This window comes from Celeribacter sp. (genome assembly GCF_048270365.1).
In the GTDB taxonomy this organism is placed as follows: domain Bacteria; phylum Pseudomonadota; class Alphaproteobacteria; order Rhodobacterales; family Rhodobacteraceae; genus Celeribacter.
Map to the genome: position 1 here is coordinate 55,362 of NZ_JBLWTA010000012.1, position 82,649 is coordinate 138,010.

Below are 82,649 nucleotides of genomic sequence, written 5' to 3' on the forward strand. Positions count from 1 at the left end.
GCCCCTGCCAATAGGTGCTGTAATGCCGCTGCAATTCGGTGCGTTTCTCGGCAGCATCCCAATCCAGAAGCCGGCTGCGCAGCTCTTTCTTGGCCTCACCTTCGCGGGCGTCGCGGTTGATCTCTTCGAGCCCGTGTTCAAGCGCATAGGCGGTCTGCGAATGCAGGTTGCGGATCAGCGTGGCTTTCCAATTGTTCCAGACATCCGGGCCGACGCCGCGAATGTCGCAGACGGTCAGAACCGTCAAGAGATCGAGCCGCTCACGGGTTTTCACCGCCTTGGCGAAATCGCGCACCGTGCGCGGGTCGGCGATGTCGCGTTTCTGGGCGATGTCCGACATCAAGAGGTGATAGCGCACCAGCCATTCGACGGTCTCGCATTCGGCGGGTTTGAGGCCCAGCCGGGGCGCCACTTTGCGGGCGATCTGGGCGCCGATGACGGAATGGTCCTCGACGCGGCCCTTGCCAATGTCATGCAAAAGCATGGCGACATACAAAACCTTGCGGTTCACCCCGGTTTTCAGGATGCGAGTCGAGACGGGCAGGGCGTCCTCCAACTCACCGCGTTCGATTTCAGCGAGGTTCGAGATCACCTGGATCGTGTGCTCATCCACCGTGTAGCTGTGATACATGTTGAATTGCATCATCGCCACAATGTGTTGAAACTCCGGGATAAACGCCCCCAAAACGCCCAGCTCATTCATCCGCCGAAGCGCACGTTCCGGGTTACCATGTTTCAACAGAAGGTCGAGAAAAATGCGCCGCGCCTCGGGGTCATTGCGCATCTCATTGTCGATCATGCCGAGGTTGGCGGAGATCAGGCGCATCACGTCCGGGTGCAAGAGATAGCCGGTGCGGAGCCCCTCTTCGAAGACACGCAACAGGTTGAGTTTGTCCGCCAAAAACGCCTTACGGTCGCGTAGATTCAGCCGGTTGTGCACCATCTCATATTGATCGCCGACCTTGCGGCGACGTTTCAAAAGACGTTGCAGCGCAGGTTCCTGTTTGACGTGTTGGGCCTCCAGAGAGGTCAGGAAAATCCGGGTCAACTCGCCCACGCGGGTGGCGTGCAGAAAGTAGTTCTGCATGAAATGTTCGACCGCGCGGCGGCCCGAATGGTCGATATAGCCCAGACGTTCGGCCACCTCGACCTGCATGTCGAAGGTGAGCTGATCCATCGGACGCCCGGCAATCAGGTGCAGCGCATTGCGGGTGGCATGCAGGAAGGTTTCGGCCTCTTCGAACTGACGATATTCGTCTTGGGTAAAGACACCCGCCTTGACCAGATCGGCGGTGTTGCGCACGCCGTGCACATATTTCGCGATCCAGAACAGCGTGTGGAGATCGCGCAGGCCGCCCTTGCCCTCTTTGATATTCGGCTCCACCACATAGCGCTGGCCGCCCTGTTTGCGGTGGCGTTCGGCGCGTTCTTCGAGCTTGGCTTCGATGAATTCGCGCGCGGTGTTGCGGAACAGCTCATCGCGCAGTTTGACGTGCAATTCTGTCGCCAGATCGCGATTGCCAGACAGGAAACGCAGCTCCAACATCGCCGTGCGGATGGTGAAATCCTCTTTGCCCAGTCGGATACAATCGCGCACCGTGCGGGTTGAATGCCCGACTTTGAGGTGCAGGTCCCAGAACATGTAGAGCATGCTCTCGACTAGGCTTTCGATCCAGCCGGTGATTTTATGCGGGGCGAGGAACAGAAGATCGACGTCGGAATCCGGCGACATTTCCCCGCGTCCGTATCCGCCCACGGCCAGAACGGCAATGCGTTCCCCTTCGGTCGGATTGGGGTTCGGGTGCAGCTTCATCATCGCAGTGAAGAGCACCGTGGTGACCAAACAATCGGTCAACCAGGCATAGGCCCGAAGCGCGGGACGCGCGTTGCGGGGCGCATCGAGCATGGCTGCGGCGATGGCGGCGCGGCCCCGTTTCTGGGCCGCGTTCAGGACCGCGACAGTGGCCTTGCGGATCTCCGCATCGCTTTTGGCGTCTGCCCATCCCGCTTCGAGCGCTTTTTCCACGGCGGAGCTGTCGAAAATGGCGTCTTGCGCGCAGATGAAGGTGCCCGAAGGCGTTGGCAGAAAGGCGGTGAGGGCCGGGTGATCAGTATCCGGCGCCACGGAAGGCTCTTGGGGCAGGGTCAATCTCGATTACCTGATTGTTCTGAATGGTCGCGATGGAGAGGCCGCGTTGGTTGGTACCGTCAGACATAAGTCTGAAAATCCCGTTCACACCGACAAAACCGGAGCCGCGGGTCAGACCCTGGGCGGTGAGCGCATTTTGGTTACCGTCTTTGACCAATGCCCCGATGGCGGCGATGCCGTCATAGGCGAGACCGGCGAGGGCATGGGGCGCCTGACCGTATTTGGCGGAATAATGCGCGGAGAAGTTGCTGGTCAGCTGTTGGTCGGGAATGGCGAACCAGCTGTCTTGCAGGCCCGGCAGGCTCATCGCAGACGCGGGCACGTTCCAGCGTTGCAGCCCGATGTATTGAGGGTTCGGCGACTTGATGCCGTTTTCCGGCAGCATCTGCGCCAAAAGCGGCATGGCACCGTCGTTGCCGGAGGTGAAGAAGATCGCATCGGCATTCGAGCTGCGCGCGGCGTTGGCGATCGGGCGGATGGCCTGAACAACGCCTTGCTGGCTCAACTCAAAGCTCTGGGTGCCGGCGAGGGTGGCGCCCTGACGGCTGATCGCGGATCTGATGGCGCTGGCACCGGCGTTTTCCGCCGGGCTGTTGCCGTTCACGACCATGATCCGGCCCTTGCCGTTGGAACGCGCGTAGGACACCAGCCGGTTGGCGGTGTTCTCAAAGGTCGGCCCAAGGATAAAGACGTTGCCGCCCGCGACATCGGGGTTGTTGGAGAACGAGAGCACGTTGATGCCCGCGTTGGCCGCCGGGATACCCGCGAGTTTGGCGGAACCGCCGTAAACCGGACCGAGGATGATCTTGGCACCGTCCTTCACCGCCTGAGTTGCGGCGGCAGAGGCGCGTTCGGCCTGACCGCCGGTCGGGTACACGCGCAGATCAATGCTAACGCCGTCGAGATCGGCCATCGCGAGGCGCGCGGCGTTTTCGATAGAACGCGCCATGCCGACGTCGCCGCCCTGTTGTGATTCGTAGGGCACGAGAAGCGCGACCGGCACTGGATTGGACGTGTTGATCTTCGGCCCACCCGTGACAGGCAAAGCGCCCGGATCACAAGCGGCAAGAGCAATAACAGACAGGCCAAGCGCAACTTTGGTGAGCGACTTGCGGGCGGCGCGAAGAACGGCGAACATAGGGAAACCTCACTCTGGACGGCAAAGGCGCAACACGGGGGTCCGGTCACGCAAATTTGCGGGCAGACTATGCGACAGTCCTCAAAGAGTAAACGCTGCAAAGGGCAGAGATCACATTGATATATCAAACCAAGCCGCTTTCTGCCGGTCTCCATTTCCTCGCCACGCCAATTGGCAACGCCCGGGACATCACGCTGCGCGCCCTCGACATCTTGGCCTCTGCCGATGTGCTGGCCGCCGAGGACACGCGGTCCCTGCGCAAATTGATGGAAATTCATGGCGTTCCCTTGGAGGGGCGGCACATCTATCCCTATCACGATCACAACGGCGCCCAGATGCGCCCGCGTCTGATCGCGCTGATGGAAGAGGGCAAATCCGTGGCCTATGCGTCCGAGGCTGGTACGCCTTTGGTGGCCGATCCGGGGTTTGTTCTGTGCCGCGAGGCGCTTGAGCGCCATATCCCCGTCACCTCCGCGCCGGGGCCGTCCGCGATGATCGCGGCTTTGACCATTTCGGGATTGCCGTCTGATCGCTTTCTCTTCGCGGGCTTTCCGCCGTCCTCTTTGGGAGCGCGTTTGAAATTCTTCACGTCTTTTGCAGCCGTGCCCGCCACGCTCGGGTTCTATGAAAGCCCGAAACGCGTTCACCGAACCTTAGGCGAATTGTGCGACACCTTGGGGGAAACCCGCCCGGCGGCGCTGTGTCGGGAGTTGACGAAACGGTTTGAGGAGGTGCGCAAAGGCACGCTCAGGGAGTTGGAAGAAAGCCTGCGAGATGCGCCAGTGAAGGGCGAGATCGTGTTGCTCGTCGGGCGCGCGGATCACGTCGAGGTCTCCGAGGCGGATTTGGAGGCCGATCTTGAGACGGCGCTTGGACAGATGTCGGTCAAGGATGCCGCCGCAGAGGTGGCGGCAAAACATGGGCTGAAGAAACGCGACGTTTACCAAATGGCGCTGGCGATGACTGGGAAATAACGACGGGAATTAAAAACGGGAAGTGAGGCCGAATGTCGGCGGAAAATCCAAGGCGCATCCGCGGCGAACAAGCCTATCATTTCGGTCTTTCCGCCGAAGACATCGTTGCGCGCCACTATGTCGAACGCGGCTATGAGGTCTTGGAGCGGCGCTGGCGCGGGGCCGGGGGCGAGATTGATCTGATTTTTCGCACCGGAGATGAGATTGTGTTTGTGGAGGTGAAGGCCTCGAAAACCCACGCCCGCGCCAGTGCCGCGCTCGGCGCGCGCCAACAGGCCCGGCTCTGCGCCAGTGCCGAAGATTACATCGGGCGACTGCCATCCGGGCTTTTGACGCCGATGCGGATCGATGTGGCGCTGGTGAATGGGGGCGGCGAGGTCGAGTGTCTGGAGAATGCGTTGATGTGAGAGGGGTATGAGAGGCGTGTGACCTTACGCACAAGACATTGCCATTGAATGCGAGGTCCGGCTGGTCCATCTAAGAAGCAACCAGAGGAGATACGCCCTTGTCCAAGACACCTGCGCTGAAAGTCGCGATTCAGATGGACCCGATCGGTCCGATCAACATCAATGCCGACAGCACGTTTCGCATCATGGAAGAGGCGCAAAAGCGCGGCCATGAGCTGTTCTATTACACGCCGGATCATCTGGCCTTCCAAGAGGGGCGTGTCACCGCCCGTGGCTGGCCGGTCGAGGTGCGCCGCGTTGAGGGAGATCACTACACCTTGGGCGAGATGACCGAGGTCGATTTGTCGGATTACGACGTCGTCTGGCTGCGTCAGGACCCGCCGTTTGACATGGGCTACATCACCACGACGCATTTGCTCGAACTGATCACGCCGGGCACTTTGGTGGTCAACGATCCGTTCTGGGTGCGCAATTACCCCGAGAAATTGCTGGTTCTGACCTTCCCGGACCTGACGCCGCCCACCGCCATCGCGCGTGACCTTGAGACCATCAAGGCGTTCAAGGAAAAGCATGGCGACATCATCCTGAAGCCGCTCTACGGCAACGGCGGCGCGGGCGTTTTCCGTCTCGACCCGAATGATCGCAACCTGTCGTCCTTGCATGAGCTTTTCACCGGCATCTCGCGCGAGCCGATGATCGTGCAGAAATTCCTGCCCGATGTGTCGAATGGCGACAAGCGTGTGATCCTCGTCGATGGCGAGCCTGTGGGCGCGATCAACCGTGTGCCGCAGGCCGGGGAAACGCGCTCGAACATGCATGTCGGTGGGCGCGCCGAAAAAGTCGGCCTGACCGCGCGCGATCTCGAAATCTGCGCCCGGATCGGGCCGCTTTTGAAGGAAAAAGGCCAGGTCTTTGTCGGCATCGACGTGATCGGCGACTACCTGACCGAGATCAACGTGACCTCTCCGACGGGCATTCAGGAGCTCGAGCGTTTCGACGGCACCAACACGGCCGAGCTGATCTGGAAAGCGATCGAGGCCAAACGCGCATGAGCCTTCGGATGCGGCTTGTCTCCGGGGCCTTGAGCCCCGTCGTGCGGGCCGCTTTTACCCATGCGCAAAACCCCGTGCCTTTGCGGGACGGGGTCGATTTGGCCGCCAAGCTCAGCCTGCCGGTGCAATTGTCCGCCGAAGTGACCCATGACGCTTTGGGCCTTCCGGGCATGTGGATCCGGCCGCCGGAGTGCGATGACGAGCGCGTCATCCTGTTTTTCCACGGCGGCGGTTACATCGCAGGCAGTCCCGAGACCCACAAACGCCTCGCCTCGCGGCTGGCGCAACTGGCCAATCGGCCTGTGTTCTTGCCCGCCTATCGGCTGGCCCCCGAACATCCGCTGCCCGCGGCGTTTGAGGATGCCTTGGTCGTCTGGGATGCGCTGGTGGCTTCGGGCTACAGTCCGCAAGAGATCACCATCGGCGGCGACAGTGCCGGCGGCGGGTTGGCCCTGACGCTTTTGGCGGAGCTGTGCCAGCGCGGCGCGCCGCCTGCCGGGGCTTTCGGCTGGTCGCCCTTCACCGATCTGACGCTATCCAGCCCCTCATTCGAGACCAACGCAGAGCGCGATCACTTTTTTCCGTCGGAGCGGGCTCGCGACCTGATCGCGATGATCCTTGGGGTCTCTGCGCCCGAGGACCCGCAAGTCTCGCCGATCTTTGCCCGCTTTCCCAATTGCCCGCCGGTGCTGTTACAGGCTTCGGAGTGTGAGATTTTGCGCGACGATTCCGTGCGTATGGCGGCGCATTTGCGTGAAGAGGGGGCGGAGGTGGTGCTCAGCCTCACCGAAGGCGCACCGCATGTCTGGCAGATGTTCGACGGGTTTTTCCCCGAGGCGCGTCAGGCGATTGAGGAGACGGCGGAATTCCTGAAAGCTCTTAATTGAGCACGCCCGACACCACCCGGTAACTCAAAGCTTCGGCCAGATGCGGGCGGCGCACATCGTCTTCGCCCGCCAGATCGGCAATCGTGCGCGCGACCCGTAAGACGCGGTGATAGCCTCTCGCCGAAAGCCCGAGTTTTTCGGCGGCTTTGGTCAAAATCTCGCGGCCCTCGGCATCGGGAGACGCGACATCGTCCAGCATCTGCCCTTCGATCTGCGCATTGGTGCGAAATCCGGTGCCCTCGTAGCGTTCGGTCTGGAGCGCGCGGGCTTGGGCCACACGCGCCGCAACCGTGGCGGAACTGTCGCCAGAGGGCGGCAGGTCCAAATCCTGAAACTGCACGGGCGGCATTTCGAGACGCAAATCGAAACGGTCCATCAAGGGCCCGGAAATGCGGCCCAGATACTCCTCACCGCAAAGCGGGACTTTGGCGCAGGCCCGCGCCGGATCGGGCAGATAGCCGCATTTGCAGGGGTTCGCGGCCGCGACCAACATGAACCGCGCGGGGTAGCGCATATGGGCGTTGGCGCGGGCGACCATGACCTCGCCGGTCTCGATGGGCTGACGCAGGGTTTCCAAAACGGCGCGCGGGAACTCCGGGAATTCATCGAGGAACAACACGCCATTATGCGCCAGCGAAATCTCCCCCGGCTGCGCACCGCGCCCTCCGCCAACGATGGCGGCCATGGAGGCGGTGTGATGCGGCTCGCGAAAGGGCCGCGCGCGGGAAATGCCGCCCTCGTCCAACAGGCCTGCAAGGGAATGAATGATCGAGGTTTCTAAAGCCTCCTGCGCCGAAAGCGGCGGCAGGATCGTCGGCAGGCGCGCCGCCAACATGGATTTGCCGGAGCCGGGCGTGCCGACCATGAACATGTGATGGCCCCCGGCGGCGGCGATCTCCATGGCGCGTTTGGCCTTTTCCTGCCCCTTCACATCGCGCAGATCGCGGTGGTGAGACGGCAGGGTGATCTCGCCCGGCTGTGCCTCATGGATCGGTCGGTCGCCGGTGAAATGCCGGAGCAATTGCGCGAGGTTTTTCGCCCCATAGACGGGCGTCGCGCCCACCCAAGCGGCCTCTGATCCGCAGGCCTCGGGGCAGGCGAGGACACAGTCCAACTCGGCGGCTTTCAATGCGGCGGGCAGCGCGCCATTGACTGCGACGAGCGATCCGTCGAGCGCCAATTCGCCCAAGGACAGCGTCTCTTCGGCTTTCTCTGCGGGGATCAATCCGGTCGCGGCGAGGATCGCCAAGGCGATGGGGAGGTCGAAATGCGAGCCGATTTTCGGCAGATCGGCGGGCGAGAGGTTGATGACGAGTTTTTTGGACGGCAGCGCAATTTGCATCGCCGCGAGGGCCGCGCGGACCCTCTCGCGGGCCTCAGTGACGGCTTTGTCCGGCAGGCCGACGATGGTGAAACTGGGCAGTCCGGGGGCAATGGCGCATTGCACCTCGACGGGGCGGGCCTCGATGCCTTCGAAAGCGACGGAGAATGTCCGTGCGACCATAGTGTGCTCCCGGTGCGTGTTAACCAATCTTAACCCGTCTAGCGCAGACGTGGTTAGCAAATGGTTAACGCGCTCCAGAGCCTATCGAATTTAGACCGGTTCGGGCCACTCCGTCACAGGCAGGTCCACCGCGTAGGGCACGGGATCATAGCTGATCTCAAGCCCCTCTTTGCGCCACTTTCGGAATGCCGGATCAGTCAGATGCGCGTGAACATAGGCTTTGAGGCGGTCAGAAACAGGCAGCTTATAGCCTGCAATCCGCGCCGCGACCGGGGCGTAAAACGCATCCGCCGCAGAATAGGTGCCAAACAACCAGGGGCCGTCACCCGCGAAATTTTCGAAGGCATGGGACAGGATCGTGTCCAAACGTGCAAGATCGGCTTTGACCGCATCGGTAACGTCAAAGCCTTGATATTGATGTAAAAGCTGCATCGGGCAGGCGCCGCGCAGGGCGGTGAACCCGGCATGCATTTCGGCCACGAGCCAGCGCGCGTAGATGCGCGCCTCGGCGTCTTTGGGCCAAAGACCAGCCTGCGGATGACGTTCGGCCAGCGTTTCGGCCAAGGCGATGCTTTCGCCTATGACCCAGCCTTCGGGCGTGCGGGCGGTGGGCACAAAGCGGGCCGGCGCCAAAGCGGCGAGGTCCTCTTTCATGGTGCCGGAATAGAGACCGACCATGATTTCGTTAACCGGAATGCCGAATTTCTCGAACAAAAGCCATCCGCGTAGCGACCAGCTTGAAAAGCTTTTATCGCCGATGAAAAGGTCGTAAGACATAAGAAACCTCCAACTGTTTGCGACAGTTTATGAGGAAACTACATATCATGAAAATTCATATTTGATCGCATTGTGATCAATATTTATGATTGATGAGGCCGCAGGACCAAGGTCCGGACAGCCCCTCTGGGCAGTCAATCACGGTGCACGATAGTGGGTCGATCCGATGCCCAAGGGCCTCAAAGGCGGTGCAAGACAGCGCCTTTTGCAAAAGCGCCATGATCACGCCCATATGCGCCACGATGACGGTTTCGCCAGAAAGTGCGGCGACGCCTTCATGGATGCGAGCGGAAAATCGGTTCCAGCTTTCGCCGCCCGGCGGGGAACTTTCCCCTGGTGTTTCAAAGACTTCGCGGGCAAGGGCGCCATCTTTGGTTTCAATCTCCGACCATCTCAGCATCTCCCAATCGCCAAAATAGGTTTCCCGGAAACGTGCGTCATGCGGCAGGCGGGGGCGGGCCCCCTGCACGGCGCTGGCGGTGTCTATGGCGCGGGAGAGGTCCGACGAAATCACCGGCACATCGGGCAGCGCCGCTTCCAATCGGGCAATCGCCGCGTGATCAGACAGATCGGCGGGCAGGTCGGTCCAGCCGACAAAGGTTTTCGCATGAGTCGGGCCATGCCGGATCAACCAAAGGCGGCTCATGTGAAACCCTCCGGCAGTTGACCTTTGAGCGCAAAGGGCAATCCGGCCATGACGCCGATCACGGTGCCGGCCTCGGCGGCCAAGCGTTGATTAAGCTCGCCTTGGGCAATGCGAAACCGGCGCGCAAGGGCGTTTTCGGGCACGATGCCAAGGCCGGTTTCGTTTGAGACGATGACGATCTTTGCGGGGCAGGCACGGATCGCGGCCAGAAGGGTTTCGGTCTCCGCGGCCAGATCGCTTTCTGCAAACAGATGATTGCTCAACCACATCGTGGCGCAATCGAATAAGAGAATCTGACCTTCTTTCAGCTCGGAAATCACCCGATCTGCGGCCAACGGCTCCTCTATTGTGCACCAATCTTCGCCTCGGCTTGTGCGATGCTGCGCAGCTTTTGTGCGCATTTCTTCGTCAAAGCATTCTGCGCTGGCGAGATATAACCTATCTAATTTACTGATAGTGCATATTTTTTCCGAAATTTTGGACTTCCCGGAAGAGGCGCCGCCGAGCACGACTGTCATATTTGTGCACATGATCGTGAAACCCATTCTTGGTCCAATGCGTTAGGCTTTTCGTAACAGGAGTAGCCACAGCTCGCAAATGACCGTCACGAAAACCCGCTAAGGTTTCTCAGAAGGTAGAACGTGAGATCAAGCCAGAGCGCAAACTCTCAGGAGGTTCAAATATGGCACTCGATATGACTGCATCCGACAACGCCTTGCCGCGCCGGGCGATGAAAGCGGAGATGCTCGACGTTGAGACGGAACAAGCCTTGGCCCGCGCGTGGCGCGATCATCGCGACGAGGCGGCGTTACACCGGCTCGTGACGGCCTATATGCGTTTGGCGATTTCTATGGCTGCGAAATTCAAACGCTACGGCGCGCCGATGAGCGATCTTATTCAGGAGGCCGGGCTTGGTTTGATGAAAGCGGCGGAGAAATTTGACCCGGATCGCGGTGTGCGGTTTTCGACCTATGCCGTGTGGTGGATCAAGGCCTCGATTCAGGACTACGTGATGCGCAACTGGTCGCTGGTGCGGACCGGGTCGACCTCGGCTCAGAAGTCGCTGTTCTTTAATATGCGCCGGGTTCAGGCGCGTCTCGAACGCGAGGCCTCGGCGCAGGGCGAAGCGCTTGATCACGACCAGCTGTTGCAGATGATCGCAATGGATTTGAACGTGCCGCTGCGGGACGTCGAGATCATGGATGGGCGGTTGTCCGGCTCTGATTTCTCACTCAACGCGCAGCAATCGGGCGAGGAAGAGGGCCGCGAATGGATCGACACCCTCGCGGATGAGGGCGAGACCACGGCGGAAATGGTTGGCGAAGCGCATGATCAGGCGCAACTCAAAAGCTGGCTTGGCGAAGCGATGGACCATCTTAGCGAACGGGAACGGTTTATCCTAAAGGCGCGCAAACTGACGGACGAGCCGCGCACACTCGAAAGCCTTGGCCAGGAGCTGTCGCTGTCGAAAGAGCGCGTGCGTCAACTCGAAGCGGGCGCGCTGCAAAAAATGCGTGTCAGCCTTGAGACCAACCATCAGGACGTGCAACATTTCTTCTCATGAGATTTCCTTTTGCCGTCGCGCTCACTTTGAGCGCGGGCCCCGTTTTTTCTGACCAGATCACGCCTGAGGCTCTGTCGAATTTGCCTCGGGCGGATGTCGTTTTGCTGGGCGAAGTGCATGACAATCCGCTGCACCACAGACATCAGGCGGCGGCGGTTGCGGCGCTTTTGCCGAAGGCGATTGTGTTTGAAATGTTGACGCCCGAGCAGGCGACGCGTGTGACGTTCGACCTTCGTAACGATGAAGCAAGATTGGCCGAAGCCTTGGAGTGGGACAACTCGGGTTGGCCCGATTTCTCCATGTATTATCCGATTTTTGCGTCAAGCGATGCGCCCGTCTTTGGCGCGGCTCTGCCCCGTGAAGATGTGCGGCGGGCTTTCTCTGACGGAGCCGCCGTTGTGTTTGGTGCCGAGGCCGAGCGCTATGGTCTTACCGATGATTTGCCCGAAGAGATACAAACCGAACGCCAGCAGATGCAGTTCGACGCCCATTGTGAAGCCATGCCGCTTGAGATGATGGCGGGCATGGTCGAGGCGCAAAGGCTGCGCGACGCTGTATTCTCGCGAGCTGTGATTGAGGCCTATGAGGCGACAGGCGGACCGATCGCGGTGATCACTGGCAATGGCCATGCGCGCATGGATTGGGGGATGCCTTCGGTGCTGGCCAAGGCGGCCCCTGACTTTGAGACGCTCTCCATCGGTCAATTGGAAGGAACTCCTGAGGATGTGCCGCCCTATGATCTCTGGTTGGTGACAGAGCCGGCCCAGCGGGATGATCCCTGCGCCGGGCTTTTGCAATAGCAGGCCTCAAATCTCAGAGCATTGTCTCACGCGTGGCCTTGGCTTAAACCGTTCCCTGAGACTGCGTACAGGGCTTTGCCGGGAGAGCGAAAATGCTGAACGAAAAGACCATTTTGCTGATCATCGGCGGCGGGATTGCGGCGTTCAAATCGCTCGACCTGATCCGACGCCTGCGTGATGAGGGCGCCCGCGTCGTGCCGGTGCTGACCAAGGCCGCCGAGGAATTCGTGACGCCTCTCTCTGTGTCAGGGCTGGCCGCCGAAAAAGTTTACCGCGATCTCTTCGATCTCACGGATGAGGCGGAGATGGGGCATATCGAACTGTCCCGTGCCGCTGATCTCGTGGTTGTCTCGCCCGCCACCGCCGATCTTCTGGGGAAGATGGCCGGGGGGCTGGCGAATGATCTGGCCTCGACGCTTTTGATGGCGACCGACAAACCCGTTTTGGTCGCGCCTGCGATGAATGTGCGGATGTGGGAGCACCCCGCCTGTCAACGCAATGTGGCGCAGTTGAAACAAGATGGCGTGCTCTTTGTTGGCCCCGAAGAAGGCACCATGGCCTGCGGTGAATTCGGTCCCGGGCGCCTGTCTGAGACGCCTGACATCATCGCCGCCGTTCGGGCCGCGCTCACCGAAGGCCCGCTGAAAGGCAAGCATATCCTCGTGACCTCCGGCCCGACACATGAACCGATTGACCCGGTGCGCTACATCGCCAACCGTTCATCGGGCGCGCAGGGCACCGCGATTGCCAAGGCGCTGCGCGATCTGGGCGCCGATGTGAGCTTTGTCACCGGCCCCGCCGATGTGGCCCCGCCGCGTGGGGTGCGGGTGATCCGGGTGGAAACGGCGCGCGAGATGAAAGAGGCGGTCGATGCCGCTTTGCCAGCCGAGGCCGCTGTGTTCGCCGCCGCCGTGGCGGATTGGCGCGTGACCTCCGAGAGCGGATCGAAAATCAAAAAAACACAGGGAAAGCTGCCCGTTTTGGAGTTTTCCGAAAATCCGGACATTTTGGCGAGTGTGAGCCAGATGGCCGAAGGGCGTCCGCGTCTGGTCGTGGGCTTTGCCGCAGAGACCGACGATGTGATCGCGCATGCTACCGCGAAACGCAAACGCAAGGGTTGTGACTGGATCGTCGCCAATGACGTCTCGCCCGCCACCGGGATCATGGGAGGCGCCGAGAATGCCGTGACTCTGATCACCGAGCGTGGCGCAGATGAGTGGCCACGGATGAGCAAAGATGAAGTGGCGCGTCAGCTGGCCTATCGCATTGCCGATCATCTGGCGATGAATTGAGTAGGCGAATTGAGTATTTAAACCACGGAAAAGACATGAGCGTAGAGATCAAAATTCAATGGCTCGAGGGAGCCGATACCGACATCAAATTGCCGTCCTATGAGACCGCACATGCGGCAGGCGGCGACGTGCGCGCGAATTTTCCGCCGGAGATGCGCGACGTTGGCGTCATGTTGGAACCGGGCGCGCGGGCGTTGATTCCGACAGGTTTCGCGATGGAAATTGAACCGGGCTATGAGGTGCAGGTGCGGCCGCGCTCTGGGCTCGCCCTCAAGCATGGGATTTCGCTGGTCAACACGCCAGGCACGATTGACGCGGATTACCGTGGTCCGGTTGGCATCATTCTTATCAACCTCGGGCAGGAACCGTTTCACGTCACCCATGGCGAACGCATCGGCCAGATGATCGTCGCCCCCGTGGTGCAGGCGGCCTATAAAGTGGTCGACAGCCTCACTGACACCGCGCGCGGCGCGGGCGGGTTTGGGTCGACCGGGCGCACATGACATTTTTCCTGATCATCGCCGCTGTGCTTTGGGGCATCGGCTGGTTGACCGGCGCGCCGACGCGGGCGCGCTGGGCGATGATTGGGGTGTTGTATCTCGCTGTTTTGATAGCGCTTTTTGTGCTGCCTGAAGGTCATGCGCTGCGCGCGAGCCTTGGTGGCTCATTGGGCGAATGGCTCTTGATCGGTGTCGGTGCGGTGATCATTGTCGCCTACCGCGCGGGCCTTGCCGCGCTGCGCAACAAGGCCCAACCGGAGCCTCAGACAGCGGAGCAGCAAAGCGAAGGCACCTTCCGCCCCGCCGAACTGGACCGCTACATGCGCCATATCCTGCTGCGCGAAATCGGCGGGCCGGGGCAGAAAAAGCTGAAAGAGGCGAAGGTTTTGGTGATCGGCGCCGGTGGTCTTGGCGCGCCGGTTTTGGAATATCTCGCGGCCTCGGGCGTCGGTGTGATCGGCGTGATCGACCCGGATGTGGTCGAGGCCTCGAACCTGCAACGGCAGGTGATTCACACGGATGCGCAAGTGGGCGTGCCAAAGGTGTTCTCCGCCGCCGAGGCGATGCGGGCGCAGAACCCGTTCATCGAAGTGCGGCCCTATCACCGGGCGTTTGACGAAAGTTCGATGGATCTGGTCGCTGACTACGATCTGGTGCTCGACGGGACGGATAATTTCGACACGCGCTACCTGGTCAACCGCGCTTGCGTGACCCATCGTAAGCCGCTGATCGCAGCGGCGATCACGCAGTGGGAAGGTCAAATTAGCACCTATAAACCCCATGAAAATGGTCCTTGTTATCAATGTGTGTTCCCTGAGCGTCCTGCCGACGGCATGGTGCCGAGCTGTGCCGAGGCTGGAGTTGCGGCACCTTTGCCTGGCGTTTTGGGCACGATGATGGCGATGGAGGCGGTGAAAGAACTCACCGGCGCGGGACAGGGGCTGATGGGGTGTCTGGTCATTCACGATGCGCTTTATGCCGAGACGCGGAACATTACCGTGAAAAAGCGGGCTGACTGCCCGATTTGCGGTGGCTGACCCTTTTCCTTGCCGCTTTCGAGGCATAGCTTGAGGGCCAAAGGAGACACGCATGACCAACGCTTACCTGTCCGAGTGGAACACGCCTTTCAACCTCCCGCCTTTCGCTGATTTGACGGATGCGGATGTCAAACCTGCGGTCGATGCCGCGCTTGCAGAGGGGCGCGCGGCGATCGTGGCAATCGCGGAAAACCCTGAGGTGCCGACCTTTGCCAATACCATTGAGGCGCTGGAAAAGGCGGATGCCACGTTGTCGAAAGTGTTGGGGGCCTTTTACGGTATGGCCGGTGCGGACACGAACGATGTGCGCGATGGGTTGATGCGGGATCTGTCTCCTCTGCTCTCCGCTTACAGCAGTGAGATCACCGCCAATGAGGCTCTGTTCAATCGGATCGAGGCGCTGTGGCAGGGGCGAGAAGCCCTTGATCTCACTGAGGAACAACAACGTGTGCTGATGCTGACTCGTCGCTCTTTCGTACGCTCCGGCGCGAAACTTGAAGGGGCTGAGAAAGATCGCATGGCGGCGATCAAATCGCGGCTTGCGACGCTTGGCACACAGTTCACCCAGAACCTTTTGGCCGACGAGCGGGAGTGGTTTATGGAGTTGGCGGAACAGGATTTGGAAGGCCTGCCACAATTCGTCGTCGACGCCGCGCGGTCTGCGGGTGAAGAGAAGGGCGCCAAAGGCCCTGTTGTGACCCTGTCGCGCTCGCTCATCGTGCCGTTCCTGCAATTTTCGCCGCGACGTGACCTGCGCGAAAAGGCGTTCCGTGCCTGGGCCGCGCGCGGTGAGAATGGCAATGCCAATGACAACCGTGAGATTGCGACAGAGATTTTGGAGCTGCGCGAGGAGCGCGCCAAGCTGTTGGGGTACGAGAGCTTTGCGGACTATAAGCTTGAGACCGAAATGGCGAAAACGCCGGAGCATGTGCGCGATCTGTTGATGCGGGTCTGGGGGCCGGCGAAAGAGGCCGCCGAACGCGATGCTGCGATCCTGTCCGATATGATGGCCGAGGACGGGGTGAATGGCGATCTGGAGCCTTGGGATTGGCGCTATTATTCGTCGATCCGGCGTAAGGCGGAGCATGATCTCGATGAGGCGGAGTTGAAGCCATATCTTCAGCTTGAGCGCATGATCGAAGCGTCTTTCACCTGTGCCAATCGTCTCTTTGGTCTGGAATTTGAACCGCTCGATATGCAGGTCTATCACCCGGATGCACGGGCATGGAATGTGACGCGGAATGGTGAACATATCGCGGTTTTCATCGGCGATTATTTCGCGCGTGGCTCGAAACGTTCGGGCGCCTGGTGCACAGCGATGCGGAGCCAACAAAAGCTCGACGGTGACATTCGGCCCATCGTGCTCAATGTGTGCAATTTTGCCAAGCCGCCGAAAGGCGAGGCGGCTTTGCTGTCCTATGATGATGCGCGCACGTTGTTCCACGAATTCGGTCATGCGCTGCATCAGATGCTCTCGGACGTGACCTATGAGTCGATTTCCGGCACCTCCGTGGCGCGCGATTTCGTTGAGCTGCCGAGCCAGCTTTACGAGCATTGGCTCGAAGTGCCCGAGGTGCTCGAAGAGTTCGCGACCCATGCGAAAACCGGTGAGCCGATGCCGCGTGATATGCTGGAACGCCTTTTGGCCGCACAGACCTATGATCAGGGCTTTGCGACCGTCGAATATGTCGCCTCCGCGCTGGTGGATCTCGATTTCCACGACGGCCCGGCTCCGAAAGACCCGATGGCGGCGCAGGCCGAGACATTGGCGAAAATCGGCATGCCGAAAGCCATCACCATGCGCCACGCGACACCGCATTTCGCGCATGTGTTCTCCGGCGACGGCTATAGCTCCGGCTATTACAGCTACATGTGGTCCGAGGTGATGGATGCCGATGCTTTCGAGGCTTTCGAGGAAACCTCGCCCTTCGATCCGGCGATGGCGAAACGGCTTGAGGACAACATCCTCTCCAAAGGCGGCTCTGAAGATGCCGAGGCGCTTTACACCGCGTTCCGGGGCCGGATGCCGGGCGTCGAGGCGCTGCTCAAAGGCCGGGGGCTTTTAGCCGCCGAATGAGGCTTTTCTGAAGGCTTAAATACTCAGATGCGAGGCGTTCAATCCGCCTCGCCCGCCACATCCTTATGCACGATCACATCGGCATTCGGATAGGCGTCCAAGATCTGCCGTTTAAGACCCGCAGAGATCGCATGAGCCTCGCGCAGGGTCTGATCGCCATTCACCTCGATATGAATGTTCACGAAAGGCTTTGAGCCCGCCATGCGGGTTTTTAGGTCGTGATAGGCGTAGATGCCGGGCATGTCTTTGGCCATGGTTTCAATGGCTTCGATCATCTCCGGCGGGGCTGCGCGGTCCATGAGTGCGTCCCAGGCGGATTTGCCGATGTTGAGCGCTCCGACCACCAGAATACCCGCCGCCCCCAAGGCGACCACACTGTCGAGTTGGTGAAATCCGAACATAGAGGAGGCCAAAAGCGCGAGGATGGCGCCGATGTTGGGGATTAGATCGCCCACGTAATGCAGGCTGTCGGCGGAGACGACCTTGGACCCGGTTTTGCGGGCGACGTGACGTTGCCACAGCACGAGCGCGATGGTCAGCACGATAGAGAGGATCATCACGGCGATGCCAGCTCCCTCGGCCATCATCTCCTTCGGCGCGGGCGACAAGAGGCGGCGCACGGAGGTCACGCCGATGACACCAGCGGAAACCAGAATGAAGACGGATTGTGCAAGAGCTGCGAGGTCTTCGGCTGAGGTGTGGCCAAAGGTGTGATCGTCATCGGGGGGGCGCGAGGCGTAATAGATCGCCAAGAGCCCACCGGCCGCAATCAGGAAATCCATGGCGCTGTCCGCCAAAGAGGCGGCGATTGACAGAGAGCCGGTGAGGCTCAGCGCCCAAAGCTTGGCCAGCACAAGGATGGTCGCGACGGCGACGGAGGCGATTCCGGCTGACAGGTTCAGGCGGGTGTCAGGCATGTCGATTTCCCGATTGTGGTGCTTGGGGGGGCTTATAAAGGATTCCCTCCCACGGGTAAGGCCAAAGACGCAGGCCGTGCGCCTAAAGCATCAACTTGTCCTTGATCCGCGCCCAGGCGCGCGCCACGAAATTGTCCTTCGCGGGCTCCAAGCATTGCCGCTCAAGGAACCAGTGAAAATAGCCCTCGTAATCGAAATCCGCCATGGTCTCCGGGCCGAACTCGATCGCGGCCTTGAGATCGGGAACCGTGCGCGGGGTCAAAGTGGCGTGCCAGTAATCGGTTTTGCCGCAGGTGATCACCGGCTTTTTCTGCATCAAGGCCTCAAAGCCCGCCGAGGAGTTTTGCGTGATCACCACGCGGGCCGCTTCGATCAGGTCGTGGATCGAGGCATCGCTCAGTTTCACATTGGGGTGGTTCTCGCAAATCTCGAGGATCTGCCGACGCCCCTGTTTGCTTTGATGCGGATGCGGTTTGACATAGACCAGCGCGTCGCGGTCGTAATTGGCCGCCGTGGCGATCATCTGTTCGGTGCTCAGATACCGCGCGCTTGGCGTCTCGGTCTCGGAGGGCTGACACAGGATCGTCGCGGTGGAGGGGCGCAGAGGCGCATCCATGCGCGGTTCCTGCGCGTGTTTCGAGATGTTCTCGCGAAGCATATATCCCGTGACGCCGTTGAAGAAATATTCAGCAGCCTCGCGGGTTTCCGATTCGGTAAAATAGCGAGAAAAGCGCAGCGAACTGTTGTGACCGAACCCCAGCTCATCGAAATACCAAAAGCCCCAGAGATAAGACGGATAGGCGTGCAGGATCGTCGGGCCATACATTGCCGGACCGCCGACGATGATGTGAAAATGATCCTCGGCCAGCAAAGCCCGCCCGCTGCGCGAACCGCCTTCGACAAGATAGGTCGCAAAGCCTTTCTCTTTCAGCTTGGGCACAAGACGGGTGAAAAAATCGTGACGGCCCTGTGCGATGGCCTCATGCCAGCTGCCGTAGCCATGGATCACACAGGACTTCAATCCGGTCGGAATATTGCGGGCCGCCAAAGGAGATTTGATTTGATCCATAAGCACTTACTCTAGAATTTCGTCCGGACGCACTCCCCATAGCCCGGATTTCAATACCCATCCTTTTTGCCCGCCAGCGGTGACTTTGCACCAAGACACGTTGCATTCCTGAAGACGCAGGATGACGTTTTTCTCCGCCTGCGCATTGAGGCGCGAAGATGGGTCCGGGCGGGAATAGAGGTCCACATTCTCATCGGTGACAAGCGCCGTGCGCACCCCGGAAATCAGGGAGTAATGCAGCCAACCTGTGGCGCCCTCAAGGTCGCGCACGCGACGCCAATGGCCGTATTCCGCGATGACCTCAAGCGGATAGCCTCGACGCACGAAAACCCAGTCGATGCGATGCGACAAAGACGGTCCACGTCGGACATTGGCTTTGTCGCTTTTGAGCGACACGAAGCGTGGCAGCGGCAGGTTGGTGACAGAGCCGCGCGTGGGGCCATCGGCGGCCCAACCGAGTGTCGGTGTGATCGCCAAAAGACTGAGCGCGAGAAGGCAACATAGGATCATGCGCGAAAGCACGCCCTTGCCGAAAAATCGATCCCCAATCATCGTTACTCTGCCTGATCTGCTCATCATTCGCCCGAAACTGTCGGCCATCTGCCAGCACGTCATCGGGGGCATGACGTCCCCCGGTCTTTATACAGTTCTTTTAAACAGTTTTCTCCCCCGGTTCTTATCCTTACGGCTTGCCGGGATGCAATCGAGTTTGCCAGTATGGGGGTGAAAAAGAAAGAGGGAGGTTGCGGTCATGGCCAAGGAACGTCTGAAGGTCGTCGTGACACGGGCATTGCCGGAACAGGTCGAAACCCGGATGAAAGAGCTCTTCGATGTCGAGCTCAATCACACGGACGAAAAGATGGACAAAGCGGCGCTGGTCAAGGCGATGCAGCGCGCCGATGTTCTGGTGCCTTGTGTCACGGATCGGATCGATGCGGGCATGTTGGGACAGGCGGGCGAGCGTCTGAAACTGATCGCCAACTATGGCGCTGGCGTCGATCATCTCGATGTCATCACGGCGCAAAACCGCGGCATCCTCGTGTCGAACACGCCTGATGTGGTGACCGAGGACACGGCGGATATGGCGATGGCTTTGATGTTGGCTGTGACGCGCCGCATCCCCGAAGGTCAGGCGGCGATGCAATCCGGCATCTGGGAGGGCTGGGCGCCGACCGCTTTTCTGGGCCAGAGGCTGACGGGCAAGCGGCTTGGCATTCTTGGCATGGGGCGCGTTGGACGAGCTTTGGCGCGGCGAGCGCGGGCCTTTGGTCTGTCGGTGCATTACCACAACCGCACCCGGCTGCGGCCAGAGACCGAAGCGGCCTTTGAGGCGACCTGGTGGGACAGTCTCGATCAGATGCTCTCGCGTGTCGACATCCTGTCGATCAACTGCCCGCACACGCCTGCGACCTATCACCAGATCAATGCGCGGCGGCTTAAGCTCATGAAGCCGACGGCGGTGATCGTAAATACGTCACGGGGCGAGGTGATCGACGAGAACGCTCTGACCCGTGGATTGCGCGCAGGCGAGATCGGTGGTGCAGGCCTCGATGTTTTCGAACATGGCCACCAGATCAACCCGCGTTTGCGCGAGTTGCCCAATGTCGTGCTCTTGCCTCATATGGGGTCCGCGACGCTCGAAGGGCGGATCGAGATGGGCGAAAAGGTCATGCTCAACATTCGCACCTTCGCCGACGGTCACCGCCCGCCGGATATGGTCGTGCCCGCCATGCTGTGAGCGGCCTCATGCCCCTTATGCGTCACAGTCTTTGACGCCGAGCCGGATTAAATCAGCCCCGCTGACCTTATAATAGCCATAGATGGTGGTGCGCCCGATCTCGAGATACCAGTCTCGCACAGTGGGCGGGTAAAATTGTGCGATGAAAAGGCTCCATTCCTCAAAGCGATCTTCGGAAAGCGGCCCGAGAAACGAACGCGGGCCGTGAAAGCCGAAACGGGCCTTTGAGGTCACGCAGGCATTTTTCAGGCCGATGTACATCGTGCAGGACGAGAAACAGAAACCGTCACGGATTTCTACCTTCGTGTCATTTGCGATCAGCGTGCTGATCTCCTCGTAGCGCTGGCGCACACTGCCGCCCAAGTCGGTGCGGATGATTAGTATGTTCTCTTCCGATGGGGCCGTGCTCAGGTCGGCCAGAACGGGAGCTGTGCTAAAACTCATAAACAATGCGGTCATCGGCACGCAGAGATGAGCCAACCGTCGTGAAACGCGTATCGTCATTTTGCACCTCGAAAGGATTCAGTGAATTGCGATTTCAGTGAATTATGCGGCGGCCGGGGAGGTCATCCGCGCAGGTCTTTCAAAGGAATTTCAGGCTGTTGAGATATTTGGGCCTTGGTGACAGCATAGGCTGTTCTGCAAAAATTCGATAACATGACCGTAAGACGTGTTCCCTTTTCCGCGGTGCGGAGGGGGTTTGTGCCGCATTGCAGCCAAATTCTTTCGGTGTGCAAAAAAAATGAACAATCTGGCCATGGTCTCCAGATTGTTGTCAGCCCGAAAGCAGGTATTTGACGAATCTGTGGCGCGAAAGAGTCGGTCAGCCTGCGCACGCCTTGGAACTTCGACGAAGGACAGACGTTTTGTTTCCAGATAGAGAGAAAGGAGGCCTCAAATGAATTGGGACCAAATCGAAGGCAAATGGAAAGAAATGCAAGGCCGCGTGCGTGAGGAATGGGGCGAATTGACCGACGACGACCTCGCGGAGGCCAAAGGCAACCGCGAACAGCTCGAAGGCAAGCTTCAGCAGCGCTACGGCAAGACCAAGGAAGAAGCGCGCAAGGCCATCGACGATTTTCTGGCGAAAGTGTGAGCCATGTCTCGTCTGGATGAGTTTCGCGAAGATCCCGCTCACATGCTCTGGCAAGAGCTTGGCGATCTGCGCGCCGGGATGCTCGGTATCTCAAGCGCGCAGGACGCCATGCAGCCGATGAGCCATTTCTCGGATGCCGCCGCTGGCAAGTTGTGGTTCATCACCTCGGATGAAACCGATCTGGTGCGCCACGTCGGCACCGGCGATCAGGCGCAGTTCTGCGTCACCTCGCAGGACCAATCGTTTTTCGCCTGCCTGACCGGGGCGATCCGCCAAAGTACGGACAGCGCCAAGCTTGATGAGCTTTGGTCACCTGCGGCGGCGGCCTGGTTCGAGGGCGGTCGCGACAACCCGCACGTCTGCCTGTTGGAAATGACGCTGTCGGAGGCTGCTCTTTGGGCGTCGACCGGCAATCCTCTGGCGGTGGGTTATGAGATGCTCAAGGCCAACATGGCCTCAGACACGACACCGGATGTCGGCGAACATGTCGTGATCGCCTTCCCGCACGCGGCCTAAAGCGATAAGATTGAAAGCAAGCGCGCCATCCTCTGGCGCGCTTGTTTTATCTCAGTGATCGCGCTGATCGCGAATGAAGGTGCCGTTGTTCAACTCATTGAACGCCTGCATCAATTCCTCACGCGTGTTCATCACGATCGGCCCATGCCACGCCACCGGTTCCTTGATCGGCTGACCGGAAATCAACAGGAACCGCACGCCCTCGGGCCCGCTGTTTACCACGATCTCATTGCCGGTGTCGAAATTCACCAGCGTCCGGTTCCCGGACATATCGCGGATATTGATCTCTTCACCATTCACCTCTTTCTCAACCCGCACGCCGTAAGGTTGAGAGGCATCGCGGAAGGACGCACTGCCCGCAAAGATATAGGCGAAGGTGTTGGCATAGGTGTCGACCGGCAAGACCTTGCGCGTGTTAGGCGGCACAGACACATCGAGGTAAAGCGGATCGGCGGCAATGCCATCGACCGGCCCGCGCTTGCCCCAGAACGACCCGGTGACGATCTTCACCTTGGTGCCATCGTCGTCGATGATCTCGGGGATGTCGCTGCCTTGAATGTCCTGATAGCGCGGCGCGGTCATCTTGAGCGAGGAAGGCAGGTTGGCCCAAAGCTGAAACCCGTGCATCTGCCCGGACGCATTCCCGCGTGGCATTTCCTGATGCATGATGCCGGACCCGGCCGTCATCCATTGCACGGAGCCTTTGCCCAAGACGCCTTTGTTGCCAAGGCTGTCGCCATGTTCGACTTCGCCATCCAAGACATAGGTGATCGTCTCGATGCCGCGATGCGGATGCCAGGGGAAGCCCTTTTCGAACTTCTTCGGATCGTCATTGCGAAAGTCGTCGAACAGCAAGAACGGATCGAACTCGCGCGGTTTGTGAAACCCGAAGGCGCGGTAGAGATTGACGCCTGCGCCTTCGATGGTGAACTGACCTTCAGAGGTCGCTTTGACGGGACGGAATGTCATGGTGAGACTCCTTTGTGTTTGTCTCATCATGTGGGCATTTGGGGATGTGCGTAAACGGCTTTGTGCGAACGGTTTCTGTGCGGTGGCGCGCAGAGGGGCGGTGAGTGAGTATTTTTGGCACAAAGGAAACGAATGTTAGGCGCGCGTTAAGGTTAATGCGCCAGTCTGCTCTCACGGTACAGGCTGGAGAGCCGATGATCGTGCACGAAGGAGACGCCCTGACCCGTGGGCCGAAACCCCTTCCGGCGACGCCACAGCGCTATGCACCGGCGGTCAGGGCGCATTTCGTTTCCTTTGTGCTGGAAATACTCAAAGAAAAGCGCCCCGAAGGGCGCTCTCTTTCATTTCTTCGAGCCGTAGACATTGTCCTGCGTCGGGAAGGCGCGGGATTTGACGTCTTCGGCGTAGGCGGCGATGGCGTCCTCGATGGCTTCACCGACCGTGCCGAATTTCTTGACGAATTTCGGCACCCAGTCGTTCAGGCCCAGCATGTCTTCCATCACCAAAATCTGCCCGTCACAGGTCTTTGACGCACCAATGCCGATGGTCGGCACGTCGATGGCTTGGGTGATTTTCTCCGCGAGCGGTTCAACCACGCCTTCGACCACGACGGCAAAAGCCCCGGCGTCGGCGACGGCAATCGCGTCGTCGATGTGGAATTGCCACTCGTCCTCGTCACGGCCCTGGGTTTTGAAACCGCCCATGATGTTGGTTGATTGCGGCGTCAGGCCGATATGGGCCATCACCGGGATGCCACGTTCCGAGAGGAATTTGATCGTCTCTGCCATGCGTGCGCCGCCTTCGAGTTTGACGGCCTGGCACTGGGTTTCCTTCATGATCTTGGCGGCGTTGCGGAAGGCTTGCGATGGGCTTTCTTCATAGGAGCCAAAGGGCATATCCACCACCACGAGCGCGCGTTTGGTGCCGCGCACCACCGCCTTGCCGTGCATGATCATGAGTTCGAGAGACACGCCCACGGTGCTTTCCATGCCATGCATCACCATGCCGAGGCTGTCGCCCACCAGTAGGAAATCACAGTATTTTTCGGCAATCGCGGCGGTGTGCGCGTGGTAGGCGGTGAGCGATACGATAGGATCGGCACCCTTGCGCGCGCGGAGTTGCGGCACGGTCACGCGGCGGATGGTTTCGGTTTGGGATGACATGGCGTTTCCTCCTCACGCAGGGTTCGCGACCCTTTGGTCGATCAGTAGCACATCGCCGAAGCGGGCGGCCAGAAGGATCACCACGGGGCGGGTGATCGCGCCCGGCACCTCGGCCAGCGTTTCGGCATCGCGCACATCGACGCTTTCCAATTTGGCACGCGGCTCGCGGGCGATGAAGTCGCGGATCTCCTGTTCCAGATCGGGTCCGGAGCGCCCGTCGGAGACTTCGTAATCGGCATAGGCCAGCGCCTTGTTGAGGATCAGCGCGGCTTGGCGATCCTCTGGCGTCAGGCGCACGTTGCGCGACGACATCGCCAGCCCGTCCACCTCGCGCACGGTCGGCACGCCGGTGATCTCGATCGGCATATCCAGATCGCGGACCATGGTCTTGATGACCTGAAGCTGCTGGTAATCTTTCTCGCCGAAAAACGCTTTGTCGGCGCCGGTGATGTTGAACAGTTTCGTCACCACGGTGCAGACGCCTTTGAAATGGCCGGGCCTGAGCGCGCCCATCAGCACCTTGTCCAAATCCTCGGTGAGCACGGTGGTCTGTTTCAACGGATGATACATGTCCTCGACAGCGGGGCAGAAGACGGCATCGACCCCCTCGGCCTCGAGCATGGCAAAATCGCGGGGCTCGTCACGCGGGTAGGCGTCGAGATCGGCGGCCTCGCCGAATTGCGTCGGATTGACAAAGATCGAGGCGATGACCCGGTCGGCATTGGCCTTGGCCGCGCGCACCAAGGTCATGTGACCCTCGTGCAGATAGCCCATGGTGGGCACCAGAGCGACGGTTTCGCCCGCGGCCTGAAAGCCTTTGACAGCCTCGCGGATGTCCTGTTTCGTGCGACAGATTTTCAACGTCAGCCCTCCCGAAGCCTATAGTCGGGCGGAGACTACAAACTGCGGAGCGGGGCGGCAAGCGCTCGACATGTGACGTTCCGTATATCTGATCTGTGGCTTTAACCTTTTTCCACGGAATGTTCGTTTCATTTCCCCATTCTTGACACGATTTGTTGAGAATCTGGCGACGGTAAGCTTTAAATCGGGGGATTTATTCCTATGGGCACCTTTGGAAAGACGCTCAGCATTGTCGGGGCCGTGGTGGGGATGGTGATCTCCATTCTGGTCTATGCAGAAATTTCAAGAACGCAGTCGGGCGTTCAGGCCGCTTTGGTCGATAGTTTTCAGGGTTCTTCCTATTACATGCGTTCCGAGGGCGAGGACGACCTGCCCAAGCTGACGACCGAACGTGTCGCCGCGCCGAAGAACGGCTCGGAAGCGCGGAGTTTCGAGATCGAGCATGTCGATGGGACCGAGGAGCTGCAGGAGGGCGCCGAGGCCGTTGCCGTGGAAGCCGAGGATCAGGGGCTTCCTGCTGAGGCCACGATGAGCGAAAAGGTCAAGTTTTATGTCAATCGGCTGATCGCCTGGTTCGTCGGCGAGAAGGAAGAGACGCTGCATATGGACTGCAAGACCAAGAAAGACGGCGGCAAGGTCTGTTCTGTCGTGCGCAAATGAGTGCACCACCCAATTTGAGGTAAGGATGTAGATCGCTTACTTCGGAAAAGGACGGTCCCAAACGGGGCCGTCCTTTTCGTGAATTCAGGTTTTTCGTCCTTAGACAGCTTCTTTCAAAGCGGCCAATTCGTCCCAGCATTCCAAGGCTTTGGCGGCATACATCAACACCGGGCCACCACCCATCTGGATGTTCATCGCCAGCATTTCGAGCAATTCCTCACGCGTGCCGCCGTATTTCATCAGCGCCTCGACGTGAAAACCGACGCAGGGATCGCAGCGCACGGAAATGGCCATGGCCAGCGCCAGCAATTCCTTGGTCTTATGGTCCAACTCATCGCCTGCAAGCGCGGCTTTCGACAGGGCGCCGAAGCCTTCGGGGATGTTCGGGTTGGCTTTGTTCAGGGCACGCAGCGCCGTGCGCATGCTGTCGTTCTTTTCGGCCCAAGACATGTGAGACTCCTTGTTCGCGGTTCTTCGTGGGCAGTGTTTCGCACAGGCAGCATGGCGCAGCTTTGATCCGGGTCAAAACATATTCTGATGTGAAAATATCTTTGTTCGCAAACGCATATGAAAAAGGCCCGCGTGGCGGGCCTTTCCAAAGTCAAATGTCGCGCAGGGATTACTGCGGGATCTCGCCGGTCAGACCTTCGACGTAGAAGTTCATGCCTGCAAGCGTACCATCGTCTGCGGTCTCGCCCTCGGCCAACCACACGGAGCCGTCCTGTTTGTTGATCGGGCCGGTAAAGGGCGCATAGGAACCGTCAGCGATGGAGTTCATGACCTCGACCGCGGCGGCTTTCACGTCTTCCGGCACAGCGTCGGTGATCTCGCCAATGCCCACCATGCCTGCGCCGATGCCGTCCCAGGTGTTGTCGCTTTCCCAGGTGCCATCCATGACGGCCTGAACGCGTTCGATGTAATAGGGCGCCCAGTTGTCGATGATCGAGGAGACGCGCGGCAGCGGCGCGTATTCACCCATGTCAGAGGCCTGACCAAAGGTGATCACATTGCCGGCCTTTTGGGCTGCGGCCTGCGGTGCGGTGGAGTCGGTGTGCTGAAGGATCACATCGGCGCCTTGGTCGATCAGGGCCTGTGCTGCGTCGGCTTCTTTCGCCGGGTCGAACCATGTGTAGGCCCAGACCACGGAGAATTCGACATCCGGGTTCACTTTCTTGGCGTGCAGGTAAGCGGAGTTGATGCCGCGGATCACTTCGGGGATCGGGAAGGACCCGATGTAGCCGACCTTGTTCGACTTGGTCATCATGCCCGCCATGGTGCCCTGAACAGCGCGGCCTTCGTAGAAACGCGCAGAATAGACGCCCACGTTGTCGGCGGTTTTATAGCCGGTGGCGTGTTCGAATTTCACATCCGGGAATTTGGCGGCGACGTTGATGGTCGGGTCCATATAGCCAAACGAGGTGGTGAAAATCAGGTCTGCGCCCGACAGTGCCATCTGGGTGATCGCACGTTCGGCGTCGGCGCCTTCCGGCACGTTTTCCTGATAGATGGTCTCGACCGCATCGCCGAAATGTTCTTCGACCGCCAGACGGCCCTGGTTGTGCTCATAGGTCCAACCACCGTCACCGACGGGACCGACATAGATAAAGCCGACCTTGGTCTTGTCTTGCGCAAAGCTCGGCGTAGCCAAGCTCAGCGTAAGGGCGGAAGCTGCGGCGGCAGCGGTCAGCAACGTTCTACGTTTCATGGAAATCATCTCCCCTATTGTGTGATGAAGTAGGCTCGCGACATCACGAGCTGTGAAAAATGCGCCCGAGCATCGCCGGGGCGTTGGAGGCACCATGACGTCGGGCGGAAATGACGACAAGCACCAGAATGGTTGCGAGGAACGGCGACATGGACAAAAGCTCTACGGGGACTTTTGCGCCCGCCGCCTGAAGGTTGAGCTGCAACACGGTGATGCCGCCAAAGAGGTATGCGCCGATCAGCACACGGCCCGCACGCCAGCTTGCAAAGACCACGATGGCCAGAGCGATCCAGCCGATGCCTGCGGTGATGCCATCGGTCCATTGTGGCACGCGCACGAGGCTGATGTAAGCGCCGCCAAGCCCGGCCATGGCGCCGCCAAACCCGATAGCAGCAAAGCGCACCAGTTTCACTTTATAGCCCAAGGCATGCGCGGCAGCGTGATTTTCACCGACGGCGCGCAGGACAAGCCCCGCACGGGTAAACTTGAGAAAGGCCCAGATCGCCACAACGGAGAGAAGGCTGAGATACACAACCGCGTCATGCTGAAACAGAATTGGGCCGAGGATCGGAATGTCCTGCAATAAAGGCACATGCAAATCCGGCAGAGAGGGTGGTTTGATGCCGACGTAATTCTGCCCCAAAAGAGAGGCCAGCCCCAGTCCCATGAGCGTGAGCGCGAGACCGGCAGGCACCTGTGTGGTGAGGAAAATCTGCGTCAGAATCGCGAAGAGCATCGACAAAGCCATGCCGCCCAAAGCGGCCGCGACAAAACCCAATGTCGGAGAGCCGGTTTCGACCGCGGCAATAAAGCCGCAGACCGCGCCAAAGATCATCATGCCCTCGACGCCGAGGTTCAACACGCCGGATTTCTCCGTCACCATTTCCCCCAGAGCGGCCAAAAGGATCGGGGTCGAGGCGACCATGAGAGAGGCCAAAAGGATGACGGGATTGATGCCACCAAAGTCCATTACGCGCTCTCCTTTTCACGCAGGCCAAGATAAAGCGGCAGGGCCAATGACAGCCCCACTGTGAAGCTCGCAGGCACGACCAACCACCAGCGCGTCACCCCTTCGCGTTTCGCATCAAAGAAGGACCAGAGCCAGAACACCGCGATGGAGATCAGCACATCGACGGAGAACCCTGCGGCGGCACCATTGACGAACAGATCGGCGATAAAGGACAGGGGCGAGAGGCCTTTTTGCGCGAACCAGCCGCCGAAAAACGCCCATGGGATCACGGTGCCGAACACGGCCAGAGTAAACCAGACGCGAGAGGAGGGCATCAGGAGGCCTCCTTTTTGACGAGCATCACGCGGTAGTTCACGAGGATGTCCATGGCCAGAAGGATCATCAACAACATGCCTTGGAACACCTGAATTGCCGCCGAAGGCAGGCCCAGCATGAACTGCGCCAACTCGCCGCCGATGAAGGTAAGCGCGAGGAGCAATCCGGCCAGCAGGATGCCGATCGGGTTCAGACGCCCGAGAAAGGCGACGATGATGGCGGTAAAGCCGTAGCCTGCACCAAAGTCGATGGAGATTTGACCGGCGGGACCTGTGACTTCGAAAAGGCCAGCCAATCCTGCGAGTGCACCCGCCGCGCCGAGACAGAACACAACCAAAAGCTTGTCTTTGACACCCGCAAACCGCGCCGCGCGGGGGCTTTCGCCTGTCAGCCGGATTTGAAAGCCCAGCATATGTTTGTTGATCAACACATAGGCCGCCACGACAGAGGCAAAGGCCGCGACCACGCCCCAATGCGCGCCTGTGCCCGTGATCAGCTCCGGGTTCGACATGGCCGGGATCTGGCTCAGATTGCGCGAGCCGGGAAAGCCGTTGCCCTCCGGGTTGCGCAAAAATCCAAGCGCAGCGGAGGCCAGAATTTGCTCCGCCACATAGACCAGCATCAGGGAGACGAGGATTTCATTGGTGTTGAATTTGGTCTTCAACAGCGCCGGGATCATCGCCCAGAGAAAGCCGCCCAAGGCGCCCGCAATCACCATCAGCGGGAAAATCCACCAGGCGTCCAGCGGGTAAAGCGCCAGCCCCACGGAGGCACCAGTGAGGGCGCCGATGATGTATTGGCCTTCTGCGCCGATGTTCCAAATCCCGGCTTTGAACCCCAGCGAGAGCCCGATGGCGATCAGGATCAGCGGCGCGGCTTTGACCAGCAATTGGGGGCGCGAGTAACCTGCAAATTGTTCGTTAAAAAGCGGATCCCAAAAGATCGTGCGAATGGCCGCGACCGGGTCCTTGCCCATGGCGGCAAACAACAATCCACCAAGGAGCATGGTCAATACGACCGCCAAGATCGGCGTGGCGATGGTCCAGATTCTAGAGGGTTCGGGGCGTTTGACGAAAGTGATCACAGCTCCGCCACCTCCATATCATGTGCGCCGCCCATCATCAGGCCGATCTCGTCGACCGTGAGTCCTTTGGCAGGGCGCGGGGCGGTCAATGTGCCCTCGTTCAGAGCCGCGAAATGGTCGGAGATTTCCATCAACTCGTCCAAGTCCTGCGAGATCACCACGAGGCCCGCGCCGCGGGCAGCGAGATCGAGCAAAGCCTGCCGGATGTCGGCCGCCGCAGAGGCATCGACGCCCCAGGTTGGCTGGTTCACCACCAAAATCTTCGGGTCTTGAAGCACTTCGCGCCCGATGACGAATTTCTGCAAATTGCCGCCGGACAAAGACCGCGCTGCCGAGCCGGGGCCGGGGGTGCGTACGTCAAAGGCTTTGATAATTTCTCGGGCAAAATCTTCGGTCTTTTTCCAGTTCAGGAAATTGTTTTTGCTGAGCTTTTTGCGGATCGTTGCGGTCAGGGCCGCGTTTTCCGTTAGGCTCATGTTGGGGGCCGCTGCGTGGCCAAGGCGTTCTTCTGGGGCGGCCAAAATGCCGATCTTGCGCCGCGCGTTGGGGCCCAGATGGCTCACATCCTGACCGTCAAACATGACGGCGCCCTTGCCGGTGCGGGCCTCGCCCGACAGCACCGACAGCAATTCGTCCTGGCCGTTGCCCGCCACCCCGCCAATGCCTAGAACCTCGCCCGCCCGCAGCGTCAGAGAGACGTTCTTGAGCTTTGTGCCAAAGGGATTTGCAGGCGCGAAGTCGAGACCTTTGACCTCCAGCAACACCTCGCCCGTCTCACCGCCTTCGCGCGTCGGGACATGCAGCGTCTGCCCGACCATCATCTCCGCCATGGCACGCGCCGTGGTAACTTTGGGGTCGCAATCGCCCACCACTTTGCCGAGCCGCAGGATCGTGGCCCCGTCACAAAGTGCACGAATTTCTTCGAGTTTATGCGAGATGTAGAGGATCGAGGTGCCCTCGGATTGCAATTTGCGCAGGGTTTTGAAAAGGATCTCGACCTCTTGCGGCGTCAAAACCGAGGTCGGTTCATCCATGATCAAAAGCTTCGGATCTTGGAGCAAACAGCGGATGATCTCGACGCGTTGCCGCTCGCCAGCAGAGAGATCGCCAACAATCCGGTCGGGGTCCAAGGGCAGTCCGTAGTTTTCCGAGACCTCACGGATCGAGGCCGCGAGTTCGCGCATTTTCGGCGGGTTTTCCATACCGAGTGCGACGTTTTCAGCCACGTTCAGCGCCTCAAAGAGAGAGAAATGCTGAAACACCATGGCGACACCCGCGGCGCGCGCGGCCTGCGGGTTTTGCGGCACATAGGAGCTGCCGCGCAGTTTCATGAACCCCGCGTCGGGCTTTTCCAGCCCGTAAATCATCTTCACGAGGGTCGATTTTCCGGCCCCGTTTTCGCCCAAAAGCGCATGGACCTCGCCGGTGCCGATGGAAAAACTGACATCGTCATTGGCGCGCACGCCGGGATATTCGCGGGTCAGCCCCACGACTTTCAAAAGCTCCGTCACCCTGTCCGTTCCCCGTAAGATTCTGTGATCTCTCGCCCAGAGATTACTTGGGCCGCGACCCCAACCGCAATGGCTTGGGGGTGTTTCCCTAGGTCAGGTTGCCCAATTGGACAGCAAATGCGTGCGATTTGGGCGTCCGTGTGGCCGAGGTCACGCAGGCGGCTGCGAAAACGCGCCCATTTTGTGTGCGATCCGATCAGACCGGCGAAGGCAAACCCGTGAGTGAGGGCCCGGTGGCACAGCTCCAGATCGAGCGCATGGGAATAGGTCAGGATCAGGTGCTCGGCCTCGGGCGGCGCATAGGACATGAGCGCTTCGGGTTGTGCTGCAACCAGTTGCGTGACGCCCTCGGGGATCACATCGGGGAAGCGTTTGGCATCGGTGTCGATCCATGTGATTGCCAGATCGGGCAGCGGCGCGAGTGTTGCGACGATGGCCCGCCCGACATGCCCCGCGCCCCAGATCCAAAGCGGCCGCGTGGCACGAGTGATGGGTTCGATCATCCAGTCGCCGTGAAGCTGTGGTTTGAGAACGCCCTGTGCACGCGCTTTTGCGAGGGCCTTTTTCAGGGAAAATGGCATGTCGCCGGGGCCGCGTGCGAAAACATCCTCCGGGACGGCCAGCAGATTTTCGAACACTTCCGTCAAAAGCGTCACCGCCCCGCCGCAGCATTGCCCCATCGCGGGGCCAAGTGGCAGGCGTTGCAGACGTGGGGCGCAAAACGCGTGTTTTGCCGCCTCATATTCCAAAGTGCCGCCGCCAATGGTCCCAGACTGACCGAAACCCTGCGGCGTTTGCCACACCAACATGGAGGCGCCGACGTCGCGTGGGGTCGATCCCTGCGCCTCTGCCACGACCACGCGGGCGACGCGGTGGTGTTTGGCAAGTGCCGTGCTCAGAGCGTCACGATCAAAGCTCACGCTTTTGCCCTCGCGATGGCTTTGAGGCATTCCTCGGGCGTCGCGGGGGCATTGAGGGCCGGGTAATTCGGGCCGCAAGCGGCGCAGGCGTCCGAGAGCGCGAGGAAGGCGGAAATCCCCAACATGAACGGCGGCTCGCCCACCGCCTTGGAACGATAGATCGTCTCTTCGCGGTTGCGACCGTCCCACAGATCGACGTTGAACACATCGGGCGCGTCGGAGCAGGCGGGGATTTTATAGGTCGAGGGCGCGTGGGTCTTGAGCACGCCTTTGTTGTCCCAAACCAACTCCTCGGTGGTCAGCCAACCGGCGCCCTGCACATAGCCGCCTTCGATCTGGCCCTTGTCGATTGCGGGGTTCAGCGAGGCGCCTGCGTCATGCAGAATATCCGCGCGCAGGATGCGGTTTTCCCCGGTCAGCGTGTCGAGCGCGACTTCGGTGATCGCGATGCCGTGGGCGAAGTAGAAGAACGGGCGACCTTGGCCTTTGATCCGGTCCCATTCGATCTTTGGCGTCTTGTAAAACCCGGTCGCGGACAGCGACACGCGGTTCATATAGGCAAGGCTGATGAGTTCGTCGAACTCCATCTCATGGACGCCGAAATGTACCTTGCCCTTGGCCCATGTGACATCGCTTTCCCCGAACCGGTCGAGGATAAAGACTTCAAGCCGGGTGCGGATGCGGTCGCAGGCGTTTTTCACAGCCATGCCGTTCAGATCGGTGCCCGAAGAGGCGGCGGTGGCGGAGGTGTTGGGGACTTTGGCGGTGTCGGTCGCGGTGATCTTGACCTTGTCCAAAGAGACGCCGAATTCCGTGGCGGCGACTTGCGCGACCTTTTGGAACAGGCCTTGTCCCATTTCCGTGCCGCCGTGGTTCAGATGGATCGAGCCGTCGTTGTAGATATGGACCAGCGCGCCCGCCTGATTGAGGTGGGTGAGCGTGAAGGAGATGCCGAATTTGACCGGAGAAACACCCAATCCCTTTTTGATGATCGGGTTCTCAGCGTTCCATTTTTGAATGGCCGATTTGCGTGCGGCATAGTCGGAGGTCTTCAAAAGTTCCTCTGTCATGCCGTGAAGGATGAAGTCCTCCACCTCTTGCCCATAGGGCGTCAGCTTGCCACGCGGCGTGACTTGCCCGCCCGCATGTTGGGGATGGTCATCGAGATGTTCGACACTGCCTTCGGAGGTCGGTTCGCCCTCAAGCGACAGCACATGATCCTCCGGTACACCATCGCCCGCCGTGGGCGTGACCATCTCGTCGTAATAGTTGAGCCTGCGCACCTCGATAGGATCTTTGCCCAGCGTATGCGCGATGTGATCGACCACGCGTTCGATGCCCAAGACACCCTGCGGCCCGCCAAAGCCGCGATAGGCGGTGTTGGACTGGGTGTTCATCTTAAGGCGATGACTCTCGATCCGCGCGTTCGGCAGGAAATAGGCGTTGTCGGCGTGGAGCATCGCCCGGTCGGCCACCGGCAGCGTCAGGTCCATCGACCAGCCGCCACGGGTGATTTGCAGGAAATCAATGCCGAGGATGCGGCCCTCGTCGTCAAAGCCGCAGGTATAGGAGATGCGGAAATCGTGGCGCTTGCCGGTGATCACCATATCGTCGTCGCGGTCGTAACGCATTTTGCAGGGCTTGCCGGTGTCACGCGCCGCGATGGCACAGGCGATGGCCAACCAGTTGCCTTGGGACTCCTTGCCGCCAAAGCCGCCGCCCATGCGCCGGGTTTCGACACGCACGGCGTGCATCGGCACATGAAGCGCATGCGCCACCTTGTGCTGAATTTCAGAGGGGTGTTGGGTTGAAGAATGCACCAACATATCGCCGCCCTCTTGCGGCACGGCGGCGGCGGCCTGACCTTCGAGGTAGAAATGTTCCTGTCCGCCGATCTCGATGGTGCCTTCGATCTTACGTGGCGCCTCGGCGATGGCTGCCGCGGCGTCGCCACATCCATAGATGCGGGGACCGTCTTCGAACCGGCTACCCGCCTCCATAGCACTGTCGTAATCCAAGAGCGCGGGGAGGTCCTTATAGTCTATTTGGCCCAGTTTGGCGGCCTTGCGCGCGGCCTGATGCGAGGTGGCGACGACGAGGAAAATCGGCTGGCCGATGAATTGCACTTCACCGGAGGTCAAAAGCGGCTCATCTCCCAGAGAGGGCGAACAATCCGGCACGTGATCGCCGAAATCCTCGGCGGTGTAGACACGCACCACGCCGGGGGCGGCGCGCACGGCGGAGAGGTCCATCGCGGTGATCTCACCATGCGCCACGGTCGAGAGGCCAAAGGCCAGATGCAGCGCACCGGCGGGCAGGGGGATGTCGTCGATATAGCGGGCCTGACCCGTCACATGGAGTTTGGCCGCGTCATGCGGAAGAGGAGAGCCAACAGACATTATGCGCCCTCCTTCACATCAAGAACCGAGGTGGTGAGGCCTTGGCTTTCGGCAAAATAGCGTTTGAGCATGTTTTGCGCGGCGGTGAGGCGGTAGGCGGCGGAGGCGCGCATGTCGCTCATCGGCGTGTAATCCGTGGCAAATGCGGGTAGGGCGGCCTCAATGGTTTCCATACTCCACGGCTGGCCGATCAGCGCGGCCTCAACCGTTTTCGCCCGTGCAGGCGTTCCGGCCATGCCGCCAAAGGCGATGCGCGCCACATTGATTTTGCAGTCCCTGACCGTGATGTTGAAGGCCCCGCAGACGGCGGAAATATCCTGATCGAAACGTTTCGAGAGCTTGTAGACCTTGAGGTCCGTAAGACCGCTTTTGGGCACCGTGATGCTCTCGACGAACTCGGATTGCGCACGGTCCTGTTTGCCGTAGGCGATGAAGAAATCCTCAAGCGCGATGGTCCGCCGGTCCTCACCCTTGCGCAGCGTCAGAGTGGCGTCTGCTGCAATCAGCGGTGGCGGGCTGTCGCCAATCGGAGAGCCGTTGGCGATGTTGCCGCCAAGCGTCGCGGCGGCGCGCACCTGGGTGGAGGCAAAGCGGCGGTACATCTCGGAAAGCGAAGGCGAATAGGGTTTGAACAGCGCGATCAGATCGGCAATCGGGGTCATCGCGCGGATTTCAAACGCCTCATCTGTTTCGGTGATGCCCCTGAGATCCTCGACCCCGTTCAGGAAAATCACCTCACCCAGATCGCGCATCTGTTTGGTGACCCAAAGCCCCACATCCGTGGCCCCCGCGATCAGCGTCGCGTCAGGGCGCAGCGCGTAGATCGCCGCCAATTCGTCTGCGCTCTCAGGACGTTCGACAATGGCGGGCGCGGGGAAGGGGATGTGCTCCAACTCTTCGGGAATGGGCGCGGTCTCGGCCTTTTTCGCGGCGCGCAGGATGGGCGCATAGCCAGTGCAGCGACAGAGATTGCCGGCCAGAATATCCTCGTGATCGGTCTCGCCGCGCGCATGTGCCGTGGCCAGCGACATGACGATGCCGGGCGTGCAAAAACCGCATTGGCTGCCGTGCTCTTCGATCATCGCGCTTTGCACCGGGTGCAGCGTGTCGCCTTTCGACAGACCCTCGACCGTGGTGACCGATTTGCCGTGAAGCTGCGGCAAAAACAGGATGCAGGCATTCAAGGGTTTCTTGCCGCTTTCGTCCTCCACCATCACGGTGCAGGCGCCGCAATCGCCCTCGTTACACCCTTCTTTCGTGCCGGTGAGGCCGCGGGTGTCGCGCAGATAATCGAGAAGGGTCCGGGTCGGTGCGTCGCTTGCCGTGACAAGGTCGCCGTTTAGCCGAAAAGTGATCTCCATACGTCAGACCAGCCGCTTTCTTGTTCAAAACACGCGCCCGATGCGGCGGAAAGCGCGGGTGATTTCCGGTTAAGAAAACCGCTCTGAGGCGCATTTTGCAAGGGATTCTCGCGCCACTTCGCACAAGCTTTGTACTTTTGATCAAAATTCATGCGGGCAAGCGAAGGGCTGCCCATGTCGAAACGAGCTGTGGAAAAGACACGTTTTGCTCTTGGCGAGCCTCAATGCCATGCGTTAGCTTGGGCCGGAAATGAGCACTCCGACCTTCATCCACCTCCGTGTCCACACCGAATATTCGCTGCTTGAGGGCGCGATGCGTCTCAAGAAATTGAGTGGCATGGTGACGGATATGAACATGCCCGCCGTCGCCGTCACGGACACCAATAACCTGTTCTGTGCGCTGGAATTTTCCGAATATGCCAAGGGCGCCGGCGTGCAGCCGATCATCGGCTGTCAGGTCGATGTCGCCTATCACGAGGCCGCCCCCGGCGAGCGCCAGAAATCGCCCGCACCCGTGGTGCTCTTGGCGCAAAACGAGACGGGCTATGAGCATCTGATGAAGCTCAACTCTTGTCTCTATGTGGACAAACACGAGGGCATTCCGCAGGTCACCATCGAGGAATTGGAACGCTATTCCGGTGGGCTGATCTGTCTGACGGGCGGTTCGGACGGGCCGGTGGGGCGGATGATCCGCGAGAACCACGAGCCACAGGCGCGCGCCCTGTTGGAACGTCTGAAAGCGATCTATCCGAACCGGCTTTACGTCGAATTACAACGCCACCCGGGCGAAGACGGCGGCCCCACGGAGGCCGAGCGCCTGACCGAGCGGCCCTTTGTCGAATGGGCCTACGATTTGGGTCTGCCATTGGTCGCGACGAATGACGTCTATTTCCCGAAAAGCGATATGTATGAGGCGCATGATGCGCTGATCTGTATCGCCGAGGGCGCCTACGTCGATCAGGCCGAGCCGCGTAGGCGTTTGACCACGCAGCATTATTTCAAATCTCCCGCCGAGATGGCGGCTCTGTTCGCGGACCTGCCTGAAGCTCTTGAGAACACCGTCGAAATCGCGAAACGCTGTGCGTTCAAAGCCTATAAACGCGACCCGATCCTGCCGAAATTTGCCGATGACGAGGTCGAGGAACTGCGCAAACAGGCTTGGGAAGGTCTGGACAAGCGCCTCGCCGTGATCGAGGCGGCGGTGCCGCGCGAAGAGTACGAAGAGCGGCTCAAATTCGAGCTGGGCATCATCGAACAGATGGGGTTCCCGGGCTATTTCCTGATCGTGGCCGACTTTATCAAGTGGTCCAAGGACAACAACATCCCCGTCGGGCCGGGTCGGGGGTCGGGGGCTGGTTCCCTCGTGGCTTACGTGCTGACGATCACCGACTTGGACCCGCTGCGTTATTCTTTGCTGTTCGAACGGTTTTTGAACCCGGAACGTGTGTCGATGCCCGACTTCGATATCGACTTTTGCATGGACCGGCGCGAGGAAACCATCCGTTACGTGCAGGAGAAATACGGCCGCGACAAGGTGGGGCAGATCATCACCTTCGGTGCGCTTCTCTCCAAGGCCGCTGTACGTGACATCGGGCGGGTGCTCCAGATGCCTTACGGGCAGGTGGATCGTCTGTCGAAATTGATCCCGGTCGAGGGCGTCAAGCCCGTGTCGATCAAACAGGCGCTCGAAGATGAGCCGAAACTGCGCGAAGAGGCCCGTAACGAAGAGGTCGTGGACCGGCTGTTGACCTATGGCCAACAGGTCGAGGGGCTTTTGCGCAACGCCTCCACCCACGCCGCCGGTGTGGTGATCGCGGACCGTCCGACCGACGAGCTGGTGCCTTTGTATCAAGACCCGCGCTCCGACATGCCCGCCACCCAGTTCAACATGAAATGGGTCGAGCAGGCCGGTCTGGTGAAATTCGACTTTTTGGGTCTGAAAACGCTGACGGTCATTCAATCCGCGATGGATTTGATCTTCAAATCCGGACGGCCTCTGCATGTCGCCGCCGATGGGACGGAACTCTATGAGCCGCCAGAGGGCGGGGAGAACCAGATCAACCTTATCCCGCTCGATGATGCGGCGACCTACAGGCTCTATTCGGACGCGAAAACCGTCGCGGTGTTCCAGGTCGAGAGCTCGGGCATGATGCAGGCGCTCAGGCAGATGAAGCCGACCTGTATCGAGGACATCGTGGCGCTTGTGGCGCTTTATCGTCCGGGGCCGATGGAAAATATCCCGACCTATTGCGACGTGAAACACGGGCGCAAGGAATTGGAATCCGTCCATCCGACCATCGACCACATCCTCGCCGAAACGCAGGGCATCATCGTGTATCAGGAACAGGTGATGCAGATCGCGCAGGTCATGGCGGGCTATTCGCTTGGCGGTGCTGACCTTTTGCGCCGCGCGATGGGGAAAAAGATCAAAGAGGCGATGGACGCCGAACGCCCGAAATTCGAAGAGGGCGCGGCGAAGAACGGTGTCCCGAAAAAGAAGGCCTCCGAGGTTTTCGACCTTCTGGAGAAATTCGCCAACTACGGCTTTAACAAATCCCACGCGGCGGCCTATGCTGTGGTGTCCTATCAAACCGGCTGGCTCAAGGCGAACCACCCGGTAGAGTTCATGGCGGGTGTCATGAACTGCGATATTCACCTCACGGATAAGCTGGCGATCTATGCCGAAGAGGTGAAACGCGGGCTTGAGATCGAGATCGTGCCGCCCTGTGTGAACCGCTCGCTGGCGTCGTTCGATGTGGTGGATCAGAAACTGGTCTATGCGCTGGGCGCGCTGAAAAACGTCGGCTCCGAGGCGATGCAATTGATCGTGCGCGCCCGCGAAGAAGGCGGCAAGCCTTTTGTGACGCTCTATGATTTCGCCCGGCGTGTGGATTTGAAAAAGGTCGGCAAACGTCCGCTGGAAATGTTGGCCCGTGCGGGGGCCTTCGACCTGCTCGACAGCAACCGCCGTCGGGTCTTCGACAGTCTTGAGCAGCTGGTGCAATATTCCGCCGCGATCCATGAGCAAAAGGCCTCGAACCAAGTGTCGCTTTTTGGCGATGCGGGTGAGGACCTGCCCGAACCGCGGCTGTCGCCCGTGGGCGATTGGGTGGCGTCCGAGCGGTTGATGGAAGAGCACAAAGCCATCGGGTTTTACCTCTCCGGCCACCCGCTCGACGACTATGCAAGTGCCTTGAAACGCAAGAAAATCGGCACAATTGCCGAGGTTCAGGCCAAGGCCGAAGCCGAAGGCGGCGCGATCATGAAAGTGGGCGTCTTGGTGTCCGGGTTCCGACCGATGAAATCCGGCAAGGGCACGCGCTATTTCCGCATGAACATTTCGGACAGCACCGGGCAACTGGCGGGCATCGCGATGTTCCCGAAAAAGGGCGAATACGAGCCGTCCTACGAGATTTTCGAGAAACACGACAAGCTGGTGATGACGCTCGAAGGCCGGTTCAACGACGGCCAGTTCGACCCGATGATCCGCTCGGTCGCGCCGATGGACACGATTGTCGCCGATGCGGGGGGCGCGGGGCTCAAGATTTACTGCGAGGACACCAGCGCGGTCATTCAGGTCGGCGAATTGCTGACCCGCGTGACGCAAGAGGCAAAGCAACCGCCGAAAGGCGCGATCTCGTTCTGCATCATGGCGCCGGATTACCCCAATGAGGTCGACATCGACGTGCCGCAACCCTTTGTCATCACCCCAGAGGTGAAGGGCGCGATCAAATCCTTCAACGGCGTGATCATGGTCGAGGACATGTGATGCGCGCGCTTTTGTTGGTGACTTGTGCAATTGGGCTGTCCGCCTGTCAGATGAAAACGCCCGCGTTTCTCGCGCCGCCGGTCGAGGCCGAGGTGCCTGTCGATGCGATGATCGAAGGCGAGACGCTTGAGCCGTCTGACATGCTCGCCTCAGAGGAAGAGGTCGAGGCCTTGGAGGGCGCGTTGGAAGGCGGCGAGCGCGCGGATGTGGACCTCGTCGAGGCCCCATTGGACCCACAAACGGGTGAAGTGGTTGCGGAGTCTGACCAAATCCTCGCTGAAACCACCGAGGTGCGCCGTGCGGGGCTTGGCGGCATGTTTGCTTTCCTGAAACCCAAACACGATGCCGCGCCTCTCGAAGAGGTGGCTTTGCCGGTCGAGGACGGCTTTGATGCGCGTCCCGAGACCCATGGCGTGGCGCCCGAGAGCGTGGCTCCAACCCCGCCCAAACCCCACAAGCCTTTGTTCGGTTTCCTGAAATCCGCGACCGCAGAGAACCCGGTCTCGACCGTTGAGCCCGGCGAGGTTTTGGCCTTTGGCGAAGTCGGTCTCAATTGCGACATCAGACCCCGCGCCATGGGCGAAAAGGTCGATCAATTCCCGCGTGAGGGCCGCCCCATCTGGCAGCTCTACGACAGCGATCCCTCAAGCACCGAGCCGCGCAGCCAGTACATCACGGGCTTTGCCGACGGCTGCGCCCGTCAGGTGACGGCGGCTTTGACGATGTTCGGCGCGGCGGGGCTGCATGAGGTTTTGCGCTATTCGGATCATTCCGAACGTGACTGGTCGCAGGCCGACAAGACCTATGAACGGATCAAACGCCAAAGCTGTGGTGTCGGGCGTGGCGAATATTGCCCGGCAGACAGTCTCGACGCGCTGGAACGTCAGGTCGCTTTCGTCTCCGTCTACCCTTATTTCGGGGCAGAGGAGGACTGGCTGGAGCTGTTGCTCCATGACGGTCAGGTGATGAGCGAGGAAATGCGCTAAATCAGTAGTGTGGCGGGCGTTGATCGGCCAGAGGCACAGTGCCATCGCTCTCCGACTGGCGCAGGGCTTCGGCCTCCATCAACATCCCAAGACGCCGCTCGGCTTTCTCCAGAATGCCTTCCTGCTGCGCCACAATGTCGGACAGTTCCTCGACGGTCTTGGTGAGATAGGCGATCTGTTCTTCCAAAGCGGTGATGCGGGTCTCGTCTGACATGGCGGGTCCTCTCTCGCGATGTGGGCATGTTTCTAAGCCTATGTCATACGGATTTCACGCCGTCCACCGGCGTCGCGCCTTGCCCCTGAGCCGCCCGTGCGATATGCCGCCCGCGACAGTGAGCAAAAGGACCGGCCATGGCCAAGCCCAAGAAAACCCCGCGCCCCAAGGCAGTGACGCCGAAGGGCTTTCGTGATTACTTCGGCACCGAGGTGAGCGAGCGCAAACAGATGCTCGATCAGATCGCTGAAGTCTATCACCATTATGGGTTCGAGGCGCTTGAGACCTCTGCGGTGGAAACCGTCGAGGCGCTGGGCAAATTCCTGCCCGACGTAGATCGCCCGAACGAGGGTGTCTTTGCTTGGCAAGAGGACGATTCCGATTGGGTCGCTCTGCGCTATGACATGACCGCGCCTCTGGCCCGTGTGGCCGCGCAATATCGTCAGGACCTGCCGTCGCCCTACCGCCGCTTTGCGATGGGGCCGGTCTGGCGCAACGAAAAGCCGGGCCCCGGCCGGTTCCGCCAGTTCTACCAATGTGACGCCGACACCGTGGGTGCGCCCTCGGTGGCTGCCGATGCGGAAATCTGTGCGATGCTGTCGGATTGCCTTGAGAAAGTTGGCATTCCGCGTGGCGATTACATCGTGCGGGTGAACAACCGCAAGGTCTTGGATGGCGTGCTGGAAAGCGCGGGTCTGCCGGACACCGAAGAGTTCGCCGCCACGCGTGGGATTGTCCTTCGGACCATCGACAAGCATGACAAATTTGGTGATGCGGGCGTCATGGCTTTGCTCACCGAGGGGCGCAAGGACGAAAGCGGTGATTTCACCAAAGGCGCAGGTCTTGCGAAAGAGCAAGTCGACCTGATCCTCGGCTTTGTCAACGGTCGCCAAGACAGCAATGCCACCACTCTGGATCGTCTGGCCGAACTCGTCGGCGAGGCCAAAACCGGCCAAGACGGCGTTGCTGAACTGCGCGAGATCGCAACCCTGCTCGAAAGCCAAGGCTACGGTCCCGACCGGATCGTCATCGACCCTGCTGTGGTGCGCGGCCTCGGCTATTACACCGGGCCGGTCTATGAGGCCGAGCTGACCTTTGAGGTCACCGACGAGAAAGGCCGCGTGCGCGAGTTCGGGTCCGTCGCGGGCGGCGGGCGCTATGACGATTTGGTCAAACGCTTCACCGGGCAGGCCGTGCCTGCGACGGGCGCCTCTATCGGGGTCGACCGTCTCTTGGCCGCGCTCCGTGCGACAGGCCGCATCGGCTCCAAAGCCCAAGGCCCTGTCGTTGTGACCGTGATGGATCGCGACCGCATGAATGAGTATATGACGATGGTTTCCGAGTTGCGTCAGGCCGGCATCCGCGCAGAAGTTTATCTCGGCAATCCGAAGAACTTCGGCAACCAGCTCAAATATGCCGACAAACGGATGAGCCCCGTGGCGATCATCCAAGGCGGCGACGAGGCCGAGCGCGGCGTGGTGCAGATCAAGGACCTGATCCTTGGCACCAAACTGGCCGAGAGCGCCTCCGTCGAAGAGTGGAAAGACCGCCCGAACCAATACGAAGTACCGCGCACGGACATGGTCGCGAAAGTGCGCGAGATCATCGAGAGCTATTCCTGATGCCCCGCCCCGAGATCACCAAAGCCGCCATCAAGGCCGAGGCCGCGCGCCTCAAAGCCTTCTTCGAGGCGGAGGGCGCGCTGCCCGTCGAGATGGACATTCTCCTGCCTGCCGAGGTGCTTTTGGACCTCTACGGCGAGGACATCCGCGCCCGCGCCTATATGACCCAAGACCCCGAGCGCGGCGAAATGATGCTGCGCCCGGACTTCACCGTGCCCGTGGTGCAAGAGCATATGTCGAACGGCGCCGAACCCGCGCGCTACACCTACGCGGGCGAAGTGTTTCGTAAGCAAGAAGACATGCCCACGCGCGCCAATGAATATGTTCAGGTCGGCTATGAGGTCTTCGACGGCTCCGATCCGGCGGCGGCCGATGCAGAGGTTTTCGCGCATTTTGCCAATGTGTTGTCCGACAGTGGCCTGCACGCCGCGACCGGCGATATCGGCATTCTGAAAGCCGCTGTTGCAGGGCTGAAAACCACCGAACGCCGTCGGGCCGCTTTGCTGCGCCACATCTGGCGTCCGCGCCGGTTCCGCGCGCTGATGACGCGGTTTTCCGAATCCGGCACCACGCTCCGCCTGCAAAACCTTGAGCGCGTGCGTGCCAATCTGGCTCAACCGGAGGCGCCCTTTATCGGTCTGCGCACCCAGACGGAGATCGACATGCGGATCGAGGCGCTCGAAGAAGACGCGAGCGAGCCGCCGATCTCCGCAGGCGAGATCGAGCTTTTGGACGACATCCTGTCGCTCAAGGAAACCCTGCCGCATGTGCTGTCACAGCTGCGCGATATCACCGTGGACCTGCCTGCGATTTCCGAGGCCGTGAGCCTTTTGAGCCGCAGGACCGAGGCTTTGGCGAAGCGTGGCGTCGATGTGGATAATCTCGATTTCGAAGCCTCTTACGGCCGCACCTCGATGGAATATTACGACGGCTTTGTCTTCGGCTTTTACGCCGAGGGCCGTCCGGACCTGCCCCCCGTGGCGACCGGCGGGCGCTATGATGCGCTCACGGCGGTCTTGGGGCAGGGGCGGTCGATCCCGGCCGTGGGCGGGGTGATCCGTCCGAATGTGCTTCTGAGCCTGAAAGGAGGCGCATGATGGTGGTCAAACTGGGCGTGCCCTCCAAGGGCCGGTTGATGGAAAAGACATTTGAGTGGTTTTCCGAGCGCGGCGTGACCCTGTCGCGGGCCGGGAGCGAGCGGGAGTATTCCGGTGCGGTCGAGGGCATTGAGGGCGTTGAGCTTGTCTTGCTGTCGGCCTCTGAAATCCCGCGCGAATTGGCCGCCGGACGCATCCATATGGGCGTCACCGGCTCCGATCTGGTGCGCGACAAACTCGCGAGCTGGGACAGCAAGGTGATCGAAATGGCGCCGATGGGCTTTGGTCATGCGGACCTGATCATCGCCGTGCCGAAGGCCTGGGTCGATGTCGACACGTTGGACGATCTCGACGCCGCCGCCGCCGCGTTCCGCGCGCGCCACGGCTTCCGCCTGCGCATCGCGACGAAATATCACCACTTGATCCGCGAGTTCCTGAAACAGAACGGCGTGGCGGATTATCAGCTCGTCGACAGCCAGGGCGCGACCGAAGGCACGGTGAAAAACCTCACCGCCGAGGCCATCGCCGACATCACTTCAACGGGCGAGACCCTGCGTGCCAACCACCTTAAAATCCTGAGCGGCGACCCGGTGCATTGTTCGCAAGCCACCCTGTTCAAATCCCGCATGGCGCATTGGACGGATGACACCCGCGCGACGCTGGTGACGCTTAAGGATATGTTGGGTCTGGGGGATTGACCATCTGGCGGCCCGCGCAAAGCATTCGTGTCAAAGCGCTTGGTCTTGCCTGGCGTGAAGGGCGACTGTTGGCGGCTGAGGTGTATGACGATTCCGGTCGCCTCAAAGGGGTGCGGCCTTTGGGTGGCTCTGTGGAATTTGGCGAAACCGCTGAGGCGGCGATTGTGCGCGAGTTTCAGGAAGAACTGGGCGTCGAGATCACGGTGAACGCGGCCCCTCAGGTGATGGAAAACTTTTACACCCACGAAGGCATGATCGGCCACGAAGTGCTGTTCCTCTATGACGTCAGCCTTCCGAATGGCGCCTATGACGGTCAGAATGAGATTCACTTTGCCGAGGACAATGGCGCCGAATGTGTGGCGCGGTGGTATGCGCTCGAGCAGCTTGATACGGAAACCGGCCCCGCGCTTTTCCCGACAGGTTTAAAGGCGCGCTTGATCGGGGCGTGAGGGACTGTTTCCTTTGTTGCCGGAAATACTCAAACAATCCCGATCTCGGCCAAGGTCTGTGCCAATTCCGCAGGCAGCTCAGGTTCGCTTTTACGGCCCTGCGGCAGATCGGCGGGGGCGTCTTCGGGTTTGAGGTAGCGCCAGCCCTGAAACGGGCGGCGTTGGGCGTTTTGGGTGCGGATCAGCGGTTTCGCCAGTTCGATCCGACAGCGGCGCACGCCGTCGTGGCCGATCACCTCATGCAGCCCGAAAATGGTCTGACGCGCCTGAATCACGCCTTTGATCACCCAATAGAGCGAGCCGCCGTTCAGCAGTTTCTCTTCCTGCTTCGGCCACATGCGAGTCACATGCCCGCGGCTCGCGCCCGGGGTGGCTTCGATATAGGCGTTGAGCTCTTCGAACGTGTCGATGCCCACGCAGAGTTTGACGAGATTTATATGGTCAGCCATCAGCGAGATTATGTGGTCAGCGATCAGATCGCCCTAAGTGTGGTATAGATCATAGGTCGGAAGATTGATTCGACAAGCCATGCTCTCAGCGCGGTTGCGCCTTTGCCCTCATGGGATTAAACCCTGCGCCTCTCTATGACTCATCAAGACCGGAAAAGACTGCCATGACCCGCTTTGCCGCCCCCATCGCCGAACAGATTTGGGATATGAAATACCGCCTGAAAGAGGCCGATGGCACGGCAATGGATCTGTCTGTCGAGGACAGTTGGCGGCGCGTGGCGCGGTCTTTGGCCTCGGTGGAAAAAGACAGTGCGGCGTGGGAAGAGAAATTCTACCACGCGTTGGAGGATTTCAAATTCCTGCCGGCGGGGCGGATTTTGGCGGGGGCTGGCACGGGCCGCGCGGTGACGCTGTTCAACTGTTTCGTGATGGGTACGATCCCGGACAGCATGGCGGGCATTTTCGACATGCTCAAAGAGGCCGCGCTCACCATGCAGCAAGGCGGCGGCATCGGGTATGATTTCTCCACCATTCGCCCGAAAGGTGCGGACGTGATGGGCGTGGCTGCGGATGCCTCCGGGCCTTTGTCCTTCATGGATGTTTGGGACGCGATGTGCCGGACGATCATGTCGGCGGGCTCGCGGCGCGGTGCGATGATGGCGACCATGCGTTGCGATCACCCGGACATCGAGCGTTTCATCGAGGCGAAACAGGACGCAGCACGTCTGCGGATGTTCAACCTCTCGGTGCTGGTGACTGACGACTTCATGGAAGCGGTGAAGGCCGACGGTCCTTGGGAATTGAAGTTCGGCGGCAAGGTCTATCACACCGTCGAGGCGCGTGATCTTTGGAACAAGATCATGAAGGGCACCTATGACTATGCTGAGCCCGGGGTGATTTTCATCGACCGGATCAACAAGATGAACAACCTGTCCTATGTCGAAACCATCGCGGCGACCAACCCCTGTGGTGAGCAGCCTCTGCCGCCCTATGGCGCTTGCCTCTTGGGCTCGATCAACCTTGCGCGTCTGGTCAAATCGCCCTTTGAGACGGGCGCTGAGATGGACGAGGCGGCGCTCTCCGATCTGGTCGCGACCGCCGTGCGGATGATGGACAATGTGGTCGATGCCTCGCGGTTTCCGTTGGAGCAGCAGGCGCAGGAAGCCCAGGCGAAACGCCGCATCGGGCTTGGCGTCACCGGTTTGGCCGACGCGCTCCTTATGATCGGTCAGCGCTACGGGTCTGAGGAGGCCGCCGCGACCTGTGAGAAATGGCTCAAGATGATCGCACGCGCCTCTTATTTGGCCTCTGCCGAGTTGGCGAAGGAAAAGGGCGCTTTCCCGCTGTTCGAGGCCGAGAAATATCTGGCCTCTGGGTCACTTGAGCATATGGATCAGGACGTCAAAGACGCCATTCGTCAAAATGGCATTCGAAATGCGCTTTTGACCTCCATCGCGCCGACCGGCACGATTTCCCTCTACGCGGGCAATGTGTCCTCGGGGATCGAGCCGGTGTTCGCCTATGCCTACACCCGCAAGGTGCTGCAAAAAGACGGCTCGCGCACCGAAGAAGAGGTGGTCGATTACGCGGTCAAACTCTTCCGCGACAAATTCGGCGACGCCGAGCTGCCCGAGTATTTCGTCAACGCGCAGACGCTTGCGCCGCTGGATCACGTTCGCATGCAGGCGGCGGCGCAGAAATGGGTCGACAGCTCGATCTCCAAGACGATCAACTGCCCGGAAGACATCGCCTTTGAGGACTTCAAAGAGGTCTATATGGAGGCCTGGGACAGCGGCTGCAAAGGTTGCACGACCTATCGCCCGAACGATGTGACAGGGTCTGTTCTGTCCGTTTCCGAGACCTCCGAGAAAGCGCCGGAGCAGGAGATCGGCGCCGAAGTCGTCTATCTGTCGGAGCCGCTGGATCGTCCGCAACAGCTTGAGGGCAACACCTATAAGGTCAAATGGCCCGACAGCGAGCACGCACTCTACATCACCATCAACGACATCGTTGTCGGCGGGCATCGTCGTCCCTTTGAGATTTTCATCAACTCGAAAAACATGGAGCATTTCGCCTGGACCGTGGCGCTGACCCGGATGATTTCGGCGGTGTTCCGGCGCGGTGGCGATGTGTCTTTCGTGGTCGAGGAACTCAAAGCCGTGTTCGATCCGCGTGGCGGCGCGTGGATGAAGGGCAAATACATCCCCTCCATTCTGGCGGCCATCGGCGGCGTGATCGAAACCCATCTGATCGAAACCGGCTTTATCGCAGGCGAAGGCATGGGCCTTAAAACCGATCCAAAAGCCGAAGTCGTAGCGGTGGGCGAACGCCCGCGCGGCAAGGCCTGTCCGTCCTGCGGCCAATACGACATGCGCATGGTCGAAGGCTGCATGACCTGCGCGTCCTGCGGTCATTCGAAATGCGGGTGAGGGTCTAAAATCGGCGTGTGTGTGAGACCCGGCATAAAATGGCCATTTTCCAAGAAATTTGACCATTCCGACACAGATCAAATGACCATCGGCAACCTAGGTTGCCGATGTTTTCTTTTTATTTCAATGGCTTAATTCCGTTTTGGCCGTTTGCTCCTACTGACTTTGGTGTGGGCCAGCGGCGTGCCTTGGTGCCGTTGACCTGGGAAGCGCTATGTTCTCATAACGTTCTCGTGGATCCGGATCCTCTGACTGAAACCCTGGCAGCCCCGGGCTGTCGAATACTGGTCGCCAATCGAATGGCGCGCCGGCTCAGAGAGGACACCCAATGCCACGAATCCAGTTTATCGATGTGACCTTCCCACCCAGCAATTTGCCATCCTCTTTCGATATCGAGAGTCGTCTGAAGCGGCACCTTCATCAGTTACGCCTGAAGAAAGGCGCAGCGCGGGAAGACTTCATGATCGAAGATTCGGACAGAATAAAGATCAGGCAGCGGGCTGAAGCCTATTTGAATGCCATTGCTCGCGCGTCCGGCATGGGGCATCTGGATAAGGGAGATCGGAAGCGGCTGGAGGTGTTCAGAAAGGGCGCCGAGTTGAAGGCGGTGGAAACAGAACACCGCGCTGATGAGATCGCGAGCGCCCTCCACACCGAAATGCCCTGGATGGCGGAAGCGACCGAGCGCGTTTGGAAGGACATGCGCGCGTCGGTGCGCAATGGCGATCCGGCACCTCGGCTGAGGCCGTTGCTTCTGGTCGGGCCGCCGGGGATCGGAAAAAGCTTTTGGGCGCGGTTGCTCGGTGACAAGTTACTTGTGCCTACGACGGTCATTGAGGCCACAGGTGAACCTGCAGCGTTCTCCGTCACTGGCAGTCAGAGAGGCTGGGGATCCGCAGGTCCAGGGAAGCCGCTGGAGGGCATCATGGCCAGTGGCATCGCGAACCCGGTCGTGGTGGTCGACGAGATCGAGAAAGCCGGTATCGTGGAGTCGAATAGGGGACAGAGATTTTCTCTGAGCGAGGGCATGCTACCCTTCCTTGAACGTTTCACTGCCGCGAAATGGTCGTGTCCCTATTATCGGGTGTCCTTCGACATGTCTTGGATCGCGTGGGTGATGACTGCAAACTCCCTGAATGGTCTGCCCGCCCCGTTTCTAAGCCGCTGTCCTCCCATACATCTGTCGGCCCTGTCCGCAGAGGATCTGAAAGGGTTTGCGACGAGAGAGGGCGCACGCCGTGGCTTGCCAGACGATGCAATTTCTGCGGTACACGAGGTGGTCGCGGCGATTGACAAGCCACAGCTCGTCAGCCTGCGTTCGGTAGTGCGCGTGCTGGATGCCGTAGACCAAGCGATACATCGCCCGGTGCTCCATTGATCTCAACGGCGGCCTTCCTGATGGTGAAGGGATAGAGAAATGACAGACGACAACAAGCCACGATACTTCAACTTTGCGGAACGGCAACGGCAGAAAGCGCGGGCACGTCAACGCGACGAGGAGCGGCTGGAGCGAGGGGAGATTTCCCCCACCGAGTTGCAGCGTGAGAACATGCCGTTTCGAAAACTCAGGCGCGACCGGGTGGCGATCTATAGAAACAAGAAGACCGGCGAGTTTGTATGGATGTCCTTTGAGCGGAAACGGGGGGGCGAAGACGGCCGTGAGGATTGACGTTGCACTGGAGGGCCTTGCCGCCAGTTGGCGTGTGAAGGGTCATCGTTCTCTTGGTGTGAGAGGGCGCTGTTGCACGCGAGGATTCTCGTGTGCGGCAGTGCCTTGGATAGAGGATTGAGAGAGTATGGTTTTCTGCCGGGCCCCTGATCGTTCAGAGAGTTTCGACTGTCCACCTATCCTGTCGGTACGACGCGACCGGCCCATACCGGACTTTCATTCGGATTGCAGCGGAAGGCGGTAAAGAGCCCTAACCTGCCTTTGAATGCTGCCGACCAATGCTCCCGTCACTGCCAGCATAGAACGAAATGCAAAAAAGGTACAAGTTGGCGACTGACTGGTTGGAGCAGTGAATTCCACGCTAATTTCTCTTCTATCAGAAAAAGGAGATAAGAAGATCAAGCCAATTTATAATCTCGTCGATCAAAAATTTGCTCCCGACTCTTTTCCCTAACTCTTTCAGATATTTAAGAGCGAGGTTCGCCAAGTTGTCCAAAGCCATTTTGTCTGGCGCAGATTGAGTCAATATCGCATCGATTGCTCCAAGATAGCCACCAATGTCTCTCTTTTGCTCTAGGGTAAGCTCATTGTCGTGTTCGACCATTGTTTTGAGATGAGTGAGATGTGTCACATAAGGGATACAAAAGTCTAAAATCCCCAGCTTGTACTCAAACGATGGCCCCCCCATAAAGACACTTGGAGGGCGCACAATGCCATCAATTGGGGCCTCCCCATCACGGAGTGCTGCAAGCGGCTTGCGCGTCTTATAGGTCTGCCCTTCTCCATCGTAAGCGACTACGTCAACTTGAAAATAATCACCTTTAAGACCGTAGGTCTGCCAAAGTTCTTCGAAAGAACGAGCAACAATTTTGAATCCTGCCCTAGCACATGTCTCCTTGAAGAGTTCCTGTAGGTCTCCATCCTGTTCTGGAAACTTTCCGACCCGTAAATATAGTAAATAGGAACCATTGCTTAGTCTGGTCTTCGGTGTATTTGAAATGTGCAAATTATAAGGAAACAATTCTGGATGCGTTTCCTTCAATTCATTCATATTGTTTATTTCAAATTCGAAAGCAGTTTCAACAAAGTAGTCAATATAGTCCATTTCAGCGGTCCTTCCCGGTGTCGCTTTATAACAAATATGGGCATCATTTTGCCTGCCGAAATGCAAGTTAATTATCTCGGTACAGCCCTCTTGCCGGGTTCATTGAAACCGTAAACGAGCTAGACTGCCAGAGTAGCGATAGTTTTGTCTTGCAACTTTAACTGCCCGGAAGTCGAGGCGGTCCAGTGTCTATGTTGTTACAATTGCAGCCATACCCAAGGCCGCTCCCGCCCATTTTACAACAGCGCTTGCTCCTGGCATAAAGACCACTAGAGTAGCTCTTTCTTGAAAGCCCTCTGTAGCATGCACTGGGATTAGCCGTTCTGGTCCTGCCTTTGGCCTCAAGGCTGGACGTTCTGCGTCCGTACCGAGCATCGGCCGATGGCGGCCATTCGCACAACCTGCAGCGAACTTCCGCTGTCCGCCCATTCTGTGGAAAAACACCCGTTCGCGAACGCAGAATATCGACGGCTGAACATGGCGCGAGCGCCTTTCCTGTCAGGCTTTTTGCGGTTGCTGCGGTGCGGGAAGGATCTTGGCCAGTTTGCGGAGGTTTTGGGCGGTGGCAGCGAGGAGCAATTCGTCATTTGCGCCGCATGGTCCACGTAATCGGAGCCGGTTCAGGCCAAGGATCCGCTTGAGGTGAGCAAAGAGCATCTCGACCTTCTTCCTCAGCTTCATCGAGATCGCATATTGCTCGGTTTTGGCGATCTCGCGAGCGACCTGCCGGGCATCTTCATGCTCTTCTCGGGTAATCTTGCGGGCATCCGCATTCGGGCAGCAGTTCGCTTTTGACGGGCATGCCTGACAGACCTCTTTCAGCGCCCGATAGCGGGCTGTGCCTTTGCCGGTCGGCCCCCGGTTCGGGTCGGAATAGTTCCGGCGGAACTGCTTCAGTTCATGGCCTTCTGGGCAGATGTATTGGTCGCTTTCAGCATCCCACTCGAAGTCGGCGCGGGTCCAAGTTCCGTCGCTGCGCCCCGACTTGTCGAAGACGGGAATGTGCGGGGCGATCTTGCGCTCGACCAACCACCCCAGCATCGGCGCCGTGCCATAGGCGGTGTCCGCGATCAGGCGATCGGGATGGAGGTCGAACCTGGCCTTCACGCGCCTCAGCATGGTCTTGGTCGAACCGACCTCGGCCTGCCGGATTGAGCGCGTGGCCTCAACGTCAACGATGACGCCATGATCCGTGTCGATCAGGTAGTTGTCGGAATAGCTGGAGAAAGCCGGCCCCTTACGGGCCGCGGTTCATTGGCTGGCCGGGTCTGAATGGGACGTGAACTTCGGTTGCACCTCGCTGGCCGCACTAAACGCGGCCTCATCCAGGGTATCCAGATACTCGCGAACGGCGCGGGGCGCGTCGGCAGGATCGATCTGCTTCGCGTCCCATTCCTCCTTTGGCGTCGAATTCTGCTTGTTGGCATCGGCTTCGATGAGGCTCGCATCAACGGCCATGCGCTGGCCGCTGACGAGGCCTTCCTCGATACACCGCACGACGGTCGTCTCGAACAGGTGGCGCAGCAGTTCGCTGTCGCGGAACCGTCCATGCCGGTTCTTGGAAAAGGTCGAGTGGTCCGGGACGCGGTCGCTCAGATCGAGCCGACAGAACCAGCGATACGCCAGGTTCAAATGCACCTCCTCGCAGAGCCGACGCTCCGACTGCAAAATCCCAACCCTTTGGGCACGCACGTCTCATTTGATTAAGCGCCCGATCTAAATAGGATTGCCGGAAACGCCCTAACTTCGTGCGGAACTGTTTTTCTTCGAAGGACTGCTGTGCGGACAAAGGGTAAATACGCGGTAAGTACACCAATGTCCGGTTTCGTGAACCTTTCACAACAACCGATGGTTTGGCTGCGGCAGCTCAGAGGTCAACCCAGCCGCGCCGAGGAGACCTTGCTCATTCTCCGACCCCTCCCTGCCACTTGATATTGAGTTGACCATGCGAATACTATCAATTGCCTTAACTCCGCCATATTCAATCGAGATAATGGCACTCGAAATTCGATAGGCAATTAACATGATAAATTTCTTAGTGGTCGCAGTACTTTCCTTCACTTTCGCCTTGGGTTTGGCGAAGGGCGCTCAGGCAGGTGAGACATTCTTACTTCTCGAAGACGATGAGGAGTTGCTCCCTCCGTATAAGCAGTGGTGGTATGCAACGCCTTCCGATCACATCGTGTACAATGAAACATATGAGGTATTCATACGCGGCGACGGAAAGCGCGGCGATTTCTTCGGTATCCTAGAGGTTGATTGTCTAAATGCTGAAGATTCCGAGTGGCTTGCCACGGGCGGATGGCTGAATTCCGAAAGCGTGCCAACCCGAGCAATCGCCAAGCTGCGCCTTGAAATATGCAGTTGAGGCGATTCAATCTGATCAGATGAAGCACTGAAGACCCTGCGAGTGGCGCGGAAATCTACATATCAGGTTTTGTGACGGATAAACAAACTCTCTCATTTCGGTCAACGAAAAAAGGCTGTTTATTCGCTGCCACAGATACCGTTCAAAACTCAAGCAACTATTGAAGGCCTATGCCCTTCGTGTGAAGGTGGACATTCATTGCGTTCGCAGCAGCAGTCGGTTTGGGCTCACAGCCGACCTTGGATGTGTCGCAGCCTCATGTGATCGATGTCTTGTCAACGTCGGGTTGTCGATGTGGGAGGGCGTGGTGGATCGGAGGTGTTTTGGGGACGCCATAATTGCCGGCCATCCACGCGCTTCGTCCTACCTGGAACGAAGGCCGGATCGCCGGCCAGAAACAGCCGCTCAAACCGAAACACGTCTGGGCAATTAGGGTGTGGCTTAAACTCGCAGAAAAGCATCGCGATCTGGCCCTCTTCAGTCTTGCCATCCACGGCAAGTTTCGTGGCTGCGATTTGGTGAAGATGAAGGCGGTCGATATTTTGGCGTCATGCCAAATCAAGGAACGCGCGTCGATTCTGCAGAGCAAAACGCAGAACCCTGTGTTTTTCGAAACTTTTGAAGGCACTCGAGCATCGTCGGCACAGTGGATGCGGGAGCCGTTTAAGATCGGATCAGAATACCTATGGCCTAGGCGTTTTTACGAACGGCTTTACATCTCGTCCTGCCAGTATGCTCGGATTGTGCGAAAATGTGTGACATCCATTGGCCTCGAAACCAGCACCTACGGGACCCATTCGATGCGGCGCACGAAGGTGAGGTAGCTTTGCAAGAAGAATGGCAACCTCAGGGCAGTCCAGCATCTATTGGGTCACACTAAGATGGAGGACAGGCTGGCCTCAGATATTGCGCCGCAGGTTCCCCCGCGCGCGGGGATAGCCCCGATACGCCTTAATGCCTTGAGACTTGCAAAGAGCTAAAATACTTTCGAAACTAATTCACCGGAGGCCTTGCCATGTCATCTCTCGATCTCGCTTATGGTGCATCCATCCCGCACCGCCTCTTGACCCGCCACATTGGGATTTTCGGCGCAACCGGCACGGGCAAGACAACCAGCGCCGCCGCCGTGGTGGACCGCGCCCCTTGTCCCGTTCTAGTGATTGACGCGAAAGGCGACCTTGAGCGCGCCGGAACGCTCTTGCGCCCTCGAATGCAGATTGACGACATGGGCTCCGATTTTGTGGCGCGCGCTCTTGATCTCACCCCGGCACAATCTGGCGCGCTTGCCATTGCGCTTGCATGGGCGGAGGATACCGGCCGCGCGGTTCACTCGCTCGCCGATCTCCGCAACCTGTTGAATGACACCATGAGCAACGCCGAGGCCCTTGCGGGATCTTACGGTCTTGTTTCCCCTCAATCCGTTGCCGCCATTGGCCGCGCCATTTTGAGCCTTGAACGGTCCGCCGGATGGGCGTTTGGCGCAAGCAGCTTTGACCCGCGTCGGGTCAAGGGGGTGACCGTGCTAGGCGCCGCCGAATTGGCGAACGTGCCGGGGGCTTATGCGGCCTTGTGCGCCCACGTTCTCGATACGCTCTATTCAGGACTCGGCGAACTTGGCGACGTGGCCGCGCCCGGTCTTATGGTCATGATTGATGAGGCACACTTAGTCTTTGATGACGCGCCGCCCGCCCTGGTGCGACGGATTGAGCAAATCACCCGCCTTATCCGGTCTAAGGGTGTCGGACTCATCTTTGTGACTCAGTCGCCCGCCGATCTGCCAGACGCGATTCTAGGACAACTCGCCACGCGGATTCAGCACGGCTTGCGCGGCGCAACCCCCGGCCAGGTGCGCGGGCTTAAGGCGGCGGCGGAGACCATTGGCGCGACCGTGGACGATGTGCGGACCTTGCGCACCGGTGAGGCCTTGTTTTCGGTGGAGGGTAGACAGGCTAAACGGGTGTATGTGCGCCCAGGTACTCTCGAAATGGGGGCCGCGCATGAGCCCGCGACATTCAAACCGCAATCAAATGGACATGGTGGCGCGCAAGGGGGGGCGTCAGGTGATGACATGTTGCGTGAACTGAAGAATGAGCGCGACGAACTGAAAGAGGAAGTTGAGCGCCTTAAAGAACTTCTAAGTTTGAGAAGCGGAAAACCCCCTGCTAATTTCTCCGACGCCGTCCCATACGCCCCCGATCCTTTTGTGCCCATATCACCTCGACCAGCGCCGCGTCGCGGTTGGTGGCAAAAACTTTTTGGTTGAGCCCCCCCCTCTCTCTATATTTCTCCGTTCTACTCTCAAACGCGGGGATAAACCCGAAACAAGCGCCTTCACTCCCAACTAACTCCGATCACTCATCGCATAAACCTAGTAAAAGGTGGCTATCCGGCGCGCACGTGTGATCTCACCTTTCTTCTTGAACTCTGTAATTTGACGAACATTCTCTTGATGTGCTCTGGCCACACTAAGAACTGTATTTTGTCAAACCATTGGTCCAAAAAACCTTTGATGCGCCACCCCCGAGTTGCAGGAGCGGAGATCACACAGGAACTGATCCTCTCAAATCATATTTCACTATTTAATTGATTGTCATATTGTTCGTGATATATATCACACATTCAAACGCAGAGACATAAGTGTGCCAAAATCTTTGAAAAACAAAGTCGTACATCCCGATTTTGCGGAGAGGATGTCGCAGGCGTGCGACAGAAACCCTGACGTTCCTCAACCTAATTACGGTCGACTCAGGTGGTTCACCGAGCAAATGGAAAGCAGCTGCGGGGTGAACATCACGCAGGAAACCGTCAGGAAATGGTTCTCGGGAGAGTCCCGGCCGCGTCCAAAAATGATCGCCTGCTTGTCCTTGATCTTGGGTGTCGATGAGGCGTGGTTGTCTCTCGGTAGCCAACAAGAGATCAGCGATAAGCAAGTGCGCCAGCGCAACGTCAGCGCCGGCGGCGCCGTCAACGTGGTTGCAGGGTTCATCCAACTGCACGGCGGACATCCGGCATTCCCGGCAGCCGACGATGAGCGGGCGAAGAAGGACAAGATCGACCTCTACGCGATCATCAAAGGCGCTCAGTATGCGCTGCACATCGCGATCGGAGACGATAAAGGGTTCATTGTGCCGGCCTCGGCAGAACGTGCCTTGGTGCTTGGGTTCAAACCGGCAGGTGAATTCGACTTCGAACTGGTCGAACTTGACTGGGATAGCGTGACAGAAGTCGGTAAGCGCATTGGAGGTTCTTATATCGTCCCTTATTCGCATTACTGGCGCCCGATTATAAATTTCAAAAATCGCTTGTGGCATCGGAGCAGCTAAAACTGTGTGTATCTGGACTGGTCCATGTGGTTCAGATACTCAGGCGTCGAAGCGCTCGCCGAACATTATGGCGAAGTGGTCGCGGGCTACGAACCATTCTCAGGCATTTCTACAGTCTTTCGCGAAATTGCGGAGAGCCATATATCAACTTGGTTCGAGACTGTGCCGAATTTTGTGCCTGACGCGTTTTGTTAGGCCATGGGGAAGCGGTCTTCGAAACTGATTGCGAACTGGCTTATGCCATTCACGGACCGAACGCTTCCAATCGGACAATGGCGCATTGAGCGCGAGATAGATCAATTTCGCTTCTGCATAGTCGCTTGGGAAATGGCCTCTGGTTCTGACAGCTCGGCGTTTTTTTTGAGTTCAGCGCCTCAAGAGCTTTGTGGTGCAAATTATCCTGCGGACCTTGGGTGGGTAGTCGAGGAACGGGATCACTTCATTCTAGGCCCAGCGCCAACTATTGCTATCGCTGGATACCGTCTTGCGAGATTGCTTTCCTCGAATGCAGTCAGCGCCAGTTCTGCCTCATAGAGCTATCCAGCTGCCGTCTCTCCTCTACGAACGTCCAGCGCCTCGACGACATCATCTACCTGGTAGTGCCGCCGACCATCCACAACGGGCATGTTCGGGCCCGTGCAATTCGCCTCAATGATCTCGACAATCCTCTCCGGCAGGTACTGTGGATCGACAGGCAGTCCAGCCTTGAGCGCTCTGCGGATGATCGACAAAGTGACCAACGTATCCGCTACAACTTCGTCAGCTTCAGTCAGCGCGCGTGCCATCTTCGGACCTTGGGCTGGCTCAGGAGGACCGATGAAGTCCTCTTGCTCTCGCTGGATGTCATCAAAGGTGGGGCGGTCGGTCATGCTTCTCCTGTTGCTCTCTTGAACGGTGGGCCTGTCGGCTATTGCCTTCACGGTGATGATGTCGATGTTGGCGGCCAGGTCAACTCACCCCGGTACGATGGGGCCGCTCGTGTGGCCTACGGCATTGAGATCACCGATCAACGAGATGCAACTTTGTTGACCCTGTGAGCAGGTCCGTCATTCGGCCTTGGCGCGCGCAGCACTCCGGGCCAGCGCCACAACCAGGTCGGTCCGCGTGACAATGCCAACGATCTTTCCGTACTCGAGCACAGGAACGGCGTCTGTATCTCCCTCTGCCATCATGGGCAGCAACGCCCCGATCGGGGTGTCGGTGGTGGCGCGGGGCCCAGCGACGCTCATGATGTCAGCCGCCGTCACGGGTTTCTCCCGCCCCTTGTCCAGCAATCGGCGGAAGGCTGCGCCAAAGCCTCGGTCGAGGCGCAAGGCATCATCGCGGGCCTGGCTGATAAGGTGCATTTGGAAGATGACACCTTGGAAGGTCTGTTCCGTCCCGACGACCGGCAGAGATGTGAAACGATGTTGTCGGAACAGATCTGCGATCTCACCGAGCGGCGTTTCAGGGGAGGCGGTGACGAGGTTGCGCGACATGATATCCTGCGCGGTCAGCGGACCCGAAGACTGTGCTGCGGCCTGAAGCTCGGCAGCTCCGATCAGTCGGGCAAGATCCTCGACCCCGAGGTTGAATGACTGGCGATAGCGTTCAAGGATACCGGTCAGCTCCTCTTCCGAAAGCCCGAGACGTTCCATCGGATTGCGATCTCGTGTCCCGTGGCTGCTGGGATCATCGAACTGTCGGAACGGGTAGTGGCGCCCTGTCAGTCGGGCATAGACGGTTGCCAGCAGGACCAGCGATATTGTCCCAATCGCAATTGGTGACAGGGCGAACCAGAACCCCAGATGCGCGATGGCGTCCGGGGACATGGCCGCGGTCATGGCCACTGCTCCGGCGGGCGGATGGATCGCGCGACACAGGATGGTCGCCGTAATGGCCAGCCCAACGGCAAGCGCGATGCGCAAGGCAGGGTCCGTCACCAAAAGGCAGACCGCAACCCCGACGAGGGCCGCAACAGTGTTGCCGACAATGGCAGACCACGGCTGCGCCAGGGGACTGTTGGGTACGGCGAAGAGCAGAACCGAAGAGGCACCGAAGGGCGCGACGAGATAAAGGCCAAGGTCCAGATCGACGACTGGCGACAACAGAAACAAACCAGTCAACGCCAACCCAATGAGCGCACCAAGGCCCGCGCGTAGCGCCTCTCTGGCTGGTACATGGGCCACAGCCGGGCCGAGCGATCTCAGAATATGCAATGCGATGCCTCTGTAGGAATTTTTGCTGAAATTTTCACCGGTTTGCAAAAAGGTCAACCTGTAGGGCCCTTAAAGAAAACATGGCGTATGATCAGACTAATGCGGTGGATAGCGGGCGCAGCCGGTACGTCCCTCTGCGAGGTGAAGATTTGCTTGGGAAAGTGTCTGGTCAGCTTCTGTCGCCGATGACAAAATCGGTCCATGATCGAATTTAGCAAGCTCACTAACGACCAGCCCGCCCTGCAGTTGTCTCCGTTGCTCCGGGCAGCGCACCGCACCATGCAGTATGCCGCCGAGAACAATGGTATCGGCTTGACCGCCACGAAGGCATTTCAGCGCAAGTTCGTCCACTGGGCTGTGGAGCATGTCGACTGGCCGGGATACGGGCCGGAGAAGGCCTTCAAAGTCAGCAAGGTGGTCAACGAGTACGAGTTTCCACCGATCCAGATTGTGCATTTCTTGTTGCTGCAGCGGAAACTGGGGCGTCACTACAAGGGCAAGTTTCTTCTGACCAGGAAGGGGAAGGACCTCCTAACAGCCCGCGGCGTACTCTTCGGCGAATTGATCCCGTTCTTCCTGCTCGAAGTTGATCACACCTCATACGGTCGTCTGGATGAGCGCCCTTTCGGCACATGGGAGGTCTGGCTGAACGTAGTGAATGTCGAACTGGAGCAGGGGCTGACGGAAAGACAGCTGTATGGTCTATTCTATGGGGATGGGCCGGATTGGGATAATGCCGGATGGCGAGAACTCGCGGCGTTCTCCAGCTACGTTCTGAAGCCCTTGGAGTGGGCCGGGTTGATCTCGGTCCATGAGGTTGAGGGTGGCAGTCGGCGGGACTGGATGTGCTTCAAGACGGCGCTTTGGAGCGAGGCATTGCGCCTGGCGACTGATCGGGAGGTCAGGCCGGTGAAAAGGCATTGACAGGTACCCGCCACCGGAAAAGCTCTAAGACAATCAACTAGCACACAAGTTAAATAGTGATGCACCAGTTACAGCCATAGCTGGCAGAGCGTTAATCTCGTCCATCCCGTGTTGATCCCGCGACGTTCAGCCGCCTCCTTGACCGAATACATGCTTGCCGACCGGCACGGTGAGACCCCGGCGATGAAACTCGGACTGGCCAAAGGCTAAGTCTACGTCTGTGACCTGCTGGCGTTCAGGTGACATTCCAATGCCGTTGACCCAGCATGCCCAGATGCCACACTGATGTGTCATCTGATGACCTACGCCCGGTTGCCTCCATTAGATGTACCCCAGCCTTCGTGGATCTCCTGCAGGGATGAGGCATATTGGGGCGACAATGACTCAAATGTTTTGGGTAGTTTTTATCATACCTCCCTTTACTTGCCGCGCCTAGCGCGCACAAATTGAGGCATACTCAATCGGAGATGAAAAATGCCTCACATTCAAGGAAGTCGCCTGAAATTCGAATTTGAGAAGCTCGGTATGAACAAGTCACAGTTCGAAGAAAAGCATAAGCTTGGCCGCAAGCAACTTGGGGAACACCTAAAAAAGCCCGGCCGTATCGAGGTTAACGAGAACACCGCGCGGATTTACGAGCGTGCGTTCGGATGTACTCTCGAGGACCTTCAGCGCGCCCCTGCCACGGAGGAACGCAAGAAGTCCAGGCCGATGGGATGGAGGCGCATTGCTTTCCCCATGTCGGACAATGATCGGATGATCCTCAAGCTGACGGCGCTCCGGTACAACGTCGAAGTAACGACGATCCTGCGGATGTCCGCGGCACTGTTCACGATTGTTGCCGAACTTCAACTCTCCGATCGCCGTCGACAGGTTGCAGAAATGCAGGCACAGCTCGACGCTTTTCCGACGGGCCTCGGGCATCTGGCGGCTACGTCTCACGGCCAAGGACAGATAATGGAGGCCTTGGCTTCCGAGCAGGCCGCCATCAAAGCACGCGACCTTTCCGGCTCCAGCTTCTTCGACCACGAATGGGGCGAAAGCTATGAGGGTTCCGGCGATCTGTTCGGGGACTTCCTTGAGCAGAAGCTCATGGAACTCGCTCCCGACATATACGAGCACTCAGGCGGCTCACCGTGCAGCGACCTCTTCGGCGACGTGATCGACGACCTGAGCCAAGATGATCCATTGGGGCGCATGGTGCTGCTGAAGGGGGACGTCCAGCCTCAAGACGTCATGAAACTCCCGGCGGACGAGCGTATCGCGTATCTGCATGACCATTGCAGGGCGGAAACGCGCGCAGCCTTCGAAGAGCATGAGGCCTTTCTGGCTTCACTCGAACTTGATTTCGACCTCGGATCCGACGAAAGGGAAGATGATGCTTGAGCTCAAGGTGACGAACCACGCCGAAATTCGCAGGCAGCAGCGGGGCTTCAGGAAAGCCGACATCGATGTCCTTGTCGCATTGGGTGAACCCTGCGGCCACGATGGTTATCGCATTCCGCGTCGTGCTGCACAGGATGAAATCCAAAGGCTGAAGGCCCGCATTCGCCAGATCGAACGGCTTTCAGAGAGCATCGCAATTGTCAGAGGGAAAACGGTGATCACCATCCACCATGGTGAAAATCGCGGGTCCAATGGCAAGCGCCGTACAGGAGGAAAAAATGCAGGCAACTAACAAGAGCGATGATCTCATCACCATTCGACTTCCCTTGCCGTTCGTGCATGGGCTCCTGGCCTTGACCCATCTCCTTGATGAGCGTGTCATCGACGCACTGCGGGATGCAGTCAGCGCGCCTCGAGCCGAGGGGGCAGCAATCGTTCAACGCCCGGAAGAATTCGACACAGAGCCTGCTCGAGGAAAGCGGTCGGCACCCATCACTCATAACGCCGAACTCGTGGCAACTGTACTCGGACAGATGGTGGTAGGCGCGACCCTGCCTGACCTGTTCGGACGATGTGTTGATCTGATCTACAACCTTGATCCAGCATCGATCGAGAAATTCGCGGAGCAAAAAACTCACGCTCGCCGTTATGTGGCAAGACGCCGTGAGGATATTCACTTCAAGTCACCGAGCCTTGTTTCAGAGACGCAGATGACAGAAACAGGCTGGTGGATCAGCAAGAATGTGAGCGAAAAACAAGTGATTTCGGCTCTGCGTGTTTTGGCTGATACCGCAAATCTACATTTTGGTGAGGATATCGCATTCCCGTTAAGGAGTAGTTGACTGGGAAGCTCTGAGTGCAGCGGAAAGAAAAGCAATTTGGCAGATAATGCTCAAATTATCGAGTGACGCTTGATGAAGCCTGGCCCCGGCACCTGATCGAATGAAGCCCTTGCAATGGGCCGGACTGATCTCGGTCCATGAGATTGAGGGCGGTAGCTGGCGGGACTGGATGTGTTTCAAGACGGCACTGTGGGATGCATCGAGCCTCGACACGGATGAAATGGCGCAGAGGGCTACGCAGCACTGATACTTTTCTCTCGGGTTCCAGATAGGCCTCAGTTAAGGCTGCAGCGTGCTGACTGAGGGGGGATTATTATATGTAAGTGTTTCCCGTTAATCTTCTTGTTCCGAATGGGTTATCCACATTTGAATTGGTTCGACTTATATGTGGGCGACCGGCGCCGTGATATCATCCTGTCAAACTTGAGAGGATATGAGCATGAAAAAGATTGTGGCAATGATGGCCGTGGCTATTTCAGTTCTGATTTCAGAGAAGTCAGCTGCAGATGGTGTGGATAAGTCTGCGTCATGTGAGTTGGTTGGAGAAACTGCGGCAATGGTGATGCAGGCTAGGCAATGGGGCGTGCCTCTTTCTGACGTCATGTCTTTATTCGATCCGGATGACATGCCATTTGCCTATTCATTTGCAATCATAGCGTATGAGATGCCGCGTTATTCGAGTGATTACCAGCGCGAGAAAGCAGTATTTGAATTCGGTGACTGGGTCCAGTTGCAGTGTTTTAAGAGAAGGCAGTGATTTCATTTTCCATAACACGTTGATAATTGATCGCGTCGAAATGTACGCTGGCGACAGGGAGAGATATAGACCGGTCGCCCTGGTTTCTCAGCTCCGATGTGCCCAGCCGATCACTCCGAATTTTACATATGGAAACGTCGTTGTCCTCATAGGCGGCGAGCACGCGCTCGTCGGTAACTTCTGCCGAGACAGCCATCTTCAGGGCGTCTTCGCATTTTCCCAGTCCTTTGACCCATGGCGGCACGGTGCTGGATTTTATGCACTTTCAGGTTGCAGTTTCGGGCAGGCCAAGTTTACGCAGTCACCAATTGTATTTAGAACAGCTCTTTTGTGATTTCGATTGATCTCAAGGGCAAGAAGACCTGGGGAGACGAGGTGGGTAGTGCTCGACAGGAGCGGAGGAAGCTTGATCATCCGGGCGTTTCTCTGTGCCCTCGCGACTGCCGCGGCAACTGAGTTCTTCAGCATCTCGATCGCCCGATCTTCACCCAGACGCGCTGATAGCTCCTCGAACATGAAGGCAGCATAGGCGACACAGAGCGCGCCGTCGTCCTCTTCAGCCCAAAGCTCCAGTAGACTGGATCCGATCAACTGAGCAATGCTCCAGGGGTCGTTCGTTGGCAGGGCGAGGTGATCCAGGAATTGCTTCAACCAAGGCGATGCATCCTTGCGTTCCCACTCGAACTGCGTGGTGTCTCCATCGACGCTGACGTATCGATAATTTCCTTCCATCATTGCTCCAAGTGCATCCGAGTACGCACTTTGGGAAATCACGGTCTTGTTGCGTGCGATTTGCAGTACGACCTGACTCCAAGCAGATGGAATGCCGTCGAGGCTCGCAAGTAGGCGTAGAGCGGTGTCGTCTGCCAGCAATGTCCACCCTCTTTCCTTGGCTACCACCAGCGTGTCCACGAAACACGGGCCCACCTTTTCGAAAACAGCTTCGAAATCCGGATGAAGGGCGGTGCCTTCTTCAGGCATGGCAACTTTTAGATCTCTCGCCAGCCCCAATGTTCTTTCGAGGTTCGACAGGAGTAAATCGGATGCTTCTTGGGACATCTCCACGATGTGGGTTCCATGATCGTCAGCAACAAGACTTCCTCGGTGTTCTGCGCCTCCAATGGCATCTATCCTGGCTTGGTAGGCTTCGTGCAGCAAGTCGATGCTGCTCTGGGTAATGTGCAAGTCTGGCCAAGCTTGAAGAAGGCTATCGGCAAAGCCGAGGGTCTGGGCACCGTAGAGGGTAATGGGATCGACGATCAGGCCCGGCGCAGCCAGAACCGATTGCGTTGCTGCCTTCCTTTCGACGGCGTTGCCGAGGGCCATCTTGATCTTGATGGTTCCATGGTGCCGCAAGAAATCCCAGAAATCGAAGACCGTACCCCCGCCAGCGCTGGCGAGGAGCGCTATAGGGGCTTTCCCGGATTCGTAAGCTTCCTCGATGCGCTTCACCTGCTCTGCACGCGATCTGGCGCTGTCGAGGATAGGTCGCAAGCTGCCTTCGACATCATTCTCGTCAAACCGGAGAGCACCAAATATTTTACTCTCCGGAAATAGCCGCTCAAAGTCTTTCTGTGACCGGTGGTGCGCTTGCACGTATTTTGAGAGCACTCTCGTGATTGTGGCGTTCTGCTTTCCGATGGCAGAATCCATCTCGAAACTGTCACCGACAGATTTGCCCAACAGACGGAGCGCCCATGGATCATTTGGGGCAATCTCATCGCGATCGGCTCGGGGATCGGGGGCTGTTTCTATAATTTTTGCAAGTGAGTCAGCGTGATCGCGTGACACGACCACGGCTGTATCCTTCTCGACGACTTGGCGTGTGAAATCGACATGACGACCAGACCTCCCGGTAAGGATCAAGCCAACCATATAGCCAACATGTATCTGGGCGTCGTCGTAGCCGTCACGCAGCGCCCGGTATCCGATCTCGAGAGCCTTGTGAAAATGGTCCGTGTACTGGTCGAGCTTGTGTGCGAGGTGCATACGCATGCGTGGGTCGCCGGTCACTTCGATCGGCACAGTGTCGAGATACCGGATGATTGCCGAGGTGTCGGGTAGGCGCTCACAGATATCGATCCAGCGAGCTCGGTCTTCCAGGGTTTCACCCCCTGTGCCGAAAATCTGTTGGAGTTCCTTTCTGGCACCCTTCAAGTCACCAGCACATTGGAAGATGACTGCGCCGATCCTGCGCATGCTGGCAGTTTCTTTGATGCCAGCCTCGACTTTCCCGTATAGCTCCCGGGCTTCACGGATCCTGCGGCTGTTCACCAGAGTCTGGAGTGCCATCCGAAGCTGGGGTGTATCGGATTCAGGACTGCAGAGGCTGAGATAGATATCTGCGGCCTCGGAGTTCCTGCCGGCCTTGGCGAGGGCATGAGCCGCGCGGTCCCGAGCAAAACTGTTGGTCTCGCGCTCTGCCAATTCGGCGAGGTGATCAATTACCCCGGGATCATTGAGTTCCCCGGGATGATTGAATACGAAGCAAGCCAGAAGCAGGGCGGAATCCGGGTATTCTGCCAGGACTTCGTGGGCGACATCTTGAAAGAGGTCAGGGTCGATCTGTGCTGCAGCCAGTATGCGGCAGTTGCCATATGCGATACGCAGACCGGCGTCCTCGGTTTCGCGATACAGGACGTCTGCACGTGCGAGCGCATCTGCCGGAGCGCCTGTATGGATTTTTGATTGGAGGAGCACGAGTTCGTCATTGGGATCCAGGTCGTCTTTCGGAATCCTTGAGAGAGCGTCGGTGACAGCGTCATCCTCACCTTTGTGCATGTGGTACGCCGCTCGGAACCGGAGGAGCTGTGCCGTCTCTCCAAATTTCTGGAATGCTTCTTCAAGAAGTTGCGCCGCCCCGGTTTCGTCACCGAGCATCAGGGAAGCAGATAGGGCGTTCATGACGCAGATTTCGGCCTCCCGGGCCCATCCGCTTTCCTTTAGCAGGTCCCAGGCAACGAGAAAGTGCTCTCTCGCTTCCTCGACGATCTCAATGTCGCCTTTTCGCATGAGCCTGAGGCTGCGGATGTCTTCTCGCTCCGCGACCTCCTGAAATCGGAGGTAGCCGGCATGTGCGCGTACGCGCCAATTTTCGGGATCCCGATTGACTGCATCCTTGACCAGGCGGCGACAGTCCTTGACGTGCCCGGCTATCTGAGCGTGTTCCGCAATGGCGAGTAGGAACTCTGGAATCCGCTGAAACTGTTTTGGAAGCTGGTCTTGGAGATCCTGCCATGGCGTTTCCGCAGGTGCGGTCTCCAAAAAGACTCCGGCAGCCCGTTGTTGCGGTTCGGGCATCGCCATGGCGTGGGCGGCCAGTTCTGCTGCCTTCTCGCGATTGCCTGCAATGGATTCGGCCGCCGCAAGAATGGATAGCGCCTCGGATGTATCGGGGTACTCATCGTGAGCCTGACGATACCAATCTACAGCTGCATCCTTATCGCCCATGGCGAAATAAGCTGATCCGAGATTTGCTTTGATGCGGAAGCGGTTCCGAGAACTCGCTTCGCGACCTTCGGTTTCCAGGAGCCTTTCAAGCCGGGAGATGGCCGTTTTGGCCGGGCTATCATTGAGAAGATCGGCCGCATCGGTGATGCGCTGACCAAGCGCGTCATCGGATGGATTTCGCTCCGGCGCAGTCGAGGCGGAGCGAGAGATGTCACGGATCTCGGCCGAAAGCCCGGATATCTGCCGTGTCAGATCCTTATGAACGTCACCCAGGGCTTCCGTCATCTGAAGGTCGGCGATCGTCGACACGCCCGAGCAATGAATTGCTACAATGCGAGGATGGCGATTGAGAACAGCCTTGATCTCTTCCCACCCCATCACATCGACTTCGAAGAGACGCTCCTTGCGGTTTTTCTCGTTCAGCTCGCGTGCGACTTCCTGTATGCGCGCATCATTTGGGGCAGTCGTGGCAAGGATGAACCTGTCGAGGGGTGGACGGAAAGACTTAGCCTTTTCGACCTCCTCGCGAAGCTCCCTCTCTTTAAGAGCTTTTTCAATACCTCCGGATCGGCCCTTGCACTGAATACCCACAAACTTGTTGTGGTTCCGGTCTGTGCCGTAAACATCGACGCCGTTCTGCGGCTGGCCCGAACGGCCATTGGCACGAGCGTCATCTGTTTTCCATTCGCTCTCGAATAGGTCCTTGGTCAGTCGTTCGAACGCCTGCCAATCAGAAGGAGGAGGGATATCTACACTCGTGACGTTGACCATGCTGCTCTTGTCTTCATTTCTTTTCTTCAGGTAAATTGGCCCGGCAATGCAATATCCTCTTGCATCATCATTGCCCCCTCTCTCACGCAAATTCCTTTGCCAAAACTTCCGCCTGCTGCAGAACCTTCTTCACGGATTCCGCCTGCAGATCTGGCGGGAACCCGTGTTTCTTCAGGATCCTGCGGATCGTGACCCGCATCTTCGTCCTGACATTCTGCTTGCGCCACCAATCCACCGATGATGTCGCCTGTACGGCGTTCACCAGCTCCTGGGCAATCACCCGCAATTCCTCATTGCCCATGAGGTCGCGCGCACTCTCGTTCTGCGCCAAGGCATCGTAAAAGGCGATTTCCTCAGCGGTCAGACCGTCCTCTGGCTGCTCCTGGAGTTGTCGCGCCATATCGATCATCTCTTTGATGACCTGCACCGCGTCGATGCTGCGGTTGTGATACCGCGCCATGGCGTCTTGCAGGCGCTTGGAGAAGGCCTCGTTCTGCGTCCTGTTGGTCCGGGTGCGGGCGCGGATCTCGCCATTCAGAAGCTTCTTCAGGGCTTCTACAGCCAGGTTTTTGTGCGGCGTATTCTGCAGCCCCAGAAGGAAGTCTTCTGACAGGACGCTGATGTCCGGTTTGTCGATGCCGGCGGCCTCCAGGATGTCGATCACTTCCGTTGAGGCCACGGCTCGGTTCAGCAGTTGTGAGATCGCCAACTCGGCATCTTCTGCAGTTCGGGCCGTTCTGGTCGATGCATCCATTTTGCGAATGGCGGACTGGATCGCGACGAAGAAACCGACCTCATCCTTGGTAGCCGCGGCTTCATGCGTCCCGGCGGCAATACGGAAGGCTTTCACCAGTCCTGCGACGGCTTTCATGAAGCGCTTCTTGGAGTCCTCGCGGTTCACCGCCTCCTTGCCGTCTACCTTCAAGGTGAGGGCATGCTCGATCGCAATCGGCAAGATCTTGATCCGGTCGGCCGCCGTCCCGTTCACCGCATCCATGTAGGGAACGGCGAAGAACATTCCGCGCATGATGTCGAGCTGGGTATGCAGGGCATGGACCGCCTCATCCTGGCTGACGCCCGTTTGCTTCTGATCGGCATTCGAATAGTGTTTCAAAGCCTTCTTCAGATCCGCCGCCAACCCGATGTAGTCCACGACAAGGCCGGCGGGTTTGGAGCCAAAGACCCTGTTGATCCGGGTGATGGCCTGCATGAGGCCATGGCCCTTCATCGGCTTGTCCACGTAAAGCGTGTGCATGCAGGGCGCATCAAAGCCGGTCAGCCACATGTCGCGCACGATCACGAGCTTCAACTCGTCCGAAGGGTCGCGATAGCGGGTGCGCAGGGTTTCAAGACGTGCTTTGGACCGGATGTGCGGCTGGAATTCTGCCGGGTCCTGGGCGGCACCAGTCATGACGACCTTGACAGCGCCCTTGGCATCTTCATCCGAATGCCAGTCAGGGCGTGCGGCCACGATACGTTCATAGATCTCGACACAAATCCGACGAGACATGCAGACGATCATCGCCTTGCCGCCATCCATGGCTTCCAGGCGTGCATCGAAATGCGTCAGGATATCCTTTACGACCGCATCCAGACGGGGCTCCGCGCCGACGAGCTTTTCAAGCTGTGTCCACTTCGAAGACATTGCGCCGCGGCTCGCCTCGTCGAACTCGACACCGTCCGCCTCGGCTTCCTCGATGATCTCTTCAAACTCGGCATCGACAATTTCGCCAATGTCCTCCGCCAATTCGATCTTGGCGACGCGGCCTTCATAGTAAATCGGCACAGTCGCGCCATCCGACACCGCCTGGGCGATGTCATAGACATCGATGTAATCCCCGAAGACGGCTTGGGTGTCTGCTCCCACAAGGTCGATGGGCGTTCCGGTGAAGCCAACGTAGACCGCATTTGGCAGCGCCGTTCTCAGATGGTGGGCAAAGCCGTATTTGGTTTCACCGGTCTCCCTGTTCACCTTGGCGTCGAACCCGTACTGAGACCGGTGGGCCTCGTCGGCAAAGACGATGACATTGGAGCGATCGGTCAGCTCGCCGAAGTCAATCTCCCCTTTCGGCGGGCGGAATTTCTGGATGGTGGCAAAGATCACCCCGCCCACCTGGCGGTCGGCAAGCTTTCTACGAAGATCAGGTACATCTTCGGCCTGAACCGGCACTTCCCCAAAGAGGGCCGCACAACGCGAGAAGGTCGCGAAGAGCTGGTTGTCGAGATCATTCCGGTCCGTGATCACCACAAGGGTTGGGTTCTCGAGCCGGGGATCGCGCATCAGGCGGCCGGCAAGGAACGACATCAGAAGCGACTTTCCAGAGCCCTGGGTGTGCCACATGACTCCGCCGCGCCCATCTTCGCCGCGGGCGTCGAGAACGGCCTTCACGCCTTTCCTGACAGCGTGGAACTGATGGTAGCCGGCAATCTTCTTGATCGGGCCTTTGCCCTCGTCCTCGAATACCGTGCAGAACCTCATCATCTCCAGGATGACATCCTGGTTGAGCAGGCCCTCCATCAAAGTCTGAAGAGCAAGAGCCGTTCCATCCTCGACCAGCGTTTCGCCATCGATGGTGCGCCAGCGCATATAGCGATCGAAGTTGGCCGAAAGAGAGGCGTAGCGTGCGGTCACCCCCTCGGAGATGACGTTCAACGCATTGGTGCGGAACAGATCCGGCACCTGGGACTTGTAGGTCTCGATCTGGTTATAGGCGCCTTTCAGGCTGCCGGTTTCAGTCCCCTTTAGCTCAATGACGATGATCGGCATGCCGTTGAGGAAGATGATAACGTCGGGCCGACGGGCGGATTTGCCGACCACCTCGAACTGATTGACCACCAGCCAGTCGTTGTTCTTGTTTTCCCAGTCTACGATACGCGCGATGTCGCTTCGCTGCTCTCCCCCTTCGAACCAAGATACGGGCACGCCTCCGACGATCACATCATGGATACGGCGGTTTTCAGACAGAAGATCACCTGCGAACTTGGTGTCGCGGATTTCGTTGATCGCTGTGCGGACCGCGTCATCCGGCAGATGCGCATTCAACCTGCGGATCGCGGCCTCTAGGCGGCCGAGGATCAGCACGTCATGGAAGCTGTCACGAACGGGATCGTCGGCTTCGGGTGAAAGGGCCGAGCCGTGAAGATAGGTGAAGCCGAGGCCCTGGAGTTCGCCCAAGGCCCATTGTTCCAGATCGTCTTCGGATGCAAAGGCCATCAGCTTTCCTCCGGTGCTGGCAGTGTCGCCGGGATGTTGAGCTGCGTTGCGCGGGTCCGCAAAGCTTGTTCCAATCTCTGCATATTTTTCGACATCCAGATTGCCATCTCGGGCCAGGAGTCCTGATTGAAACCGTCAAATTCCTCTGAGTGAACGATCAGGCTCTGTTTATTCTCGTCCATTCTCCTCCAGACCAGGCGCTCCCCAAAATCGGCTTCGATTTCATCTTTTTGGGCGTGGAGTTGATCAAACAGCCACTTGTTTTCGGCTTTGTCAGGGCGATCGAGACTGAGCTGAACACGCGCTTCCTTCCGGAGAAAAATCAACTGGAATGAGCAAGAACTGATACCAAAACCGGCACTCAGCCAGTGACTGCGTGTCGGGCTGATATTGGCGAAAAGGCCGACACCGTCCTTTCGGAGTTGCTCCAAGGCGATTTGCCAAAAGTCGATGCGCAGACTGTGCCTTTGCTTTTGATTGTCTTGCGCGGCCTTCTCTTCGTTCTCCTTGGACGACATCCCGATCATGAAGTCTGCCGCTTCTGGTGTGGGGATGATCTGTTGGACATCAATGATCAACTCATCGCCGAGCATGAAGGGCGTGACCTTGAAGCATTGCGCCCGAATGCCACGGCTCAATAGCCACAAAACGGTCGCCGTTACCTCGCGCCTGAAGTTGGCTGCGATGAAGATCATCCTCTGGTCGTTCCCGGGGTTAAGCACGACCTCGCTCAGGTCTTCGACCTCCATGAACTCACAAATCTGTTCCACTGCGTTGCCACCCCCGCAATACCGGTCGAGGTATTGCTGATAGATCGTGACAATGTCGGTGGTCTTGAGTGGCGAGACATAGGCAGTGTATTTCAACGCCTGCCAGGTGACATCGCGCCCGGAGTCGTCGAGCTTGTTCTCGATGACCACGAGGTTCCCGTCCTTGTCGAGCGCCAGAAGGTCGAGACGCTCGCGTGTCTCGTCGAACCCGTCGAACTCCTTCTGGATGATGAGGAGCTCTTCGCCCAAGGCGTCAGGCTGGTTGGCCAGCCATTCTTGCAGGTGATCCCTCTCCCGCAGGTTGAGATCGGAAAACCGTTTTTGAACAAGACGGGACAGGCGGTTCTGTGTGCGGTCAACGCGGAACATCAGGCAACCTCCTCGATATGTTCACGTGCTTCGCCGACGCGGAGTTCGCCGGACATGAGTTTGGGCAGGAGGCTGTCGCGAAGGGAGGCGAGTGTCTTGGCTTCGTGGACGCCTTCAATGATCCGTGCCCGGGCAGGAGCCAGGGTCGCCTCGAATGCGGTCGCGACATCTTCGCTCGGAATGACAATCTCGTAGCGTGCCATGTCTTTCCAGTTGGTGCGTGGCATTCGTGTTCCCGACGAACCTGCGTTGGTGTGTTCGACGAATTCGTCTGAGGAGATGACCGAAAGGACAAATGCGCCCCATGCAGATGTTGCAGGACGAACGACGATGATGTCTGTCGAGCAAATCCCATCGACTGGTGAAATGCCAACCTTATGAAAGTAGGGCCGCAACTTGCCAAAAAGGAAGTCACCTTTGGACATGGCCGACTTCTGGCTGCCAATGTCGCCTGCTGATCCCCAGTCCCCAAGAGTGATGCATCTCTTGGGCATGTGTTCGAGCCCGATATATGGCGTAGACGGATCGATCTGGTCTGGCTTCACCCCAGTTCTCGGATTAACGGCGATATCACCGAGGCATCCATGGACCCACCCCTCCGGCAGCCCATCCTCCCCAAGCCGATCAGGGAAGAGCGCGGCGGTGGCCTCGTCCATGAAGGCGGGCTGGCGGCCTTCCATCTTGGCATGCACTGGATCGAAATCGACAAACCAAGACCGGTAAAGGCTGCGGGCCATCTCTTCAAGCGTGGCCGACATGCGGCGGTTTAGTTCGATCTTGTCATCGAGGGCGCCAAGGATGGAGGCGATTTCGCGTTGTTCGGACAGGGGCGGGATGCGGAACTTGTATTCCTTGATTCTACCCGCACTCAAGTTCTGTTGAGCAGCCCCGATAGCTGATCCCTTGATCTGCTCGCGTTGTGAAAGGAGAAGGTAGTAAACAAATCTTGGAATGCTCGTTCTTTCATCGATCACCATCGCTGCGCATGCTTGGTTACAGGCCATGGGTCTCCTGATTATCCCAAGTTGGCCGACAGTCGCGCCATACATTGCCATAAGGACAGTCCCTGAGGGCAGAAGTTTGGCAGAAGAACTGTCAAGCCCATCTTGAGAAATGTGCTCCTCAGTATCATCGATAGGACAGTCAAGAAGTTCCCCGGTTTTCACCCACGGAATTCCTGGTCTTTCATAGAAAGTCTGGTTCTTTCGACTCGGGGTTCCTCCGCTCGTAAAGCGCGAGCAGACATCGGCGACAGTTGTAAGGGGCCAGTCGGACGGTGCAGTATGTGCTTGATTGAGTTTCATACCAAGCCCCCCAGCTTCGCCTCGATCTCAGCCTCCAGCCGCCGCCCCTCGGCAAACTGCTCGCGCAGATCCCCCATCAGGCGTTCGAACTTCTCCTCAAACGGCTCCCCGTCATCCTCAACTGCCCCGGCACCGACATAGCGCCCTGGCGTCATGACGAAGTTGTGCTTGCGGATCTCGTCCATCTCGGCCGAGGCACAGAACCCTGCCTCATCCACATACATGCCTGCCGATTTCTCCCCGCGCCACGCATGATAAGTGTCGGCGATCTTCTTGATCTCGTCGTCCGAAAGCTCTTTCTGCTTGCGCGATCCGGGAACCAAGGCGCCCATCTTGCGGGCGTCGATAAAGAGCACCTCACCGCGACGATCGCGCAGCTTCTCCCCATTGGCCGTGCCGTTGGATTTGTCCTTGGCAAGGATCCAGATACAGGCCGGGATCTGCGTCCCAAAGAACAGCTGCCCCGGCAGAGCCACCACGGCATCCACCGCATCGCCCTGCACCATGGCCTGACGAATGTCGCCTTCGCCGGACTGCATGGACGACATCGAGCCATTGGCCATGACCACACCGCCAATGCCGTTGGCGGAAAGGTGATGATGGATATGCGCCATCCATGCAAAGTTGGCGTTGCCGACTGGCGGGGTGCCGAAGGCCCACCGCTGATCCTCGCGCAGCATCTCGCCGTTCCAGTCCGAGATGTTGAACGGCGGGTTCGCCAGGATAAAATCGAACCGGTCATCTGGGAAGGCGTTCTTCAGCAGCGTGCCTTCGGGGTTCCAGCGGATATCACCAAAGATCCCCCGGATAGCGAGGTTCATGCGCGCCAGACGGAAGGTGGCGGGGTTGCGTTCCTGCCCATAGACCGCGATGTCATCCACACGTCCCTGATGGGCAGAGATGAACTTTTCCGATTGGACGAAGAAGCCGCCGGAGCCGCAGCAGGGGTCGTAGACGCGCCCATGGGTCGGCTCCATCATTTCCACCATAACCGAGACGATTGAGCGTGGGGTGTAGAACTCGCCGCCGCGCCGTCCTTCAGCTGTCGCGAATTCATTAATGAAATATTCGTAGATGCGTCCGATCAGGTCGAAGTCCGATCGGGTGCCGTGAAGCTGCAGGTTGGTGAACATCTCGATCAGGCCGGTGACGATGGACCGGTCAAGATCGGCTTTGCCATAGACCTTGGGAAGCGCGTCCTTCAGCGTGGGGTTCGACTTCTCGATTTCGCGCATGGCGTCATCGACCTGCACGCCGATGTCATTTGCCTTGGCGTTGGCTGCAAGGCGGGACCAGCGGGCCTTTTCCGGCACCCAGAACACGTTTTCGGCGGCGTACTCCTCGTGATCTTCGAGATCAATGTATTCGTCTTTGGAGAACTCTTCGCGCTTGGCTTCGAAAGCCGCTGAGACATACCGCAGGAAGATCAGGCCCAGGGCCACATGCTTGTACTCGCCGGGATCCATGGCGCCGCGCATTTTGTCAGCTGCGGCAAAAAGGGTCTTTTCAATCGTGTCAGCCATTTTTCTCTATCGGTCTTTCATTTTTTAATATTTTCGCCTGGCTCAAATCCACAGTCCGGCCTTCAACTTCAATGTAGGGGGCGACCCCAATAGATTGAAATGGTTTTCTGTCGAATACCTGTGGATACTGCTCCTCTTGTTCAGCCGTCAGTTCGCAGGAGGTCATGCGGCCATCCGCGGCTGCGCACCTCTTTCAGTTTCATCTTCATCTCATCGATCTCATCGAAGATCGCTTGCCGCTCTGCAAAACTCTCCTCAATGGACCGCACGGTCTCTTCATCCGGCATGGGGATCGCAAACCCTTTGAGGTCTTTCATCGCAAGGGTCTGGATGGCAGCGCCGCCGGCAATCGACTTGATGTATTCCTGGACGGTGTCGTTCGAGAGGTACTCGTAGAGTGCCAGGCTGCTCATGTTCACGCGCTTCTTCGGGCGCAGGATCATCAGAGACTGACCAGCCGTCCAGATCGTGTCTTCCCCTTCACGCGGGACATCATCAGGCACCAGGCCCACGACACCGATGGTGCCTTTGATCGACAGGAGTACGTCCCCGGGGCGGAGCTGTTGGTTGAAGGCCTTGTTGTACTTCGCCCGATCGACGGTGATCTCCCGCTTGGGCGTTGATAGCAAGCCTCGTTCATTCACGTCGCCGGGCGCAGCCTCGAACAAGGTGTATTCTCCCTCCTCATCAGCAGAGATCGTGACTGGGCGGACCAGGTCAACCACCTCCGAGAGTTCGGCTACATCGGATTGGGCCAGCAGCGCATCGATTTGTTCACGCGTGCCGACGTTCAGATACCGCTCCGGCACCAGAACGGTGTTGTTCTCGAGGATCTCGTCGCGCGTCACATCCCGAGCGAGTGTCCGGTCATCCGGTGTCTCGCCCTTCAGGATGTCGCACCAGGAGACGTCATCCAGAATTTCCGCGCGGCCGCGGCGGCCTTTCTGAGACAGTTTCCCGTGCCCAAGATCAATGAAGCGCACGGCACTGGAGGCCGCATCTGCGGCAGAGATGACAAGAAGGCTGGTCTTAACCCAGGTATTGGCAAACATCATGCCCGACGGCACACTCATGACAGCCTGCAGGCGGCCGCTGTCGAGCAGGGCGCGTCTGGCAACGGGCTCGGTCCCAACCATGCGGAACAGCTCCCCCTCTGGCACGCACAGAATTGCGCGGCCGCGGGTATTCTCGATGACATCTGCGATGGAAACGGTTTCAGCATTGAGGCGTGCTTTCCGCCCTTCCTGAAGCCCCAGAAGCCCGAGTGTGCGATGAGGGATCGCTTCCAGCTGCTTGATAGGCATACCAAACGGGGGAAGTACGACTTCGACGTCCGCATCATCAGATCTTCGGCGCTCCCAGGGCCATGCGAGCTCGACCGCGATGATGTCCTCCAGGTCGAGCGCCTTGGCCATGTCCTTCATCAACTGGCATTCTCCCTCGTTGATCCAGGTGAACCGGACGCTCGGGGTTTTCCCTGCAAGTGACATGCGATGTGCATAGGTGAGGCAGGGTACGAAACTTGCCACATGGGAGAAACGCACGCTCATCGCCCCATCGATCATGTCGATGATCTGCTCTACCGCTTCCTCGCGGAGCCAGCCAAGATCAGTTCGCTCCGCCTCGGGAGACGCGAAGAAACTGGTCAGGGTGCGAAAGCGTTCCACAGGCTCCAGGGCCAGCAGGGCCTTCGCTGACCCTTCGAGGAGCGGCAGAACCTCCCTGTGGCGGGGCTGGCTGACTGTGATTTCGTCCATTGATCCACCGGACTTCAGATTTGCGGCCATGGCGACGAGAAGCGCGTAGGCCTCTTCGGGTCGCATGGCGTCACGCGTTTGGTGGAGTAGGTCTTGGATTTTCATGCTTACCTCAGAGGTAGGGCTTAACTATTTTGGGCGAGCTTAGCGTTAAAGCTGTTCTTGTGGTAGGCCGTAATCAGGTGGTCGCCATCTGCCACCACGACGATGCCGCCCTTCTTGCGGGCGTCCGAGAGCATCTTCAGCCTGCGCTGAAGGTCACTCATTTCCTTGTCGATGATCTTCGAGGAGAGAATGATCTTGTCGCCCTCTATATCGCCGAGGTCGAGCGTCAGATCGATCAGGTCCTTGCGGATGCCGCGCTGGTTCATCCTGGTGGTGATGTGCTGGGTCATGTGCATGGGGTGTCTCCGGGGCTCGTAGGTAATTTATAGGCTTAGTAGAACATTACTGTCAAGAAAGAAATCGAAAGGCATAGTGTAATTATTTTTCTGGCCTCGTCACTGTCTGACGTCAGCATCAAGCCACATTCATGAGAGACGTGCTGCTTGTATGTCATTTTGATTAGAGACTTCATCGCGAAGAGCTCAATGTGAAGTGGTAAGTGGGGGCAGTTTATGTGGCGATTTTCTGAACTTTGATGCGAAATTTGAACTCAGACGTGGCTTCAATATTGAGAACTGTTGCTTCAGTTTACTTGCATGAGGAACGTCATAAACAATCTTAAAGTCTGGTTCGGGGACTTTCGAGGTGAAGTCCCTAACGCTCAAGTCATTCGCGCTTCAGAGGCATGAATGACCATGCGGAGCATAACTGAAAACTCTCTTGCTGGGGGGCAGGTGGGACCTACACCTCTTGTATATCTTCTAAATGATGATCCATACGGCCGTGACAACTTGGTGCAATTGCTAAGGCAGTGTGGTGTACCAGTCATGGGCTTTGAAAATATATTCAGTTTGGAAAAAGCTTTCGAGACTAACGCTGCTGAAATACTTTTAATGGATGTCACTTTTATCGAAAAGCATCAGTTGCGCACCTTTTTACAACTTGGACATTCTAGGAAGGTGGGTACTATTATTGTTTCAGCGTCGCCTCAAGTCGAAGAGTTCCTTGATCAGTTTGCCATTCCAAAGAATACCGATGGTGTTCTCCCTATCGTCGTGAAGGACCGCGCAACCCTTTTGTTTGAACTTGGGCATGCCGTTGGCTCCTACTCTGAGATGAAGGTCGTGAAGCCAGTGGTGTCATGGGCGCTGGAAGAAGGTGGCTGGGTTTTATCCGATGGAAATGGCAACCGCCTTAAACTTACTGCCTTGGAACAGAGTTTCTTGACACACCTCTTTGATAGCCGAGGGGAAATTGTGGAACGTGGTAAGCTCATTGAGGCGATGGGTGAAGACATTTACGACTTTAGCTACACCTATCTCGACACGCTGGTGAGCCGTTTGCGTCGTCGGGCGAGAAGAGAGAATATGTATCTTCCACTTCACACCGTTCGTGGTGTCGGGTTTACGTTTTCCGGATAAAATTCTGTTATGACAGCGACGACGCAGTGGCGTCGCCGCTGTTCTATAGAAGCCGACTAGTTATCTGATTGCGGAACTCGACTGGCGTGGAGTCCCACCAGCCTCGAGAGCAGGATCACAGTGTATAGTGTGCCACCGATCGCTTCGAACGTGACAAAAGACTGGGCGTAAAATCCCACGGGCGTGATGTCGCCGTACCCTAAAGTTGTCAATGTCACGTAGCTGAAATAGACCATCTGTTGCCAGTCGATGGTCGTACCGGAGCTTGCCACGAAAGACCCTGGGGCGCACCATTCGATAAAGGCCAGAACTGCTGCAAAGCCTGATCCCAAAACTAGATAAAGCGAAGTGGCTGACAACAACACATCCGTCATCACTGTGCGCGCAGCGAAGGTGTAATGAGCCAGCACAATGATCATGCCAAGGTGGTAGGCGATTGAGCTAAGATAGACTGCAAGAGCTGTCAGATTTGTCGGTGCGTAGGAGTTCAACAGGCCTGCGAGCAAGACAATCAAGCCCGTGAAGGCCATAAGGGCACGCAGTGGTTTCAATGTTGTCAGCGCCCATGTCGCTATAACGAAAATCGACGCATAGAACCCATAAAAAATTGCAGGCCATACACCGGCAGCCGCCGATAGCGGATAGGTTAGGTTGTGTATCAAAAGGGCTGCCAAAAGCGCACCATTGGCGAGAACCCGATTTTGGGCGGCGGGAAGCGACAGCATCTCAGGTTGCTTTCCGTTTCGCGAGGCTGGCCATGATCATCATTATCGCCAGCACGCCGACACCTAGCCATAGGCCGTTCATGTGCAGGCTCAAAGCCACCCAGCCCCAGACAGCCAGTGCCACCACGGCCAGGATGTAAAGTCCGCGCAGCCGCTCTGCCGTCACCCGGTGAAAGATTGTGCAACCCAGAAGGAAAAGAGATGGCCCGGCAAAGGCGATGATTGCGGTCTCGGTATGGATGGCATTATGCGGATGCGCCACGATCATCTCGATCGCCACGGCGGTCACGATCGCCCCGCAGACCGCCACACCATGGGCGTAGGCCAGACCGGCGCGGGCAAGGCTGGTGTGATCGGTCTCATGGGCAAATCGATGCTCGCCGGGTTCCGACAGATCGACGAAGTAAATCCACCACAGTGTTACGATCAAAAGAAAGCCAATGAACGCGGCCACCCCGGTGTCGAAGTGAACTTCGTGGCTCACCAGATAGCCACCGAGCAAAAGAATAGACTCACCCAATGCGATGATAAAAATCAATTGGTTGCGTTCGAAGAGATGAAGACCCTTCAGGGTCCAGCTCGACATCGGCGTTGCACCTTTCCCTGGCAGCCAGAAGCCGACATAGGGGGCAGCATAATCAATCACCACGGCGAGGATCCAAAGCCAAATTCGGCCAGATTCGAAGCAAGCGCCCGCAATCCAGAAGAGCCCTGAAATGGCGCTCCAGGTACCCAGCTGGGCATAGTTTCGGCCCATAATGTGGCCGCGAAAGACAAAGGCCATGTAGCCAGCGCGGATCAGAGCCATCGCGACATAGGCCAACACAAAAAGCCATGCCCTTTCACCAAAGGCCTGCGGGGCGGCTACAGCCATCAATAGGGCACAACCCATCAGCAATATCATCAAGGCCCGTCCGCTCGCGTGGTCCGGGTTGAGCCAGTTTGCAGCCCAAGCGGTATAGTTCCACGCCCACCACACGGCTGCGAAGAGTGTCACATATTCCAGTGCGCCAAGCCAACTGGCGTGTTCTAACAGATAGTGAGATAGCTGGATGATTGTGAAGACGTATACGAGGTCGAAGAACAGCTCCATATTGGTGACGCGTGGCGTTTTTTCGGGAGACAGGTCGCGCAAAGCGGTGGTCGGAACGAGGCGACTAAGTAGGCTAGACATAAACTTTCCCTGTGAGTGTGCTTGAGAGGTGATAAATCGCCGGGCATTTTTGTGACTGTGTGCCTTAGGGCGACTGCTGGGGTTGGAATGTGTTCACGCCAGTCTGCGTGCCACAATCCATGCGAGAAAAGCGGGAACGGCAAAAACCACAGCAAAAATGGGTAGCTCTTCGGCAAAGGAATATCCTGCCCGAGCGACTCCAACCCAGAGGTTAATCGCGGCTGCAATTGCCCAAATGACGCAGAACGCCGGAAAGGCCCGGCGCATGGATGTCCCGCGCAGGTATGCGAGGCCGTAGAGAACGAGAAGCAGGGCAACCCCGCCAAGGATCACTGTTACTGTATGACTCATAGGAACATCCCCCTAAAACTTCTACACGTTGCCCTGTCACCGATTTCGCAGCATCAGAACAAAGAAAAGCGACGACTGCGCACATGTCATCGCGGCTCCCCGCATGGCCGAGCCCCGCCTGCGGTGAAAGGAAGCCGTCGATTGCGGCGCCTTTGCGCGTTACGTCACCTCCGACATCGGTCTCAATCGCACTGGGGGGCCACGACGTTAACTCTTATGCCTCGTGGCCTTAATTCCCTAGCCTGAGAGCGCGCCAAAACTTCGATACTACCTTTAGCGGTCGCATAAGCGGCATAGCCCGGCAAGGAAAAATGCGAAAGCCTTGGCGAAACATGAACTACGTCGCTTCCATTGCGAAGCAAAGGCAACGCTTTTTGGGTCAACAAGAAGACTGGTTTCAACTGAGTTGAGATCATGTGGTCGAATTGAGCCTCATTGGTGTCAGAATGCGCCATATTGATTCCCACACCGGAGTTATTCACCAAATAGTCGAGCTTTTTTGCGCCAAGACTTTCAAGAACGATATTTTGCGTGGCGAAGAATCCGTCATAGTTTTGACTGTCAGTCACATCGAGCTGAAAGTCGGCAGCTTGGCACCCTTGGGAACGAAGTTCATTTGCCGAGCTTGCAGCATTTTCTGGTTATCGAGATAGGTCAGCATCATATTGTGACCGACATCCGCAAGGCAAAGTGCCATTTCGCGGTCCAGACCTCGGCTGGCCCCCGTAACAAGGGCAATAGTCTTGTTATTTCTCCTTAGGGTCGGTCTGACCCGGTCCAGAGAAGGTAGTTTCCTCAGCTTGGTGTATAAGTGGGCGATACTTGACATCATTTGACATCTTTTGCGGACAATATGCATGGACCGCATTAAGCAAATGCAAGTCTTCGTGCAGGTCGTGGAAAGCGGCAATTTCGCGTGTGCGGTTGAGGTGTTTGGACAACCTCGCTCAACGGTGTCTGTCATGGTGCAGGCATTGGAGGATCGATTAGGGGTTCAATTGCTTCAACGTACCAAACGTGTGGTGAGTCTAACGCAAGAGGGGCTGCAGTTTGTAGCGACCTCGCGTGACCTCATCAGCGCTATGGCAGAAGGTGAAGGTCAGTTTCGGCATGAACCCGAACAGATTGCTGGGCGGCTACGAATTGATATGCCAAGCCGCATTGCCCGGCGCTTTGTGATCCCGCACCTGCATGAATTTTGCGCACACTATCCGGGGCTGACACTGGATATCAGTGCGACAGACCACATGATCGATCCGGTTTCCGAGGGCGTGGGCGCTGTAGTGCGCCTCGCGGAACTTAGCGATAGTGACTTGATTTGCCGCAAAATCGAAGAATTGCCGATCCTGACGTGCGCCAGTGCCTTGTATGTTGCGCGTTTTGGTGTGCCTGAGCGATACGATGACCTCGAACACCATGTTTCGGTTAACTACGCGTTGCGGTTTTTGTGAGTGGGTTGGGCGCCATGATGGGTGTGCGCTCTCTGTCCCAATGCAAAGCCATCTCTGCGTCGAAAATTCAGAAATCTACTTTTCTGGCGTCTTGCATGGGCATGGTTTGATTCAAGTTCCTGCGTATAATGATGCGGCTGACATAGCTGCGGGACGACTGATTGAAGTGCTATCAGTTTATCGACCGAACCCGGTTCTCATTTCGATTCTCTATGCCCGACGGCGCCAGGTTGCGCCGCGACTAAAGGCTTTCATCGATTGGATGTCAGTACTATTGCGTTGTGCGGGTGTTGTTGTCGAACAAGCGTCCGATCTGTCAGACAAAACATAAATGATCGAAATGACAGTTTTTTAAATCTCCTAATCATATCAAAAGTCTATTTTTCTTTGGGTTTAAAGGCCTAGTATATTTTTGATGTGTCAGTAAGTGACATTGAGTGTCAGGTGGTGTCGTTGTTTTGAACTGCTCTCCCTCATAAGAAATCACAATTGAAGAGGTCTGACTTTTGTCTTGGTCAGTCTCGAAATTTTCAATTGTTAGGATCTCAGTTCCCAATGCTCACACAAAACTCCTCACATCATTCTGATTCGCAATCGAATCGCATGGTTTGGCTCCACGGACGACGTGGTGGCAGTCTGACTAAATATAAGGGCGTCACATGCGGGGTTGCACCCGAACAGACCTCCTTAGGTGCTGTTGTGATGCTCTCTGCGGTGACAGCATTCGGCGGCCTAATCGGCTTCGCCCAAGATGCAAGCGCAGGGAGTTGTGTTCAGAGTGGGACCGACTTTACGTGCTCTGGTGCGGCGGATCCAGACACCGACACTACGCAATCTTTCACGCTCGCGACCCGGGCGGATGTGACGACAAGCGCGGGCTTCGGGATCGACTTGGAAAGTGGCTCCGTGTTTGATTTTAACACCAATGGTGGGTTTAGCTTCACTGATCAAAATGAGGCTTTCATCCTTGGTTCGGACTATGGATTCAATGTGGTTAATTACGGTGGCGGCGACATCGTGGTCGATTCAAATGGTGTTATTGCGGGCGGCTCTGCGGGGGTCGATACGACAGCTTTACGCCTAATTAACAACTCAACCGACGGTTCCATTGTCGTGAATGTCGACATCGTCGGTGGGGGGTACGACGCGATCATTGCAAATAACGCCGGTGCCGGAGGTATTGCCATCACCTCGACCGGTCTAATTCAGTCTATCTTTAATCATGGTATCAACATTTCAGGTAACAATGGTCAAGGGAATGTGTCCATCACGGCCAACGTCATTGACGCGGTTGGCAACGGTATCAATGTCGACACGGGTTCTGCTACCGGTGACTTCAACGTTGATGTGACAGAAATCACTGCGGGCGCAAATGGCATCTACGGTTTCGTCAGCGGGAATGGCGATACCAATATTACGGTCGGCTCTATCGATGCGGGCGACAATGGCATCTGGATTGATGTGGATGCAGCTCCCGATGCTGGCGTGACCACCCTGAATATTGGCGACATTACCGCTGGTAACGAGGGAATCAATATTGATACGAACGCAAACACCAGTGGCCTTGAGATCAACGTCAATGATGTCACTTCGGGTGCGAGCTCCATCCGTTTCAATCATCGTGGTTCCGGCGACACAATAGTTCGCGCTAATGATATTACGGCGAACACGAATAATGGTATCTGGTTCAATACATGGGGTGATGGCGATGTCATCGTTTCCGCGAACAATATTGATGCTGGTTTCATTGGCGTTTGGCTCGACACGGATTCTTCTACCCAAGATTTTATCCTTGATGTAAACGATATCACGGCTGGTGATGACGGGATTAACGCCGTCCACAGTGGCACCGGCACGGTCGACATCAATGTAACTGGCACCATTACCGCAGGCGACGACGGTATCGAGTTCTATGCCGACA

The 82,649-nt window shown here is 58.2% G+C and carries 73 protein-coding genes and 5 pseudogenes (1 of these 78 only partly in view); 35 read left to right on the forward strand and 43 right to left on the reverse strand.

Annotated features, from left to right (window positions below):
- Both ACN0X0_RS16125 and ACN0X0_RS16130 read right to left on the reverse strand, forming a co-directional pair.
- A protein-coding gene (locus tag ACN0X0_RS16125; protein WP_417261861.1) for a [protein-PII] uridylyltransferase crosses the window boundary here: on the reverse strand, positions 1-2,125 show its 5' portion. 674 nt of this gene lie to the left of the window's left edge; 2,125 of the gene's 2,799 nt are visible here — the first part of the coding sequence; its start codon is at positions 2,123-2,125; the stop codon falls past the left edge of the window.
- Complete coding sequence (locus ACN0X0_RS16130; RefSeq protein ID WP_226554016.1) at positions 2,109-3,287, reverse strand: penicillin-binding protein activator; 1,179 nt, start codon at positions 3,285-3,287, stop codon at positions 2,109-2,111. Before ACN0X0_RS16130 ends, ACN0X0_RS16125 begins: the two co-directional genes overlap by 17 nt.
- A gap of 116 nt (positions 3,288-3,403) precedes the next feature.
- Here ACN0X0_RS16130 and rsmI point away from each other — a divergent pair, with 116 nt between their 5' ends.
- From rsmI to ACN0X0_RS16150, 4 genes are all read left to right on the forward strand, one after another.
- Positions 3,404-4,261: a 16S rRNA (cytidine(1402)-2'-O)-methyltransferase gene (gene rsmI, locus ACN0X0_RS16135; protein ID WP_417279979.1), complete on the forward strand. Its 858-nt coding sequence runs from the start codon at positions 3,404-3,406 to the stop codon at positions 4,259-4,261.
- Between the two features lie 32 nt (positions 4,262-4,293).
- Positions 4,294-4,668: a YraN family protein gene (locus tag ACN0X0_RS16140; RefSeq protein ID WP_417279980.1), complete on the forward strand. Its 375-nt coding sequence runs from the start codon at positions 4,294-4,296 to the stop codon at positions 4,666-4,668.
- 116 nt (positions 4,669-4,784) lie between these two features.
- Positions 4,785-5,720 (forward strand): glutathione synthase, encoded by a 936-nt coding sequence (gene gshB, locus ACN0X0_RS16145; protein WP_417280045.1) that lies wholly within the window; start codon positions 4,785-4,787, stop codon positions 5,718-5,720.
- On the forward strand, positions 5,717-6,607 hold the full coding sequence (locus tag ACN0X0_RS16150) for an alpha/beta hydrolase (protein WP_417279981.1): 891 nt from the start codon (positions 5,717-5,719) through the stop codon (positions 6,605-6,607). The genes gshB and ACN0X0_RS16150 overlap by 4 nt, the downstream gene beginning before the upstream one ends.
- Here the strand turns inward: ACN0X0_RS16150 and ACN0X0_RS16155 are convergent.
- From ACN0X0_RS16155 to cobU, 4 genes are all read right to left on the reverse strand, one after another.
- Positions 6,600-8,111 (reverse strand): YifB family Mg chelatase-like AAA ATPase, encoded by a 1,512-nt coding sequence (locus ACN0X0_RS16155; RefSeq protein WP_417279982.1) that lies wholly within the window; start codon positions 8,109-8,111, stop codon positions 6,600-6,602. The genes ACN0X0_RS16150 and ACN0X0_RS16155 overlap by 8 nt on opposite strands.
- A 90-nt stretch (positions 8,112-8,201) precedes the next feature.
- Positions 8,202-8,888, reverse strand: coding sequence for a glutathione S-transferase (locus ACN0X0_RS16160; RefSeq protein ID WP_417279983.1), 687 nt, complete (start codon positions 8,886-8,888; stop codon positions 8,202-8,204).
- A gap of 76 nt (positions 8,889-8,964) precedes the next feature.
- Entirely contained in the window at positions 8,965-9,534 is a 570-nt protein-coding gene (locus ACN0X0_RS16165) for a histidine phosphatase family protein (protein ID WP_417279984.1), read from the reverse strand.
- Complete coding sequence (gene cobU / locus ACN0X0_RS16170; protein ID WP_417279985.1) at positions 9,531-10,079, reverse strand: bifunctional adenosylcobinamide kinase/adenosylcobinamide-phosphate guanylyltransferase; 549 nt, start codon at positions 10,077-10,079, stop codon at positions 9,531-9,533. Before cobU ends, ACN0X0_RS16165 begins: the two co-directional genes overlap by 4 nt.
- A 137-nt stretch (positions 10,080-10,216) precedes the next feature.
- On the opposite strand from cobU, the gene ACN0X0_RS16175 reads away from it, so the two are divergent.
- The 6 genes from ACN0X0_RS16175 (at position 10,217) to ACN0X0_RS16200 (ending at position 16,804) form a co-directional block, all read left to right on the forward strand.
- Complete coding sequence (locus ACN0X0_RS16175) at positions 10,217-11,098, forward strand: RNA polymerase factor sigma-32 (protein ID WP_417279986.1); 882 nt, start codon at positions 10,217-10,219, stop codon at positions 11,096-11,098.
- Positions 11,095-11,898, forward strand: a complete 804-nt coding sequence (locus ACN0X0_RS16180) for a ChaN family lipoprotein (protein ID WP_417279987.1) — start codon at positions 11,095-11,097, stop codon at positions 11,896-11,898. Before ACN0X0_RS16175 ends, ACN0X0_RS16180 begins: the two co-directional genes overlap by 4 nt.
- A 92-nt stretch (positions 11,899-11,990) precedes the next feature.
- Entirely contained in the window at positions 11,991-13,190 is a 1,200-nt protein-coding gene (gene coaBC / locus ACN0X0_RS16185; RefSeq protein WP_417279988.1) for a bifunctional phosphopantothenoylcysteine decarboxylase/phosphopantothenate--cysteine ligase CoaBC, read from the forward strand.
- 35 nt (positions 13,191-13,225) lie between these two features.
- Positions 13,226-13,693: a dUTP diphosphatase gene (gene dut, locus ACN0X0_RS16190; RefSeq protein WP_417279989.1), complete on the forward strand. Its 468-nt coding sequence runs from the start codon at positions 13,226-13,228 to the stop codon at positions 13,691-13,693.
- Positions 13,690-14,727 carry a HesA/MoeB/ThiF family protein gene (locus tag ACN0X0_RS16195; protein WP_417279990.1) on the forward strand — a complete coding sequence of 346 codons (1,038 nt, stop codon included), beginning with the start codon at positions 13,690-13,692 and terminating at the stop codon, positions 14,725-14,727. Before dut ends, ACN0X0_RS16195 begins: the two co-directional genes overlap by 4 nt.
- A gap of 52 nt (positions 14,728-14,779) precedes the next feature.
- A complete protein-coding gene (locus ACN0X0_RS16200; RefSeq protein WP_417279991.1) occupies positions 14,780-16,804 on the forward strand; it encodes a M3 family metallopeptidase in 2,025 nt (674 codons plus the stop codon).
- A gap of 38 nt (positions 16,805-16,842) precedes the next feature.
- Here the strand turns inward: ACN0X0_RS16200 and ACN0X0_RS16205 are convergent, their stop codons facing one another.
- From ACN0X0_RS16205 to ACN0X0_RS16215, 3 genes are all read right to left on the reverse strand, one after another.
- On the reverse strand, positions 16,843-17,721 hold the full coding sequence (locus ACN0X0_RS16205; protein ID WP_417279992.1) for a cation diffusion facilitator family transporter: 879 nt from the start codon (positions 17,719-17,721) through the stop codon (positions 16,843-16,845).
- 82 nt (positions 17,722-17,803) lie between these two features.
- Entirely contained in the window at positions 17,804-18,790 is a 987-nt protein-coding gene (locus tag ACN0X0_RS16210) for a hypothetical protein (RefSeq protein ID WP_417279993.1), read from the reverse strand.
- 6 nt (positions 18,791-18,796) lie between these two features.
- Positions 18,797-19,300 carry an SH3 domain-containing protein gene (locus ACN0X0_RS16215; RefSeq protein ID WP_417280046.1) on the reverse strand — a complete coding sequence of 168 codons (504 nt, stop codon included), beginning with the start codon at positions 19,298-19,300 and terminating at the stop codon, positions 18,797-18,799.
- Between the two features lie 241 nt (positions 19,301-19,541).
- On the opposite strand from ACN0X0_RS16215, the gene ACN0X0_RS16220 reads away from it, so the two are divergent.
- On the forward strand, positions 19,542-20,528 hold the full coding sequence (locus ACN0X0_RS16220) for a 2-hydroxyacid dehydrogenase (protein WP_417279994.1): 987 nt from the start codon (positions 19,542-19,544) through the stop codon (positions 20,526-20,528).
- Positions 20,529-20,543: 15 nt separating this feature from the next.
- On the opposite strand, the gene ACN0X0_RS16225 is transcribed toward ACN0X0_RS16220, so the two are convergent.
- Positions 20,544-20,972 (reverse strand): hypothetical protein, encoded by a 429-nt coding sequence (locus ACN0X0_RS16225; protein ID WP_417279995.1) that lies wholly within the window; start codon positions 20,970-20,972, stop codon positions 20,544-20,546.
- A gap of 454 nt (positions 20,973-21,426) precedes the next feature.
- Between ACN0X0_RS16225 and ACN0X0_RS16230 the strand changes: the two genes are divergently transcribed.
- Together ACN0X0_RS16230 and ACN0X0_RS16235 are read left to right on the forward strand one after the other, a co-directional pair.
- A complete protein-coding gene (locus ACN0X0_RS16230; protein WP_226554034.1) occupies positions 21,427-21,624 on the forward strand; it encodes a CsbD family protein in 198 nt (65 codons plus the stop codon).
- A gap of 3 nt (positions 21,625-21,627) precedes the next feature.
- On the forward strand, positions 21,628-22,140 hold the full coding sequence (locus ACN0X0_RS16235; protein ID WP_417279996.1) for a pyridoxamine 5'-phosphate oxidase family protein: 513 nt from the start codon (positions 21,628-21,630) through the stop codon (positions 22,138-22,140).
- A gap of 51 nt (positions 22,141-22,191) precedes the next feature.
- On the opposite strand, the gene ACN0X0_RS16240 is transcribed toward ACN0X0_RS16235, so the two are convergent.
- The 3 genes from ACN0X0_RS16240 to panC form a co-directional block, all read right to left on the reverse strand.
- Entirely contained in the window at positions 22,192-23,109 is a 918-nt protein-coding gene (locus tag ACN0X0_RS16240) for a pirin family protein (protein ID WP_417279997.1), read from the reverse strand.
- A gap of 341 nt (positions 23,110-23,450) precedes the next feature.
- Complete coding sequence (gene panB, locus ACN0X0_RS16245) at positions 23,451-24,272, reverse strand: 3-methyl-2-oxobutanoate hydroxymethyltransferase (RefSeq protein WP_417279998.1); 822 nt, start codon at positions 24,270-24,272, stop codon at positions 23,451-23,453.
- Positions 24,273-24,284: 12 nt separating this feature from the next.
- Positions 24,285-25,133 (reverse strand): pantoate--beta-alanine ligase, encoded by an 849-nt coding sequence (panC, locus tag ACN0X0_RS16250; RefSeq protein WP_417279999.1) that lies wholly within the window; start codon positions 25,131-25,133, stop codon positions 24,285-24,287.
- A gap of 201 nt (positions 25,134-25,334) precedes the next feature.
- Here panC and ACN0X0_RS16255 point away from each other — a divergent pair, with 201 nt between their 5' ends.
- Entirely contained in the window at positions 25,335-25,793 is a 459-nt protein-coding gene (locus ACN0X0_RS16255) for a hypothetical protein (protein WP_417261837.1), read from the forward strand.
- Between the two features lie 99 nt (positions 25,794-25,892).
- Here the strand turns inward: ACN0X0_RS16255 and ACN0X0_RS16260 are convergent, their stop codons facing one another.
- From ACN0X0_RS16260 to xdhA, 9 genes are all read right to left on the reverse strand, one after another.
- On the reverse strand, positions 25,893-26,243 hold the full coding sequence (locus ACN0X0_RS16260) for a carboxymuconolactone decarboxylase family protein (protein WP_417280000.1): 351 nt from the start codon (positions 26,241-26,243) through the stop codon (positions 25,893-25,895).
- Positions 26,244-26,412: 169 nt separating this feature from the next.
- Positions 26,413-27,498 carry a BMP family ABC transporter substrate-binding protein gene (locus ACN0X0_RS16265; protein ID WP_417280001.1) on the reverse strand — a complete coding sequence of 362 codons (1,086 nt, stop codon included), beginning with the start codon at positions 27,496-27,498 and terminating at the stop codon, positions 26,413-26,415.
- Positions 27,499-27,541: 43 nt separating this feature from the next.
- A complete protein-coding gene (locus tag ACN0X0_RS16270; protein WP_417280002.1) occupies positions 27,542-28,468 on the reverse strand; it encodes an ABC transporter permease in 927 nt (308 codons plus the stop codon).
- Complete coding sequence (locus tag ACN0X0_RS16275; RefSeq protein WP_417280003.1) at positions 28,468-28,782, reverse strand: DUF2834 domain-containing protein; 315 nt, start codon at positions 28,780-28,782, stop codon at positions 28,468-28,470. Before ACN0X0_RS16275 ends, ACN0X0_RS16270 begins: the two co-directional genes overlap by 1 nt.
- Positions 28,782-29,867 (reverse strand): ABC transporter permease, encoded by a 1,086-nt coding sequence (locus tag ACN0X0_RS16280; protein ID WP_417280004.1) that lies wholly within the window; start codon positions 29,865-29,867, stop codon positions 28,782-28,784. The genes ACN0X0_RS16275 and ACN0X0_RS16280 overlap by 1 nt, the downstream gene beginning before the upstream one ends.
- A complete protein-coding gene (locus tag ACN0X0_RS16285) occupies positions 29,864-31,378 on the reverse strand; it encodes an ABC transporter ATP-binding protein (protein ID WP_417280005.1) in 1,515 nt (504 codons plus the stop codon). Before ACN0X0_RS16285 ends, ACN0X0_RS16280 begins: the two co-directional genes overlap by 4 nt.
- A complete protein-coding gene (xdhC, locus tag ACN0X0_RS16290) occupies positions 31,375-32,298 on the reverse strand; it encodes a xanthine dehydrogenase accessory protein XdhC (RefSeq protein WP_417280006.1) in 924 nt (307 codons plus the stop codon). The genes ACN0X0_RS16285 and xdhC overlap by 4 nt, the downstream gene beginning before the upstream one ends.
- Entirely contained in the window at positions 32,295-34,697 is a 2,403-nt protein-coding gene (gene xdhB / locus ACN0X0_RS16295; RefSeq protein ID WP_417280007.1) for a xanthine dehydrogenase molybdopterin binding subunit, read from the reverse strand. Before xdhB ends, xdhC begins: the two co-directional genes overlap by 4 nt.
- Positions 34,697-36,058, reverse strand: a complete 1,362-nt coding sequence (gene xdhA, locus ACN0X0_RS16300; protein WP_417280008.1) for a xanthine dehydrogenase small subunit — start codon at positions 36,056-36,058, stop codon at positions 34,697-34,699. Before xdhA ends, xdhB begins: the two co-directional genes overlap by 1 nt.
- Positions 36,059-36,308: 250 nt before the next feature.
- Here xdhA and dnaE point away from each other — a divergent pair, with 250 nt between their 5' ends.
- Positions 36,309-39,827, forward strand: coding sequence for a DNA polymerase III subunit alpha (dnaE, locus tag ACN0X0_RS16305; protein WP_417280009.1), 3,519 nt, complete (start codon positions 36,309-36,311; stop codon positions 39,825-39,827).
- Positions 39,827-40,813: a hypothetical protein gene (locus tag ACN0X0_RS16310; protein ID WP_417280010.1), complete on the forward strand. Its 987-nt coding sequence runs from the start codon at positions 39,827-39,829 to the stop codon at positions 40,811-40,813. The genes dnaE and ACN0X0_RS16310 overlap by 1 nt, the downstream gene beginning before the upstream one ends.
- Position 40,814: 1 nt before the next feature.
- Here ACN0X0_RS16310 and ACN0X0_RS16315 read toward each other — a convergent pair whose 3' ends face one another.
- Positions 40,815-41,027, reverse strand: a complete 213-nt coding sequence (locus tag ACN0X0_RS16315; RefSeq protein WP_417261825.1) for a SlyX family protein — start codon at positions 41,025-41,027, stop codon at positions 40,815-40,817.
- Between the two features lie 137 nt (positions 41,028-41,164).
- On the opposite strand from ACN0X0_RS16315, the gene hisS reads away from it, so the two are divergent.
- From hisS to ACN0X0_RS16335, 4 genes are read left to right on the forward strand one after another with little or no spacing between them, the layout of a single operon-like run.
- The gene (gene hisS, locus ACN0X0_RS16320) at positions 41,165-42,649 is read left to right on the forward strand and encodes a histidine--tRNA ligase (protein ID WP_417280011.1); all 1,485 of its coding nucleotides are present in this window, start codon (positions 41,165-41,167) and stop codon (positions 42,647-42,649) included.
- Positions 42,649-43,746, forward strand: a complete 1,098-nt coding sequence (locus ACN0X0_RS16325; RefSeq protein ID WP_417280012.1) for an ATP phosphoribosyltransferase regulatory subunit — start codon at positions 42,649-42,651, stop codon at positions 43,744-43,746. Before hisS ends, ACN0X0_RS16325 begins: the two co-directional genes overlap by 1 nt.
- Complete coding sequence (gene hisG, locus ACN0X0_RS16330) at positions 43,746-44,444, forward strand: ATP phosphoribosyltransferase (protein ID WP_417280047.1); 699 nt, start codon at positions 43,746-43,748, stop codon at positions 44,442-44,444. The genes ACN0X0_RS16325 and hisG overlap by 1 nt, the downstream gene beginning before the upstream one ends.
- The gene (locus ACN0X0_RS16335) at positions 44,441-44,893 is read left to right on the forward strand and encodes an NUDIX hydrolase (RefSeq protein ID WP_417280013.1); all 453 of its coding nucleotides are present in this window, start codon (positions 44,441-44,443) and stop codon (positions 44,891-44,893) included. Before hisG ends, ACN0X0_RS16335 begins: the two co-directional genes overlap by 4 nt.
- A gap of 29 nt (positions 44,894-44,922) precedes the next feature.
- Here ACN0X0_RS16335 and ACN0X0_RS16340 read toward each other — a convergent pair whose 3' ends face one another.
- A complete protein-coding gene (locus ACN0X0_RS16340) occupies positions 44,923-45,342 on the reverse strand; it encodes a DUF1489 family protein (protein ID WP_417280014.1) in 420 nt (139 codons plus the stop codon).
- Between the two features lie 164 nt (positions 45,343-45,506).
- Here ACN0X0_RS16340 and ACN0X0_RS16345 point away from each other — a divergent pair, with 164 nt between their 5' ends.
- From ACN0X0_RS16345 to ACN0X0_RS16355, 3 genes are all read left to right on the forward strand, one after another.
- Positions 45,507-47,771, forward strand: coding sequence for an adenosylcobalamin-dependent ribonucleoside-diphosphate reductase (locus ACN0X0_RS16345; RefSeq protein ID WP_417280015.1), 2,265 nt, complete (start codon positions 45,507-45,509; stop codon positions 47,769-47,771).
- Positions 47,772-48,099: 328 nt separating this feature from the next.
- Complete coding sequence (locus ACN0X0_RS16350) at positions 48,100-49,149, forward strand: AAA family ATPase (RefSeq protein ID WP_417280016.1); 1,050 nt, start codon at positions 48,100-48,102, stop codon at positions 49,147-49,149.
- 39 nt (positions 49,150-49,188) lie between these two features.
- The gene (locus ACN0X0_RS16355; protein ID WP_417280017.1) at positions 49,189-49,440 is read left to right on the forward strand and encodes a hypothetical protein; all 252 of its coding nucleotides are present in this window, start codon (positions 49,189-49,191) and stop codon (positions 49,438-49,440) included.
- Between the two features lie 376 nt (positions 49,441-49,816).
- Here ACN0X0_RS16355 and ACN0X0_RS16360 read toward each other — a convergent pair whose 3' ends face one another.
- Both ACN0X0_RS16360 and ACN0X0_RS16365 read right to left on the reverse strand, forming a co-directional pair.
- Complete coding sequence (locus tag ACN0X0_RS16360) at positions 49,817-50,545, reverse strand: hypothetical protein (protein WP_417280018.1); 729 nt, start codon at positions 50,543-50,545, stop codon at positions 49,817-49,819.
- A gap of 498 nt (positions 50,546-51,043) precedes the next feature.
- Positions 51,044-52,213 (reverse strand): annotated as a pseudogene (locus ACN0X0_RS16365) (IS1182 family transposase); the annotation flags it as partial.
- Positions 52,214-52,568: 355 nt separating this feature from the next.
- Here ACN0X0_RS16365 and ACN0X0_RS16370 point away from each other — a divergent pair.
- The 4 genes and pseudogenes from ACN0X0_RS16370 (at position 52,569) to ACN0X0_RS16385 (ending at position 56,236) form a co-directional block, all read left to right on the forward strand.
- On the forward strand, positions 52,569-52,913 hold the full coding sequence (locus ACN0X0_RS16370) for a hypothetical protein (RefSeq protein ID WP_417280019.1): 345 nt from the start codon (positions 52,569-52,571) through the stop codon (positions 52,911-52,913).
- 383 nt (positions 52,914-53,296) lie between these two features.
- Positions 53,297-53,893, forward strand: a pseudogene (locus tag ACN0X0_RS16375) (tyrosine-type recombinase/integrase).
- A 35-nt stretch (positions 53,894-53,928) separates the two neighbouring features.
- The gene (locus ACN0X0_RS16380; RefSeq protein WP_417280020.1) at positions 53,929-55,176 is read left to right on the forward strand and encodes a helicase HerA-like domain-containing protein; all 1,248 of its coding nucleotides are present in this window, start codon (positions 53,929-53,931) and stop codon (positions 55,174-55,176) included.
- A gap of 376 nt (positions 55,177-55,552) precedes the next feature.
- Positions 55,553-56,236 carry a helix-turn-helix domain-containing protein gene (locus ACN0X0_RS16385; protein WP_417280021.1) on the forward strand — a complete coding sequence of 228 codons (684 nt, stop codon included), beginning with the start codon at positions 55,553-55,555 and terminating at the stop codon, positions 56,234-56,236.
- Between the two features lie 144 nt (positions 56,237-56,380).
- Here the strand turns inward: ACN0X0_RS16385 and ACN0X0_RS16390 are convergent.
- The 3 genes and pseudogenes from ACN0X0_RS16390 to ACN0X0_RS16400 all read right to left on the reverse strand — a co-directional run.
- Positions 56,381-56,763 (reverse strand): annotated as a pseudogene (locus tag ACN0X0_RS16390) (transposase); the annotation flags it as partial.
- 9 nt (positions 56,764-56,772) lie between these two features.
- Positions 56,773-57,105 carry a hypothetical protein gene (locus tag ACN0X0_RS16395; protein WP_417280022.1) on the reverse strand — a complete coding sequence of 111 codons (333 nt, stop codon included), beginning with the start codon at positions 57,103-57,105 and terminating at the stop codon, positions 56,773-56,775.
- Between the two features lie 177 nt (positions 57,106-57,282).
- Positions 57,283-58,434 carry an HPP family protein gene (locus ACN0X0_RS16400; protein WP_417280023.1) on the reverse strand — a complete coding sequence of 384 codons (1,152 nt, stop codon included), beginning with the start codon at positions 58,432-58,434 and terminating at the stop codon, positions 57,283-57,285.
- Positions 58,435-58,635: 201 nt separating this feature from the next.
- Between ACN0X0_RS16400 and ACN0X0_RS16405 the strand changes: the two genes are divergently transcribed.
- The 5 genes from ACN0X0_RS16405 to ACN0X0_RS16425 all read left to right on the forward strand — a co-directional run bounded on the left by ACN0X0_RS16405 (position 58,636) and on the right by ACN0X0_RS16425 (position 62,343).
- Positions 58,636-59,358, forward strand: a complete 723-nt coding sequence (locus tag ACN0X0_RS16405) for a hypothetical protein (RefSeq protein WP_417280024.1) — start codon at positions 58,636-58,638, stop codon at positions 59,356-59,358.
- A 525-nt stretch (positions 59,359-59,883) separates the two neighbouring features.
- Entirely contained in the window at positions 59,884-60,744 is an 861-nt protein-coding gene (locus ACN0X0_RS16410) for a hypothetical protein (RefSeq protein ID WP_417280025.1), read from the forward strand.
- Positions 60,737-61,036 carry a hypothetical protein gene (locus ACN0X0_RS16415; RefSeq protein ID WP_417280026.1) on the forward strand — a complete coding sequence of 100 codons (300 nt, stop codon included), beginning with the start codon at positions 60,737-60,739 and terminating at the stop codon, positions 61,034-61,036. Before ACN0X0_RS16410 ends, ACN0X0_RS16415 begins: the two co-directional genes overlap by 8 nt.
- Positions 61,023-61,586: a hypothetical protein gene (locus ACN0X0_RS16420; protein ID WP_417280027.1), complete on the forward strand. Its 564-nt coding sequence runs from the start codon at positions 61,023-61,025 to the stop codon at positions 61,584-61,586. Before ACN0X0_RS16415 ends, ACN0X0_RS16420 begins: the two co-directional genes overlap by 14 nt.
- Positions 61,587-62,025: 439 nt before the next feature.
- Positions 62,026-62,343: a hypothetical protein gene (locus ACN0X0_RS16425; RefSeq protein ID WP_417280028.1), complete on the forward strand. Its 318-nt coding sequence runs from the start codon at positions 62,026-62,028 to the stop codon at positions 62,341-62,343.
- 255 nt (positions 62,344-62,598) lie between these two features.
- On the opposite strand, the gene ACN0X0_RS16430 is transcribed toward ACN0X0_RS16425, so the two are convergent.
- From ACN0X0_RS16430 to ACN0X0_RS16465, 8 genes are all read right to left on the reverse strand, one after another.
- Positions 62,599-66,564, reverse strand: a complete 3,966-nt coding sequence (locus ACN0X0_RS16430; protein ID WP_417280029.1) for a tetratricopeptide repeat protein — start codon at positions 66,562-66,564, stop codon at positions 62,599-62,601.
- Between the two features lie 82 nt (positions 66,565-66,646).
- A complete protein-coding gene (locus ACN0X0_RS16435; protein ID WP_417280030.1) occupies positions 66,647-69,778 on the reverse strand; it encodes a type I restriction endonuclease subunit R in 3,132 nt (1,043 codons plus the stop codon).
- Positions 69,778-70,917 (reverse strand): DUF4268 domain-containing protein, encoded by a 1,140-nt coding sequence (locus tag ACN0X0_RS16440; protein WP_417280031.1) that lies wholly within the window; start codon positions 70,915-70,917, stop codon positions 69,778-69,780. Before ACN0X0_RS16440 ends, ACN0X0_RS16435 begins: the two co-directional genes overlap by 1 nt.
- Positions 70,917-72,221: a restriction endonuclease subunit S gene (locus ACN0X0_RS16445; RefSeq protein ID WP_417280032.1), complete on the reverse strand. Its 1,305-nt coding sequence runs from the start codon at positions 72,219-72,221 to the stop codon at positions 70,917-70,919. The genes ACN0X0_RS16440 and ACN0X0_RS16445 overlap by 1 nt, the downstream gene beginning before the upstream one ends.
- Positions 72,218-73,744 carry an N-6 DNA methylase gene (locus ACN0X0_RS16450; RefSeq protein ID WP_417280033.1) on the reverse strand — a complete coding sequence of 509 codons (1,527 nt, stop codon included), beginning with the start codon at positions 73,742-73,744 and terminating at the stop codon, positions 72,218-72,220. Before ACN0X0_RS16450 ends, ACN0X0_RS16445 begins: the two co-directional genes overlap by 4 nt.
- Positions 73,737-73,910 (reverse strand): hypothetical protein, encoded by a 174-nt coding sequence (locus ACN0X0_RS16455; RefSeq protein WP_417280034.1) that lies wholly within the window; start codon positions 73,908-73,910, stop codon positions 73,737-73,739. The genes ACN0X0_RS16450 and ACN0X0_RS16455 overlap by 8 nt, the downstream gene beginning before the upstream one ends.
- Positions 73,885-75,606, reverse strand: a complete 1,722-nt coding sequence (locus ACN0X0_RS16460; protein WP_417280035.1) for an N-6 DNA methylase — start codon at positions 75,604-75,606, stop codon at positions 73,885-73,887. The genes ACN0X0_RS16455 and ACN0X0_RS16460 overlap by 26 nt, the downstream gene beginning before the upstream one ends.
- Before the next feature lie 20 nt (positions 75,607-75,626).
- Positions 75,627-75,902, reverse strand: coding sequence for a hypothetical protein (locus ACN0X0_RS16465; protein WP_417261789.1), 276 nt, complete (start codon positions 75,900-75,902; stop codon positions 75,627-75,629).
- Between the two features lie 393 nt (positions 75,903-76,295).
- On the opposite strand from ACN0X0_RS16465, the gene ACN0X0_RS16470 reads away from it, so the two are divergent.
- Entirely contained in the window at positions 76,296-77,027 is a 732-nt protein-coding gene (locus ACN0X0_RS16470) for a helix-turn-helix domain-containing protein (protein WP_417280036.1), read from the forward strand.
- Between the two features lie 56 nt (positions 77,028-77,083).
- Here the strand turns inward: ACN0X0_RS16470 and ACN0X0_RS16475 are convergent, their stop codons facing one another.
- The 6 genes and pseudogenes from ACN0X0_RS16475 to ACN0X0_RS16500 form a co-directional block, all read right to left on the reverse strand.
- Positions 77,084-77,752: a potassium channel family protein gene (locus tag ACN0X0_RS16475; protein ID WP_417280037.1), complete on the reverse strand. Its 669-nt coding sequence runs from the start codon at positions 77,750-77,752 to the stop codon at positions 77,084-77,086.
- A 1-nt stretch (position 77,753) separates the two neighbouring features.
- Positions 77,754-78,926 (reverse strand): low temperature requirement protein A, encoded by a 1,173-nt coding sequence (locus ACN0X0_RS16480; RefSeq protein WP_417280038.1) that lies wholly within the window; start codon positions 78,924-78,926, stop codon positions 77,754-77,756.
- Positions 78,927-79,019: 93 nt separating this feature from the next.
- The gene (locus ACN0X0_RS16485) at positions 79,020-79,277 is read right to left on the reverse strand and encodes a hypothetical protein (protein ID WP_417280039.1); all 258 of its coding nucleotides are present in this window, start codon (positions 79,275-79,277) and stop codon (positions 79,020-79,022) included.
- Between the two features lie 64 nt (positions 79,278-79,341).
- Positions 79,342-79,464, reverse strand: a pseudogene (locus tag ACN0X0_RS16490) (hypothetical protein); the annotation flags it as partial.
- Positions 79,460-79,855 (reverse strand): annotated as a pseudogene (locus tag ACN0X0_RS16495) (SDR family NAD(P)-dependent oxidoreductase); the annotation flags it as partial. The pseudogenes ACN0X0_RS16495 and ACN0X0_RS16490, both read right to left, overlap by 5 nt.
- The gene (locus tag ACN0X0_RS16500; protein WP_417280040.1) at positions 79,843-80,109 is read right to left on the reverse strand and encodes a hypothetical protein; all 267 of its coding nucleotides are present in this window, start codon (positions 80,107-80,109) and stop codon (positions 79,843-79,845) included. The gene ACN0X0_RS16500 and the pseudogene ACN0X0_RS16495, both read right to left, overlap by 13 nt.
- A 25-nt stretch (positions 80,110-80,134) precedes the next feature.
- Here ACN0X0_RS16500 and ACN0X0_RS16505 point away from each other — a divergent pair, with 25 nt between their 5' ends.
- Both ACN0X0_RS16505 and ACN0X0_RS16510 read left to right on the forward strand, forming a co-directional pair.
- Complete coding sequence (locus ACN0X0_RS16505; RefSeq protein WP_417280041.1) at positions 80,135-80,728, forward strand: LysR family transcriptional regulator; 594 nt, start codon at positions 80,135-80,137, stop codon at positions 80,726-80,728.
- A gap of 555 nt (positions 80,729-81,283) precedes the next feature.
- A partial coding sequence (locus ACN0X0_RS16510) for a hypothetical protein (protein WP_417280042.1) occupies positions 81,284-82,649 on the forward strand: 1,366 nt, incomplete at its 3' end.

Excerpts from the sequence above, each read along its gene's own strand:
- ACN0X0_RS16415 (WP_417280026.1), top strand. The coding sequence starts at position 60,737 with ATGCTTGAGCTCAAGGTGACGAACCACGCCGAAATTCGCAGGCAGCAG.
- ACN0X0_RS16435 (WP_417280030.1), bottom strand. The coding sequence starts at position 69,778 with ATGGCCTTTGCATCCGAAGACGATCTGGAACAATGGGCCTTGGGCGAA.
- cobU (WP_417279985.1), bottom strand. The coding sequence starts at position 10,079 with ATGGGTTTCACGATCATGTGCACAAATATGACAGTCGTGCTCGGCGGC.
- ACN0X0_RS16200 (WP_417279991.1), top strand. The coding sequence starts at position 14,780 with ATGACCAACGCTTACCTGTCCGAGTGGAACACGCCTTTCAACCTCCCG.
- ACN0X0_RS16240 (WP_417279997.1), bottom strand. The coding sequence starts at position 23,109 with ATGACATTCCGTCCCGTCAAAGCGACCTCTGAAGGTCAGTTCACCATC.
- panB (WP_417279998.1), bottom strand. The coding sequence starts at position 24,272 with ATGTCATCCCAAACCGAAACCATCCGCCGCGTGACCGTGCCGCAACTC.
- ACN0X0_RS16410 (WP_417280025.1), top strand. The coding sequence starts at position 59,884 with ATGAACAAGTCACAGTTCGAAGAAAAGCATAAGCTTGGCCGCAAGCAA.
- ACN0X0_RS16355 (WP_417280017.1), top strand. The coding sequence starts at position 49,189 with ATGACAGACGACAACAAGCCACGATACTTCAACTTTGCGGAACGGCAA.
- ACN0X0_RS16225 (WP_417279995.1), bottom strand. The coding sequence starts at position 20,972 with ATGAGTTTTAGCACAGCTCCCGTTCTGGCCGACCTGAGCACGGCCCCA.
- ACN0X0_RS16230 (WP_226554034.1), top strand. The coding sequence starts at position 21,427 with ATGAATTGGGACCAAATCGAAGGCAAATGGAAAGAAATGCAAGGCCGC.
- ACN0X0_RS16310 (WP_417280010.1), top strand. The coding sequence starts at position 39,827 with ATGCGCGCGCTTTTGTTGGTGACTTGTGCAATTGGGCTGTCCGCCTGT.
- ACN0X0_RS16130 (WP_226554016.1), bottom strand. The coding sequence starts at position 3,287 with ATGTTCGCCGTTCTTCGCGCCGCCCGCAAGTCGCTCACCAAAGTTGCG.
- ACN0X0_RS16405 (WP_417280024.1), top strand. The coding sequence starts at position 58,636 with ATGATCGAATTTAGCAAGCTCACTAACGACCAGCCCGCCCTGCAGTTG.
- ACN0X0_RS16505 (WP_417280041.1), top strand. The coding sequence starts at position 80,135 with ATGGACCGCATTAAGCAAATGCAAGTCTTCGTGCAGGTCGTGGAAAGC.
- ACN0X0_RS16150 (WP_417279981.1), top strand. The coding sequence starts at position 5,717 with ATGAGCCTTCGGATGCGGCTTGTCTCCGGGGCCTTGAGCCCCGTCGTG.
- coaBC (WP_417279988.1), top strand. The coding sequence starts at position 11,991 with ATGCTGAACGAAAAGACCATTTTGCTGATCATCGGCGGCGGGATTGCG.
- ACN0X0_RS16255 (WP_417261837.1), top strand. The coding sequence starts at position 25,335 with ATGGGCACCTTTGGAAAGACGCTCAGCATTGTCGGGGCCGTGGTGGGG.
- hisS (WP_417280011.1), top strand. The coding sequence starts at position 41,165 with ATGGCCAAGCCCAAGAAAACCCCGCGCCCCAAGGCAGTGACGCCGAAG.
- ACN0X0_RS16275 (WP_417280003.1), bottom strand. The coding sequence starts at position 28,782 with ATGCCCTCCTCTCGCGTCTGGTTTACTCTGGCCGTGTTCGGCACCGTG.
- dnaE (WP_417280009.1), top strand. The coding sequence starts at position 36,309 with ATGAGCACTCCGACCTTCATCCACCTCCGTGTCCACACCGAATATTCG.
- ACN0X0_RS16500 (WP_417280040.1), bottom strand. The coding sequence starts at position 80,109 with ATGATGTCAAGTATCGCCCACTTATACACCAAGCTGAGGAAACTACCT.
- xdhB (WP_417280007.1), bottom strand. The coding sequence starts at position 34,697 with ATGTCTGTTGGCTCTCCTCTTCCGCATGACGCGGCCAAACTCCATGTG.
- ACN0X0_RS16460 (WP_417280035.1), bottom strand. The coding sequence starts at position 75,606 with ATGAAAATCCAAGACCTACTCCACCAAACGCGTGACGCCATGCGACCC.
- ACN0X0_RS16165 (WP_417279984.1), bottom strand. The coding sequence starts at position 9,534 with ATGAGCCGCCTTTGGTTGATCCGGCATGGCCCGACTCATGCGAAAACC.
- dut (WP_417279989.1), top strand. The coding sequence starts at position 13,226 with ATGAGCGTAGAGATCAAAATTCAATGGCTCGAGGGAGCCGATACCGAC.
- ACN0X0_RS16195 (WP_417279990.1), top strand. The coding sequence starts at position 13,690 with ATGACATTTTTCCTGATCATCGCCGCTGTGCTTTGGGGCATCGGCTGG.
- ACN0X0_RS16215 (WP_417280046.1), bottom strand. The coding sequence starts at position 19,300 with ATGATCCTATGTTGCCTTCTCGCGCTCAGTCTTTTGGCGATCACACCG.
- ACN0X0_RS16370 (WP_417280019.1), top strand. The coding sequence starts at position 52,569 with ATGATAAATTTCTTAGTGGTCGCAGTACTTTCCTTCACTTTCGCCTTG.
- ACN0X0_RS16220 (WP_417279994.1), top strand. The coding sequence starts at position 19,542 with ATGGCCAAGGAACGTCTGAAGGTCGTCGTGACACGGGCATTGCCGGAA.
- hisG (WP_417280047.1), top strand. The coding sequence starts at position 43,746 with ATGGTGGTCAAACTGGGCGTGCCCTCCAAGGGCCGGTTGATGGAAAAG.
- ACN0X0_RS16350 (WP_417280016.1), top strand. The coding sequence starts at position 48,100 with ATGCCACGAATCCAGTTTATCGATGTGACCTTCCCACCCAGCAATTTG.
- ACN0X0_RS16395 (WP_417280022.1), bottom strand. The coding sequence starts at position 57,105 with ATGACCGACCGCCCCACCTTTGATGACATCCAGCGAGAGCAAGAGGAC.
- ACN0X0_RS16175 (WP_417279986.1), top strand. The coding sequence starts at position 10,217 with ATGGCACTCGATATGACTGCATCCGACAACGCCTTGCCGCGCCGGGCG.
- ACN0X0_RS16210 (WP_417279993.1), bottom strand. The coding sequence starts at position 18,790 with ATGGATCAAATCAAATCTCCTTTGGCGGCCCGCAATATTCCGACCGGA.
- ACN0X0_RS16140 (WP_417279980.1), top strand. The coding sequence starts at position 4,294 with ATGTCGGCGGAAAATCCAAGGCGCATCCGCGGCGAACAAGCCTATCAT.
- ACN0X0_RS16465 (WP_417261789.1), bottom strand. The coding sequence starts at position 75,902 with ATGCACATGACCCAGCACATCACCACCAGGATGAACCAGCGCGGCATC.
- ACN0X0_RS16420 (WP_417280027.1), top strand. The coding sequence starts at position 61,023 with ATGCAGGCAACTAACAAGAGCGATGATCTCATCACCATTCGACTTCCC.
- ACN0X0_RS16470 (WP_417280036.1), top strand. The coding sequence starts at position 76,296 with ATGACCATGCGGAGCATAACTGAAAACTCTCTTGCTGGGGGGCAGGTG.
- ACN0X0_RS16260 (WP_417280000.1), bottom strand. The coding sequence starts at position 26,243 with ATGTCTTGGGCCGAAAAGAACGACAGCATGCGCACGGCGCTGCGTGCC.
- ACN0X0_RS16265 (WP_417280001.1), bottom strand. The coding sequence starts at position 27,498 with ATGAAACGTAGAACGTTGCTGACCGCTGCCGCCGCAGCTTCCGCCCTT.
- ACN0X0_RS16155 (WP_417279982.1), bottom strand. The coding sequence starts at position 8,111 with ATGGTCGCACGGACATTCTCCGTCGCTTTCGAAGGCATCGAGGCCCGC.
- ACN0X0_RS16445 (WP_417280032.1), bottom strand. The coding sequence starts at position 72,221 with ATGAAACTCAATCAAGCACATACTGCACCGTCCGACTGGCCCCTTACA.
- ACN0X0_RS16340 (WP_417280014.1), bottom strand. The coding sequence starts at position 45,342 with ATGGCTGACCATATAAATCTCGTCAAACTCTGCGTGGGCATCGACACG.
- ACN0X0_RS16205 (WP_417279992.1), bottom strand. The coding sequence starts at position 17,721 with ATGCCTGACACCCGCCTGAACCTGTCAGCCGGAATCGCCTCCGTCGCC.
- ACN0X0_RS16430 (WP_417280029.1), bottom strand. The coding sequence starts at position 66,564 with ATGGTCAACGTCACGAGTGTAGATATCCCTCCTCCTTCTGATTGGCAG.
- ACN0X0_RS16440 (WP_417280031.1), bottom strand. The coding sequence starts at position 70,917 with ATGTTCCGCGTTGACCGCACACAGAACCGCCTGTCCCGTCTTGTTCAA.
- ACN0X0_RS16425 (WP_417280028.1), top strand. The coding sequence starts at position 62,026 with ATGAAAAAGATTGTGGCAATGATGGCCGTGGCTATTTCAGTTCTGATT.
- ACN0X0_RS16325 (WP_417280012.1), top strand. The coding sequence starts at position 42,649 with ATGCCCCGCCCCGAGATCACCAAAGCCGCCATCAAGGCCGAGGCCGCG.
- ACN0X0_RS16315 (WP_417261825.1), bottom strand. The coding sequence starts at position 41,027 with ATGTCAGACGAGACCCGCATCACCGCTTTGGAAGAACAGATCGCCTAT.
- ACN0X0_RS16180 (WP_417279987.1), top strand. The coding sequence starts at position 11,095 with ATGAGATTTCCTTTTGCCGTCGCGCTCACTTTGAGCGCGGGCCCCGTT.
- xdhA (WP_417280008.1), bottom strand. The coding sequence starts at position 36,058 with ATGGAGATCACTTTTCGGCTAAACGGCGACCTTGTCACGGCAAGCGAC.
- ACN0X0_RS16160 (WP_417279983.1), bottom strand. The coding sequence starts at position 8,888 with ATGTCTTACGACCTTTTCATCGGCGATAAAAGCTTTTCAAGCTGGTCG.
- ACN0X0_RS16345 (WP_417280015.1), top strand. The coding sequence starts at position 45,507 with ATGACCCGCTTTGCCGCCCCCATCGCCGAACAGATTTGGGATATGAAA.
- ACN0X0_RS16485 (WP_417280039.1), bottom strand. The coding sequence starts at position 79,277 with ATGAGTCATACAGTAACAGTGATCCTTGGCGGGGTTGCCCTGCTTCTC.
- ACN0X0_RS16480 (WP_417280038.1), bottom strand. The coding sequence starts at position 78,926 with ATGTCTAGCCTACTTAGTCGCCTCGTTCCGACCACCGCTTTGCGCGAC.
- ACN0X0_RS16450 (WP_417280033.1), bottom strand. The coding sequence starts at position 73,744 with ATGGCTGACACGATTGAAAAGACCCTTTTTGCCGCAGCTGACAAAATG.
- ACN0X0_RS16380 (WP_417280020.1), top strand. The coding sequence starts at position 53,929 with ATGTCATCTCTCGATCTCGCTTATGGTGCATCCATCCCGCACCGCCTC.
- ACN0X0_RS16235 (WP_417279996.1), top strand. The coding sequence starts at position 21,628 with ATGTCTCGTCTGGATGAGTTTCGCGAAGATCCCGCTCACATGCTCTGG.
- ACN0X0_RS16475 (WP_417280037.1), bottom strand. The coding sequence starts at position 77,752 with ATGCTGTCGCTTCCCGCCGCCCAAAATCGGGTTCTCGCCAATGGTGCG.
- ACN0X0_RS16455 (WP_417280034.1), bottom strand. The coding sequence starts at position 73,910 with ATGACCTCCTGCGAACTGACGGCTGAACAAGAGGAGCAGTATCCACAG.
- ACN0X0_RS16360 (WP_417280018.1), bottom strand. The coding sequence starts at position 50,545 with ATGGACTATATTGACTACTTTGTTGAAACTGCTTTCGAATTTGAAATA.
- ACN0X0_RS16270 (WP_417280002.1), bottom strand. The coding sequence starts at position 28,468 with ATGGACTTTGGTGGCATCAATCCCGTCATCCTTTTGGCCTCTCTCATG.